At 70.4% G+C, this 111,321-nt stretch carries 120 protein-coding genes and 4 tRNA genes (2 of these 124 cut by a window edge); 101 read left to right on the forward strand and 23 right to left on the reverse strand.

Annotated elements, in window-relative coordinates:
* The 3 genes from AB0C66_RS00520 to AB0C66_RS00530 form a co-directional block, all read right to left on the reverse strand.
* Positions 1-233, reverse strand: partial view of a response regulator transcription factor gene (locus tag AB0C66_RS00520; RefSeq protein ID WP_362433258.1) — the beginning only. It extends 427 nt beyond the left edge of the window; 233 of the gene's 660 nt are visible here — the first part of the coding sequence; it begins with the start codon at positions 231-233; the stop codon falls past the left edge of the window.
* Positions 234-366: 133 nt separating this feature from the next.
* On the reverse strand, positions 367-1,710 hold the full coding sequence (locus AB0C66_RS00525) for a sensor domain-containing protein (protein WP_362431011.1): 1,344 nt from the start codon (positions 1,708-1,710) through the stop codon (positions 367-369).
* A gap of 178 nt (positions 1,711-1,888) precedes the next feature.
* The gene (locus AB0C66_RS00530; RefSeq protein WP_362431014.1) at positions 1,889-3,136 is read right to left on the reverse strand and encodes a sensor domain-containing protein; all 1,248 of its coding nucleotides are present in this window, start codon (positions 3,134-3,136) and stop codon (positions 1,889-1,891) included.
* Positions 3,137-3,405: 269 nt separating this feature from the next.
* Here AB0C66_RS00530 and AB0C66_RS00535 point away from each other — a divergent pair, with 269 nt between their 5' ends.
* The 12 genes from AB0C66_RS00535 (at position 3,406) to AB0C66_RS00590 (ending at position 14,896) form a co-directional block, all read left to right on the forward strand.
* Complete coding sequence (locus AB0C66_RS00535; RefSeq protein WP_176181380.1) at positions 3,406-3,822, forward strand: NADH-quinone oxidoreductase subunit A; 417 nt, start codon at positions 3,406-3,408, stop codon at positions 3,820-3,822.
* Positions 3,813-4,442 (forward strand): NADH-quinone oxidoreductase subunit B family protein, encoded by a 630-nt coding sequence (locus AB0C66_RS00540; protein WP_362431017.1) that lies wholly within the window; start codon positions 3,813-3,815, stop codon positions 4,440-4,442. Before AB0C66_RS00535 ends, AB0C66_RS00540 begins: the two co-directional genes overlap by 10 nt.
* Positions 4,439-5,632 (forward strand): NADH-quinone oxidoreductase subunit C, encoded by a 1,194-nt coding sequence (locus AB0C66_RS00545; RefSeq protein ID WP_362431019.1) that lies wholly within the window; start codon positions 4,439-4,441, stop codon positions 5,630-5,632. Before AB0C66_RS00540 ends, AB0C66_RS00545 begins: the two co-directional genes overlap by 4 nt.
* Positions 5,629-6,594: a complex I subunit 1 family protein gene (locus AB0C66_RS00550; RefSeq protein WP_362431021.1), complete on the forward strand. Its 966-nt coding sequence runs from the start codon at positions 5,629-5,631 to the stop codon at positions 6,592-6,594. Before AB0C66_RS00545 ends, AB0C66_RS00550 begins: the two co-directional genes overlap by 4 nt.
* Entirely contained in the window at positions 6,594-7,214 is a 621-nt protein-coding gene (locus AB0C66_RS00555; protein WP_362431024.1) for an NADH-quinone oxidoreductase subunit I, read from the forward strand. Before AB0C66_RS00550 ends, AB0C66_RS00555 begins: the two co-directional genes overlap by 1 nt.
* 77 nt (positions 7,215-7,291) lie before the next feature.
* The gene (locus tag AB0C66_RS00560; RefSeq protein WP_362433261.1) at positions 7,292-7,903 is read left to right on the forward strand and encodes an NADH-quinone oxidoreductase subunit J; all 612 of its coding nucleotides are present in this window, start codon (positions 7,292-7,294) and stop codon (positions 7,901-7,903) included.
* A complete protein-coding gene (nuoK, locus tag AB0C66_RS00565) occupies positions 7,903-8,304 on the forward strand; it encodes an NADH-quinone oxidoreductase subunit NuoK (protein WP_362431027.1) in 402 nt (133 codons plus the stop codon). Before AB0C66_RS00560 ends, nuoK begins: the two co-directional genes overlap by 1 nt.
* Positions 8,301-10,316 carry an NADH-quinone oxidoreductase subunit L gene (locus tag AB0C66_RS00570; RefSeq protein ID WP_362431030.1) on the forward strand — a complete coding sequence of 672 codons (2,016 nt, stop codon included), beginning with the start codon at positions 8,301-8,303 and terminating at the stop codon, positions 10,314-10,316. The genes nuoK and AB0C66_RS00570 overlap by 4 nt, the downstream gene beginning before the upstream one ends.
* A gap of 3 nt (positions 10,317-10,319) precedes the next feature.
* Positions 10,320-11,915 carry an NADH-quinone oxidoreductase subunit M gene (locus AB0C66_RS00575; protein WP_362431032.1) on the forward strand — a complete coding sequence of 532 codons (1,596 nt, stop codon included), beginning with the start codon at positions 10,320-10,322 and terminating at the stop codon, positions 11,913-11,915.
* A complete protein-coding gene (locus AB0C66_RS00580; protein WP_362431035.1) occupies positions 11,915-13,498 on the forward strand; it encodes an NADH-quinone oxidoreductase subunit N in 1,584 nt (527 codons plus the stop codon). Before AB0C66_RS00575 ends, AB0C66_RS00580 begins: the two co-directional genes overlap by 1 nt.
* 145 nt (positions 13,499-13,643) lie before the next feature.
* A complete protein-coding gene (gene htpX / locus AB0C66_RS00585; RefSeq protein ID WP_362431037.1) occupies positions 13,644-14,507 on the forward strand; it encodes a zinc metalloprotease HtpX in 864 nt (287 codons plus the stop codon).
* Positions 14,504-14,896 (forward strand): YccF domain-containing protein, encoded by a 393-nt coding sequence (locus tag AB0C66_RS00590; RefSeq protein ID WP_362431040.1) that lies wholly within the window; start codon positions 14,504-14,506, stop codon positions 14,894-14,896. The genes htpX and AB0C66_RS00590 overlap by 4 nt, the downstream gene beginning before the upstream one ends.
* A 160-nt stretch (positions 14,897-15,056) precedes the next feature.
* Here AB0C66_RS00590 and AB0C66_RS00595 read toward each other — a convergent pair whose 3' ends face one another.
* Positions 15,057-15,545 carry a YajQ family cyclic di-GMP-binding protein gene (locus AB0C66_RS00595; RefSeq protein WP_362431042.1) on the reverse strand — a complete coding sequence of 163 codons (489 nt, stop codon included), beginning with the start codon at positions 15,543-15,545 and terminating at the stop codon, positions 15,057-15,059.
* A gap of 189 nt (positions 15,546-15,734) precedes the next feature.
* Here AB0C66_RS00595 and AB0C66_RS00600 point away from each other — a divergent pair.
* The 6 genes from AB0C66_RS00600 (at position 15,735) to AB0C66_RS00625 (ending at position 21,580) form a co-directional block, all read left to right on the forward strand.
* Positions 15,735-15,816, forward strand: a tRNA-Tyr gene (locus tag AB0C66_RS00600).
* A gap of 309 nt (positions 15,817-16,125) precedes the next feature.
* The gene (locus AB0C66_RS00605) at positions 16,126-16,617 is read left to right on the forward strand and encodes a hypothetical protein (RefSeq protein ID WP_362431044.1); all 492 of its coding nucleotides are present in this window, start codon (positions 16,126-16,128) and stop codon (positions 16,615-16,617) included.
* 250 nt (positions 16,618-16,867) lie between these two features.
* Positions 16,868-17,089, forward strand: a complete 222-nt coding sequence (locus AB0C66_RS00610; protein WP_362431047.1) for a hypothetical protein — start codon at positions 16,868-16,870, stop codon at positions 17,087-17,089.
* A 222-nt stretch (positions 17,090-17,311) separates the two neighbouring features.
* Complete coding sequence (locus tag AB0C66_RS00615) at positions 17,312-18,994, forward strand: RICIN domain-containing protein (RefSeq protein WP_362431050.1); 1,683 nt, start codon at positions 17,312-17,314, stop codon at positions 18,992-18,994.
* 290 nt (positions 18,995-19,284) lie between these two features.
* On the forward strand, positions 19,285-19,983 hold the full coding sequence (locus AB0C66_RS00620; protein ID WP_362431052.1) for a hypothetical protein: 699 nt from the start codon (positions 19,285-19,287) through the stop codon (positions 19,981-19,983).
* Positions 19,984-20,131: 148 nt separating this feature from the next.
* On the forward strand, positions 20,132-21,580 hold the full coding sequence (locus AB0C66_RS00625) for a S41 family peptidase (protein WP_362431055.1): 1,449 nt from the start codon (positions 20,132-20,134) through the stop codon (positions 21,578-21,580).
* Between the two features lie 69 nt (positions 21,581-21,649).
* Here the strand turns inward: AB0C66_RS00625 and AB0C66_RS00630 are convergent, their stop codons facing one another.
* Positions 21,650-22,783 carry a hypothetical protein gene (locus AB0C66_RS00630; RefSeq protein ID WP_362431057.1) on the reverse strand — a complete coding sequence of 378 codons (1,134 nt, stop codon included), beginning with the start codon at positions 22,781-22,783 and terminating at the stop codon, positions 21,650-21,652.
* 126 nt (positions 22,784-22,909) lie between these two features.
* Between AB0C66_RS00630 and AB0C66_RS00635 the strand changes: the two genes are divergently transcribed.
* Entirely contained in the window at positions 22,910-23,401 is a 492-nt protein-coding gene (locus tag AB0C66_RS00635) for a MarR family transcriptional regulator (protein ID WP_362431059.1), read from the forward strand.
* Positions 23,402-23,428: 27 nt separating this feature from the next.
* Here AB0C66_RS00635 and AB0C66_RS00640 read toward each other — a convergent pair whose 3' ends face one another.
* Complete coding sequence (locus AB0C66_RS00640) at positions 23,429-24,619, reverse strand: amidohydrolase family protein (RefSeq protein ID WP_362433264.1); 1,191 nt, start codon at positions 24,617-24,619, stop codon at positions 23,429-23,431.
* A gap of 409 nt (positions 24,620-25,028) precedes the next feature.
* Between AB0C66_RS00640 and AB0C66_RS00645 the strand changes: the two genes are divergently transcribed.
* Entirely contained in the window at positions 25,029-25,796 is a 768-nt protein-coding gene (locus AB0C66_RS00645) for a DUF1206 domain-containing protein (protein ID WP_362433267.1), read from the forward strand.
* Between the two features lie 104 nt (positions 25,797-25,900).
* Entirely contained in the window at positions 25,901-26,362 is a 462-nt protein-coding gene (locus AB0C66_RS00650) for a DUF3574 domain-containing protein (RefSeq protein ID WP_362431062.1), read from the forward strand.
* A 91-nt stretch (positions 26,363-26,453) separates the two neighbouring features.
* Here the strand turns inward: AB0C66_RS00650 and AB0C66_RS00655 are convergent, their stop codons facing one another.
* Together AB0C66_RS00655 and AB0C66_RS00660 are read right to left on the reverse strand one after the other, a co-directional pair.
* On the reverse strand, positions 26,454-27,119 hold the full coding sequence (locus AB0C66_RS00655; protein ID WP_362431065.1) for an SDR family oxidoreductase: 666 nt from the start codon (positions 27,117-27,119) through the stop codon (positions 26,454-26,456).
* Between the two features lie 62 nt (positions 27,120-27,181).
* A complete protein-coding gene (locus AB0C66_RS00660; protein ID WP_362431067.1) occupies positions 27,182-28,492 on the reverse strand; it encodes a hydrolase in 1,311 nt (436 codons plus the stop codon).
* 214 nt (positions 28,493-28,706) lie between these two features.
* Between AB0C66_RS00660 and AB0C66_RS00665 the strand changes: the two genes are divergently transcribed.
* The 6 genes from AB0C66_RS00665 (at position 28,707) to AB0C66_RS00690 (ending at position 31,296) form a co-directional block, all read left to right on the forward strand.
* A tRNA-Thr gene (locus AB0C66_RS00665) sits at positions 28,707-28,779 on the forward strand.
* A gap of 56 nt (positions 28,780-28,835) precedes the next feature.
* Positions 28,836-28,908: transfer RNA gene (locus AB0C66_RS00670), tRNA-Met, on the forward strand.
* Positions 28,909-28,991: 83 nt separating this feature from the next.
* A complete protein-coding gene (rpmG, locus tag AB0C66_RS00675; protein ID WP_009715907.1) occupies positions 28,992-29,156 on the forward strand; it encodes a 50S ribosomal protein L33 in 165 nt (54 codons plus the stop codon).
* An 85-nt stretch (positions 29,157-29,241) separates the two neighbouring features.
* Positions 29,242-29,706, forward strand: a complete 465-nt coding sequence (locus AB0C66_RS00680) for a MaoC family dehydratase N-terminal domain-containing protein (RefSeq protein ID WP_362431069.1) — start codon at positions 29,242-29,244, stop codon at positions 29,704-29,706.
* Positions 29,703-30,137: a MaoC family dehydratase gene (locus AB0C66_RS00685; RefSeq protein ID WP_362431071.1), complete on the forward strand. Its 435-nt coding sequence runs from the start codon at positions 29,703-29,705 to the stop codon at positions 30,135-30,137. The genes AB0C66_RS00680 and AB0C66_RS00685 overlap by 4 nt, the downstream gene beginning before the upstream one ends.
* A gap of 103 nt (positions 30,138-30,240) precedes the next feature.
* Positions 30,241-31,296: a UDP-N-acetylmuramate dehydrogenase gene (locus tag AB0C66_RS00690; RefSeq protein WP_362431074.1), complete on the forward strand. Its 1,056-nt coding sequence runs from the start codon at positions 30,241-30,243 to the stop codon at positions 31,294-31,296.
* 21 nt (positions 31,297-31,317) lie between these two features.
* Here the strand turns inward: AB0C66_RS00690 and AB0C66_RS00695 are convergent, their stop codons facing one another.
* Both AB0C66_RS00695 and AB0C66_RS00700 read right to left on the reverse strand, forming a co-directional pair.
* Complete coding sequence (locus tag AB0C66_RS00695) at positions 31,318-32,331, reverse strand: adenosine deaminase (protein ID WP_362431077.1); 1,014 nt, start codon at positions 32,329-32,331, stop codon at positions 31,318-31,320.
* 204 nt (positions 32,332-32,535) lie between these two features.
* A complete protein-coding gene (locus AB0C66_RS00700; RefSeq protein WP_362431079.1) occupies positions 32,536-33,774 on the reverse strand; it encodes a pyridoxal phosphate-dependent aminotransferase in 1,239 nt (412 codons plus the stop codon).
* A gap of 262 nt (positions 33,775-34,036) precedes the next feature.
* Between AB0C66_RS00700 and AB0C66_RS00705 the strand changes: the two genes are divergently transcribed.
* The 16 genes from AB0C66_RS00705 (at position 34,037) to AB0C66_RS00780 (ending at position 53,796) form a co-directional block, all read left to right on the forward strand.
* Positions 34,037-34,109, forward strand: a tRNA-Trp gene (locus AB0C66_RS00705).
* 109 nt (positions 34,110-34,218) lie between these two features.
* On the forward strand, positions 34,219-34,509 hold the full coding sequence (gene secE, locus AB0C66_RS00710) for a preprotein translocase subunit SecE (RefSeq protein ID WP_362431081.1): 291 nt from the start codon (positions 34,219-34,221) through the stop codon (positions 34,507-34,509).
* A gap of 79 nt (positions 34,510-34,588) precedes the next feature.
* The gene (nusG, locus tag AB0C66_RS00715) at positions 34,589-35,434 is read left to right on the forward strand and encodes a transcription termination/antitermination protein NusG (protein ID WP_362431083.1); all 846 of its coding nucleotides are present in this window, start codon (positions 34,589-34,591) and stop codon (positions 35,432-35,434) included.
* A 176-nt stretch (positions 35,435-35,610) separates the two neighbouring features.
* Complete coding sequence (gene rplK, locus AB0C66_RS00720; RefSeq protein WP_009715899.1) at positions 35,611-36,045, forward strand: 50S ribosomal protein L11; 435 nt, start codon at positions 35,611-35,613, stop codon at positions 36,043-36,045.
* Positions 36,046-36,122: 77 nt separating this feature from the next.
* On the forward strand, positions 36,123-36,842 hold the full coding sequence (gene rplA, locus AB0C66_RS00725; protein WP_362431085.1) for a 50S ribosomal protein L1: 720 nt from the start codon (positions 36,123-36,125) through the stop codon (positions 36,840-36,842).
* Between the two features lie 152 nt (positions 36,843-36,994).
* Positions 36,995-37,855 (forward strand): hypothetical protein, encoded by an 861-nt coding sequence (locus AB0C66_RS00730; protein ID WP_362431088.1) that lies wholly within the window; start codon positions 36,995-36,997, stop codon positions 37,853-37,855.
* A gap of 288 nt (positions 37,856-38,143) precedes the next feature.
* Entirely contained in the window at positions 38,144-38,707 is a 564-nt protein-coding gene (gene rplJ / locus AB0C66_RS00735; RefSeq protein ID WP_362431090.1) for a 50S ribosomal protein L10, read from the forward strand.
* A 78-nt stretch (positions 38,708-38,785) separates the two neighbouring features.
* A complete protein-coding gene (rplL, locus tag AB0C66_RS00740; protein WP_362433270.1) occupies positions 38,786-39,178 on the forward strand; it encodes a 50S ribosomal protein L7/L12 in 393 nt (130 codons plus the stop codon).
* Between the two features lie 582 nt (positions 39,179-39,760).
* Positions 39,761-43,243, forward strand: coding sequence for a DNA-directed RNA polymerase subunit beta (rpoB, locus tag AB0C66_RS00745; RefSeq protein WP_362431093.1), 3,483 nt, complete (start codon positions 39,761-39,763; stop codon positions 43,241-43,243).
* A 99-nt stretch (positions 43,244-43,342) separates the two neighbouring features.
* Positions 43,343-47,257 (forward strand): DNA-directed RNA polymerase subunit beta', encoded by a 3,915-nt coding sequence (locus AB0C66_RS00750; RefSeq protein ID WP_362431095.1) that lies wholly within the window; start codon positions 43,343-43,345, stop codon positions 47,255-47,257.
* 332 nt (positions 47,258-47,589) lie between these two features.
* Positions 47,590-47,961, forward strand: a complete 372-nt coding sequence (gene rpsL, locus AB0C66_RS00755) for a 30S ribosomal protein S12 (protein WP_014054153.1) — start codon at positions 47,590-47,592, stop codon at positions 47,959-47,961.
* A 2-nt stretch (positions 47,962-47,963) separates the two neighbouring features.
* Positions 47,964-48,434: a 30S ribosomal protein S7 gene (gene rpsG / locus AB0C66_RS00760; protein ID WP_014178748.1), complete on the forward strand. Its 471-nt coding sequence runs from the start codon at positions 47,964-47,966 to the stop codon at positions 48,432-48,434.
* Between the two features lie 38 nt (positions 48,435-48,472).
* Positions 48,473-50,593, forward strand: a complete 2,121-nt coding sequence (gene fusA / locus AB0C66_RS00765) for an elongation factor G (RefSeq protein ID WP_362431100.1) — start codon at positions 48,473-48,475, stop codon at positions 50,591-50,593.
* Between the two features lie 227 nt (positions 50,594-50,820).
* On the forward strand, positions 50,821-52,014 hold the full coding sequence (gene tuf / locus AB0C66_RS00770; protein ID WP_014054156.1) for an elongation factor Tu: 1,194 nt from the start codon (positions 50,821-50,823) through the stop codon (positions 52,012-52,014).
* Between the two features lie 152 nt (positions 52,015-52,166).
* Positions 52,167-52,769 (forward strand): hypothetical protein, encoded by a 603-nt coding sequence (locus AB0C66_RS00775; protein ID WP_362431103.1) that lies wholly within the window; start codon positions 52,167-52,169, stop codon positions 52,767-52,769.
* Complete coding sequence (locus AB0C66_RS00780; RefSeq protein WP_362431105.1) at positions 52,762-53,796, forward strand: SRPBCC family protein; 1,035 nt, start codon at positions 52,762-52,764, stop codon at positions 53,794-53,796. Before AB0C66_RS00775 ends, AB0C66_RS00780 begins: the two co-directional genes overlap by 8 nt.
* A 61-nt stretch (positions 53,797-53,857) precedes the next feature.
* Here AB0C66_RS00780 and AB0C66_RS00785 read toward each other — a convergent pair whose 3' ends face one another.
* Positions 53,858-55,993, reverse strand: coding sequence for a PIG-L family deacetylase (locus AB0C66_RS00785; protein WP_362431108.1), 2,136 nt, complete (start codon positions 55,991-55,993; stop codon positions 53,858-53,860).
* Positions 55,994-56,230: 237 nt separating this feature from the next.
* Between AB0C66_RS00785 and AB0C66_RS00790 the strand changes: the two genes are divergently transcribed.
* The 39 genes from AB0C66_RS00790 (at position 56,231) to AB0C66_RS00980 (ending at position 81,589) form a co-directional block, all read left to right on the forward strand.
* A complete protein-coding gene (locus tag AB0C66_RS00790) occupies positions 56,231-56,650 on the forward strand; it encodes a hypothetical protein (RefSeq protein ID WP_362431110.1) in 420 nt (139 codons plus the stop codon).
* The gene (locus AB0C66_RS00795) at positions 56,647-58,938 is read left to right on the forward strand and encodes a hypothetical protein (RefSeq protein WP_362431112.1); all 2,292 of its coding nucleotides are present in this window, start codon (positions 56,647-56,649) and stop codon (positions 58,936-58,938) included. The genes AB0C66_RS00790 and AB0C66_RS00795 overlap by 4 nt, the downstream gene beginning before the upstream one ends.
* A complete protein-coding gene (locus AB0C66_RS00800) occupies positions 58,928-59,686 on the forward strand; it encodes a hypothetical protein (protein WP_362431115.1) in 759 nt (252 codons plus the stop codon). Before AB0C66_RS00795 ends, AB0C66_RS00800 begins: the two co-directional genes overlap by 11 nt.
* A gap of 420 nt (positions 59,687-60,106) precedes the next feature.
* Positions 60,107-60,415: a 30S ribosomal protein S10 gene (gene rpsJ / locus AB0C66_RS00805; RefSeq protein WP_003948644.1), complete on the forward strand. Its 309-nt coding sequence runs from the start codon at positions 60,107-60,109 to the stop codon at positions 60,413-60,415.
* A gap of 13 nt (positions 60,416-60,428) precedes the next feature.
* Positions 60,429-61,073 carry a 50S ribosomal protein L3 gene (gene rplC, locus AB0C66_RS00810; RefSeq protein ID WP_362431117.1) on the forward strand — a complete coding sequence of 215 codons (645 nt, stop codon included), beginning with the start codon at positions 60,429-60,431 and terminating at the stop codon, positions 61,071-61,073.
* An 8-nt stretch (positions 61,074-61,081) separates the two neighbouring features.
* Complete coding sequence (gene rplD / locus AB0C66_RS00815) at positions 61,082-61,735, forward strand: 50S ribosomal protein L4 (RefSeq protein ID WP_362431119.1); 654 nt, start codon at positions 61,082-61,084, stop codon at positions 61,733-61,735.
* Positions 61,735-62,061 carry a 50S ribosomal protein L23 gene (gene rplW / locus AB0C66_RS00820; protein ID WP_355940301.1) on the forward strand — a complete coding sequence of 109 codons (327 nt, stop codon included), beginning with the start codon at positions 61,735-61,737 and terminating at the stop codon, positions 62,059-62,061. Before rplD ends, rplW begins: the two co-directional genes overlap by 1 nt.
* Positions 62,062-62,108: 47 nt before the next feature.
* Positions 62,109-62,945 carry a 50S ribosomal protein L2 gene (gene rplB / locus AB0C66_RS00825; protein WP_254746269.1) on the forward strand — a complete coding sequence of 279 codons (837 nt, stop codon included), beginning with the start codon at positions 62,109-62,111 and terminating at the stop codon, positions 62,943-62,945.
* 12 nt (positions 62,946-62,957) lie between these two features.
* The gene (rpsS, locus tag AB0C66_RS00830; RefSeq protein WP_014178772.1) at positions 62,958-63,239 is read left to right on the forward strand and encodes a 30S ribosomal protein S19; all 282 of its coding nucleotides are present in this window, start codon (positions 62,958-62,960) and stop codon (positions 63,237-63,239) included.
* A 44-nt stretch (positions 63,240-63,283) separates the two neighbouring features.
* Positions 63,284-63,631, forward strand: coding sequence for a 50S ribosomal protein L22 (gene rplV / locus AB0C66_RS00835; RefSeq protein ID WP_014054168.1), 348 nt, complete (start codon positions 63,284-63,286; stop codon positions 63,629-63,631).
* Entirely contained in the window at positions 63,631-64,461 is an 831-nt protein-coding gene (rpsC, locus tag AB0C66_RS00840) for a 30S ribosomal protein S3 (RefSeq protein WP_176181324.1), read from the forward strand. Before rplV ends, rpsC begins: the two co-directional genes overlap by 1 nt.
* 5 nt (positions 64,462-64,466) lie before the next feature.
* Positions 64,467-64,886, forward strand: a complete 420-nt coding sequence (rplP, locus tag AB0C66_RS00845) for a 50S ribosomal protein L16 (protein WP_014178774.1) — start codon at positions 64,467-64,469, stop codon at positions 64,884-64,886.
* Entirely contained in the window at positions 64,886-65,110 is a 225-nt protein-coding gene (gene rpmC, locus AB0C66_RS00850; protein ID WP_065963002.1) for a 50S ribosomal protein L29, read from the forward strand. Before rplP ends, rpmC begins: the two co-directional genes overlap by 1 nt.
* Positions 65,110-65,397, forward strand: a complete 288-nt coding sequence (gene rpsQ, locus AB0C66_RS00855) for a 30S ribosomal protein S17 (RefSeq protein WP_362431124.1) — start codon at positions 65,110-65,112, stop codon at positions 65,395-65,397. The genes rpmC and rpsQ overlap by 1 nt, the downstream gene beginning before the upstream one ends.
* A gap of 131 nt (positions 65,398-65,528) precedes the next feature.
* Positions 65,529-65,897: a 50S ribosomal protein L14 gene (rplN, locus tag AB0C66_RS00860; RefSeq protein ID WP_003998823.1), complete on the forward strand. Its 369-nt coding sequence runs from the start codon at positions 65,529-65,531 to the stop codon at positions 65,895-65,897.
* Positions 65,898-65,900: 3 nt separating this feature from the next.
* Positions 65,901-66,224 carry a 50S ribosomal protein L24 gene (gene rplX / locus AB0C66_RS00865; RefSeq protein WP_014054173.1) on the forward strand — a complete coding sequence of 108 codons (324 nt, stop codon included), beginning with the start codon at positions 65,901-65,903 and terminating at the stop codon, positions 66,222-66,224.
* The gene (rplE, locus tag AB0C66_RS00870; protein ID WP_176181322.1) at positions 66,224-66,784 is read left to right on the forward strand and encodes a 50S ribosomal protein L5; all 561 of its coding nucleotides are present in this window, start codon (positions 66,224-66,226) and stop codon (positions 66,782-66,784) included. The genes rplX and rplE overlap by 1 nt, the downstream gene beginning before the upstream one ends.
* A 3-nt stretch (positions 66,785-66,787) precedes the next feature.
* The gene (locus tag AB0C66_RS00875; RefSeq protein ID WP_003948630.1) at positions 66,788-66,973 is read left to right on the forward strand and encodes a type Z 30S ribosomal protein S14; all 186 of its coding nucleotides are present in this window, start codon (positions 66,788-66,790) and stop codon (positions 66,971-66,973) included.
* A gap of 208 nt (positions 66,974-67,181) precedes the next feature.
* Entirely contained in the window at positions 67,182-67,580 is a 399-nt protein-coding gene (gene rpsH / locus AB0C66_RS00880) for a 30S ribosomal protein S8 (RefSeq protein ID WP_055556099.1), read from the forward strand.
* 22 nt (positions 67,581-67,602) lie between these two features.
* Positions 67,603-68,142 (forward strand): 50S ribosomal protein L6, encoded by a 540-nt coding sequence (rplF, locus tag AB0C66_RS00885; RefSeq protein WP_362431127.1) that lies wholly within the window; start codon positions 67,603-67,605, stop codon positions 68,140-68,142.
* Positions 68,143-68,145: 3 nt separating this feature from the next.
* Positions 68,146-68,529, forward strand: a complete 384-nt coding sequence (gene rplR, locus AB0C66_RS00890; protein WP_362431130.1) for a 50S ribosomal protein L18 — start codon at positions 68,146-68,148, stop codon at positions 68,527-68,529.
* Positions 68,530-68,572: 43 nt separating this feature from the next.
* Positions 68,573-69,178, forward strand: a complete 606-nt coding sequence (gene rpsE / locus AB0C66_RS00895; RefSeq protein WP_362431132.1) for a 30S ribosomal protein S5 — start codon at positions 68,573-68,575, stop codon at positions 69,176-69,178.
* A 2-nt stretch (positions 69,179-69,180) separates the two neighbouring features.
* Positions 69,181-69,363, forward strand: coding sequence for a 50S ribosomal protein L30 (gene rpmD / locus AB0C66_RS00900; RefSeq protein WP_009715866.1), 183 nt, complete (start codon positions 69,181-69,183; stop codon positions 69,361-69,363).
* A 1-nt stretch (position 69,364) separates the two neighbouring features.
* Positions 69,365-69,820: a 50S ribosomal protein L15 gene (gene rplO, locus AB0C66_RS00905; RefSeq protein WP_176181319.1), complete on the forward strand. Its 456-nt coding sequence runs from the start codon at positions 69,365-69,367 to the stop codon at positions 69,818-69,820.
* Positions 69,821-70,024: 204 nt separating this feature from the next.
* A complete protein-coding gene (gene secY / locus AB0C66_RS00910; protein ID WP_362431135.1) occupies positions 70,025-71,338 on the forward strand; it encodes a preprotein translocase subunit SecY in 1,314 nt (437 codons plus the stop codon).
* The gene (locus AB0C66_RS00915; protein WP_362431137.1) at positions 71,338-71,994 is read left to right on the forward strand and encodes an adenylate kinase; all 657 of its coding nucleotides are present in this window, start codon (positions 71,338-71,340) and stop codon (positions 71,992-71,994) included. Before secY ends, AB0C66_RS00915 begins: the two co-directional genes overlap by 1 nt.
* A gap of 88 nt (positions 71,995-72,082) precedes the next feature.
* Complete coding sequence (map, locus tag AB0C66_RS00920) at positions 72,083-72,919, forward strand: type I methionyl aminopeptidase (protein WP_362431139.1); 837 nt, start codon at positions 72,083-72,085, stop codon at positions 72,917-72,919.
* A gap of 176 nt (positions 72,920-73,095) precedes the next feature.
* Positions 73,096-73,317, forward strand: a complete 222-nt coding sequence (infA, locus tag AB0C66_RS00925; RefSeq protein ID WP_003956442.1) for a translation initiation factor IF-1 — start codon at positions 73,096-73,098, stop codon at positions 73,315-73,317.
* Between the two features lie 29 nt (positions 73,318-73,346).
* Complete coding sequence (gene rpmJ, locus AB0C66_RS00930) at positions 73,347-73,460, forward strand: 50S ribosomal protein L36 (protein WP_003956441.1); 114 nt, start codon at positions 73,347-73,349, stop codon at positions 73,458-73,460.
* Positions 73,461-73,644: 184 nt separating this feature from the next.
* Entirely contained in the window at positions 73,645-74,025 is a 381-nt protein-coding gene (gene rpsM, locus AB0C66_RS00935) for a 30S ribosomal protein S13 (protein ID WP_254746245.1), read from the forward strand.
* A gap of 66 nt (positions 74,026-74,091) precedes the next feature.
* Positions 74,092-74,496: a 30S ribosomal protein S11 gene (gene rpsK / locus AB0C66_RS00940; protein ID WP_009715860.1), complete on the forward strand. Its 405-nt coding sequence runs from the start codon at positions 74,092-74,094 to the stop codon at positions 74,494-74,496.
* Positions 74,497-74,650: 154 nt separating this feature from the next.
* On the forward strand, positions 74,651-75,673 hold the full coding sequence (locus AB0C66_RS00945; RefSeq protein WP_009715858.1) for a DNA-directed RNA polymerase subunit alpha: 1,023 nt from the start codon (positions 74,651-74,653) through the stop codon (positions 75,671-75,673).
* A 174-nt stretch (positions 75,674-75,847) separates the two neighbouring features.
* The gene (gene rplQ / locus AB0C66_RS00950) at positions 75,848-76,345 is read left to right on the forward strand and encodes a 50S ribosomal protein L17 (protein WP_362431146.1); all 498 of its coding nucleotides are present in this window, start codon (positions 75,848-75,850) and stop codon (positions 76,343-76,345) included.
* 123 nt (positions 76,346-76,468) lie between these two features.
* On the forward strand, positions 76,469-77,344 hold the full coding sequence (gene truA, locus AB0C66_RS00955) for a tRNA pseudouridine(38-40) synthase TruA (protein WP_362431148.1): 876 nt from the start codon (positions 76,469-76,471) through the stop codon (positions 77,342-77,344).
* A gap of 203 nt (positions 77,345-77,547) precedes the next feature.
* Positions 77,548-78,426 (forward strand): STAS domain-containing protein, encoded by an 879-nt coding sequence (locus AB0C66_RS00960; RefSeq protein ID WP_362431150.1) that lies wholly within the window; start codon positions 77,548-77,550, stop codon positions 78,424-78,426.
* Positions 78,423-78,833: an STAS domain-containing protein gene (locus AB0C66_RS00965; protein ID WP_362431152.1), complete on the forward strand. Its 411-nt coding sequence runs from the start codon at positions 78,423-78,425 to the stop codon at positions 78,831-78,833. The genes AB0C66_RS00960 and AB0C66_RS00965 overlap by 4 nt, the downstream gene beginning before the upstream one ends.
* A 19-nt stretch (positions 78,834-78,852) precedes the next feature.
* Complete coding sequence (locus AB0C66_RS00970; protein WP_362433273.1) at positions 78,853-79,290, forward strand: ATP-binding protein; 438 nt, start codon at positions 78,853-78,855, stop codon at positions 79,288-79,290.
* Positions 79,287-80,312: a SpoIIE family protein phosphatase gene (locus AB0C66_RS00975; protein ID WP_362431154.1), complete on the forward strand. Its 1,026-nt coding sequence runs from the start codon at positions 79,287-79,289 to the stop codon at positions 80,310-80,312. The genes AB0C66_RS00970 and AB0C66_RS00975 overlap by 4 nt, the downstream gene beginning before the upstream one ends.
* Entirely contained in the window at positions 80,309-81,589 is a 1,281-nt protein-coding gene (locus AB0C66_RS00980; RefSeq protein ID WP_362431156.1) for a PP2C family protein-serine/threonine phosphatase, read from the forward strand. Before AB0C66_RS00975 ends, AB0C66_RS00980 begins: the two co-directional genes overlap by 4 nt.
* Before the next feature lie 30 nt (positions 81,590-81,619).
* Here AB0C66_RS00980 and AB0C66_RS00985 read toward each other — a convergent pair whose 3' ends face one another.
* Positions 81,620-82,276: a hypothetical protein gene (locus AB0C66_RS00985; protein WP_362431159.1), complete on the reverse strand. Its 657-nt coding sequence runs from the start codon at positions 82,274-82,276 to the stop codon at positions 81,620-81,622.
* A 97-nt stretch (positions 82,277-82,373) separates the two neighbouring features.
* On the reverse strand, positions 82,374-84,482 hold the full coding sequence (locus tag AB0C66_RS00990) for a glycosyltransferase family 4 protein (RefSeq protein ID WP_362431161.1): 2,109 nt from the start codon (positions 84,480-84,482) through the stop codon (positions 82,374-82,376).
* A 291-nt stretch (positions 84,483-84,773) separates the two neighbouring features.
* Between AB0C66_RS00990 and AB0C66_RS00995 the strand changes: the two genes are divergently transcribed.
* On the forward strand, positions 84,774-85,505 hold the full coding sequence (locus AB0C66_RS00995) for a hypothetical protein (RefSeq protein WP_362431164.1): 732 nt from the start codon (positions 84,774-84,776) through the stop codon (positions 85,503-85,505).
* A gap of 66 nt (positions 85,506-85,571) precedes the next feature.
* Here AB0C66_RS00995 and AB0C66_RS01000 read toward each other — a convergent pair whose 3' ends face one another.
* Positions 85,572-86,420 (reverse strand): hypothetical protein, encoded by an 849-nt coding sequence (locus tag AB0C66_RS01000; RefSeq protein WP_362431167.1) that lies wholly within the window; start codon positions 86,418-86,420, stop codon positions 85,572-85,574.
* Between the two features lie 71 nt (positions 86,421-86,491).
* Here AB0C66_RS01000 and AB0C66_RS01005 point away from each other — a divergent pair, with 71 nt between their 5' ends.
* The 4 genes from AB0C66_RS01005 to glmM all read left to right on the forward strand — a co-directional run bounded on the left by AB0C66_RS01005 (position 86,492) and on the right by glmM (position 90,891).
* Positions 86,492-88,111 (forward strand): ATP-binding cassette domain-containing protein, encoded by a 1,620-nt coding sequence (locus AB0C66_RS01005; protein ID WP_362431169.1) that lies wholly within the window; start codon positions 86,492-86,494, stop codon positions 88,109-88,111.
* A 280-nt stretch (positions 88,112-88,391) separates the two neighbouring features.
* On the forward strand, positions 88,392-88,835 hold the full coding sequence (gene rplM / locus AB0C66_RS01010; RefSeq protein ID WP_362431172.1) for a 50S ribosomal protein L13: 444 nt from the start codon (positions 88,392-88,394) through the stop codon (positions 88,833-88,835).
* A gap of 41 nt (positions 88,836-88,876) precedes the next feature.
* Positions 88,877-89,380 carry a 30S ribosomal protein S9 gene (gene rpsI, locus AB0C66_RS01015; RefSeq protein ID WP_362431174.1) on the forward strand — a complete coding sequence of 168 codons (504 nt, stop codon included), beginning with the start codon at positions 88,877-88,879 and terminating at the stop codon, positions 89,378-89,380.
* A 152-nt stretch (positions 89,381-89,532) separates the two neighbouring features.
* Positions 89,533-90,891, forward strand: a complete 1,359-nt coding sequence (glmM, locus tag AB0C66_RS01020; RefSeq protein ID WP_362431176.1) for a phosphoglucosamine mutase — start codon at positions 89,533-89,535, stop codon at positions 90,889-90,891.
* A gap of 75 nt (positions 90,892-90,966) precedes the next feature.
* Here the strand turns inward: glmM and AB0C66_RS01025 are convergent, their stop codons facing one another.
* A complete protein-coding gene (locus tag AB0C66_RS01025) occupies positions 90,967-91,908 on the reverse strand; it encodes a DUF389 domain-containing protein (RefSeq protein ID WP_362431178.1) in 942 nt (313 codons plus the stop codon).
* An 11-nt stretch (positions 91,909-91,919) separates the two neighbouring features.
* Positions 91,920-92,927: a type I pantothenate kinase gene (coaA, locus tag AB0C66_RS01030; RefSeq protein ID WP_362431181.1), complete on the reverse strand. Its 1,008-nt coding sequence runs from the start codon at positions 92,925-92,927 to the stop codon at positions 91,920-91,922.
* Between the two features lie 167 nt (positions 92,928-93,094).
* Here coaA and glmS point away from each other — a divergent pair, with 167 nt between their 5' ends.
* Both glmS and AB0C66_RS01040 read left to right on the forward strand, forming a co-directional pair.
* Complete coding sequence (glmS, locus tag AB0C66_RS01035) at positions 93,095-94,942, forward strand: glutamine--fructose-6-phosphate transaminase (isomerizing) (protein ID WP_362431183.1); 1,848 nt, start codon at positions 93,095-93,097, stop codon at positions 94,940-94,942.
* 10 nt (positions 94,943-94,952) lie between these two features.
* Positions 94,953-95,321, forward strand: coding sequence for a holo-ACP synthase (locus AB0C66_RS01040; RefSeq protein ID WP_362431186.1), 369 nt, complete (start codon positions 94,953-94,955; stop codon positions 95,319-95,321).
* Positions 95,322-95,352: 31 nt separating this feature from the next.
* On the opposite strand, the gene bla is transcribed toward AB0C66_RS01040, so the two are convergent.
* Positions 95,353-96,279, reverse strand: coding sequence for a class A beta-lactamase (gene bla, locus AB0C66_RS01045; RefSeq protein WP_362431188.1), 927 nt, complete (start codon positions 96,277-96,279; stop codon positions 95,353-95,355).
* Positions 96,280-96,441: 162 nt separating this feature from the next.
* On the opposite strand from bla, the gene AB0C66_RS01050 reads away from it, so the two are divergent.
* Both AB0C66_RS01050 and AB0C66_RS01055 read left to right on the forward strand, forming a co-directional pair.
* Positions 96,442-97,335, forward strand: coding sequence for a LysR family transcriptional regulator (locus AB0C66_RS01050; protein WP_362431190.1), 894 nt, complete (start codon positions 96,442-96,444; stop codon positions 97,333-97,335).
* Positions 97,332-98,231, forward strand: coding sequence for a serine hydrolase (locus AB0C66_RS01055; RefSeq protein WP_362431192.1), 900 nt, complete (start codon positions 97,332-97,334; stop codon positions 98,229-98,231). The genes AB0C66_RS01050 and AB0C66_RS01055 overlap by 4 nt, the downstream gene beginning before the upstream one ends.
* Before the next feature lie 28 nt (positions 98,232-98,259).
* On the opposite strand, the gene AB0C66_RS01060 is transcribed toward AB0C66_RS01055, so the two are convergent.
* Together AB0C66_RS01060 and AB0C66_RS01065 are read right to left on the reverse strand one after the other, a co-directional pair.
* Complete coding sequence (locus AB0C66_RS01060; protein ID WP_362431195.1) at positions 98,260-99,030, reverse strand: maleylpyruvate isomerase family mycothiol-dependent enzyme; 771 nt, start codon at positions 99,028-99,030, stop codon at positions 98,260-98,262.
* Between the two features lie 127 nt (positions 99,031-99,157).
* Positions 99,158-100,603: an NAD(P)H-hydrate dehydratase gene (locus AB0C66_RS01065; protein WP_362431197.1), complete on the reverse strand. Its 1,446-nt coding sequence runs from the start codon at positions 100,601-100,603 to the stop codon at positions 99,158-99,160.
* A gap of 83 nt (positions 100,604-100,686) precedes the next feature.
* On the opposite strand from AB0C66_RS01065, the gene alr reads away from it, so the two are divergent.
* The 4 genes from alr to AB0C66_RS01085 all read left to right on the forward strand — a co-directional run bounded on the left by alr (position 100,687) and on the right by AB0C66_RS01085 (position 103,955).
* The gene (alr, locus tag AB0C66_RS01070; protein WP_362431200.1) at positions 100,687-101,841 is read left to right on the forward strand and encodes an alanine racemase; all 1,155 of its coding nucleotides are present in this window, start codon (positions 100,687-100,689) and stop codon (positions 101,839-101,841) included.
* A 2-nt stretch (positions 101,842-101,843) separates the two neighbouring features.
* Entirely contained in the window at positions 101,844-103,058 is a 1,215-nt protein-coding gene (locus AB0C66_RS01075) for an alpha/beta hydrolase (RefSeq protein ID WP_362431202.1), read from the forward strand.
* Between the two features lie 15 nt (positions 103,059-103,073).
* Positions 103,074-103,574 carry a tRNA (adenosine(37)-N6)-threonylcarbamoyltransferase complex ATPase subunit type 1 TsaE gene (gene tsaE / locus AB0C66_RS01080; protein ID WP_362431205.1) on the forward strand — a complete coding sequence of 167 codons (501 nt, stop codon included), beginning with the start codon at positions 103,074-103,076 and terminating at the stop codon, positions 103,572-103,574.
* A 183-nt stretch (positions 103,575-103,757) separates the two neighbouring features.
* Entirely contained in the window at positions 103,758-103,955 is a 198-nt protein-coding gene (locus AB0C66_RS01085; protein WP_362431207.1) for a hypothetical protein, read from the forward strand.
* 410 nt (positions 103,956-104,365) lie between these two features.
* On the opposite strand, the gene AB0C66_RS01090 is transcribed toward AB0C66_RS01085, so the two are convergent.
* Positions 104,366-104,932 (reverse strand): hypothetical protein, encoded by a 567-nt coding sequence (locus AB0C66_RS01090; protein WP_362431210.1) that lies wholly within the window; start codon positions 104,930-104,932, stop codon positions 104,366-104,368.
* Between the two features lie 223 nt (positions 104,933-105,155).
* Here AB0C66_RS01090 and tsaB point away from each other — a divergent pair, with 223 nt between their 5' ends.
* The 5 genes from tsaB to AB0C66_RS01115 all read left to right on the forward strand — a co-directional run bounded on the left by tsaB (position 105,156) and on the right by AB0C66_RS01115 (position 108,532).
* Positions 105,156-105,830: a tRNA (adenosine(37)-N6)-threonylcarbamoyltransferase complex dimerization subunit type 1 TsaB gene (gene tsaB / locus AB0C66_RS01095; protein WP_362431212.1), complete on the forward strand. Its 675-nt coding sequence runs from the start codon at positions 105,156-105,158 to the stop codon at positions 105,828-105,830.
* A 26-nt stretch (positions 105,831-105,856) separates the two neighbouring features.
* Entirely contained in the window at positions 105,857-106,387 is a 531-nt protein-coding gene (gene rimI / locus AB0C66_RS01100; protein WP_362433275.1) for a ribosomal protein S18-alanine N-acetyltransferase, read from the forward strand.
* Entirely contained in the window at positions 106,380-107,522 is a 1,143-nt protein-coding gene (gene tsaD, locus AB0C66_RS01105) for a tRNA (adenosine(37)-N6)-threonylcarbamoyltransferase complex transferase subunit TsaD (protein WP_362431214.1), read from the forward strand. The genes rimI and tsaD overlap by 8 nt, the downstream gene beginning before the upstream one ends.
* On the forward strand, positions 107,519-107,782 hold the full coding sequence (locus AB0C66_RS01110; protein WP_362431217.1) for a hypothetical protein: 264 nt from the start codon (positions 107,519-107,521) through the stop codon (positions 107,780-107,782). The genes tsaD and AB0C66_RS01110 overlap by 4 nt, the downstream gene beginning before the upstream one ends.
* Positions 107,783-107,908: 126 nt before the next feature.
* On the forward strand, positions 107,909-108,532 hold the full coding sequence (locus AB0C66_RS01115) for a hypothetical protein (protein WP_362431219.1): 624 nt from the start codon (positions 107,909-107,911) through the stop codon (positions 108,530-108,532).
* A 1-nt stretch (position 108,533) separates the two neighbouring features.
* Here AB0C66_RS01115 and AB0C66_RS01120 read toward each other — a convergent pair whose 3' ends face one another.
* From AB0C66_RS01120 to AB0C66_RS01130, 3 genes are all read right to left on the reverse strand, one after another.
* Complete coding sequence (locus tag AB0C66_RS01120; RefSeq protein ID WP_362431221.1) at positions 108,534-108,902, reverse strand: hypothetical protein; 369 nt, start codon at positions 108,900-108,902, stop codon at positions 108,534-108,536.
* Positions 108,903-109,057: 155 nt separating this feature from the next.
* The gene (locus AB0C66_RS01125; RefSeq protein WP_362431223.1) at positions 109,058-109,906 is read right to left on the reverse strand and encodes an arylamine N-acetyltransferase; all 849 of its coding nucleotides are present in this window, start codon (positions 109,904-109,906) and stop codon (positions 109,058-109,060) included.
* Positions 109,907-110,073: 167 nt separating this feature from the next.
* Positions 110,074-110,808: a helix-turn-helix domain-containing protein gene (locus AB0C66_RS01130; protein ID WP_362431225.1), complete on the reverse strand. Its 735-nt coding sequence runs from the start codon at positions 110,806-110,808 to the stop codon at positions 110,074-110,076.
* 91 nt (positions 110,809-110,899) lie between these two features.
* Here AB0C66_RS01130 and AB0C66_RS01135 point away from each other — a divergent pair, with 91 nt between their 5' ends.
* On the forward strand, positions 110,900-111,321 hold the start of the coding sequence (locus tag AB0C66_RS01135) for an MFS transporter (protein WP_362431227.1). 1,117 nt of this gene lie beyond the right edge of the window; the window shows 422 of its 1,539 coding nt (coding positions 1-422); its start codon is at positions 110,900-110,902; its stop codon lies beyond the right edge, outside the window.

Below are 111,321 nucleotides of genomic sequence, written 5' to 3' on the forward strand. Positions count from 1 at the left end.
TCGCGGCGCAGCCGGACGGCCGCCCGCACCCCCTCGTCGGTGTGGGTCGGCGGCATCCGCACATCGGCCACCACCACATCCGGCAGCGCGCCCTCGTCCGCCAGCTCGCGGATCGACTTGATCAGCGCGTCGGCGTCGCCCACCCCCGCGACCACCTCATGCCCACGGTCGGTCAGCAGCCGGGTCAGCCCCTCCCGCAGCAGCACCGAATCCTCGGCGATGACCACCCGCACTCTGTCCTCCACGATGCACGGCCCCCGTTCGTTCGGATTGTCGGGACCAGCATCCCAGGATTCGGACGCCGACGTCGCGCGGACCCGGCGGGAGAGGGGGCAGGGGCACCGGGTCCGTCGGCGGCCCGGTCCGTCAGCGCCAGGGCAGCTCGGCGGTGACCGCGGTCGGGCCGCCGGACGGGGAGTGGACGACGAGGATGCCGTCCACCGCGTCGAGCCGTTCGGCGAGACCGGCGAGCCCGGATCCGACGGAGGTGTTGGCTCCGCCCCGGCCGTCATCGGTGACCTGGAGCATCACCCGGTCCTCCGCCCGCCACACATCGACCTCGGCGGTCCGGGCGCCGCTGTGCTTGCTGATGTTCTGGAGGAGTTCGGAGACGGTGAAGTAGGCGATGCCCTCGATGGCGGGCGCGGGCCGGTAGGGAAGGTCCACCGTCACGGTGACGGGCACGGAGCAGCGGGCGGCGAGCGCGGAGAGCGCGGGGCCGAGTCCGCGGTCGGTGAGGATGGCGGGGTGGATGCCTCGGGCGAGGTCCCGTAGCTCCTGGAGAGCGAGTTTCACCTCGCCGTGGGCCTCGTCGACCATCTTGGCCGCCGCTTCCGGGTCCTCCTCGAGCTTCTCCTTCGCCAGGCCCAGATCCATGGCGAGGGCGACCAGCCGGGCCTGCGCTCCGTCGTGCAGATCGCGTTCGATACGGCGCAGATCGGCGGCGGCGGTGTCCACCACCGTGCCCCGGTCCGACTCCAGCTCCCAGACCCGGGTGGCCAGCCGGGACGGACCCAGCAGCCCCGCCACCATCAGCCGGTCGACCGAGGTCAGACCGTGGATCGTCGGCGGCATCAGCAGCAGCACCACCGCCCCGACCACACAGGTCGCGGCGATCTCCAGCGGGGAGTCCAGATAGAAGGCGTTCCCGTCGTGGTCGCCCCACAGCTGAATGCCCGGCTGGTCGCCGTAGGTGGGTTGGACCCAGTGCCACAGCGGATAGGTCACGAAGCCCCAGCCGAAGCTGAAGAGCACGGTCGCGACGACGAACGCGAAGATGGCCCACGGCAGATGGAGCAGCGCGTAGAGCACATGGCGCCAGGAGGTGCCGCTCTTGAGGACCGCCCCCACCCAGGCCAGCGGCCCGGTCCCGCGGCGGTCGTCCTTGCCGCTCCTGGGACGGACCGGTTCGGGGTCGGCCACCGCGAGACCGAGCAGCCCCCGGGCCCGCGCCCGCTCCACGAAGCCCAGCGCCCGGCAGCCCGCGAGGGCGAGCCCGAGCACCGGTATCCCCAGGAAGGTGATCAGCAGCCCGGCACCCAGCGTGACCATCGTGACCGTGTAGGCGAAGGAGATGACGGCCATCGGCAGGCTGATCAGCAGATAGAGGAGTTCGCGCCAGACGCGGCCCTCGAACGGGGCCCGCAGCGCCGCGACGAGACTGCCGTGCGGCCTGGCCCCAGGCCCGTACGGTCCGTATGCGGTGGCCATCGTGGTGTCCGTCCTCCGGGCGCCGGGTGCTCCGGCGCGGGGTCTGAAGTGGGTGCGTCGTCCGTGTGGCTCAAGGCTCCCCGAGGGCGGTGGGCCGGACCATCGGGGAGGTGGGCGTCTTCACCCGGGGGTTAGCCCCACCTCCCGCGGTTCACCCGGGCCGTACCTTCGACCGCCCTCAGCGGGCCGTCGCGACGCGGTCCCGCCAGGGCAGCTCGGCGGTGACCGTCGTCGGCCCGCCCGCCGGGGAGTCCACCCTGAACAGCCCGTCGACCGAACCCAGCCGTTCGGCCAGGCCCGCCAGTCCGCTGCCGCCGGTCGTGGTCGCCCCGCCGCGTCCGTCGTCCCGCACCTGGAACAGCAGTCTGCGGTCCGCGTGCCACATCTCCACCGCCGCCGTCCGGGCGCCGCTGTGCTTGCTGATGTTCTGGAGGAGTTCGGAGACGGTGAAGTAGGCGATGCCCTCGATGGCGGGCGCGGGCCGGTCCGGCAGGTCGACGGTCACGGTGACCGGCACCGTGCAGCGGGCGGCGAGCGCGGAGAGCGCGGGGCCGAGTCCGCGGTCGGTGAGGATGGCGGGGTGGATGCCTCGGGCGAGGTCCCGTAGCTCCTGGAGGGCGAGTTTCACCTCGCCGTGGGCCTCGTCGACCATCTTGGCCGCCGCTTCCGGGTCCTCCTCGAGCTTCTCCTTGGCCAGACCGAGGCCCATGGCGAGGGCGACCAGCCGGGCCTGCGCTCCGTCGTGCAGATCGCGTTCGATACGGCGCAGATCGGCGGCGGCGGTGTCCACCACCGTGCCCCGGTCCGACTCCAGCTCCGCGATCCGCCGCTCCAGCTCGTCCGAGGGCGCCAGCAGCGCGCGCACCATCGCCCGGTCCACGTTGGTGAGCGCGCGGGCGATCCAGGGCAGCACCGGCCAGGCGACGAACAGCGAGGTCAGCGCGATGGCGAAGGTGAGCACGCCCCACGGCAGCCGGATGAAGGCGTACAGGGCGCTCCGCCAGCCCACCGGGTCCCGCAGACTCGTCCACAGCCGGGCGAAGAAGCTCTGGTCCCGCGTATGCGGCAGTCGGCTGGGCTCGTCCATACGCAGCGCCAGCAGCGCCCTGGCCCGGGACCGCTCGAACCGGCCGAACATCCGCCCGCCGATCAGTCCGGCGGCCAGCACCGGCAGTCCCACCACCGTGACCGACAGCCCCGCGCCCACACAGACCCAGGTGACGGCGTAGGCGAAGCCGACGATGCCCAGCGGCAGATTCAGCAGCAGATGGACGATCTCCTTCCACGTCTGCGCGGGAAAGGCGAAGGCGGGCGGCGGGGGCAGGCGCTCATCGGCGCCTTCCGCGGCGGGGGCGGCAGAGCCGACAGCGCCGACGGGGCCGACCGAGCCGACGGAACCGGAAGAACCGGAGGAACGGGAGGTCATAGCAGCCAAGAGTGCCGGGCGCGGAGCCCCGGCGCCATGGGGTCCGTCGCCGGACGGGACGTAGGGCTAACCCCACCTGATGCGGGACGTATCACCACAGCCCGCGCGGCGCGGGGCGCACCCGGGCCGGGTCCGTCCCCGCCGCATGCCGGACGGGCGGATCAGCGGGGGACCGTCAGGGCCTAGACTCCCGTCCGTACGGATCGTCGAACACACGAGGTCGACGAGGAGCGGGCCAGACAAGCCAGGACAGGGAGCGAGGGGCGGACGTGCCGGAGGCGACGACCGTGCGCACCACCACCAGCGTCCAGCTCGCGGCCGACTACTTCCACGGTTACGCGGTGGTCGGTCTGCTCGGAGCGGTCGGGGTGATCTTCGTCGCGGTGGCCTTCGGGGCCGGGCGGCTGCTGCGCCCCGTGGTGCCGACGCCCGAGAAGCTGCTGACGTACGAATGCGGTGTGGACCCGGTGGGCGAGGGCTGGGCACACACCCAGGTCCGCTACTACGTCTACGCTTTCTTGTACGTGATTTTCGCGGTGGACTCGATCTTCCTGTTCCCGTGGGCGACGGTCTTCGCCGCGCCCGGCTTCGGTGCCGCCACGCTGGTGGAGATGTTCATCTTCCTCGGGTTCCTCGCCGTAGGTCTGCTGTACGCATGGAAGAAGGGCGTCCTGGAATGGACGTGACACCGACGCCGACTCCGGCGCCGACCCCGGTGGATCTCCCGGAGCCCCGCCGCCTCGGCGCGCTCGCCCGGCTGGCCCCCGAGCCGATGAAGGTGGTCCTGAACTGGGGCCGCCGCTACAGCCTGTGGGTCTTCAACTTCGGCCTGGCCTGTTGCGCCATCGAGTTCATCGCGGCGTCCATGGCCCGCCATGACTTCATCCGGCTCGGCGTGATCCCCTTCGCGCCGGGGCCGCGCCAGGCCGACCTGATGGTCGTGTCCGGCACGGTCACGGACAAGATGGCACCCGCGGTGAAGCGGCTGTACGAGCAGATGCCGGAGCCGAAGTATGTGATCTCCTTCGGGGCCTGCTCCAACTGCGGCGGCCCGTACTGGGACTCGTACTCGGTGACCAAGGGTGTCGACCAGATCCTCCCGGTCGATGTGTACGTCCCCGGCTGCCCGCCCCGGCCGGAGGCCCTGCTCCAGGGCATCCTCAAGCTCCAGGAGAAGATCGCCCGCGAATCGCTGGGCGAGCGCTACGGACCGGACGCCGCCGCGGGCCGTCCCTCCACGGCCGCCCTCCGCAGCGGTCTGGTCACGCCTCCGCAGCAGCCTCCGGCGCAGGAAGACACCCGATGACCGAGCAGCGACCCGAACCGACCGAGCCCTCACAGGAGACGGCGCCGGACGCCGTCCCGGCCCCGGCCGCCGCGCCGCCCGTGGGCTGGCTGCCGCGGTCCGCCGCCGAGCTTTTCGGCGAGGGTGCCACGGCCGAGGAGGCGTACGGTCTGCTCACCGTGGACGTCCCCGCCGACTCCTGGATCGCGGCGCTGGAGACGGTCCGCGACACCCTCGGCTGCACCTACTTCGACTGGCTGAGCGCGGTCGACGAACCGGGCACGGGATTCCGCGTCGCCGCGTACGTCGTCGCGCTCGGCGGGCCCACGGCCCCGGGCCCCGCGGTGCGCACCCTGCTGGTCCGCACCACGGTGCCGCACGACGCGCCCGCGCTGCCGACCGCCACCGGCGTCTACGCCGGTGCGGGCTGGCACGAGCGCGAGACCCACGAGATGTTCGGGATCGGCTTCACCGGCCACCCCCATCTGGCGCCGCTGCTGCTCCCCGACGGCTTCGAGGGCCATCCGCTGCGCAAGGACTTCGTCCTGGCGGCCCGGGTCGCCAAGGCGTGGCCGGGCGCGAAGGAGCCGGGGGAGTCCGACCACGGCGGCCCCAAGCGGCGGCAGATGCTGCCGCCGGGCGTTCCCGACCCCAACGAATGGGGCCCGCTCAAGGGCCAGTTGCCGCCCGCCCCGGCCCGTGGCGCCCGTACGGCGGGCGAGCGCCCGGCACGGCGCACCCGCACCGCGGGCGCCGGCTCGGCCACCCAACGCGACGCGGCGCCCCCCACCCCGACCGAGCGCCCCGCACGGCGGCCGCGCGGCGTTGGTGAGGGCTCGGCCAGCCAGCGCGCGGAGACCACCGAAAGCCCGACGCCCGCAGAGCCCGACGCGGCGGCCCCCGCTCCCGAGACGGCGGCTCCGGCGCCGGACGCGGCGGCTCCGGGTGAGCGGCCCGCGCGGCGGCCGCGCGGCGTTGGTGAGGGCTCGGCCAGCCAGCGCGCGGAGACCACCGAAGGCCCGGCGTCTGCGGAACCCTCGCAGACGCCGCCCGCACGGCGGACGCGGTCCTCCGATGCCCCCTGGCACCACGCCCGCCCGGCGCACGACGACGAATCCACGGGCGACCAGGAGGCGGCGCCGGACGCCGCGGAACCGGAAGCCGAAGAGCAACCGCCCCGCAACGACGACCAGCCAGGAGGCACCGGGTGAACGACGTCCTCGACGTCGCACTGCGACTGCTCGCCCTGCTGCTCGCCTTCCTGGTCCTGCCGCTGGTCGTCGGACAGACCGAGCACAAGGTGATGGCCCATATGCAGGGCCGCCTCGGACCGATGTACGCGGGCGGCTTCCACGGCTGGGCCCAGCTCGTCGCGGACGGCGTGAAGTTCGCGCAGAAGGAGGACGTCGTCCCGGCCGGGGCCGACCGGCGGATCTTCCAGCTCGCACCGGCCGTCGCGCTGCTCCCGTACCTCCTGGTGCTCGTCGCGATCCCGATCGGCCCCGCCGAGGGCGCCGTCGGCCAGTTCGTGGACGCCGGGATCTTCTTCGTGCTCGCCGTGATGGGCGTCGGCGTCCTGGGCTCGCTGATGGCGGGCTGGGCCTCGGCCAACAAGTTCTCGCTCCTCGGCGGGTTGCGCACGGCCGCCCAGCTGATGGCCTACGAGCTGCCGATGCTGCTCACCGCCGCGTCCGTGGCGATGGCCGCGGGCACCGTCTCGCTGCCCGGCATCCTCGACGCCTTCGCCTGGTGGTGGGTGCCGTGGCAGATCGTCGGCGGCGTGGTGTTCTTCACCGCGGGCCTGGCCGAGCTGCAACGTCCGCCGTTCGACGCCCCGGTGGCCGACTCCGAGATCATCTTCGGTGCGTACACCGAGTACACCGGGCTGCGCTTCGCGCTCTTCCTGCTCGCCGAGTACGCGGGCATCGTCATCCTCTGCGCGCTGACCACCGTGCTCTTCCTCGGCGGCTGGCACGGTCCGCTCGCCGATGACCTCGGCTGGCTGTGGACCCTGCTGAAGACCGCGGTCCTCGCCTTCGTGGTGATCTGGCTGCGGGTGACCTATCCCCGGCTGCGCGAGGACCAGCTCCAGCGGTTCGCCTGGACCTGCCTCATCCCGCTCTCCCTGGCCCAGATCGCCCTCACCGGCGTCGTCAAGGTGGTGATCTCCTGATGGGCATCCCCGGTTCCGGCCTGGCCAAGGGTCTGGCCGTCACCCTGCGCACGATGACCCGGAAGTCGCACACCGCGCAGTATCCGGACGCACAGCCCGAACTGCCGCCCCGCACCCGCGGGGTGATCGGGCTGTTCGAGGAGAACTGCACGGTCTGCATGCTCTGCGCCCGGGAGTGCCCGGACTGGTGCATCTACATCGACTCCCACAAGGAGACGGTGCCCCCGGCCGCCCCCGGCGGGCGGGAGCGCAGCCGGAACGTGCTGGACCGGTTCGCCATCGACTTCGCGCTGTGCATGTACTGCGGCATCTGCATCGAGGTGTGTCCGTTCGACGCGCTGTTCTGGTCGCCGGAGTTCGAGTACGCCGAGACCGATATCCGCGAGCTCACCCATGAGCGGGACAAGCTCCGCGACTGGATGTGGACGGTGCCCGCACCGCCCGCGCTCGACCCGGCCGCGGAGGAGCCCAAGGAGATCGCCGCCGCCCGTAAGGCCGCCGACAAGCTGGCCGCCGCGGAGGCGGCCGCGGCCGCCGAAGCCGCCGATGCCGCTGGGCCGAACGGCACCGACGACGGCACCCCCGGTGACACCTCCCGCGGGAACGGAGCCGCCTCGTGAGTTCCGCAGTCCAGCTCGCGGCAGCCACCGGCCGTGAGTTCGCCGGTCACGGTCTCGCCGCCGCGGGCCACGGCTTTCTGTCGCCCACCGGTGTCGAGATCGCGTTCCTCCTCGTCGGTCTCGCCACCTTCGGCGCGGCCCTCGTCACCGTCACCACCAAACAGCTGGTGCACGCCGCCCTCTGGCTGGTGGTCACGCTCGGCGGTCTCGCCGTGGAGTACCTGCTGCTGACGGCGGAGTTCATCGCCTGGGTGCAGGTGCTGATCTACGTCGGCTCCGTCGTGGTCCTCCTCCTCTTCGGGCTGATGCTCACCAAGGCGCCCATCGGCCGCTCACCGGACGCCGATTCGGGCAACCGCCCGGCCGCGCTCGCGGTGGCCGTCGCCGCCGCGGCCGCGCTGGTCTGGGTGGTCGTGGACGCCTTCCGGACCACCTGGATCGACCTCGACAAGGGCGTACAGGGCTCCACCGCGGTCTCCGGCGAGAGCCTCTTCCGGCACTGGGTGCTGCCGTTCGAGGCGCTGTCGGTGCTGCTGCTCGCCGCGCTCGTCGGCGCGATCGTGCTGTCCCGCAAGGACGGCGACAAGAGCGACCGGGCCACCGGCAGGAACGCCGAGCCCGACACGAACGCCCCCGGCACGAACGCCCCCGGCACCGGCGGACCCGACAACGGCAAGGAGACGCGCTGATGCACCTCGCCTACCCCGCCGTCCTCGCCGTCCTCCTCTTCTGCACCGGCCTCTACGGCGTGCTCGCCCGCCGCAACGCGATCCTGGTGCTGATGTCGGTCGAGCTGATGCTCAACGCCGTCAACCTCAACCTCGTCGCCTTCGACGTCTGGCTCCGCGACACCCTGCACGCGGGCCAGGCGCTCACCCTGTTCACCATCGCCATCGCCGCCGCCGAGATCGGCATCGGTCTCGCCATCGTCCTCCTCGTCCACCGCAACCGCGGCACCGCCGACGTCGACCGGCTCCGGGACCTCGCCGACCCCCCTCCGGCCGGCACCCCCGCCGCTGACAACAGCGTGACAGCCCCCACCGACAACGGCGCCGACGAGGCAACTCCCGTCCGGAGGCAGACCGCGTGACGACCACGACCGCCGCCGTTCTCGTCCCCCTGCTGCCCTTCCTCGGCGCCCTCGCGGGCCTCGCCGCGGGCCGCCGCGCCCCCGGCTTCGTCCGCCCGCTCGCCGTGCTGCCCACGCTGGCCGCGGCCGCGCTCGCCGTCCTCGTCGCCGTACGCCAGGGCGGGGGAGAGGGCTCCGGAACGGCGCCGCTGCACGCCTCGACCCGGCTCGCCGACACCGGCTCGGTCCCCATCGACCTCGCCCTGAACATCGACGGCTTCGCCGCCCTGGTCGCGGTCCTGGTCGGCGTCGTGGCCTGCTGCGTCCAGATCTACTCGACCGGCTATCTGCGCGACGACCCGCGCTACCCCTCCTACGCCGCGCTGGTCTCCCTCTTCACCTCCGCGATGATGCTCGTCGTCTACTCCGACGACCTCATCGTGCTGCTGGTCGGCTGGGAGATCATGGGCATCTGCTCGTACTTCCTGGTCGGCCACTACTGGGAGACCGCGGCCGCCCGGTCCGCCTCCCTGAAGGCGTTCCTGGTCACCAAGCTGGGCGATGTCCCGTTCCTGATCGGCCTCTTCGCGCTCGCGGGCGACACCGGCACCTTCAGCATCAGCGGCATCGTCCACCGGCTCACCTCCGACACCGGCGCCCCGCTGGACCATCCGACGCTGATCGCGCTGCTGCTGCTCGCCGGGGTCGCGGGCAAGTCCGCGCAGTTCCCGCTGCACACCTGGCTGCCCGACGCGATGGCCGGTCCCACCCCGGTCTCCGCGCTCATCCACGCCGCGACCATGGTCGCCGCCGGTGTCTACTTCATCGCCCGGCTGCTCCCCGTCTTCGTCTCCTCCGCCGCCGCGCTCGCCGTGCTCGCCGCCATGGCGGCCGTCACCATGGTCGGCTCGGCGCTCGCCGCGCTCGCCCAGGACGACATCAAGCGGGTGCTGGCCTACTCGACCGTCGGCCAGCTCGGCTATATGACGGGCGCGCTGGCCGTGGGCGACCGCGGCGCCGCCGTCTTCCACCTCATCGCGCACGGTGCGTTCAAGGCGCTCCTCTTCCTCGGCGCGGGCGTGATCATCCACGCCGCCGGGACCAACTCGCTCGCCGCCATGTCCCGGATGAGCGGCCTCACCAAGCGGATCCCCGACGCCTTCTGGACCGTGACGGTCGCGCTGCTCGCGCTCGCCGCGATCCCGCCCTTCGCGGGCTTCTTCTCCAAGGAGGCCGTCCTCGGTGCCGCCGAGCACGCCGCCACCGGCCACACCACCGACATCCCCGAGGGCGTCGGCTGGACCGTCCTCGTCGCCGGACTGCTCACCGCCCTGCTCACCGCCGGGTACGCCGCCCGGCTGTGGCTGATGGCCTTCCGCGGCACGGGCGAGCCCGCCCCGGACCACGGGAAGCAGCCGGTCGCCATGAACGCCGTGCTGTGGGTGCTGTTCCTGCCCACCGCCGCGCTCGGCCTGACCTACGGCGCACTGCCCGACTGGTTCGACGGCGAGAGCCTCACCCCGACCCTCACCACCTCCGTCCTGGGCACCGGGATGGCCCTCGCCGGAGCCCTGGTGATGTACGGCGCCTGGCGGCACACCTCCGCCCTCGCCGCCCGCGTCCCGCTCGGCGCGGTGGCCGCCCACCCGGACGCCGCCGACGCCGTCTCCGAGGCCGAGGCCATCGCCACCCACGAGGCCGCCTACGGATCCGTCGCGGCGGCGGCCGACCCGGCCGACCCCGGCCGCCTCCTGCTCGGCCCGCTGCACCGCCACGCCGCCACCGGCTTCCACCTCGACGCCGTCTACAGCGCGCTGTTCGTCCGCCCGGTGCGCGCCGCCGCCGGTCTGGTCCGCTTCCTCGACCGCGAGGTCATCGAGACCTACGTACGCGCCGCGGCCGGTGCGCCCGGCCTGTTCGGCGCGGCCGTCCGCCGCGCCCAGAACGGCAATGTGCAGACCTACCTCGGCGCACTGCTCGCGGGCTCCCTCGTCCTGGCCGTCGCCGCCGTCCTCGTCGCAGCGGGAGCCTGACCCGTGAACCACACCGCCCTGCAAGTCCTCCTCCTGGCCGTCGTCGCGCTGCCGCTGCTCGGCTCCGTCGCCGCCCTGCTCCCGGCCCCGCCCGGGCTGCGGGGCCGCGGCCCCGAACAGGCCGTGCTCCGGCATGGTGTGACCGTCACCGGCGTGGTGCTGGCCGCGACCGTCGCCCTGGCCGCCGGGTTCGACCACGACCGCCCGGCCCGGATGCAGGCGCAGACCGATGTCGACTGGATCCCGGCGCTGGACATCCGGTTCCACCTCGGGGTGGACGGCGTCTCGCTGCCGCTGCTGGTGCTGACCGCGCTGCTGACCTTCCTCTGCGCGCTCTACGGCTACTTCAACCAGCCCGCCGGGCCGTCCCCCAAGGGGTTCGTCTCGCTGCTGCTGCTCCTGGAGGGCGGCACCCTCGCCAGCTTCGCGGTCCTCGACCTGATGCTGTTCTTCCTGGCGTTCGAGACGGTGCTCATCCCGATGTACTTCCTCATCAACCGATGGGGAGGCGCCGAACGGGAGCGCGCCGCCTGGCGGTTCATCCTCTACACGCTGCTCGGCTCCGTCATCATGCTGCTCGGCCTGCTCCTCGTCGGGATCGAGGGCGGCACCTTCGACATGGTGGCCCTCGCCGCCGACAACGGCTCCGGGCTCGGCCACACCACCCAGCTGATCGCCGCCCTGGCCATCATCGCCGGACTGGCCGTCAAGGCCCCGATGTGGCCGCTGCACAGCTGGCTGCCCGACGCCCACACCGCCGCCCCCACCGTCGGCTCCGTCCTCCTGGCGGGCGTCCTGCTCAAGATGGGCACCTACGGGCTGGTCCGCATCGTGCTGCCGATGACCCCCGACGGTGCCCACACCTACGCGCCCTACCTCGCCGCGTTCGCCGTCGTCGGCATCCTCTACGGATCGCTCGCCTGTCTGGCGCTCGCCCGTACCGGGGCCAAGGGCGACCTCAAGCGGCTGATCGCGTACTCCTCCGTCGGCCATATGGGCTTCGTGCTGCTGGGCATCGCGACCCTCACGCCCACCGGGGTCAACGGCGCGCTGTTCGCCAACATCGCCCACGGTCTGATCACCGGGCTGCTGTTCTTCCTCGTCGGCGCGGTCAAGGACCGCACCGGCACCAGCGACCTCGACCAGCTCTCCGGCACCAGCGGCGCGGCCCTCTACGGGCGGGCGCCACGCCTGGGCGGACTGCTCGCCTTCGGCGCCGTCGCCTCCCTGGGGCTGCCCGGACTCGCCGGATTCTGGGGCGAGATGCTCGCCATGTTCGGCGCGTTCCGGCCCGCCGAGGGGCTGAGCCGCCCGGCGTATCTCACCTTCATGGCGCTCGCGGGTCTCGGCACCCTGCTGACCGCCGCCTACATGCTCATCGTCGTACGCCGCGTCTGCATGGGCGACCACCCCGCCGAGCCCGGACAGCACCCCGCCGAACCCGGCGCGGCACGGCCCGCCCTGGCCGACGTCCGGGGCCATGAGGCAGCCGCCTGGAGCCCCCTGGTGGCCCTCACCGTCCTCACCGGACTCTGGCCCGCGGCCCTCCTCGGCCTCAGCGACCCGGCCGTGCAGCAGCTCCTCGCGGGAGGCAAGTGATGACCCCGATCGCCCCGGGCCCCACCGGGCTCGCCGCGGACTCCACGGCGCTCGCCGGGAGCCTGGTCCAGTCGGTCGACTGGCTCGCCATCGCCCCGCCCACCATCGCCGCCGTGGCCGCCCTGGTCTGCCTCGTCGCCGACCTCTTCCTGCCCGAGCGCCGCAAGCCGCTGCTGGGCTGGCTGGCCGTCGGGGGCCTCGCCCTGGCCGCGCTCAGTCTGCTGCCGCTGCTGGACGGCGACCGCGCCACCTTCTGTCTGACCGCCGACGCCGACGTGTGCAGCTACACGGCGGACAGCTTCGCGCTTGTCATCCAGTTCCTGGTGCTCGGCGGAGCGCTGCTCACCGCGCTGCTGTCCATCAGCAACGTCGCGGATCTCAAACTCCCCGCGGGAGAGTTCTGGTTCCTGCTGCTGTCCTCCGCCGCCGGGGCGGCCCTGCTGCCCGCCTCCCGCGATCTGGCGACCCTCGTCATCGCCCTGGAGGTGGCCTCCCTCCCGGCCTTCGCCCTGGTCGGGCTGCGCCGCGGCGACCGCCTCTCCTCCGAGGCCGCGCTGAAGTTCTTCCTCTCCTCGGTCACCGCGACCGCCGTGATGCTGCTCGGCGTCAGCTTCGTCTACGCCGCCACCGGCAGCCTCCACCTGTCCCGGATCGCCGGGGGCCTCACCCATGTCGACCCCCGGCTCGACACGCTCGCCCAGGCGGGCGTCGTGCTCACCCTGGTCGGCTTCGCCTTCAAGACCGCGGCCGTCCCCTTCCACTTCTGGGTGCCGGACACCTATGTGGGCGCACCGGTCCCGGTGGCCGCCTACCTCTCCGTCGTCGGTAAGGCGGTCGGGTTCTCCGGTCTCATCCTGGTGACCGTCCTCGCCTTCCCGTCCTACGCCGAGGTGTGGGGCCCGGTGATCGCGGTGCTCGCCGCGCTGACCATGACCGCGGGCAACGCCGCCGCGCTGCGCCAGCGCCCCGAGCGCGCCTTCAGCGCCGTCCGGCTGCTCGCCTGGTCCTCGGTCGCCCAGGCGGGCTACCTGCTGGTGCCGATCGCCGCCGCCGGGTACGGGGACAGCGCGAAGGACGTCTCCCACGCGGTGGGTTCCACCGTCGCCTACGCCCTGATGTACGCGGCCGTGAACCTCGGCGCGTTCGCCGTGGCCGCCTTGGTGGCCCGCACCAGCCCGGGCAACCGGCTCACCGACTACCGCGGTCTGTACGCCACCCGCCCGGCCGCCGCCCTCGCCCTCGGCTTCTTCCTGCTCTGCCTGGCCGGGCTGCCACCGGGCGTCATCGGGCTCTTCGCCAAGGTGACCGTCTTCTCCGCGGCCGTGGACGCGGGGCTGGGCTGGCTGGCCGTGGTGATGGCGGTGAACGTGGTGATCGCGCTCTACTACTACCTCCAGTGGACCGCGGCGCTCTTCCGCGCCCCGGCCGGGGAGACGGCCACGGCCCCGACGGGGGAGGCGGCGCTCACCCGGACGGGGAGCCGCCCGCTCACCGCCGCCATCGGCCTCGCCGCCGTCCTGGGCGTCGTCCTGTCCGGCGCCCCCCAGCTCGTGCTCCGGTTCGCCTCGGGCTCGCTGCTGTGATCTGATCCTCACCGGTCGCGGCCGCCAGCCGTGTGCACAAGGGAACCAGAGGCCCTCACCTGGCGTTGACCAGTTCGGGAGGGTCCACTGGAAGGTGGAGACCCCCACCGAAGGTTCCCCCGCGGCACTCTTGGGAGGGCGTACCGTGCACCGCCGGCACAACGGGCTGAAGACCGCCGTACTCCTCGGGGGACTGTCCGCGCTCATCATCGTCATCGGCAGTCTCTTCGGCCGGATGGGGCTGATCATCGCGGTCTTCGTCGCCCTCGCGACCAACGCCTACGCCTACTGGAACAGTGACAAGCTGGCCCTGCGCGCCATGCGCGCACGTCCCGTGAGCGAGTTCGAGGCCCCCGAGCTCTACCGCATGGTCCGCGAGCTCTCCACCGCCGCCCGCCAGCCCATGCCCCGCCTCTACATCTCCCCGACCGAGGCGCCCAACGCCTTCGCCACCGGCCGCAACCCGAGGAACGCGGCGGTGTGCTGCACCGACGGCATCCTGCGGCTGCTCGACGAGCGCGAGCTGCGCGGTGTGATCGGCCATGAGCTGAGCCATGTCTACAACCGCGACATCCTCATCTCGTCCATCGCGGGCGCCCTCGCCAGCGTGGTGATGTTCCTGGTCAACTTCGCCTGGCTGATCCCCGTCGGCCGGTCCGACGACGACGAGGGCCCCGGCTTCCTCGGCATGCTGCTGATCATGATCCTGGGCCCGCTGGCGGCCTCCCTGATCCAGCTCGCCGTCAGCCGCTCCCGCGAGTACGAGGCGGACGCCTCCGGTGCCCAGCTCACCGGCGACCCCCTCGCACTCGCCAGCGCCCTCCGTAAGCTGGAGACCGGGACCAAGCAGCTTCCGCTGCCACCGGAGCCCCGGCTGGAGACCGCCAGCCATATGATGATCGCCAACCCCTTCGGCGCCGGTGGCGGGATGTCCAAGCTCTTCTCCACGCACCCGCCCATGCGGGAGCGCATCGCACGGCTCGAACGGATGGCAGGGAACCAGCGATGAAGACGATCATGAACCTCATCTGGCTGGTCCTCGCCGGCTTCTGGATGGCCTGCGGCTATGTGCTGGCCGGGTTGCTGCTCTGCGTCACCATCATCGGCATCCCCTTCGGTATCGCCTCCTTCCGCATAGCGGGGTTCGCCCTCTGGCCCTTCGGCCGGATGGCAGTCCCCCGCCGCGACGCGGGCGCCCCCTCCTGCGTGGGCAATGTCCTCTGGCTCGTCCTCGCGGGCTGGTGGCTCGCCCTCGGCCACATCATCACCGGCGTCCTGATGTGCCTGACGATCATCGGCATCCCCCTGGGCCTGGCCAACTTCAAGCTCATCCCGATCTCCCTGACCCCCCTGGGCCACGAGATCGTCCCCACGGACCAGCCCTTCGCGGGCCGCTGAGACGCCTGGGCGGCGCCCGACCGGGCTTGTGCCGTCGGCCCGTTCGAGCGGCCCGTCGGGCGGGGCGGGAGGCACAACGAGGACGGGTCCCCGTTGTGCCCCGTGAAGCCTCTGCGGTGATGTTCGCGCAGGTCAGACGGTTCAGACAGGTCAGACGGGGCTAGCGGTAGTTCACGAACTGGAGCGCGAAGTCGAAGTCCTTGCCCTTGAGCAGTGAGATCACCGACTGGAGATCGTCCCGGCTCTTGGACGTCACCCGCAGCTCCTCGCCCTGCACCTGCGCCTTGACGCCCTTGGGCCCCTCATCGCGGATGATCTTGGCGACCTTCTTCGCGTTCTCCTGAGTGATCCCCTCCTGCAACGAGGCGAAGATCTTGTACTCCTTGCCCGACGCCTGCGGCTCGCCCGCGTCCAGCGACTTCAGTGAGATCCCGCGCTTCACCAGCTTGGACTGGAAGACATCGAGGATCGCCTTCACCCGCTCCTCGGAGTTGGCGCGCATCTCGATCTTCTCGCCCGACCACTCGATCGAGGCACCGACGTTCTTGAAGTCGTAGCGCTGGGAGATCTCGCGGCTCGCCTGGTTGAGAGCGTTGTCGACCTCCTGCCGCTCGACCTTCGAGACGATGTCGAAACTGGAGTCGGCCATCTTGAGTTGGCTCCTCGTACGTAGATCCGTCAGTGGCACGGCCCAGCGGACCGCACCAGTCAGCCTAGCGATCTCGGCCATGATCCAGAGGCGATCAACCGGGTGGCGAACCACCCCTCCGCATCAGGTATTGTTTACGTCGTTGCCAGGGAGCAGCGACGCGCGAGCGGAGCACCTGGCCACATCCCAGGCGGTGTGCCCGAGTGGCCAATGGGAGCGGACTGTAAATCCGTCGGCTTAGCCTACCCAGGTTCGAATCCTGGCGCCGCCACACTGGGAAACGGCCCCCGAGCTGCGGAAACGCGGCCGGGGGCCGTTGTCGTTCGCGGGCGTGGACCGCGCCCGGAAGGGGCCGCCGCCGCGACGGCGTCCCTTCCGTGCTCCATCGGGGTATGAGGTGTACTCCTCGAAGGTGATTTGCCCAATAATATGCAAGAATGCGCGATTCCAGTGGGATATCGCTCCTCGCCATGGTTCGTTTCGGCGTTCTGGATGGATACGCGCAATGCAGCCTCGATCAGATGCCTTCCGCTCGGCCGCCGGTGAACCTTTGAATTCACGGCCAAGAAAGGCAGGAGCAATGAAGAAGTTCGCTTGGGCGGCCAGGGGGCTCGCGGCGGCGTCGGGAGCTCTGCTCGTCGGATCCCTCGTCGCCGTGCCCGCGGTCGCGGATGATCCGTCGGCCGCGGCCACCGCTTCCTCGGGTGGAAAGTGTTCGTCGTGGGAGCGCGATGTCAGCTCCGCTGTCGTGGACTATTCGGGCAGCGATCTGTTCGAGACGGTGTTCCGTTCGACGACGGACCGCTGGGGGCGCGCCTTCCTGAACGACAGCCGGGGTCCGGGGGTCTGGATCAACCTCAACCTCGTCCCCGGGGCTCCGACCTGTACGGAGGACACGGCCGTCTCCGTGACCGAGGAGGACCCCGGTCTCCTCTACATCACCCTGCTGGGTAGCGACGGGGTCCTCTACGAGGCCCAGTGCGAAACCTCCAGCGCGGCTCCCCTCACTCCGGCGAACATCGCGACGGCGTGCGCTCCCGGGTTCAGCGCCATCCCGGGTACGCCGGTCTGAAGTTAGCCGGATCCGGGCGGAGTTGACGGCCCCCGGGCCGCGGAAACGCGGCCCGGGGGCCGTTGTCGTGCGGGGAGCGAGTCCCCCACCCCGTGAGTGGACGCATTGCCAAGCCAGTTGTTCACTCGGCGCTCACGACTTTCCGGCCACATTGCACAAGCCTGGGTGAGGCACTCGCAGAGTGAGTCCGCGTGACGCCGTGAGGCCGCTGCCGGGGGTGCCCACCGTCGCGCAGTTGGGAGCCGTAGCCATGGATGACGAGCAGGCGGAATTGTTGGGACGTCTGTCCGACGCTCTCGGTCCGGTGCCCCGCGAAGTGATCGAGAACGCGCGGGCGGCCCTCAGGGAAAACGCGGCTCGTCGTGACGCGGAAGAGAACGCGGCCGAGGAAGAGAACGCGGAGGCGGACGAGGACGCCGAAGAGTGGTCGGACGACCTGAACGACGAGGTCCACGACCGCCGTTCGGCATGAGGCACGAAGGTCTCGGGCTGGTCGAACGCCCCGGCGCGCCTTGCTCCGGCCGGAGCGGGCGGCACGCGCCCCACTGAAGACTCCGGGCCGGGCCCGTACCCGAGAGCACCGGCGCCATCGCGTTCCGCACCTCCGTACGGCGGGCTCTGTTCGGCCAAGGAATTGAGTGAGATGAAATCGAAAAAACCCTTCGGATACTTACTGTCCGCTCTCGCGGCACTCGTGACACTGGCATTTCTGGTTCCGGGACACGCCGCCGCGGGCGGCGGGGACGAGGCGGAGGGGCCGCTGAAGCCGCTCGGTCAGGATGTGGTCTCGAACTTCCGCATGCTCATCGACCGCAATGCGGACTACGACGCCAATGGCGCCGCGATCCGAGGCGTGGAGAGTTCGGGAGCCGTCACCAAGGTGTCGCCCGCGGATGTCGCCCTGTCCCGGCAGCACACCGGGCGCCCGCTGTGTCACACCACGGGACTCAACGGATCGTTCCAGTACAACGGCTTCTGCTGGGACGAGCAGGACTCGAACAGCAACTCCTATTCCGACAAGGGCGGTTGGCGCCCGCAGGGGCTGACCGCCTCGCATGACGCCCAGCCCGGTGGCACCGTCGACGGCCGCCATCTCTATCTGGCGAGCTGGCTCTACGGCGACAACACGGCGCAGGACCAGTTCGGCCGTGTCTCCATCCTCGATTCCAACGGAAGCGAGCGGACGTACGGTCATGTGCTGCTGGTGAAGCCGACGGGTGATGAGTCGCACGCCAATTTCGAAGCGGTCACCAATGTCCACGGCGACGGCATGGTCTGGTACGGAAACAAGCTCTTCGTGGCCAACGGCGGCGAATTGCAGGTCTACGACTTCCAGCACATGTGGAAGATGAAGACCAGCTCGGAGGGGGTGGGCGTCAAGGACGGCGTCTCCTCCGCCCGCTGGCACAACTGGGCCCTGCCCATGGTGGGCCACTACACCATCGAACCCGGTAAGAACGCGCGGTACTGCCCGGCCGAGCCCAGTACGAAGCGCTCATGCCTCGGGTCGCTGAGTCTGGACCGCAGCGGTTCGGTGGACCACCTCGTATCCGGCGAGTACTACAAGGGAGAGACCGGCCCGGTCGCCCGGGTGGTGCGCTGGCCGCTGAACCCGGCAACCGCCCTTCCCCGCGCGGACAACGGCGACACCATCGGTTCGTCCACCGCGACCGCGGCCTTCCAGGCACCGGTCCGTCAGTTGCAGGGCGTCGCCACGGACGGCACGTACTACTACCTGTCCGCCCAGTGCCCCAACGGCTATATGGGCGACGCCGATCCCACCGACAAGCACTCCTACTCCTGTATCTACCGGGCGAAGCCCGGCGCCGTCCCGACGGTGCTGACCCGCTCGCCCAGCCTGACGCAGAACCTCTCGTACGCGCCCTCCTCCGGCAGGCTGTGGGGCATCAACGAAGACATCGGGAACAACGTCGTCTTCTCGCTCAAGCCCCGAGCGGCCGATCGCAGCGTCTATCTGCGCAACTCCTACAGCGCGCTGTGCGCCGCCGGTGCCAGCAAGACGGGGAACGGCGCTCCCGTCATCCAGTGGGGGTGCACCGACGCCCGCGATGAGCGCTGGATATACGAGCCCACCAAGGACTCGAACGGCAATGTCGCGTACTTCGTGCGGAACGAGTACTCAGGAAAGTGCATGGGAGTCGGGAGCAAACTCGGCAACAGCGCCAAGGTGATCCAGTACACCTGCAACGGCGCGGTCGACGAGAAGTGGTGGTACGACGAAGGCGATAAAACCCTGCGGAATGTCTACTCCGGGAAATGCCTCGCCCTCGGAGCCGCGGCCACCAAGGGCACGCAACTGATCCAGTACACCTGCAACAGCTCATCCGACGAGAGCTGGCAGCAAGTGCCCCGCTGAATACCTCAGCTGGCGGAAAGCCCCGGTCGCGCGTGCGCGGCCGGGGCTTTCTCGTACCTGCCTTCGCTGTGGCGACCCCGGGCCCACCCCGCCGTACAGGGGAAAGAGCGGGGCCGCGACGGGGCGAGCGGCCCGCCGTGCCCTCGATCCCTCCTGCCATCTGATACGAAGTATTCCACTTGTTGCACTTTGTCCCTGTAGATGGCGCATGGCGCATGACGCGACAGCCGAGGGAGACCATGGGTTGGAGACTCACACGACGGACGGCGACATCGGCGGCCCTCGCCGCAATGATCGCCATCGTCTCGGCGGGGCTGCCGCCGGTCGGCGCCGCAGCGCCCGCCGGGGCCGCGCCGTCGCTCGGGACCATGGCCGCGGAACGCGCCGGTTCGCCCACACCACCACCGCCTCGCCTGCCGCGGAACTTCCGGGGTAAGGGCAAGTGGGTCGTCCGGGACCTGGGCATCACGGTCCCGTTCAGCTGGGAGGGCCGCGACGGCGACAGCCAGATGATCGCGGGAGGGCCGCAGTACCCGATCTGGTTCACCAACCTGATCTACCGCGACACGCTCTACACGCTGACCTACAAGTGGCCCGGTGTGACGGAGCATCCGTGCTCACGGTTCCCGGGATTCAATCTGGAGCAGTTGAACGAGGGGCTCAGGGACGCGCGGTTCGTCGGCCGGGAGATCCTCCAGCGGAAGCCGTACCGCCATGTGAACCACTGGAGGGTCGGCGTCGTCCGGCCGACCCTGCCGCCGGGGGCGTTCCCGCGGTTGCCGCTCGCCCTCGGTGACATCTACGTCGACCAGCGCGACCGGGGTACGTTCTGGCAGGTGCTGCAATTCGGCATCCAGAACCTCTACGACCCCGAGTTGGACGAGTGGGCCGTGATGGACACGTTCGCGCACAAGCCCGGAAGGGTCACACTTCCCCGCGAGTGCGCGCCGCCAGCGCCGCCAGCGCCTCCGGCGCCCCCGGCGGCGTAACCCTCGAGCCCGGCCGTCCGTCCCCAACTCGCCCGAGGTGGGGTCTTCCCCCGTCCCGATGGACCGGTCAGCCGGATACCGCCCCCAGCCCTTGCCGAAGATCATGAATGGCAGGAGCTGACGGAGGAGAGAAGGGGCGACCGTGCGCATGGGGAACTCATCGGCCAGGAGGGCCAGGGAGCCGAGGAACCGGACCACGAGCAGGGGCGTCGCGGCTGCCGTCCTGCTCGCCGTGGTGGCCGGCACGGCACTCGCCGCCGGTCCCGTCGCCGCCGCACCACCCACGGCCGAAGGCGTGGACGGGATGGACGGCGTATGGCGCACCGACGGCTACGGCACCGTGCTGGCCATCCGGGACGGGCGGTTGCGGGAGTACCAGACGACAGGCGTGAGTTGTCTGCCCGGCGGCGCCGCACGACGCACCGGCCACGGAGGCGACGGCTCGGTGATCTACACCGGTGGCGACGCGACGGTGTACCGGATACGGCCGGAAGCGGACGGGACCGGCGCGAACCTGCACTTCGACGGCTCGGTCGGTGACCGCGCGCTGCGGCGGCTTCCGGCGCTGCCCGACCGGTGCGCGAAGGCCACGTCGACGGGTGCGCTGAGGACCTTCGACGTCTTCTGGCAGACCTTCGAGGAGAACTATCCCTTCTTCGCCGCCAAGGGGATCGACTGGCGGGCGGTCCGGGACCGGTACCGGCCCAAGGTGCACGACGGAATGCCGGATGCCGAGCTCTTCGCGCTGCTGCGCGAGATGGTGCGGCCGCTCTACGACGCGCATGTGAACATCGATGCGGGCGAGACCGGGGACTTCGCTCAGAGCCGCCCCGGCACCGTGGCCCCGGGCCCTGGCCTCGACGGGCGGGCCCAGCGCTTCGTCGAGCGGACGGACCTCGGCGGCAAGCGGCTGCGGAGCTTCGCGAACGGCCGGATCGGGTACGCGCGACTCCCGGACGGCATCGGTTACCTGCGGATCTCCGGCTTCGGCGGGTACGACGGGGACAGTCCCACCTATGACCGCAACAGCGCTGTTCTGGATCAGACCCTGACCCAGGTGATCAAGCCGGGACTGCGCGGACTCGTCCTCGACCTGCGGATCAACGGAGGCGGATCCGACGCGCTGGCGCTGAGGATCGCCGAACGCCTCACCGACCGCCCCTACTTCGCCTACGCCAAGCGGGCTCGTAACCACCCGGGCGACCCGAGCCGGTTCACCCGCCCGCAGCGGTGGGACGTCCAGCCCACACCGCACCGATCCCGGTACACCGGCCCGCTCGCGGTGCTCACCGGTGGTGAGACCTACAGCGCCGGTGAGACCCTCACCCAGGCCCTGATGCAGCGTCCGGCGAAGACCACCCGGATCGGCCGGAACACGCAGGGCGTCTTCTCGGACGTCATGGAGCGTGCGCTTCCGAACGGCTGGCACTTCGGTCTGCCGAACGAGGAGTACCTCACCCCGTCCGGCACCACCTTCGACGGCGAGGGAATCCCTCCCGGCATCCGCACGGGAGACTTTCTCCGGGAGATCGAAGCGGGCACCCACGACTCGGCCTTCGCCCGGGCAGTCGCGAAACTGCGGCGCCAGAGCCGTTAGCGCCGGTGCGGCGGCGCGTTCTCGGCCGGGCTCCGGGCCCTACGCCGCAGGCGGGTCCCGGGCGGACGCCTAAGGCGTGTCCGGGCGTATGCCGCCGACCCCGCCGCCCTCGTCCAGCGGTGTGATCCTCCGCAGCGCGGCCACTATGGCGGCCGGGTAGCGGGGGTCGGGGCGCAGGGCGTACTCACGCAGGCACGCCTCGGTGAACTTCACCACGTGCTCGTCGCCGTGGGCCGCGGCGTGCGCGCCCAACTCGGCCAGTGGCGGCGGGTCCGGGATCTCGGAGCGCCAGGCGGCCGTCTCCTCGTGGCGCCGGTCGACGGTGAACGCCAGCAGGAAGGCCGTCTGGACCTGCCAGAGCCGGGCCACCGTCGGGGCGTGCAGTTCCTGCGGCAGGTGCGGGAGCACCAGGCGGGCGGCGGCCGGGGCGGTGACGCCGTGGATCAGCGGGACCGGGTAGACCTCCGGGTGACCGAGGTAGACATCGGCGAACTGCGCCGTCATCTCGCTCAGAAGCCGGGGCGCCTGCTCGGGGGTGAGGCACACCAGTGCCTGGCCGTAGCCGGGGAGCCGGGGGAGGGTGTCCAGGCGGTGGCGGGCGGTGTCCGGGCCGAGGCCGCCCTCCTGCGGTGGGCGGGGGAGCGCGGCGACGGCGGTGGCGAGCGGGCGGCGGCCGTCGAGACGCGGTTCACCGGGCAGTGCGGTGTAGCGGGCCGCCCAGTACGCCAGTCCCCGTGCCAGCTCGCGCAGTTGGATGGGGGTCGGCCTGTCCCCGGCGGCGTACAGTCCGCGTACGGCGTGGGCGGTGCGGATCAGCCCGTGGGTCAGCCCGGCGAACAGACCCGGGAGCAGCCGCGGCCACCAGCGGACCAGGACCTCACGCCAGTGGGCACCGTCGAGCTCCCGGACGAACAGCCGCTCCCAGTCCCCGGCCCGCTGGAAGGTGCCGAGTGCCGGGCGCCAGGAGAACTCGTCCGCGGGGTCGATGGTGAAGCGCGAGGCCGGTGGTTCGTGGTGCTCCATGGCCCGCCGGTAGCGGCTGACCCAGCGGGCCACCTCGTCCTCCTGGCCGAGCAGGGCCAGCGCCTCGGCGCCCATCGGGCCGTGGTTGGCCAGGTCCACCCCGACCCCGCGCTCGTAACCGAGGTCGTCCATCCGTTCCAGGGCGTCATTGACGGCGTCGTGGTAGCTGATCGATGGCATGGGAATCCCCCTTGAGGTACGAGTACGGCGTCATGGCACGGGCGTCGTGGCATACGGCATACGGCATACGGCAATCCTTCGGCACTTCCAATAGTTTGGAAATCCGAAGTGTCCTAGACTCGCAGTATGCACCACGCCCGTGAGCAGCAGGAAGCGCCCCGTACGCCGACCCCCGAGGAGGTCCGTGTCGTCGGTCTTGTACCGCTGCTGGAGCCGTACTTCCGTGGCGGAGCGGTCCGTGCGCTGATGCCGGATCCGTTGCGCGAGGCCATGGAGGGCAACGGGCTGACGCCGCGTCATGGAGCCGTGCTGCCCCATCTGCTGGCCGGACGGCCGCTCACCGTCAGTGAGATCGCCCAGCGGCTCCAGGTCTCCCTGTCGACCGCCAGCGAACTGATCGGCGGGCTGAGCCGGGCGGGGATCGTCGAACGCGCGGAAGACCCCGCGAACCGTCGACGGATCCTGGTGTCCCTGGCCGAACGCCACCGGCCCGCGCTCGAAACGTTCGTCGCGCGGCGCGGTGAACCCCTGCTGCGCGCCCTGGACGGGCTGTCCGCGACCGAGCGGGAGGGGTTCCTGGCCGGGCTCACTGCCTGGGTGCGCGAAGTGCAGCGCTGACGTCCGGCCCCACGGTCGACGCGGGGCCTAGCGCACCCGCCCCCGGTCGAAGTCCAGCTCCAGCATCCGGATCGCGTTGCCCCGGAGGATCTTGTACGTCGTCTCGGCCGACAGTCCGGCCACATGCTCGGCCGCGATCCGCCGGGTGTGCGGCCAGGTCGAGTCGACGTGCGGATAGTCCGTCTCGAACGTCGCGTTGTTCTCCCCGACCGTCTCCAGCGAGGCGACCCCGTGCTTGTCGCGGAAGAAGCAGCAGTAGATCTGCCGGTAGTAGTAGGTGGACGGCGGTTCGGGGATCAGATCGCGCACCCCGCCCCAGGCCCGGTGCTCCTCCCAGACGTCGTCCGCGCGCTCCAGGGCGTACGGGATCCACCCCATCTGGCCCTCCGCGTAGGCGAGTTTGAGTCGCGGGAACTTCACCAGGACGCCGCTGAAGAGGAAGTCCATCATCGAGGCCATGGCGTTGTTGAAGCTCAGCGACGCCTGGACGGCGGGCGGCGCGTCCGGGGAGGCGGCGGGCATCTGCGAGGACGAGCCGATGTGCATGCACACCACCGTGCCGGTGGCCTCGCACTCGGCGAAGAAGGGGTCCCAGTAGCCGCTGTGGATGCTGGGCAGGCCCAGGTGGGTGGGGATCTCGCTGAAGGTCACCGCCCGCACCCCGCGCGCCGCGTTCCGGCGGATCTCCTGGACGGCCAGCTCCACGTCCCACAGCGGGATCAGGCACAGCGGGATCAGCCGTCCGCCGCTGTCACCGCACCACTCCTCGACCATCCAGTCGTTGTACGCGCGCACACAGGCCAGGCCGACCTCCTTGTCGTCCGCCTCGGCGAAGGTCTGGCCGCAGAAACGGGGGAAGGTCGGGAAGCACAGGGACGCCTCGACGTGGTTCATGTCCATATCGGCGAGCCGGGCCTTGGGGTCCCAGCAGCCACGGCGCATCTGGTCGCGGGTGATGCCCTCGAGCGTCATCTCGTCCCGGGAGAAGCCGACGGCCGCGATGATGCGCTTGTACGGGAACAGGCCGCCCTCGTACTCCCACCAGTCGGTGGGCGGACCGTCCGGATCGGTGGTGATCCGGTACTTGCCGCCGATGTACGCCAGCTCCCCGATACCGGCCGTGAGCGGCTTGGGGCCACGGTCCCGGTACTTGGCCGGAAGCCAGCTCTCGAAGAGGTGCGCGGGCTCGATCACATGGTCGTCCACGCTGATGACCATGGGCAGCCCCGCTCCATCGTCCGTCCCGCCCGCCCCGTCCGCCGATCCGCTCACCGCTGTGCCCGTCATCCCGCCAACTCCCCTTCTCGCCCGGCGGTCACACGGACCGCCGGGGCCCGAATCCGCCGCATGAATCCGACGCATGCATCTGACGGACCGTCAGATATGCGCAGGGTAGGCGGCACCGCTCCAAGCAACAAGGGACGTGCTCCCCGGCGACCGGAGACCCGCTCCGCATCCCTTGTTTTCGGCCGCGTGCGCAGGGCAAACGCAGTGCACACGCCATGCACACGCAGTGCACACGGCCAACGCCCGGGAGGCAGCGGTGAACGCATCGTCGATCGCACGCGGACTCGGCTCGGCGGCGCGCGCACGCCCGCACGACCCGGGCGAGGCGGGCAACCGCGCCATCGAGACGGCGGCCCGCTGCGGGCTGATCGCCCGCGGTGTCATCTACCTGCTGGTCGGGCTGCTGGCGGCGCGGATCGCCTTCGGCGACGGCGGCGAACAGGCCGACCGCGGCGGGGCCCTGGAGGTACTGGCCGGGCAGCCCTTCGGCTCGTTCCTGGTCTGGGCGGTCGGTGTGGGGCTCGCCGGGATGGCGCTGTGGCGACTGTCCGAGGCGGTCTTCGGCGCGGCGGGGCCGGACGGGCGCAAGGCGAAGAAGCGGCTGGCCTCGGCGGCCCGCGCGGTCTTCTACGGCGTCGTGGCCTACTCCGTGCTCTCCTTCGCGGCCGGGGAGCAGGGCAGCGGCTCCAGCGACAAGCAGTCCCAGGACGTCACGGCACGCGCCCTCGACCTGCCGTACGGCCGCTGGCTGGTCGGCGCGGCCGGGGTGGTGGTGACCGTGGCCGGTGTCTGGATCGCCGTACGCGCCGTCCGGCGCTCCTTCCGCAAGCACCTCAAGATGGCCGGGACGCCGCGGCGGGTGAAGCAGACCGTGTACGCGCTGGGTGTGTGCGGCGGCGCCGCGCGCGGGGTGGTGTTCGCGGTGGCGGGCGGCTTCGCGATCACCGCCGCCAGGCGCTACGACCCGGACAAGGCCAAGGGGCTCGACGACACCCTCCGCACCTTCGCCGACACGGCGGCGGGCCCCTGGCTGCTGGTCGCGGTCGCGGTGGGCCTGGCCCTGTTCGGCGTCTTCTCCTTCGCGATGGCCCGCTGGCGCCGCGTCTGACCCGGATCGGTCCCTGAGCGGCGGACGAGCGGCGCTCGGGGGCCGGTCGACTCCGGCCGTGGCGGTCTTCCGGTCCGCTGCGGGCCGCCGGGAGCATGCCGGGCATGACCTCGTACACCAGGATCGCCGCCGCCGGGGCGGCGGTCGCGCTCGCCGCCGCCACGCCCGTCGTCGCCCACGCCACGTATCGCACCGGCACCGGCCCGGAGACCGCCGTCTCCGCCCCGGCCAGGGGAGCGGCCTATGTCGAGACCCGGCTCTTCTTCGGGACCGGGCGGCCCGACGGCGGGCCGCCCGTCACCGAGAAGCAGTTCCTCGCCTTCGTGGACCGGACCGTCACCCCGCGCTTCCCGGCCGGGCTGACGATCCGGGACGCACGCGGCCAGTGGCGGGACCGGAGCGGGGCGATCGAGCGGGAGCGCTCGTACGAGGTGGTCCTGCTCTACCCGGTCGCCGAGGCGCGCACCCACGATCCGCGGATCGAGCACATCCGGACGGCCTACGAACGGAAGTACGCCCAGGAGTCCGTGGCCCGCGCCGACGCCCCGGCCCGCGTCGACTTCTGAAGCCCGCACGAAGCCCTTGAGACCCACGAAGCCCACGAAGCCCATGAAGGCCATGCTGTCCACAAAGCCCCCATGGCCCCGCGGCGGGCGGCTACGCCCGGTCGACGACGGCCCGCACCGCCTCCGCCACCGGCGCCGAGCCGTTGATCAGGTGCAGGGTGCGGCCCACCGTGCGCGGCTCGTCGAGGAGGGCGACCAGGACCGCGGCCACATCGTCCCGGGTGATCGGGCCGCGCTCGGTCCGCTCCGCCAACTCGACCAGGCCGGTGCCCGGGTCGTTCGTCAGCATGCCGGGCCGCAGCACCGTCCAGTCCAGGCCGCCGCGCGCCCGTACGTTCGCGTCCGCCGCGCCCTTGGCACGCAGGTACGCGGCGAAGACCGGGTCCGTGCCCTCCGGGATCTCGCCCTCCGCGCCCATCGAGGAGACGACGAGGAACCGCCGGACCCCCGCCGCCTCGGACGCGTCGGCGAAGAGCACCGCGGCCTCGTGGTCGACCGACTCCTTGCGGGCCGTACCGCTGCCGGGGCCCGCACCGGCGGCGAACACCGCCGCGTCCGCGCCCTCCAGATACTTCGCCACGTCTTCCACGGAGGCCGACTCCAGGTCGCAGACGACCGGTTCGGCACCCGCCGCCAGCAGGTCACCCGCCTGTTCGGGCCTGCGGACGATGCCCGCCACCTCGTCCCCGCGCGCGGAGAGCAGCCGCTCCATCCGCAGCGCGATCTGTCCATGTCCACCAGCGATGACAATGCGCATGATCCCGACCGTACGCCGTGCGTCCCCGGGCCGCTCGCCCGCGGCCCGCGTGCCGCGTCGCCCTACGCCTGCTCGCCGTCCTGGTTCTGCGCCCGCGTCTGCCGCGGCAGGTCCAGCGCGACCGCCGCGGCCGAGTCGCAGTACTCCCGCACCGCGCTGGTCCGGGCCACCACCCGCCCCTGATGCACCACCACCCGGCTGTACGCCAGCGAGAGCACACCCGCGAGACCCTCCCCGCGCACCGCGAGCAGTTCGGCCGGGAATCCGGCCTCCACCCGCACCTCGGGCAGGCCGAGCGCCGCACGGGCCCGTCCGCACACCGCCTCGTACGCCTCCGCCGGGCTCTGCCCCTCCCGGGACGCCAGCAGGAAGGCGGCCTCCAGGGGGTCGCCGCGGCCCACCGGATTGGCGGCGTCCCGGAGCGCGCCGCTGCCCGCGGCCACCCGCACGCCCGCCGCCCGCAACAGCCGCACCGGGGCGCAGCCGGGGGCGGCCGGACCCGCCGGGCCGGGCAGCGCCGACGCCGCCCGCGCACCCCGGTCCTCCAGCCCGCCGCAGTCGCCCTGCGGCAGACAGACGACGGTGACACCGGCCGCCGCCAGCCGGTCGGCGAGGCGCGCGGCCACCTCCCGGGGCAGCCGGGCGAGTCCCGCGCACGGGCCGATGGTCACCCCCGGCCGCAGCCCGCCGGCCATCGCCGCGAACCGGGCGAGCCGGGCCGGGTCGTCACCGTCGGTGTGCAGATCGACCGCGCAGCCATGGCGCGCGGCGAGGTCGAGCACGGCCTCCGCGTGGCCGGTGGGGTCGGGGTCGAGATCAGGACAGCCGCCGATCACCGCCGCGCCCATCTTCACCGCGTCCCGCAGCATCGCCAGCCCGTCCGCCCCGGCCGCGCCGGTCAGCACCCTCGGCACGGCCACCGCGCCGAGGTCGGTGAGTCCGCGCAGGGTCTGGCCCACCTGGAGGACGGCCTCCAGACACCGCAGACCGTGCACCCCGCCGACCCGTACATGGGTGCGCAGCGCCGTCGCCCCGTGGCCGAGGTGGAGCAGGGCGGCCTCGGTGGCGCGCCGCCGGACGTCCTCGGGCGTGTACGGGACCGGGCCCGCGGTCTCACCGGTGAGCGCGGTGTCGCAGTGGGCGTGTGGTTCGGCGGGGGCGGGCAGCAGCAGATAGCCGCCGAGGTCCAGCCGCGGGCCGGGGACGAGACTGCCCGCCGTGCCGACCGCCTCGATACGCCCGCCACTGAGCCGGACGTCCACCGTGCGGCCGTCGGCGAGCCGGGCGCCGCCGAGCACCAGCGCGCCGCCGGGCCCGGGTGCCGCGTCGTTCCTGGGGGGCTGCTGAGGCTGCTGCGGCTGGCTGTCGGGCATCGCACTCCGCGGGGCGTGTGAGGGCGCAAAGAGGGCGCGTGACGGGCGCATGAGCAGCCAAGATCACTCGGCCTGGATCCGAGCCTAGGACGCGGGGGTGGCGGCTTCGCGGAGGAGCCGAATAGTCGTACCGGTGTGGTGCCCAGGACCCCGTGACGGTGCGCCGATACGGATTTCACCTTCGGCGGCCGAGCGTGTAATGTCTTCATCGCTCGCCCCAATAGCTCAGTCGGCAGAGCGTCTCCATGGTAAGGAGAAGGTCTACGGTTCGATTCCGTATTGGGGCTCTGATGTGTCAGATCTCCCGTTCGACTCCGGTCGGGCGGGGTATCCCTCACATCGCAGCGGTGTAGCTCAGTCGGTAGAGCAAGCGGCTCATAATCGCTGTGTCACCGGTTCAAGTCCGGTCACCGCTACTGACAGTAGCCGATTGTGGGGTCGGTCCTTCGATCGGCTACTCTTTCTGCGTTCATCCATCCGTCCGTCAAGGAGCACTCACGTGGCTGCCACCGACGTCCGCCCGAAGATCACGCTGGCCTGCGTGGAGTGCAAGGAGCGGAACTACATCACCAAGAAGAACCGGCGCAACGACCCGGATCGTCTTGAGATCAAGAAGCACTGCCCGCGCTGCAACGCGCACACCGCGCACCGCGAGACGCGCTGAACAATCAGCTTTCTTGACGAGGCCGCCCCCACACGCGGGGGGTGGCCTCGTTTCGTTGGTAATCAATCGCAGGAGGTGCGAGCCGATGGCGCTCGACCAGTCCTTCGTCGGGCGGACCTATCCGCCCACCGCCCCGTATGAGGTCGGCCGGGAGAAGATCCGCGAATTCGCCGAGGCCATCGGTGACGGCAATCCGGTCTACACCGACCCCGAGGCGGCCCGGGCGCTCGGCCATCCCGATGTGATCGCCCCGCCCACCTTCGTCTTCGCGATCACCTTCAAGGCCGCGGGGCGCCAGGTGGTCGAGGACCCGGCGCTGGGGCTGGACTACAGCCGCGTCGTCCACGGCGACCAGCAGTTCGCGTACACCCGCCCGGTCCGGGCCGGTGACCGGCTGCGGGTCACCTCGACCATCGACTCGATCAAGTCGCTCGCCGGCAACGATGTGCTGTCCGTGCGCGGTGAGGTCCATGACGAGGCGGGCGAGCACGTGGTGACCTCGTTCACGACGCTGGTGGCCCGCGCGGCCGAGGCGGAGGAGGGCAGATGACGGCCAAGGTGCGTTACGACGACGTGGAGGTCGGCACCGAGGTGCCGCTGCGCGAGTTCCGCGTGGACCGCGCCCATCTGGTCCGCTACGCGGGGGCCTCCGGCGACTTCAACCCCATCCACTGGAACGAGAAGTTCGCCAAGGACGTCGGGCTGCCGGACGTCATCGCCCACGGCATGTTCACCATGGCCGAGGCGGCGCGCGTGGTGACCGACTGGACCGGCGACCCCGGAGCCCTCGTCGAGTACGGCGTGCGCTTCACCAAGCCGGTCGTGGTCCCCAACGACGACAAGGGCGCGGTCATCGAGATCGGCGCCAAGGTCGCCGCCAAGCTGGACGACGAGGCCCGTACGGTGCGCCTGGACATCACGGCGACCAGCGGCGGACAGAAGGTGCTGGGCCGGGCCCGGGCCGTGGTCCGCCTCGCCTGAGACATCGATCCGCCGAACCGATGAGCCGCTGCCGGCCCCCGGTCCTCGTACCGGGGGCGGCCGCCCGAGGGGCCCCGGTGGCCGCCCCCGTACTCTTGAGCGCGTGCAGGAACTCCACGACGCCCCCCTCGCCCCGCTGACCACCTTCCGCCTGGGCGGACCGGCGACCCGGCTGATCACGGCCACCACCGACGACGAGGTGATCGCCGCGGTCCGCGAGGCCGACGCGACCGGTACCCCGCTGCTGCTGATCGGCGGCGGCAGCAATCTGGTCATCTCCGACAAGGGCTTCGACGGCACCGCCCTGCGCATCGCCACCCGCGGCTGCACGCTCGACGGCACCAGCCTGGAGCTGGCCGCGGGTGAGAACTGGTCGGACGCGGTCGCCCGTACCGTCGAGGCAGGGCTGGCCGGCATCGAGTGTCTGGCCGGAATCCCCGGCTCCGCCGGTGCCACGCCGATCCAGAACGTCGGGGCGTACGGCCAGGAGGTCTCCGCCACCATCACCGAGGTGATCGCCTACGACCGGCGCGCCGACGAGGTGGTGACCATCCCGAACGCCGACTGCGCCTTCTCCTACCGCCACAGCCGCTTCAAGGCCGATCCCGACCGCCATGTCGTACTGCGGGTGCGCTTCGCGCTGGAGGACGCGGACGGGCTGTCCGCCCCGGTCCGCTACGCGGAGACCGCGCGGGTGCTGGGCGTCGAGGTGGGGGACCGGGTCCCCGCCGCCATCGCCCGCGAGACCGTGCTCGGCCTGCGCGCGGGCAAGGGGATGGTGCTCGACCCCGAGGACCACGACACCTGGTCCGCCGGGTCCTTCTTCACCAACCCGGTGCTGGACGAGGCCGCGTACACCGCCTTCCTGGCCCGCGTCGCCGAACGTCTCGGCCCCGACACCGCGCCCCCCGCCTTCCCGGTGGGCGACGGCCACCTCAAGACCTCGGCCGCCTGGCTGATCGACAAGGCGGGCTTCACCAAGGGCTATGGCTCCGGCCCGGCCCGTATCTCCACCAAGCACACCCTCGCCCTCACCAACCGCGGCGAAGCCACCACCGAAGACCTGCTGGCCCTCGCCCGCGAAGTGGTCACCGGCGTCGAAGCCGCGTTCGGCGTCCGCCTGGTCAACGAGCCGGTGACGGTGGGCGTCAGCCTCTGACGCCCCGCGCCCGGGGATGGGTCAGGTGGTCAGCCAGGTGTCGATGGCTGTCAGCAGGCGGGTGCGCTCCGGTTCCGGGGCGGCGGAGGCGCGGATGGACTGGCGGGCCAGTTCGGCGAGTTCGGCGTCGGTGAACCCGTGGTGCTCACGGACCAGTTCGTACTGGGCCGCCAGACGGGAGCCGAAGAGCAGGGGGTCGTCGGCGCCCAGCGCCATCGGCACACCGGCGTCGAAGAGCGTGCGCAGCGGTACGTCCTCCGGCTTCTCGTAGACCCCGAGCGCCACGTTCGACGACGGGCACACCTCGCAGGTCACCCCGCGCTCGGCCAGCCGGGTCAGCAGCCGTGGGTCCTCCGCGGCGCGCACCCCGTGGCCCACCCGCCCCGCGCCGAGATCGTCCAGGCAGTCGCGCACACTGCTCGGACCGGAGAGCTCACCGCCGTGCGGGGCGGCCAGCAGACCGCCGTCCCGGGCGATGGCGAAGGCGCGGTCGAAGTCCCGGGCGAAACCACGCCGCTCGTCGTTGGAGAGGCCGAACCCGACGACACCGCGGTCGGCGTAGCGCACCGCGAGCCGGGCCAGGGTGCGGGCCTCCAGCGGGTGCTTGGTGCGGTTGGCGGCGACCAGCACCCGGATCCCGAGCCCGGTCCGCCGGGAGGCGCTCTCGGCCGCGTCCAGGATGATCTCCAGCGCCGGGATCAGCCCGCCGAGCCGGGGGGCGTACGACGTGGGGTCGACCTGGATCTCCAGCCATCCGGCCCCGTCCCGCACATCCTCCTCGGCCGCCTCGCGCACCAGCCGCTGGATGTCCTCCGGAGTACGCAGACACGACCGCGCGATGTCGTACAGCCGCTGGAAGCGGAACCAGCCGCGCTCATCGGTCGCGCGCAGCCTCGGCGGTTCGCCGCCGCTCAGCGCCTCGGGCAGGTGGACGCCGTATTTGTCGGCGAGTTCCATCAGGGTGGAAGGGCGCATGGAGCCGGTGAAGTGCAGATGCAGATGCGCCTTGGGGAGCAGATGTACATCACGTGCCATCTGGTGATCCTGCCGCACGGCGGTGGCCATCGGTACCGCTTTCACCGAACGGGGGCTGTCCGAACAGAGGTGTCCGGGCCTGTCCGACCTGCGCCCCCTCCCGGCCGGGGGCCCGCGGGAACCCCCGCCCATGACGACGGCCCCCGCCCTCCGCCCGCGGGGGCGTCAGGACGGGGGCCGGTCGGCGACGGGCGACGGGCGCGATCAGGCCCGCGCCTCGCCCAGCAGCTTCTGCATCCGCGAGATGCCCTCGACGAGGTCCTCGTCGCCCAGGGCGTAGGACAGCCGCAGATAGCCCGGGGTGCCGAACGCCTCACCCGGCACCACGGCGACCTCGACCTCCTCCAGGATCAGCGCGGCCAGCTCCACGGTGTTCTGAGGGCGCTTGCCGCGGATCTCCCTGCCGAGCAGCCCCTTCACCGACGGGTAGGCGTAGAACGCGCCCTCCGGCTCCGGGCACTCCACACCGTCGATCTCGTTGAGCATCCGCACGATGGTGCGGCGGCGCCGGTCGAACGCCTCGCGCATCGCGGCGACCGCGTCGAGATCGGCCGAGACGGCGGCCAGGGCGGCGGCCTGAGCGACATTGCTCACATTCGAGGTGGCGTGCGACTGGAGGTTGGTCGCGGCCTTCACCACGTCCTTGGGGCCGATGACCCACCCCACCCGCCAGCCGGTCATGGCGTAGGTCTTGGCGACACCGTTGACCACGATGCACTTGTCGCGCAGCTCGGGCACCACCACCGGCAGCGAGTGGAACTCGGCGTCGCCGTAGACCAGGTGCTCGTAGATCTCGTCGGTGAGCACCCACAGCCCGTGCTCGGCGGCCCAGCGGCCGATCTCCTCGATCTGCTCACGGCTGTAGACCGCGCCGGTCGGGTTGGAGGGCGAGACGAAGAGCAGCACCTTGGTGTGCTCGGTCCGGGCGGCCTCCAGCTGCTCGACGGAGACGCGGTAGCCGGTCGTCTCGTCCGCGACGACATCCACCGGGACACCGCCGGCCAGCCGGATCGACTCCGGGTAGGTGGTCCAGTACGGCGCGGGCACGATGACCTCGTCGCCCGGGTCGAGGATCGCGGCGAACGCCTCGTAGATCGCCTGCTTGCCGCCGTTGGTCACCAGGACCTGCGCCGCCTCGACCTCGTAGCCGCTGTCGCGCAGCGTCTTCGCGGCGATCGCGGCCTTGAGCTCGGGCAGGCCGCCGGCCGGGGTGTAGCGGTGGTACTTGGGGTCGCGGCACGCGGCGGCGGCCGCCTCGACGATGTAGTCGGGCGTCGGGAAGTCCGGCTCGCCCGCGCCGAAGCCGATCACCGGGCGCCCGGCGGCCTTGAGGGCCTTCGCCTTGGCGTCCACGGCGAGGGTGGCCGACTCGGAGATGGAGCCGACGCGGGCTGACACCCGCCGGTCGGTCGGGGACTGTACTGGGGGAGTAGCAGCGGTCATACCTGCATCGTCGCAGACCCGCGCGTCGGCCGACACGGGGGTTTACGGCCCGTTCCGGGCGGGCCCCGGTGGACGGCGGCCGAGGGGCGGCGCCGGAGGCGGCACGGGGCGCGGCGCATGCCCCGGACACCCCCTGGGCGGCTTCTCGTTCGACGACCGGGCGTCAAGCACGTACACTCAGGCGTCGTTGGCCACTCAACGGCCGTTCCGCCCCGCACACTCCGTGCAGCCGGGTGGATGCGGTAGGTTGGGAGAGCCGCAAAGGGTCGTAGCTCAATTGGTAGAGCACTGGTCTCCAAAACCAGCGGTTGGGGGTTCAAGTCCCTCCGGCCCTGCTACACGCACCGCAATCAGGGTGCGTGCATGCGTACGCAAGGACAATGCACCGCTGTGCGGCCCGGCCGGACGCGGCACGGCCACGACCCGGATTCAGGTGAGGACGTAGTGACGGAAGCCCTTGGCTCCACCGCGACGCCTGAGAGCGGTCGTCCCGAGGACGAGGTGGCGACCAAGAAGGGCCGCCGCGGTGGCAAGCGCGGGAAGAAGGGGCCCCTGGGCCGCCTCGCGCTGTTCTACCGGCAGATCGTCGCTGAGCTGCGCAAGGTCGTCTGGCCCACCCGCAACCAGCTGTCGACGTACACCACTGTGGTGATCGTCTTCGTCATCATCATGATCGGCATCGTGACCGTGATTGACTATGGGTTCAACCACGCCATCAAGTACGTCTTTGGCTGATGACCCGCGGAAGGCGACCACTGTCTGGTGTCGCCTCTTCGCACGTTCCACCCCTTGAAGCCAGGAAGAAGCAGCCACCGTGTCTGACCCGAACCTGAACGACGCCGCCGAGCCCGTCGAGTCCCGTGAGGACGAGCTCGACATCGTCGAGGCGGCGGATTCCGACCAGGCTGAAGCAGCCGACACCGCGGCCGGTGAGCCAGCCGAGGAGGCAGCGCTCCACGTCGAGGACGAGGCCGAGCTCGAGGCCGCCGAGACCGTCGAGGACGAGGCCGCGGGTGCCGAGGGTGAGACCGAGGAAGAGGCGGTCGACCCGGTCGAGGCCCTGCGCGAGGAGCTGCGCACCCTCCCCGGTGAGTGGTACGTGATCCACACCTACGCGGGTTACGAGAACCGCGTGAAGACCAACCTCGAGCAGCGGGCCGTCTCGCTGAACGTGGAGGACTACATCTTCCAGGCCGAGGTGCCGCAGGAAGAGGTCGTCCAGATCAAGAACGGCGACCGCCGCACCGTCCGTCAGAACAAGCTGCCCGGCTATGTGCTGGTGCGCATGGACCTGACGAACGAGTCGTGGGGCGTCGTCCGTAACACCCCGGGCGTCACCGGCTTCGTGGGCAACGCCTACGACCCGTACCCGCTGACCCTGGACGAGATCGTCAAGATGCTCGCCCCGGAGGCCGAGGAGAAGGCCGCCAAGGCCGCCGCCGAGGAGGGCGGGCTGCCGGCCCCCAGCCGCAAGGTCGAGGTCCAGGTGCTGGACTTCGAGGTGGGCGACTCGGTCACGGTCACCGACGGCCCGTTCGCGACCCTCCAGGCGACGATCAACGAGATCAACGCCGATTCGAAGAAGGTCAAGGGCCTGGTGGAGATCTTCGGCCGGGAGACCCCGGTCGAGCTGAGCTTCGACCAGATCCAGAAGAACTGACACCGGCGCACCCCGGCGTCCACCCGCTTCCGAACAGGTCAGACGGGCCCTTGCGGCCGGTCTGACCTGCTCGGTTTTAAGGCGCACGGCTATACCCGTTATCGTTGTGCGGTATGCCTCCATCCGGATGATCCGGTTCGGAGGCGAACTACCTCTCACTAAGACCCGGAGAGAGCATGCCTCCCAAGAAGAAGAAGGTCACGGGGCTGATCAAGCTCCAGATCCAGGCCGGCGCGGCCAACCCGGCTCCGCCGGTCGGCCCCGCGCTGGGCCAGCACGGCGTCAACATCATGGAGTTCTGCAAGGCCTACAACGCCGCGACCGAGTCGCAGCGTGGCATGGTCGTGCCGGTGGAGATCACGGTCTACGAGGACCGTTCCTTCACCTTCATCACCAAGACTCCGCCGGCCGCCAAGCTGATCCTGAAGGCCGCGGGTGTCGAGAAGGGCTCCGGCGAGCCGCACAAGACCAAGGTCGCCAAGATCACCCGCGACCAGGTCCGTGACATCGCCACCACCAAGATGCCCGACCTCAACGCCAACGACCTGGACGCCGCCGAGAAGATCATCGCCGGCACCGCCCGTTCCATGGGCATCACGGTCGAGGGCTGACACACCCGTAGCACCACCGTGGCAGGGCCAAGCGCTGGTCCGCACCACGACTCCGAACGCAGACATCAGGAGCAGCAGTGAGCAAGCGCAGCAAGACCCTCCGCGCTGCGGACGCCAAGATCGACCGGGAGCGCCCCTACGCCCCGCTCGAGGCCGTCCGTCTCGCCAAGGACACCGCCAGCAAGAAGTTCGACGCGACCGTCGAGGTCGCCATGCGCCTGGGCGTCGACCCGCGCAAGGCCGACCAGATGGTCCGCGGCACCGTGAACCTGCCGCACGGCACCGGTAAGACCGCCCGGGTCCTGGTCTTCGCGACCGGTGACCGTGCCGCAGCCGCGGAGGCCGCCGGCGCCGACATCGTCGGCTCCGACGAGCTCATCGACGAGGTGTCCAAGGGACGTCTGGACTTCGACGCCGTCGTCGCCACCCCGGACCTCATGGGCAAGGTCGGCCGTCTGGGCCGGGTGCTCGGTCCGCGTGGTCTGATGCCGAACCCGAAGACCGGCACCGTCACCCCGGACGTGGCCAAGGCCGTCACGGACATCAAGGGCGGCAAGATCGAGTTCCGCGTCGACAAGCACTCCAACCTGCACTTCATCATCGGCAAGGCGTCGTTCGGTGAGACGCAGCTGGTGGAGAACTACGCCGCGGCGCTCGAGGAGATCAACCGTCTCAAGCCGTCCGCCGCGAAGGGCCGCTACATCAAGAAGGCGACCCTGACGACCACCATGGGCCCCGGCATCCCGCTGGACGCCAACCGCACCCGCAACCTGCTGGTCGAGGACGAGACCGTCTGATCCAGCGCGTTCCGTGCAACCGCCGGGCCCCCGCATCACGTCAGAGATGCGGGGGCCCGGCGGCGTTCGCTGTCGGTTCCCTGAGCTAAAGTCTCAGCCAGTCATAAGAGTTGGTTAAAGAGGGGGACCCTGTGCGCGGTACTCAGTTTGCTATGCGAGCCGTGATAGCGGCCGGGAGCGTCGTCCTGATGGTCGGGCTCACCGCGTGCGGGAGCGACAAGTCCGACGAGGGCGGCAAGAAGTCCGGTGACAAGGCCCAGGAGCACGTCGGCAGCCCGCTGGCGGCGCTGAAGAAGGCTTCACAGCAGACCGACCAGCAGCACTCGGCCAAGGTCGAGGGCACCACCACGATGGGCGAGGCCAATTCGTCCATGAAGGGTGAGATGGACTGGGCCGACGGTATGCGGGCCAACATGACCATCACGCAGAACGGGGGCGCCGCGGCCTCCTCGCCGCTGGCCGGCAAGCCGATGCCGGCCCGCTACACGCCCGACGCGATGTTCATGAACCTGGGCGACCAGTTCGCCGCGCAGGCGGGCGGCGGCAAGCACTGGGTCAAGTACGACTACGACGTGCTGGCCCAGAAGGCGGGTCCGTCCGGCGCCTTCCTGAAGGACCAGATGCAGAACACCGACCCGGCGCGCTCGGTGCAGCTGCTGATCGCCACCGGCAAGGTCAAGAGCGTCGGCACGGAGAAGGTGAAGGGGGCCGAGGCCACCCACTACACGGGCAAGGTCAAGGTCTCCGAGCTGGCCAAGATGCAGTCCAAGGACCTCAGCGAGTCCGACCTCACGGCGCTCCAGAAGCAGCTCGAGCAGTCCGGTATGGAGACCGAGACCATCGACCTGTGGATCGACGGTGACGACCTGCTGGTCAAGAAGCGCGAGCAGGCCAAGAGCAACAACGGCGCCTACGACTCCACCGTCTACTACTCGGACTACGGCACCAAGGTCACCGTCGACGAGCCGGTCTCCTCGGACACCATGAACTTCGAGGACATCAGCGGCCAGTAGGGCCGCCGCGGAGTGGATTTGCCTGGCCGAGGCCCGTTCGCGTAATCTTCTGTAGAAGCCAAAGACCGCTGGTTGTCGCTGTGCCTCCGTAAGGGGACATGGTGGCTGAAGGATCCGCTAGCTGCGGACGGCCTGCGTAGGTGACTGTGGTTGAACTCCCGAACGGGCCCGCTGGGTCCGCGAGGTCGAGTCACGCCCCGTGCGCCTGCGCCGGGGCGTTTTCGTGTTGTTCAGTCTCCTTCCTTCAGACCGAAGCGGTCCTCATCACCCGGAAGGAGGCCGAATCTCATGGCGAGTCCTGACAAGGTCGAAGCCGTCGAGGAGATGCGGGAGAAGTTCCGCAGTTCCCACGCTGCCGTCGTGACCGCGTACACCGGTCTCACCGTCGCTCAGCTCAAGGAGCTGCGCCGTTCGCTCGGTGAGAACGCCCAGTACCGTGTGGTGAAGAACACGCTGACCAAGATCGCGGCCAACGAGGTCGGGATCAACCAGCTCGACGACCTGTTCGTGGGTTCGTCGGCCGTCGCCTTCGTGACCGGTGACCCGGTCGAGGCGGCGAAGGGTCTCCGTGACTTCGCCAAGGAAAACCCCGCTCTCGTCATCAAGGGCGGTGTGCTCGACGGCAAGGCCCTGTCTGCCGACGAGATCAAGAAGCTCGCGGACCTCGAGTCCCGCGAGGTGCTGCTCGCCAAGCTGGCGGGTGCGATGAAGGCCAAGCAGTCCCAGGCTGCGGCCCTCTTCCAGGCCCCGCTGTCGAAGTTCATCCGCACCGCGGAGGCGCTCCGGCAGAAGCAGGCCGAGCAGGGCGGTGCCGACACCCCGGCTCCCGCCGAGGCCGAGGCCGCCGAGTAATCAGGCCCCGGTCGCAGCGGGCCCGTAAGCCCGCCGACATATACATCCGGCACCTGCCGACTTAGTGGAAGGACCGCCATCATGGCGAAGCTCAGCCAGGAAGAGCTCCTCGAGCAGTTCGAGTCCCTGACCCTCATCGAGCTCTCCGAGTTCGTGAAGGCGTTCGAGGAGAAGTTCGACGTCACCGCCGCCGCCCCGGCCGCCGTCGTCGCCGCCGCCCCGGGTGCCCCGGGCGCGGGCGCCGAGGCCCCGGAGGAGAAGGACGAGTTCGACGTCATCCTCACCGGCGCCGGCGACAAGAAGATCCAGGTCATCAAGGTCGTGCGTGAGCTGACCTCGCTGGGTCTGAAGGAGGCCAAGGACCTCGTCGACGGCACCCCGAAGCCGGTCCTCGAGAAGGTCAACAAGGAGGCCGCGGAGAAGGCCGCCGAGTCCCTCAAGGGCGCCGGCGCCTCCGTCGAGGTCAAGTGACCTATCGGCCCACCGCCGCGCGCCGCTGGCGCACGGCGGTGCGGCCGGGCTCCGTAAGGGCGATCACCCGTTCGGGTGGTCGCCCTTCGGCGTACCCGTGACGGCTACGTTGTCTTGTCGGTCGCGACAGGTATGGTGATCTTCGTTGCCCGTCGCCACGCCCTGTGACGATCTCGCCGGAGTGGGGGGCCTTGACGAACGGCACGCGGCGCGCAATTCTCAGGACGCGACGGCACAGCGATCCAAACTCCGAGGCATGGATCGTCGGCGAAGCGGGCAGTATCGATATGCGCTCCCGGCGGGTGGCCGCCGGCAAGGGCTGTGAAGACAACGAGGGGCGAGCCCCTCACCGGAGGGAGAGATTGGCACTGCCGGTCTCACAAACTCGGCGCTGGACATCAGTGTGCCAAGTGGCTACACTGACCCTTTGCGCTGCCTGTTAGCTGCTCCCTGCCCGTCACCAGGGGCATGCCCACCTTCGAGCACAGCCGATGAAGACGCCCTGACCAGGGATTTCATCCATGGGCTCTCGGTGGGACCGGTACGCGCGTAGTGAGTCCGAGCCCTCGGAAGGACCCCCTCTTGGCCGCCTCGCGCAACGCCTCGACTGCCAATACGAACAACGGCGCCAGCACCGCCCCGCTGCGCATCTCCTTTGCGAAGATCAAGGAGCCTCTCGAGGTTCCGAACCTCCTTGCACTGCAGACCGAGAGCTTCGATTGGCTGCTCGGCAATGCCGCCTGGAAGGCTCGCGTCGAGGCTGCGCTGGACAGCGGTCAGGACGTCCCCACCAAGTCCGGTCTGGAAGAGATCTTCGAGGAGATCTCCCCGATCGAGGACTTCTCCGGGTCGATGTCCCTGACCTTCCGTGATCACCGCTTCGAGCCGCCGAAGAACTCGATCGACGAGTGCAAGGAGCGCGACTTCACGTACGCGGCTCCGCTCTTCGTCACCGCCGAGTTCACCAATAACGAGACCGGTGAGATCAAGTCCCAGACGGTCTTCATGGGCGACTTCCCGCTCATGACCCCGAAGGGCACCTTCTGCATCAACGGCACCGAGCGCGTCGTCGTCTCGCAGCTGGTCCGTTCCCCCGGTGTCTACTTCGACTCCTCCATCGACAAGACGTCCGACAAGGACATCTTCTCGGCCAAGATCATCCCGTCCCGGGGTGCCTGGCTGGAGATGGAGATCGACAAGCGCGACATGGTCGGTGTCCGTATCGACCGCAAGCGCAAGCAGTCCGTCACCGTCCTGCTCAAGGCGCTCGGCTGGACCACCGAGCAGATCCTCGAGGAGTTCGGCGAGTACGAGTCCATGCGCGCCACCCTGGAGAAGGACCACACCCAGGGCCAGGACGACGCGCTGCTCGACATCTACCGCAAGCTGCGTCCGGGCGAGCCGCCGACCCGTGAGGCCGCGCAGACGCTGCTGGAGAACCTGTACTTCAACCCCAAGCGCTACGACCTGGCCAAGGTCGGCCGCTACAAGGTCAACAAGAAGCTCGGCGCGGACGCCCCGCTCGACGCCGGTGTGCTGACCACCGATGACGTCATCGCGACCATCAAGTACCTGGTCAAGCTGCACGCGGGCGAGATCGAGACGGCCGGGGAGAACGGCAGCACGATCGTCGTCGAGACCGACGACATCGACCACTTCGGCAACCGCCGTCTGCGTAACGTCGGCGAGCTCATCCAGAACCAGGTCCGCACCGGTCTGGCCCGGATGGAGCGCGTCGTCCGTGAGCGCATGACCACCCAGGACGTCGAGGCGATCACGCCGCAGACCCTGATCAACATCCGGCCGGTCGTCGCCTCCATCAAGGAGTTCTTCGGCACCAGCCAGCTGTCCCAGTTCATGGACCAGACCAACCCGCTGTCGGGTCTGACCCACAAGCGCCGTCTGTCGGCGCTGGGCCCCGGTGGTCTGTCCCGTGAGCGGGCCGGCTTCGAGGTCCGTGACGTGCACCCCTCGCACTACGGCCGGATGTGCCCGATCGAGACGCCGGAAGGGCCGAACATCGGTCTGATCGGCTCGCTCGCCTCCTACGGCCGGGTCAACGCCTTCGGCTTCGTCGAGACCCCGTACCGCCGGGTCACCGACGGTATCGTCACCGACGAGGTCGACTACCTGACCGCCGACGAGGAGGACCGCTTCGTCATCGCGCAGGCCAACGCCCCGCTGACGGACGACCTCCACTTCGCCGAGTCCCGGGTCCTGGTCCGCCGCCGTGGCGGCGAGGTCGACTACATCCCGGGCACCGAGGTCGACTACATGGACGTCTCGCCGCGCCAGATGGTGTCGGTCGCGACCGCCATGATCCCCTTCCTCGAGCACGACGACGCCAACCGCGCGCTCATGGGATCGAACATGATGCGCCAGGCCGTGCCGCTGATCAAGGCGGAGTCCCCGCTGGTCGGCACCGGTATGGAGTACCGCTGCGCGGTCGACGCCGGCGATGTCATCAAGGCCGACAAGGACGGTGTCGTCCAGGAGGTCTCCGCCGACTACGTCACGGTGGCCAACGACGACGGCACCTACACCACCTACCGGGTGGCCAAGTTCTCCCGCTCCAACCAGGGCACCTCCTTCAACCAGAAGGTGGTCGTGGACGAGGGCGCCCGCGTCATCGCCGGTCAGGTGCTGGCCGACGGCCCGTCCACCGAGGACGGCGAGATGGCGCTCGGCAAGAACCTGCTCGTGGCGTTCATGCCGTGGGAGGGCCACAACTACGAGGACGCGATCATCCTCAGCCAGCGTCTGGTGCAGGACGACGTCCTCTCCTCGATCCACATCGAGGAGCACGAGGTCGACGCCCGTGACACCAAGCTGGGCCCCGAGGAGATCACCCGGGACATCCCGAACGTCTCCGAGGAGGTCCTGGCCGACCTCGACGAGCGCGGCATCATCCGCATCGGCGCCGAGGTCATCGCCGGGGACATCCTGGTCGGCAAGGTCACCCCGAAGGGCGAGACCGAGCTGACCCCGGAGGAGCGCCTGCTGCGCGCGATCTTCGGTGAGAAGGCCCGTGAGGTCCGTGACACCTCGCTGAAGGTGCCGCACGGCGAGACCGGCAAGGTCATCGGCGTCCGCGTCTTCGACCGCGAAGAGGGCGACGAGCTGCCCCCGGGCGTGAACCAGCTGGTCCGCGTCTACGTGGCGCAGAAGCGCAAGATCACCGACGGTGACAAGCTGGCCGGCCGACACGGCAACAAGGGCGTCATCTCCAAGATCCTGCCGGTCGAGGACATGCCGTTCCTGGAGGACGGCACCCCGGTCGACATCATCCTCAACCCGCTGGGTGTCCCGTCCCGGATGAACCCGGGACAGGTGCTGGAGATCCACCTCGGCTGGCTGGCCTCCCAGGGCTGGAAGGTCGACGGTGACGCGGACTGGATGAAGCGGCTGAAGGTGATCGGCGCGGACGAGGTCCAGCCCGGCACCAATGTCGCCACCCCGGTCTTCGACGGCGCCCGCGAGGACGAGATCGCCGGTCTCTTCGAGTCCACGGTCCCCAACCGCGACGGTGAGCGCATGGTGCTGCCGTCCGGTAAGGCCCGGCTCTTCGACGGCCGCTCCGGCGAGCCGTTCCCGGACCCGATCTCCATCGGCTACATGTACATCCTCAAGCTGCACCACCTGGTGGACGACAAGCTGCACGCCCGCTCCACCGGTCCGTACTCGATGATCACCCAGCAGCCGCTGGGCGGTAAGGCTCAGTTCGGTGGCCAGCGCTTCGGTGAGATGGAGGTGTGGGCGCTCGAGGCGTACGGCGCCGCCTACGCCCTCCAGGAGCTGCTGACCATCAAGTCCGACGACGTCACCGGCCGAGTGAAGGTCTACGAGGCCATCGTCAAGGGCGAGAACATTCCCGAGCCCGGCATCCCCGAGTCCTTCAAGGTGCTCATCAAGGAGATGCAGTCCCTGTGCCTCAACGTGGAGGTGCTGTCCTCGGACGGCATGTCCATCGAGATGCGCGACACCGACGAGGACGTCTTCCGCGCTGCGGAGGAGCTCGGTATCGACCTGTCCCGGCGCGAGCCGAGCAGCGTCGAAGAGGTCTGACGGGTCTGGCCGGGGCGGCTGTCCCACCTCCGCCCCGGCCTCTCCCCGGACCCCCAGTCAGACCCGAAGACACGACCCTGAAAGAGGGATTGACGACAAGTGCTCGACGTCAACTTCTTCGACGAGCTGCGGATCGGCCTCGCCACTGCTGACGACATCCGTCAGTGGTCCCACGGTGAGGTCAAGAAGCCGGAAACCATCAACTACCGCACCCTGAAGCCCGAAAAGGACGGACTCTTCTGCGAGAAGATCTTCGGTCCGACCCGGGACTGGGAGTGCTACTGCGGCAAGTACAAGCGCGTCCGCTTCAAGGGCATCATCTGTGAGCGCTGCGGTGTCGAGGTCACCCGCGCCAAGGTGCGCCGTGAGCGGATGGGCCATATCGAGCTGGCCGCTCCCGTTACCCACATCTGGTACTTCAAGGGCGTGCCCAGCCGTCTGGGCTACCTGCTCGACCTCGCCCCGAAGGACCTCGAGAAGGTCATCTACTTCGCCGCCTACATGATCACGTGGGTGGACGAGGAGCGCCGCACGCGCGATCTGCCCTCGCTGGAGGCCCATGTCTCCGTCGAGCGCCAGCAGATCGAGCAGCGCCGCGACGCCGACCTCGAGGCCCGTGCCAAGAAGCTCGAGGCGGACCTCGCCGAGCTGGAGGCCGAGGGCGCCAAGGCCGATGTGCGCCGCAAGGTGCGCGAGGGCGCCGAGCGTGAGATGAAGCAGCTGCGCGACCGCGCGCAGCGCGAGATCGACCGTCTCGACGAGGTGTGGAACCGCTTCAAGAACCTCAAGGTCCAGGACCTCGAGGGCGACGAGCTGCTCTACCGCGAGCTGCGTGACCGCTTCGGCACGTACTTCATGGGCGGGATGGGCGCCGCTGCCCTCCAGAAGCGCCTGGAGTCCTTCGACCTCGACGAGGAGGCCGAGAAGCTCCGCGAGATCATCCGGACGGGTAAGGGCCAGAAGAAGACCCGTGCGCTCAAGCGCCTCAAGGTCGTCTCCGCCTTCCTCCAGACCCGCAACAGCCCCAACGGCATGGTGCTGGACTGCATCCCGGTGATCCCGCCGGACCTGCGTCCGATGGTGCAGCTGGACGGTGGCCGCTTCGCGACCTCCGACCTGAACGACCTGTACCGCCGTGTGATCAACCGGAACAACCGCCTCAAGCGTCTGCTCGACCTCGGTGCCCCCGAGATCATCGTGAACAACGAGAAGCGGATGCTCCAGGAGGCCGTCGACGCGCTGTTCGACAACGGCCGCCGCGGTCGCCCGGTCACCGGTCCCGGTAACCGTCCGCTGAAGTCCCTCAGCGACATGCTGAAGGGTAAGCAGGGCCGGTTCCGTCAGAACCTGCTCGGTAAGCGAGTCGACTACTCGGCCCGTTCGGTCATCGTCGTCGGCCCGCAGCTCAAGCTGCACCAGTGCGGTCTGCCCAAGGCCATGGCGCTGGAGCTCTTCAAGCCGTTCGTGATGAAGCGCCTGGTGGACCTGAACCACGCGCAGAACATCAAGTCGGCCAAGCGCATGGTCGAGCGCGGCCGCACGGTCGTGTACGACGTGCTCGAAGAGGTCATCGCCGAGCACCCGGTGCTGCTGAACCGTGCGCCGACCCTGCACCGCCTCGGTATCCAGGCCTTCGAGCCGCAGCTGGTCGAGGGCAAGGCCATTCAGATCCACCCGCTCGTCTGCACCGCGTTCAACGCGGACTTCGACGGTGACCAGATGGCCGTGCACCTGCCGCTGTCCGCGGAGGCGCAGGCCGAGGCCCGCATCCTGATGCTGTCCTCGAACAACATCCTCAAGCCGGCCGACGGCCGGCCGGTGACCATGCCGACCCAGGACATGGTGCTGGGTCTGTTCTTCCTCACCACCGACGAGGAGCAGCGCAAGGTCATCGGCGAGGGCCGGTCCTTCGGCTCGACCGCCGAGGCGATCATGGCGTTCGACGCCCGGGAGCTCTCGCTCCAGGCGAAGATCGACGTCCGCTTCCCGATCGGCACGGTGCCGCCCCGCGGCTGGACCCCGCCCGTCCCCGAGGAAGGGGACGACGCCATCGGCGCCGGAGTCTGGCAGCAGGGCGACAGCTTCCGGCTGCGCACCACGCTGGGCCGCGCGCTCTTCAACGAGCTGCTGCCCGAGGACTACCCGTTCGTCGACTACTCGGTGGGCAAGAAGCAGCTCTCCGAGATCGTCAACGACCTCGCCGAGCGCTACCCCAAGGTCATCGTCGCGGCGACGCTGGACAACCTGAAGGCGGCCGGTTTCCACTGGGCCACCCGTTCCGGTGTCACCGTCGCGGTGTCGGACATCGTCGTCCCCGAGGCCAAGAAGGCCATCGTCGAGGGCTACGAGGCGCAGGACGAGAAGGTCCAGAAGCAGTACGAGCGCGGTCTGATCACCAAGGACGAGCGCACCCAGGAGCTCATCGCGATCTGGACCAAGGCGACCAACGAGGTTGCCGAGGCGATGAACGCGAACTTCCCGAAGACCAACCCGATCTTCATGATGGTCGACTCGGGCGCGCGCGGAAACATGATGCAGATGCGTCAGATCGCCGGTATGCGTGGTCTGGTGTCCAACGCGAAGAACGAGACCATCCCGCGGCCCATCAAGGCGTCGTTCCGTGAGGGTCTCTCCGTGCTGGAGTACTTCATCTCCACCCACGGTGCCCGTAAGGGTCTCGCGGACACCGCGCTGCGGACCGCCGACTCGGGTTACCTGACCCGTCGTCTGGTGGACGTCTCCCAGGACGTGATCATCCGCGAGGAGGACTGCGGCACCGACCGCGGCCTCAAGCTGGGGATCGCCTCCCGGGGCGCCGACGGTGTGCTGCGCAAGGCCGAGGACGTCGAGACCAGCGTGTACGCGCGCTGCCTCGCCGAGGACATCGTCGTGGACGGGAAGGTGCTGGCCCCGGCCGGTACCGACCTGGGCGATGTGCTCATCGACGAGCTCGTCCGGCACGGCGTGGAGACGGTCAAGACCCGCTCGGTGCTCACCTGCGAGTCCGCCGTCGGCACCTGCGCCATGTGCTACGGCCGCTCGCTGGCCACCGGCAAGCTGGTGGACATCGGTGAGGCGGTCGGCATCATCGCCGCCCAGTCCATCGGTGAGCCCGGCACCCAGCTGACGATGCGTACCTTCCACACCGGTGGTGTGGCCGGTGACGACATCACCCAGGGTCTGCCGCGTGTGGTCGAGCTCTTCGAGGCCCGTACGCCCAAGGGTGTCGCCCCGATCTCGGAGTCGGCCGGCCGGGTCCGGATCGAGGAGACCGAGAAGACCAAGAAGCTCGTCGTCACCCCGGACGACGGTTCCGACGAGACCGCTTTCGGCGTCTCGAAGCGGGCCCGTCTGCTGGTGGGCGAGGGCGACCGGGTCGACGTCGGCCAGCCGCTGACCGTCGGTGCGGTCAACCCGCACGATGTGCTGCGGATCCTCGGCCAGCGCGCCGTCCAGGTGCACCTGGTGGGCGAGGTCCAGAAGGTCTACAACTCGCAGGGTGTGTCGATCCACGACAAGCACATCGAGATCATCATCCGGCAGATGCTGCGCCGGGTGACGATCATCGAGTCCGGCGACGCGGAGCTGCTGCCGGGCGAGCTCGTGGAGCGTTCGCGCTTCGAGGGTGAGAACCGTCGTGTGGTCCAGGAAGGCGGCCACCCGGCCTCCGGCCGTCCGCAGCTGATGGGTATCACCAAGGCCTCGCTGGCGACCGAGTCCTGGCTGTCGGCGGCGTCCTTCCAGGAGACGACCCGGGTGCTCACCGACGCGGCGATCAACGCCAAGTCGGACTCCCTGATCGGCCTCAAGGAGAACGTGATCATCGGTAAGCTCATCCCGGCCGGTACGGGTCTGTCCCGCTACCGCAACATCCGGGTCGAGCCGACCGAGGAGGCGAAGGCCGCGATGTACTCGGCCGTCGGTTACGACGACATCGACTACTCGCCCTTCGGCACGGGCTCCGGCCAGGCGGTTCCGCTGGAGGACTACGACTACGGTCCGTACAACCAGTAGGCCCGGCCCGACGGCTGGTAGACGCTCACAGGGCGGTCACCCCATGGCGGGGGTGGCCGCCCTGCGGCTATGCTCCGGGTTGGTGTGTCCAGCGCGTGTGCATTTGTTTTGACCGGAGCCGATGCGGTAGGTACGCTCTGACCTTGTGCCTGGGGTGTCCCTGGGCTCCTGTGCGCGCTCCTAGACCGTGCGGGGGCTCGAGGTGTCGACACCAACAATTCGCACTCTCCTGACATTCGCAGGGGTCTGCGGTGCGCGACACACCCGACCGCGTGGGTCGGAGAAATCCCAGGTTAGCTTTACCGAGACGGCACACAGAAACCGGAGAAACGGTGCCTACGATCCAGCAGCTGGTCCGCAAGGGCCGCCAGGACAAGGTCGAGAAGAACAAGACCCCCGCCCTCGCGGGGTCGCCGCAGCGCCGTGGTACATGCACCCGCGTGTTCACCACGACGCCGAAGAAGCCGAACTCGGCGCTCCGCAAGGTCGCGCGTGTCCGGCTGAGCAGTGGGATCGAGGTCACCGCCTACGTCCCGGGTGAGGGGCACAACTTGCAGGAGCACTCCATCGTGCTCGTGCGTGGCGGTCGTGTGAAGGACCTGCCGGGTGTTCGTTACAAGATCATCCGCGGCTCCCTCGACACGCAGGGCGTCAAGAACCGCAAGCAGGCTCGCAGCCGCTACGGCGCCAAGAAGGAGAAGTAAGAATGCCTCGTAAGGGTCCCGCCCCGAAGCGCCCGGTCATCATCGACCCGGTTTACAACTCTCCTCTGGTGACGTCCCTCATCAACAAGGTGCTGCTGAACGGCAAGCGCTCCACCGCCGAGCGCATCGTCTACGGCGCCATGGAGGGCCTGCGCGAGAAGTCCGGCAACGACCCGGTCATCACGCTCAAGCGAGCCCTGGAGAACGTGAAGCCGACCCTTGAGGTCCGCTCCCGTCGTGTTGGTGGCGCCACCTACCAGGTTCCGGTCGAGGTCCGCCCCGGCCGCTCCTCCACCCTCGCGCTGCGCTGGCTCGTGGGCTACTCGCGCGCTCGTCGTGAGAAGACCATGACCGAGCGGCTGATGAACGAGCTGCTGGACGCCAGCAATGGTCTGGGCGCCTCCGTGAAGCGCCGCGAGGACACCCACAAGATGGCCGAGTCCAACAAGGCCTTCGCGCACTACCGCTGGTAGTCGCTACCCCATCGAGAACCGAGAGAAGACTGAGCCATATGGCCACCACTTCACTTGACCTGGCCAAGGTCCGCAACATTGGGATCATGGCCCACATCGACGCGGGCAAGACGACCACCACCGAGCGGATCCTGTTCTACACCGGCGTGAGCTACAAGATCGGTGAAGTCCACGACGGCGCTGCCACCATGGACTGGATGGAGCAGGAGCAGGAGCGCGGCATCACCATCACGTCGGCCGCGACGACCTGTCACTGGCCGCTTGAGAACGTCGACCACACCATCAACATCATCGACACCCCGGGCCACGTCGACTTCACGGTCGAGGTGGAGCGCTCGCTGCGCGTCCTCGACGGTGCCGTCACGGTGTTCGACGGGGTCGCCGGTGTGGAGCCGCAGTCCGAGACGGTGTGGCGTCAGGCGGACCGCTACGGCGTTCCGCGTATCTGCTTCGTGAACAAGCTGGACCGTACCGGTGCCGAGTTCCACCGCTGCGTCGACATGATCACGGACCGCCTGGGCGCGGTGCCGCTGGTCATGCAGTTGCCGATCGGCACCGAGGCCGACTTCAAGGGTGTCGTCGACCTCGTCACCATGAAGGCGCTGGTCTGGTCCGCCGAGGCGACCAAGGGCGAGATGTACGACACCGTCGACATCCCGGACACCCACACCGAGGCCGCCGACGAGTGGCGCGGCAAGCTGCTCGAGGGCGTCGCCGAGAACGACGAAGAGATGATGGAGCTGTACCTGGAGGGCCAGGAGCCCACCGTGGAGCAGCTGTACGCGGCGATCCGCCGTATCACCATCGCCTCCGGCAAGGGCGGCGGCACCACCGTCACCCCGGTGTTCTGTGGCACCGCGTTCAAGAACAAGGGCGTGCAGCCCCTGCTCGACGCCGTGGTCCGGTACCTCCCGTCGCCGATCGACATCGAGGCGATCGAGGGGCACTCGGTCAAGGACCCGGACGAGGTCATCAAGCGTCGTCCGTCCGAGGAGGAGCCCCTCTCGGCACTGGCGTTCAAGATCGCGAGCGACCCGCACCTCGGCAAGCTCACCTTCATCCGCGTGTACTCCGGCCGCATGGACGCCGGCACCCAGGTGCTGAACTCCGTGAAGGGCAAGAAGGAGCGCATCGGCAAGATCTACCGGATGCACGCGAACAAGCGTGAGGAGATCGAGTCGGTGGGTGCCGGCGACATCGTCGCCGTCATGGGTCTCAAGCAGACCACCACCGGTGAGACCCTCTCCGACGCGTCGAACCCGGTGATCCTGGAGTCCATGGACTTCCCGGCCCCGGTCATCGAGGTGGCCATCGAGCCGAAGTCCAAGGGCGACCAGGAGAAGCTGGCCGTCGCGATCCAGCGGCTTGCCGAGGAGGACCCGTCCTTCCGCGTCAAGACCGACGAGGAGACCGGCCAGACGATCATCTCCGGTATGGGCGAGCTGCACCTGGACGTGCTGGTCGACCGTATGCGCCGGGAGTTCAAGGTCGAGGCCAACGTCGGTAAGCCGCAGGTGGCCTACCGCGAGACCCTGCGCAAGACGGTCGAGCGGTACGACTACACCCACAAGAAGCAGACGGGTGGCTCCGGCCAGTTCGCGAAGGTGCAGATCGCGCTCGCACCGCTCGAGGGCGATGGCTACGAGTTCGAGAACAAGGTCACCGGTGGCCGCATCCCGCGGGAGTACATCCCGTCCGTGGACGCGGGCTGCCAGGAGGCGATGGAGTTCGGCGTGCTCGCCGGCTACCCGCTGACCGGCGTCAAGGTCACCCTCCTCGACGGTGGGTACCACGAGGTCGACTCGTCCGAGATGGCCTTCAAGATCGCCGGTTCGATGGCCTTCAAGGAGGCCGCCCGCAAGGCCAGCCCGGCCCTGCTCGAGCCGATGATGAAGGTCGAGGTCACCACGCCCGAGGACTACATGGGCGATGTGATCGGCGACATCAACTCCCGCCGTGGACAGATCCAGTCCATGGAGGACCGGAGTGGCGCCAAGCTGGTCACCGGCCTGGTCCCGCTGTCGGAGATGTTCGGCTACGTGGGCGACCTGCGCAGCAAGACCTCTGGTCGCGCCAGCTACTCCATGCAGTTCGACTCCTACGCCGAGGTTCCGAAGAACGTCGCCGAGGAGATCATCGCGAAGGCCAAGGGCGAGTAAGTCGGGTTCATCCCGATTCCTCACCCTTTAGGCTGGAGCAAAAGGCATCGGGGTTCTCCGCCATAGATCGTCCGTCCCGGGCGGTCCATGGTGGGGCCCCGGCCGCCGGCCCCCCATTCGAATACGGCGAAGGGCATCCCCCTCGGGGTCCTGGCCGGTTCGGTAAGACCACCTGAACCATCCGCAAAGTGTGGATGCGTACAGAACCACTCCACAGGAGGACCCCAGTGGCGAAGGCGAAGTTCGAGCGGACTAAGCCGCACGTCAACATCGGCACCATCGGTCACATCGACCACGGTAAGACGACTCTTACCGCGGCGATCACCAAGGTGCTGCACGACGCGTACCCGGACCTGAACGAGGCCTCGGCCTTCGACCAGATCGACAAGGCTCCTGAGGAGCGCCAGCGCGGTATCACCATCTCCATCGCGCACGTCGAGTACCAGACCGAGTCGCGTCACTACGCGCACGTTGACTGCCCCGGTCACGCGGACTACATCAAGAACATGATCACCGGTGCCGCGCAGATGGACGGCGCGATCCTCGTGGTCGCCGCCACCGACGGCCCGATGCCGCAGACCAAGGAGCACGTGCTCCTGGCCCGCCAGGTCGGCGTGCCGTACATCGTTGTCGCCCTGAACAAGGCCGACATGGTGGACGACGAGGAGATCATGGAGCTCGTCGAGCTCGAGGTCCGTGAGCTGCTCTCCGAGTACGACTTCCCGGGCGACGACCTGCCGGTCGTCAAGGTCTCGGCGCTCAAGGCGCTCGAGGGCGACGCCGAGTGGGGCAAGACCGTCCTCGACCTGATGAAGGCCGTCGACGAGTCGATCCCGCAGCCCGAGCGCGACGTCGACAAGCCGTTCCTGATGCCGATCGAGGACGTCTTCACCATCACCGGTCGCGGTACGGTCGTCACCGGCCGTATCGAGCGCGGTGTGCTGAAGGTCAACGAGAACGTCGACATCGTGGGCATCAAGCAGGAGAAGACCTCCACCACGGTCACCGGCATCGAGATGTTCCGCAAGCTGCTCGATGAGGGCCAGGCCGGTGAGAACGTCGGTCTGCTGCTCCGCGGCATCAAGCGCGAGGACGTCGAGCGCGGCCAGGTCATCATCAAGCCGGGTTCGGTCACCCCGCACACCGAGTTCGAGGCTCAGGCGTACATCCTGTCCAAGGACGAGGGTGGCCGTCACACGCCGTTCTTCAACAACTACCGCCCGCAGTTCTACTTCCGTACCACGGACGTGACGGGCGTGGTGACCCTCCCCGAGGGCACCGAGATGGTCATGCCGGGCGACAACACCGAGATGTCCGTCTCGCTGATCCAGCCGGTCGCCATGGAGGAGGGCCTGAAGTTCGCCATCCGTGAGGGTGGCCGGACCGTCGGCGCCGGTCAGGTCACCAAGATCAACAAGTGATCTGACGCTCCCCGGAGCATGCGGAGCCCCATTCGCCGGAAACGGCGGGTGGGGCTCCGTCGTATGTGGGGCTCGGTCGTATGTGGGGCTTGGTCGTATGTGGGTACCCGGCACCCACATCGAAGCTGAGTTCGACCCTCGGGAGCGAACAGATGACCAAGAACGGCAAGATCGCTATAGCGGTTGCGGGAGGCTATCTCCTCGGGCGCACGAAGAAGGCGAAGCTGGCCTTCGGGCTCGGAATGCTGCTGGCCGGAAAGAAGATCTCGCTCGATCCACAGCAGTTGGGGAAGCTCCTCGCGGACTCCCCGCTGCTCAGCGGATTGAACGAGCAGGCGCGCAAGGAGCTGCTCGACGCCGCGAAGACGGCCGCGACCAAGGCCGTGAGCAACCGGGCCAACAACCTGGCCGACTCCCTCCACGACCGCACGCTGAGCCTGCGCGGCGAGAGCGAGGAAGCGTCCGACGACGACGCCGACGACGAGACGGACGCGGACGCCGAGGACGAACTCGAGGACGAGGCGGAGGACGAGGCGGAGGACGACGCCGAGGAGGAGCGGGCCCCGAAGGCACGCCGCTCGGCCCCCGCCAAGAAGGCCGCTGCCAGGAAGGCCCCCGCCAAGAAGGCGGCGGCCAAGGCCCCGGCCGGGAAGACCGCGTCCAAGGCGGCGTCGAAGGCTCCGGCCCGGACCCGGAAGACCGCCGCCTCCTCCGCCGCCAAGGCCAAGAAGACCGCGGGAGGCCGCCGTGGCTGACACGCTGGGCAAGCTGAAGGACGAGATCGCCAAGAACCCGGCCACCGACCGCCTCAAGGACGAGCTCACGAGCTATCTCCGGGCCCGGGCCACCCATGCGCTCACCGGGCTGAGCGGTGGTATGGGCTCCGGCCTCGCCAAGGGGACCCAGGCCCTGGCCGAGGGCAAGTCGCCGGGCCAGGCCGTGGTCAAGGCCGGGACCGCGCAGCTCAAGGAGACTCTCAAGGGTTCGCTCAAGGACAAGATCTCCGGGCTGTTCGGCAAGGGCCGCGGCAAGAGCGGCGGCGGCAAGTCGAAGAGCGTGACGATCGTCGAGGACATCGACGTCGGGGTGCCGGTGCGCGAGGCGTACGACCAGTGGACGCAGTTCCAGGAGTTCAGCAGCTTCGCCAAGGGCGTCGTGAGCGTCGAGCAGACCGACGAGCTGAACAGCAACTGGAAGGTGAAGGTCGCCAAGTCCACCCGCAGCTGGCGGGCGAACGTCACCGAGCAGGTGCCGGACGAGCGGATCACCTGGACCACGGAGGGCGCCAAGGGCACCGTCAAGGGCGTGGTGACCTTCCACGCGCTCGCCGACAACCTCACCAAGGTGCTGCTGGTCCTGGAGTACTTCCCGAAGGGGCTGTTCGAGAAGACCGGCAACATCTGGCGCGCCCAGGGCCGCCGGGCCCGGCTCGACCTGAAGCTCTACCGGAAGTTCATCATGATGCGCGGCGAGGCCACGGACGGCTGGCGCGGCGAGATCCAGGACGGCGAGGTGGTCATGGACCACGAGACCGCCATGGAGGAGGAAGAGCGCGCGGAGGCCGGGGGAGAGGCCGATGAGGAGCCTGAGGAGGAGCCCGTCGACGAGGCCGAGGACGACGACGAGCCCGTCGACGAGGACGAGGAGGAGCTCGAACCCGAGGAAGAGTACGAGGACGACGAGCCTGTCGACGAGGAGGAGCAGGAGCCCGTCGACGAGGAGGACGGCACGTACGAGGAGGACGAGGCGGAGGACGAGGAGCTGGAGCCCGCTCGCCGCTGATCACCCGCCCGCTCCCCGGGCCCCGCGTCGCGCGGGCCCCGGGGAGCGCCGGTGCCCGGCGCTACGCCCGCGAGGTGGGGCGCGGGCGCCAGATCCACGGGGTGGCGTCGGGCGCGATCCCGACCACGGCCACTCCCGCGCGCCCCTCCGGCAGCAGGGCCGGGGTGCCCACCGGCACCAACCGCGCGGGCGCCCGCACCGGACGGCTGCGCGGCCCCGTGCCGTACTGGATCTGGACCCTGCCGTCGAGGTCGCGGCCGAGCAGCACCGTCGTCCTGGCCCCGCGGCGGCCGCCGGGCGTGGCCACGGTGTGCGCGGCGACCGGCCCGTAGCCCTCGAAACGCGGCACGGTGGTCCCTGGCCCGCCGCCGAGGCGGTGTACCTCGGGCAGGGTGGTCGCGGGGGTGCGGTAGACCAGCGAGAGCGAGCCGTCCGCGGCCGGCGCGGCGCCCGGCTGGTCGCCCGGACGCGGCAGTCCGGTCGGCGGCAGAAGCGCCACCGGCCCGTCGGCCCGCCGCTGGCCCCAGTGGTGCACGGTGTCGCGGCCCGCGGCGAGGACGTGGACGCGTCCCTCGCCGTCCAGGACGGCGGTGAGCCCGTCCTGGACCTCCCCGCCGCCGAGCCGCTGCCAGGGACTCCAGTGGCCCTTCGCGTCCCGTACCCGGGTCGCCAGGCCCTTGTCCGCGCCGCGTACGAACAGGTGGATCCGCCCGTCCGGGGCGGCGACGGCCACCGGGCAGCCGGTGCGGCGGCCGCGCTCGGGGTCGGAGTCGGGGGTGCCGAGCCCGGTCCAGGCGCGGAACGGCCCGTCGGGACGGCTCTGCTCCAGTACCACGAGCTCCCGCTGCCCGGTCCCGCCCTGGCCGCCCAGCGACGCGAACCGCAGCGCGATGAGCAGCTGTCGGCCCGCGGCGTCGCGCACCGCGCACAGCGCCGGGGCCAGCGGACCGCCGCCGAGCCCCCGCGGCGCGCCGAACCGTCCGCTCCCGGCCGAGGTCTCGCGCCAGCACACGGCCTGGGTGGCCAGGACGCCGTAGGCGACGAGACGGCCCTCGCGGTCGGTGGTCGGGGCGGGCAGGGCGCCGGGGTAGCGGTGGTGGGTGGAGCGGATCCAGCCCTTGCGGTTCTTCAGCGGGCGCTTGCCGCCCTGGGCGTAGTCGCCGCAGCCCGCCGCGTTGCCGCAGTCCCACTCGGGTGAACCGCCGTAGGACTTGAGCGGGCGCGCCTTGTCGGCCAGTACGGCGGGCGGCAGATTGTGCGGCCAGCGCTGGTTGTAGTACCCGCGGAACGCGGTGGTGGCGAAGCGCGGCGCGTGCCGGTCGCGGCGGGTGGCGTCCGCGACCCACTGGGTGATCGCCTTCCAGGTGAACAGGGCCACCGGGGTGTGGTCGCGGTGGTCGGAGCAGCCGGCCTGGTCGTTGTCCTTGGGGTGCAGCCCGTCGTGGACCTGGAAGTCGGGGTCCGGGTCGAGGGTGTGGATCAGGGTGGGCCGGTAGCGGTGCATGATCTCGGCGAGCACGTCGATCAGCGTCTGGTGGACGTAGGAGCTGGGGTGGGCGACGGGTGAGCCGGTGGCCAGCAGGGTGCGCATGACGATGCCGGGGGTGTCCCACAGGGCCGGGATCCGGACGCCGCCCTCCGAAAGCATCGCGATGTTGAGGAAGATCAGCCGGACCCTGCGGGCGCCGTTGGTGAGGACGTTGGTCTCCGCGGTGACACCGCCGGGCAGCCGCAGCACCGAGCGCTTCCAGGCGGCGAACCGGTGCAGCCCCAGCATCCGCGCGTACGCCTGGCGCAGCCCCTGGTGGCGGGCGGCGGAGTAGTCGGACTTGTCCGGGGCCGGGACCGGCCGTCCGGCCACGTAGTTGATACCGCGCGCCTCGCCCGCGGTGACATAGACGCTGACCACGGGGACCCCGGCGGTCAGCACCTGTTCGGCGTCCGGGTTCATGAAGTACAGGTCGTCATCGGGATGGGCCATGACCTGGAGCAGCAGCGCGTCCTTGTGGCCCGATGCCGAGTGGAACGGCTCGGCGGCGCCCGGCTTGGTCGGGTGGGGCGCGGCGGACCCGGCGGACGGCGCGCCGGACCGGCCCACGCATCCCGCGGTGGTGACGGCGGTGGCGGCGGTGAGGGCCGCCAGCGCGGCCAGTGTCTGCCTGCGCGTCGCGCCGGACGGAATCCATCGACTGTTCAATTTGGTGACCCTGTCACTTTGGCAGCGCGTAATTTCCGGCTGCTCTCCCGTAGACCGTGACGGCGGAGGACGTTCCGAGGTTGACCGCTGAGCGGAAGATGTTGGTCACAGATCGGACAACGCCCGTGCCCGGGCGTTCAGTTGTCTCCCCGGCCGCCGTCATCTCGCGTTCGCCTCGCCGCATTAGTTTCTTGCCGCCCGATACGGGGGGCTCGTCATCGAGACACTGGGGGACGGATGACGTTCGAGGAGGAGTGGGCGCAGCTCAAAGCGGCCGCCCACACGCCGTCGGCGGCGACGGGGACACGGCTGGACTCGTCCGGGGGCTGCGGCGTGCCGGGGGCCAGGCCGAAGCTCCATGTGACGGCCTCGGTGCTGCGCGGGCGCGCGGGCCGGGCCGAGACGGTACGGGGTCAGTTCCTCACCGCGGACGATGAGGTCATGACCGAGACCGGCCGGGTCAGCGGCACCCTCAAGGGGTTCGCCACCGACCGTGCCCTCGACACCTTCATGGCGCGCTGGAAGGACCAGATGGCCTATGTGAAGGGGCGGTTCGGCAGTACCGCGTCCGCCTTGCGCACCGCCGCCGACGCCTTCACCCACGAGGACCGGAGGCAGGCCCAGGGCTACCGCGTGGACAGGGGGAAGCAACCGTGACCGAGTGGCTCGCCTACGCCGATGTGAAGAACGCGAACCTCACCCCGCTCCGTGAGGCCGTCACCAAATGGGGCCAGGCGCCGGGGAAGTTCCAGCAGGTCGACACCAACTTCGGCACCGATGTCACCAAGGGTCTCGCCCACTCCGACTGGGAGGGCGAGTCGGCCGACGCGGCCTGGCGCACGCTGCGCGGGGTGCGGCAGCAGATCCTGGCGGCGGCCGAGGAGGCCCGCCGGGTGCACGGCGTCATGCGGCAGGGGCTGGAGAAGTTCACCTCGGCCAAGAGCGCCCTGGACGCCATCGAGAAGGAACTCGAGGGCCATGAGCATCTGCGGCTGAACAAGCACGACGGCTCGGTCTATCTCGAGCTGCCCGACGACCAGGAGGATCACCGGGCGGCGCTGAACAAGTCCTACCAGGAGACCTTCGCCGCCTACCGCGAGCGCACCCGTAAGGCGCTGGAGCTGGCGGCGGAGGCGGACAGCGCCCTGGTCCAGGCCCTGACCGCGGATGTCAACGGCGAGCGGCGCGGCTTCAACGACCACGCCTACAACAGCCTGGACCAAGCCCGTGAGGCGGCCGCGAAGGACCTGAAGAAGGCCATCGAGCTGGCCGGGGCCGAGAACGGCCGGATGTCCTCCACGCAGCTGGCCCAGCTGGCGGTGCTGATGGCCCGGCACAGCCAGGACCCCGAGTTCGCCGAGCGGTTCGCCACCTCACTGGGCCCGGAGCGCGCCCTGAAGCTCTGGTACAACGCGACCCATCCGCACAACCCGCTGCACCCCGATACCCCTATCGACGAGAAGGCGTGGTGGAGGTCGGCCAAGAGCCTCCAGGAGAGCCTGGGCATGACCCTGGCCACCGCCTCCCACGCGGACACCCCCGCCATGGCGGCCTGGAAGGACGAGATGATCCGGCTGGGCCCGCGGCGGCTGGAGGACTCGGGCGGGCGCACCCACCCCTACGGCTTCCAGGTCATGAGCAATCTGATGCGGGTCGGGAGCTACGACGGGGACTTCCTGAACGGCTACGGCGACAAGCTGGTGGCCTGGGACAAGAAGCACAACACCCGTGACGGGTACGCCTATTGGTCGAACACCGGCGAGCCCGACACCCTCAGTCTCCTCGGCCGCCGCGGCGACGGTGGCCAGGACGCGATGACCGGCTTCCTGGAAGGGCTCGGCCACAACCCGCGGGCGTCCACCGAGTTCTTCCGGAAACCCGCCGACGGCGGGCTCAGTCCCCGTTTCGAGTACCTCGCCCAGGACCGTAACTGGATCTTCGACGGCAACACCCGGGGCGGCCCCCGCGACCTCCCCGGCCATGAGGCCCTCGGGCACGCGCTGACCGCGGCGACGACGGGCTACGCCTGGGACGCCGAGCAGGCCGCGGGCAAGGACCCGGAGATCTTCGGGTCCGGCGGCGACAAGCGGACCGCGGCGACGGCGGATGTGATGGAGCAGGTCGTCGCCGTCTACGGGGGCGAGGACGGTCCCCGGCTGCTGCACGACCAGCCGGGCATGGCGGCGAGCCTGGGGCGGATGGGCGGGGCGTATGTGGACGACATCAACTACCACATCTCCGGTGTGGGCGAGCACAGCAAGAACGGTGGCGCCTTCCCGCCGGCGTACCGGGGCCGGGCCGACTTCGGCCGCGACGGCGCTCTCGACTTCCTCAGCGTCCTCGGCCAGAACGAGACCTCGCACGGGATCATGAACCAGGCCGAACACCTCCACACCCTCGGCCAGCTCGCCGCGCACCCTCCGGCCGACGGGGCGGAGAGCTACGCGACCGGCCGCCGGGCGCTGCTCACCGAGGCCGAGGTGCGCGGAGTCCTCGACCAGTCCCGCGCCGCCCAGATCGAGGCGACCTACGCGCATGACAGCGCGGAGGCGCAGAAGGCGTTCCAGGACTCCTCGAACTGGACGAGGGTCGGCTTCAACGCCAGTACGCCCGCGGTGAGTCAGGGCATCGTCAGCATCGTGGGCAAGGCGGGCCCGTGGGGGCTGGTGGTGCCCGTCGCCGTCAGCGCGGGCCAGGAGTTCGCGAAGGTCTTCCACAACGACGCGGTCTTCGGGGGGCCGGACCTGCCCGAGCCCCCGCAGGACTCGTCCGCGTTCTACCGGCGGGGGGAGAGCCAGTTCGGTGAGGTGGCGGCGCGGTACTTCACGGGGCACGGGAACGAGCCGGACGCCGAGGGGAATCTCGCCGATGACCTCAAGGAGAAGTACCACGGAACCGGCGCGGGCGAGGCGACTCATCTGGGGCGGCCGCCCTATGCGGGCTGAGCGCCCGCTCCGCTACCGCCGGGCGGCACTGCTCGGTCCCGCCCTGGCCATGGCCCTGGCCGCCGCTTCCTGCACGGCGGGGACGGCGGGGACCGAGGAGCGGAAGGCCGGGGCCGTTCCCGCCACCGCGCTGTGCGGTTCCTCCCTCGACGCGGACGCCCGGCGGGCCGTCGCGCGGCTGAGCGGGAAGTCGGCCCTGCTGGAGCGGAGGGGCGTGCCCTGGGACCGGGCCGCCTCGCGGCTGCGTCGCCGGGCCGATGTGCCGACGACCCGTACCGAGCTCTGCCGGGTGTACCGCCCGGCGGACAGCGCGGCCGACGCCCTGTTCACCGTGGAGTTCGCCCGCCTCGACCCGCTGATGGACTGGCCGGACCGGCTGCCCGCGGACACGGACTCCTCTCGCGTGGGCGTGTACGGCGCCTCGAGCGGGCGCGGCGCGGAGATCGTCTTTCGCTGCGCCGAGGGGCTGCCCCGGAACGGTCCGCCGTTCCTGATGGCCGCCCTGTCCCTGCCGGGCTTCCACCGCACGGAGGGGGCCGGCGGCCGCTCGGAGCTGCCCGCGGCCGAACAGGGCCGGGCCGGGATGGCCGTCCTGCGGTCGGTGGCCCGCGCCCTGGCCGGGAAGCTGGGCTGTGCCGAGGAGGCCGCGATCCCGGCCCGGCCGCCGCGTCCGCGGCCATCGACCGCGTACCGTGGGCCGTCGCATCCCCTGAAGGACTGGCGCTGGTGGTGGAAACACCCGGCGTGAGAGGGGTCGTGACAGGGGTATGGGGCGCTGGGTTTGGGCGTTCCCACGCAAGGGGTATGCTCTCCGGCTCCTGATTGGCGTCCGGAGTAGCCGCTATGGCACACTAGCCAGGTTGCTCGGTTGAGTGCCGATGCTGCGCGCCTCCCGCCGGGAGGACTGGAAGCGAGTCCCGCAGTACTCGTCGTCCCTGCTCAGGGACGGAAGTACGGGAATCTTCCGGGAAGTGTCAGCGGGGCCCCAGCCAGGCGCCCGGTGGGTGACTTTCTCCCCCAGCCAACCCCTTCATCAGGGATTTCTCCTGTGGAGATCTACGAGAAGGGGCGCGACACGCCCGACCGCGTGGGTCGGGGGTGGGGTGGACGGAGCCGCGTACTCCGCCGGGTCCCAGAGCGTTACGAGAGACAGGACTACGAAGTAGCCATGGCGGGACAGAAGATCCGCATCCGGCTCAAGGCCTACGACCACGAGGTCATCGACTCCTCGGCGAAGAAGATCGTCGAGACGGTGACCCGCACTGGTGCGTCGGTCGCGGGCCCGGTGCCGCTGCCCACAGAGAAGAACGTGTACTGCGTCATCAAGTCGCCGCACAAGTACAAGGACTCGCGCGAGCACTTCGAGATGCGTACACACAAGCGCCTCATCGACATCCTCGACCCCACGCCGAAGACCGTCGACTCGCTCATGCGTCTCGACCTGCCGGCTGGCGTCGACATCGAGATCAAGCTCTGAGGTGACGCGCGAGATGGCTAAGCAGATCAAGGGCGTCCTGGGCGAGAAGCTCGGCATGACGCAGGTGTGGGACGAGAACAACCGCGTCGTCCCGGTCACCGTCGTCAAGGCCGGGCCCTGTGTCGTGACCCAGGTCCGCACCAACGACGCGGACGGCTACGACGCCGTCCAGATCGCCTTCGGCGAGATCGACCCGCGCAAGGTGAACAAGCCCCTCAAGGGCCACTTCGCCAAGGCCGACGTCACCCCGCGCCGCCACCTGGTGGAGCTGCGTACCGCTGACGCCAGCGAGTACACGCTCGGCCAGGAGGTCACCGCCGAGGTGTTCGACTCCGGTGTGAAGGTCGATGTGACCGGCACCAGCAAGGGCAAGGGCACCGCCGGTGTCATGAAGCGCCATGGCTTCAAGGGCCTCGGCGCCGGCCACGGCACCCAGCGCAAGCACCGCTCGCCGGGCTCCATCGGTGGCTGCGCCACCCCGGGCCGCGTGTTCAAGGGCCTGCGCATGGCCGGCCGCATGGGCAACGAGCGGGTCACCACCCAGAACCTGACCGTCCACGCCGTTGACGCGGAGAAGGGCCTGCTCCTGATCAAGGGAGCGGTTCCTGGTCCGAACGGCGGCCTCGTCCTGGTCCGTACCGCGGCCAAGGGGGCCTGAGGTAACCGATGAGCACCATTGACATCCTTTCGCCGGCTGGCGACAAGGCCGGGACCGTCGAGCTCCCCGCGGAGATCTTCGACACGCAGGTCAGCGTTCCGCTGATCCACCAGGTCGTCGTCGCACAGCTGGCCGCTGCCCGCCAGGGCACGCACAAGACCAAGACCCGCGGCGAGGTCCGTGGCGGTGGCAAGAAGCCTTACCGCCAGAAGGGCACCGGCCGCGCCCGTCAGGGCTCGACCCGCGCGCCGCAGTTCGCCGGTGGTGGCGTCGTGCACGGCCCCGTGCCGCGCGACTACAGCCAGCGCACCCCGAAGAAGATGAAGGCCGCCGCCCTGCGCGGTGCCCTCTCCGACCGGGCGCGCCACAGCCGCATCCACGTGGTGAGCGGTGTGGTCGACGGTGACGTCTCCACCAAGGCCGCGAAGGCCCTGCTCAGCAAGATCAGCGAGCGCAAGAACGTGCTCCTGGTCGCCGAGCGGAGCGACGAGGCCGCGTGGCTGTCCGCCCGCAACCTGCCCCAGGTGCACATCCTGGAGCCGGGCCAGCTGAACACGTACGACGTGCTCGTCTCCGACGACGTGGTCTTCACCAAGGCCGCCTTCGAGTCCTTCGTCGCTGGTCCCAAGGCCACCGAGAAGACCGAAGGGAGCGCCGCCTGATGAGTGAGGCGACCGCTGTCACCAGCAAGACCTTCACGGACCCCCGCGACGTTCTCGTCAAGCCGGTGGTCTCGGAGAAGAGCTACGCGCTGCTCGACGAGAACAAGTACACGTTCATCGTTGCGCCCGGCGCCAACAAGACCCAGATCAAGCAGGCCGTCGAGGCGGTCTTCTCGGTCAAGGTCACCGGGGTCAACACGATCAACCGGCAGGGGAAGCGCAAGCGGACCAAGACCGGCTACGGCAAGCGCAAGGACACCAAGCGCGCCATCGTGACCCTCGCCGAGGGCGACCGTATCGACATCTTCGGCGGCCCGGTCTCCTAACGGAGATCGGAGCGTCCAGAAGTCCGGAATATTCCGAGGACTGAGAAATGGGTATCCGCAAGTACAAGCCGACGACCCCGGGCCGTCGTGGCTCCAGCGTCGCCGACTTCGTCGAGATCACGCGGTCCACGCCGGAGAAGTCGCTGGTCCGCCCGCTGCACAGCAAGGGTGGTCGTAACAACGCCGGCCGCATCACGGTCCGTCACCAGGGTGGCGGTCACAAGCGTGCGTACCGCGTCATCGACTTCCGCCGTCACGACAAGGACGGCGTCCCGGCGAAGGTCGCACACATCGAGTACGACCCCAACCGCACCGCGCGCATCGCGCTGCTGCACTACGCCGACGGCGAGAAGCGCTACATCATCGCGCCGCGCGGCCTGTCGCAGGGCGACCGGATCGAGAACGGCCCCGGTGCCGACATCAAGCCCGGTAACAACCTGGCGCTGCGCAACATCCCGGTCGGTACCACGATCCACGCCATCGAGCTGCGGCCCGGCGGCGGCGCGAAGTTCGCCCGCTCCGCGGGTGCCTCCGTGCAGCTGCTGGCGAAGGAGGGCTCCATGGCCCACCTTCGTATGCCGTCCGGTGAGATCCGCCTGGTCGACGTCCGCTGCCGCGCCACTGTCGGCGAGGTCGGCAACGCCGAGCAGTCGAACATCAACTGGGGCAAGGCCGGCCGTATGCGCTGGAAGGGCGTCCGCCCGACCGTTCGTGGTGTGGTCATGAACCCCGTCGACCACCCGCACGGTGGTGGTGAGGGCAAGACCTCCGGTGGTCGCCACCCGGTCTCGCCGTGGGGTCAGAAGGAGGGCCGTACGCGCTCGCCGAAGAAGGCCAGCAACAAGTACATCGTCCGCCGCCGCAAGACGAACAAGAAGCGCTAGGAGCGGGTTTAGATGCCGCGCAGTCTCAAGAAGGGGCCCTTCGTCGACGACCACCTGATCAAGAAGGTGGATGTCCAGAACGAAGCCGGCACCAAGAACGTCATCAAGACCTGGTCCCGCCGCTCGATGATCGTCCCGGCCATGCTCGGCCACACGATCGCGGTGCACGACGGCCGCAAGCACGTCCCGGTGTTCGTCACCGAGTCGATGGTCGGCCACAAGCTCGGCGAGTTCGCGCCGACCCGCACCTTCCGCGGCCATGAGAAGGACGACCGCAAGTCGCGTCGTCGCTGATCTGCGGAGAGCGAAGACCTATGACTGACACCGAAGGGACAACCATGGAAGCCAGGGCCCAGGCGCGGTACATCCGCGTCACGCCCATGAAGGCCCGCCGCGTGGTGGACCTCATCCGTGGCATGAGCGCCACGGAGGCTCAGGCGGTCCTGCGTTTCGCCCCGCAGGCCGCGAGCGTGCCGGTCGGCAAGGTGCTTGACAGCGCCATCGCCAACGCCGCGCACAACTACGACCACACCGACGCCGACAGCCTCGTCATCTCCGAGGCCTACGTCGACGAGGGCCCGACCCTGAAGCGGTTCCGGCCGCGTGCCCAGGGCCGCGCCTACCGGATCCGCAAGCGGACCAGCCACATCACCGTGGTCGTCAGCAGCAAGGAAGGAACCCGGTAATGGGCCAGAAGGTTAACCCGCACGGGTTCCGGCTCGGCATCACCACGGACTTCAAGTCCCGCTGGTACGCCGACAAGCTGTACAAGGACTACGTCAAGGAAGACGTCGCCATCCGCCGGATGATGACGAAGGGCATGGAGCGCGCCGGTATCTCCAAGGTGGAGATCGAGCGCACCCGTGACCGCGTCCGCGTCGACATCCACACCGCCCGGCCGGGCATCGTCATCGGCCGCCGAGGCGCGGAGGCCGACCGTATCCGCGGCGAGCTGGAGAAGCTCACCGGCAAGCAGGTGCAGCTCAACATCCTCGAGGTCAAGAACCCCGAGGTGGATGCTCAGCTGGTGGCCCAGGCCGTCGCCGAGCAGCTGTCCTCCCGCGTCTCCTTCCGTCGTGCGATGCGCAAGTCGATGCAGAGCTCGATGAAGGCCGGTGCCAAGGGCATCAAGATCCAGTGTGGTGGCCGTCTCGGCGGCGCCGAGATGTCGCGCTCGGAGTTCTACCGCGAGGGCCGCGTGCCCCTGCACACGCTCCGCGCCAACGTCGACTACGGCTTCTTCGAGGCCAAGACCACCTTCGGCCGCATCGGCGTGAAGGTGTGGATCTACAAGGGTGATGTGAAGAACATCGCCGAGGTCCGCGCCGAGAACGCCGCCGCCCGCGCCGGCAACCGCCCGTCGCGTGGTGGCAGCGACCGCCCGCAGCGCCGTGGAGGCGAGCGCGGTGGCCGCGGTCGCAAGCCGCAGCAGCAGCAGAGCGCCCCCGCCGCCGAGGCCCCCAAGGCCGAGGCCGCCGCCGCTCCGGCTGCTGAGAGCACCGGAACGGAGGCCTGACCGACATGCTGATCCCTCGCAGGGTCAAGCACCGCAAGCAGCACCACCCCAAGCGGTCCGGTATGGCCAAGGGCGGCACGGAGCTGGCGTTCGGCGAGTACGGCATCCAGGCCGTCACCCCGGCGTACGTCACCAACCGGCAGATCGAGGCCGCTCGTATCGCGATGACCCGCCACATCAAGCGTGGCGGCAAGGTCTGGATCAACATCTACCCGGACCGTCCGCTGACGAAGAAGCCTGCTGAGACCCGTATGGGTTCCGGTAAGGGTTCGCCGGAGTGGTGGATCGCGAACGTCAAGCCCGGTCGGGTGATGTTCGAGCTTTCCTACCCGAACGAGAAGACTGCGCGTGAGGCGCTCACCCGCGCTGCTCACAAGCTCCCGATGAAGTGCCGGATCGTGCGGCGCGAGGCAGGTGAGTCGTGATGGCGGCCGGTACCAAGGCGTCCGAGCTGCGTGAGCTGAACAACGAGGACCTCGTTGCCAAGCTGCGTGAGGCCAAGGAAGAGCTGTTCAACCTCCGCTTCCAGGCGGCGACCGGACAGCTTGAAAACCACGGCCGGCTGAAGGCCGTCCGGAAGGACATCGCCCGGATCTACACCCTGATGCGCGAGCGCGAGCTCGGTATCGAGACGGTGGAGAGCGCCTGATGAGCGAGACGAATGTGACTGAGAAGGCAACGCAGAACCGTGGCTTCCGCAAGACCCGTGAGGGTCTGGTCGTCAGCGACAAGATGGACAAGACCGTCGTCGTCGCCGTTGAGGACCGTGTGAAGCACGCGCTGTACGGCAAGGTCATCCGCCGTACCAACAAGCTCAAGGCGCACGACGAGCAGAACGCCGCGGGTGTCGGCGACCGTGTCCTCCTGATGGAGACCCGGCCGCTGTCCGCGACCAAGCGCTGGCGCATCGTCGAGATCCTCGAGAAGGCCAAGTAGGCAATTCCCGCAAGGGAATGCCAAGTAACACAGCCTGCGGGCAATAGTCCGCAGGGCAGTTCCGCCAGGCTCGGCAGGGGCTCGATATATCGAGCCCCTGCCGGGAACCGGCAGACGATCAGGAGATAGACGTGATCCAGCAGGAGTCGCGACTGCGCGTCGCCGACAACACGGGCGCGAAGGAAATCCTTTGCATCCGTGTTCTCGGTGGCTCCGGTCGCCGCTACGCGGGCATCGGTGACGTCATCGTCGCCACCGTCAAGGACGCGATCCCCGGTGGCAACGTGAAGAAGGGTGACGTCGTCAAGGCGGTCATCGTGCGCACCGTCAAGGAGCGCCGCCGCCCGGACGGCTCGTACATCCGCTTCGACGAGAACGCGGCCGTCATCCTCAAGAACGATGGCGACCCCCGCGGCACCCGTATCTTCGGCCCCGTGGGCCGTGAGCTGCGCGAGAAGAAGTTCATGAAGATCATCTCGCTCGCGCCGGAGGTGCTGTAACCGATGAAGATCAAGAAGGGCGACCTGGTCCAGGTCATCACCGGTAAGGACAAGGGCAAGCAGGGCAAGGTCATCGCGGCCTTCCCCCGCGAGGACCGGGTCCTGGTCGAGGGTGTCAACCGGGTCAAGAAGCACACCAAGGCCGGACAGACCGCTCGTGGGTCGAAGACCGGCGGCATTGTGACGACCGAGGCCCCGATCCACGTGAGCAATGTGCAGCTCGTGGTGGAGAAGGACGGCAACAAGGTCGTCACCCGCGTCGGGTACCGCTTCGACGACGAGGGCAACAAGATCCGCGTTGCCAAGCGGACCGGTGAGGACATCTGATGACTGCCACCACCACTGCACCGCGTCTCAAGACGCGCTACCGCGAAGAGATCCAGGGCAAGCTGCGTGAGCAGTTCTCCTACGAGAACGTCATGCAGATCCCGGGTCTGACCAAGGTCGTGGTCAACATGGGTGTGGGCGACGCCGCCCGCGACTCCAAGCTGATCGAGGGCGCCATCCGCGACCTCACCACGATCACCGGCCAGAAGCCGGCCGTGACCAAGGCCCGTAAGTCCATCGCGCAGTTCAAGCTGCGTGAGGGCCAGCCGATCGGCGCCCACGTCACCCTCCGCGGTGACCGCATGTGGGAGTTCCTGGACCGCCTGGTCTCGCTCGCGCTTCCGCGCATCCGCGACTTCCGTGGTCTGTCGCCGAAGCAGTTCGACGGCCGGGGCAACTACACCTTCGGTCTCACGGAGCAGGTCATGTTCCACGAGATCGACCAGGACAAGATCGACCGCGTCCGGGGTATGGACATCACCGTGGTCACCACGGCGACCAACGACGAAGAGGGCCGGGCCCTGCTGCGTCACCTCGGCTTCCCGTTCAAGGAGGCGTGAGCCGTGGCGAAGAAGGCTCTTATTGCCAAGGCCGCCCGCAAGCCCAAGTTCGGCGTGCGGGGCTACACCCGCTGCCAGCGCTGCGGCCGTCCGCACTCCGTGTACCGCAAGTTCGGCCTGTGCCGCGTGTGCCTTCGTGAGATGGCTCACCGTGGCGAGCTGCCGGGCGTGACCAAGAGCTCCTGGTAACAGCCCTTACGGGCTGGTACCGGACTCTCGGTAAGCAATAAGGATGGCGAGCCCCGCCCTTCCACTCCCGTAGAGTGGAAGGGTTGGGCGCTCGCCGCCCTGAATCCTTACTACGCCGTAGGTCCCCGCGCCGCACCCGTGCCCACCGTGAGTGGGTGAGAGGGATGGCGCAGATAGGAAACCCCGGCGAGAGAGGCCGAAGGCCATCATGACCATGACCGATCCGATCGCAGACATGCTGACCCGTCTGCGAAACGCGAACTCGGCTTACCACGACTCCGTCGTGATGCCGCACAGCAAGATCAAGTCGCACATCGCGGAGATCCTCCAGCAGGAGGGCTACATCACCGGCTGGAAGGTCGAGGACGCCGAGGTCGGCAAGAACCTCACCCTCGAGCTGAAGTTCGGCCCGAACCGTGAGCGCTCGATCGCCGGTATCAAGCGGATTTCGAAGCCGGGCCTGCGGGTCTACGCAAAGTCCACCAACCTGCCGAAGGTGCTCGGCGGCCTGGGCGTGGCGATCATCTCCACGTCGCACGGGCTCCTCACCGACAAGCAGGCCGGCAAGAAGGGCGTGGGTGGGGAAGTCCTCGCCTACGTCTGGTAACAGGGAACGGAGGAACAGGTCAATGTCGCGCATTGGCAAGCTGCCCATCCAGGTTCCCGCTGGTGTGGACGTCACCATCGATGGCCGGACGGTCGCCGTGAAGGGCCCCAAGGGCTCTCTCTCGCACACCGTTGCCGCGCCGATCGAGGTCGCCCGGGGTGAGGACAACAACCTCGTTGTCACCCGCCCGAACGACGAGCGTCAGAACAAGGCCCTGCACGGCCTGTCCCGCACGCTGGTGGCGAACATGATCACCGGCGTGACCCAGGGCTACAGCAAGGCGCTCGAGATCAGCGGTGTCGGCTACCGAGTCCAGGCGAAGGGCTCCAACCTGGAGTTCGCGCTGGGCTACAGCCACCCGATCCTGGTTGAGGCCCCGGAAGGCATCACCTTCAAGGTGGAATCCCCGACCAAGCTGAGCGTCGAGGGCATCGACAAGCAGAAGGTCGGCGAGGTCGCCGCGAACATCCGCAAGCTGCGCAAGCCCGACCCGTACAAGGCCAAGGGCGTCAAGTACGCGGGCGAGGTCATCCGCCGCAAGGTCGGAAAGGCTGGTAAGTAAGCCATGACATACGGTGTGAAGATCGCTAAGGGCAACGCCCGCAAGGCCGCTGCCGTCAAGCGCCGTCACATCCGCGTGCGGAAGCGGATTTCCGGTACGCCGGTCCGTCCCCGCCTGGTCGTGACGCGCTCCAACCGTCACATCGTGGCTCAGGTCATCGACGACATCGCGGGCCACACCCTGGCCTCGGCGTCGACCCTGGACACCACCATCCGTGGCGGCGAGGGCGACAAGAGCTCCCAGGCGAAGCAGGTCGGCGCGCTGGTGGCCGAGCGTGCGAAGGCCGCGGGTGTCGAGGCCGTCGTGTTCGACCGCGGTGGCAACCAGTACGCCGGGCGGATCGCCGCTCTGGCGGACGCGGCCCGCGAGGCCGGGCTGAAGTTCTGAGCCCCGGTTCCAACGCGAAACGGAAACGAGAGAGGTAAATCCAATGGCTGGACCCCAGCGCCGCGGTGGCGGCGCCGGTGGCGGCGAGCGGCGGGACCGGAAGGACCGGCGGGACGGCGGCGCAGCTGCCGAGAAGACCGCTTACGTCGAGCGCGTTGTCGCGATCAACCGCGTCGCCAAGGTTGTGAAGGGTGGTCGTCGCTTCAGCTTCACCGCGCTGGTCGTGGTGGGCGACGGTGACGGCACCGTGGGTGTCGGTTACGGCAAGGCCAAGGAGGTGCCGGCCGCCATCGCCAAGGGTGTGGAGGAGGCCAAGAAGCACTTCTTCAAGGTCCCCCGGATCCAGGGCACCATCCCGCACCCGATTCAGGGCGAGAAGGCCGCGGGTGTCGTGCTGCTCAAGCCGGCGTCGCCCGGTACCGGTGTGATCGCCGGTGGCCCGGTGCGTGCCGTGCTGGAGTGCGCGGGCATCCACGACGTGCTCAGCAAGTCGCTCGGCTCGTCGAACCCGATCAACATCGTGCATGCCACGGTGGCCGCTCTCCAGGGCCTTCAGCGCCCCGAAGAGATCGCCGCCCGTCGTGGTCTGCCGCTCGAGGACGTCGCCCCCGCCGCTCTGCTGCGGGCGCGTGCCGGGGTGGGTGTGTGAGCATGGCCCGCCTCAAGATCACGCAGACGAAGTCGTACATCGGCAGCAAGCAGAACCACCGCGACACTCTGCGTTCGCTCGGGCTGAAGAAGCTCGGCGACGTGGTTGTCAAGGAGGACCGCCCCGAGTTCCGCGGCATGGCGACCACCGTGCGGCACCTCGTGACGGTCGAGGAGGTCGACTGACATGGCGGAGAACAACCCGCTGAAGGTCCACAACCTCCGGCCCGCCCCGGGCGCCAAGACCGCCAAGACCCGTGTCGGTCGTGGTGAGGCGTCCAAGGGTAAGACCGCTGGTCGTGGCACCAAGGGCACCAAGGCCCGCTACCAGGTTCCGGAGCGCTTCGAGGGCGGGCAGATGCCCCTCCACATGCGTCTCCCGAAGCTCAAGGGCTTCAAGAACCCCTTCCGCACCGAGTACCAGGTCGTGAACCTGGACAAGCTGGCCGCGCTCTACCCGCAGGGTGGCGAGGTCACGGTGGCCGATCTGGTCGCCAAGGGTGCGGTTCGCAAGAACCAGCTCGTCAAGGTGCTGGGCACCGGTGAGCTCTCGGTGGCGCTCCAGGTGACGGTCGACGCCGTCTCCGGTTCCGCCAAGGAGAAGATCACCGCTGCCGGTGGCACTGTCACCGAGCTCGTCTGAGCACGGTGCACAACTGGCCGGGGATGCCCCAGTTCTGGGGCATCCCCGGTTGGTCGTTCCAAGGGGAGCCAGGTCGCCGGTAAGGTGGCGTGCGTTGTTACCGTCCGCGCGGTACGTCTTCGTGCGGGTCCTGGCTGATAAGTATTCGTCGATCCTCAAGACCGTCACCTCTCGCGCATGCACGCGGGGGGCGCAGGAGGCACCGTGCTCACCGCGTTCGCCCGAGCGTTCAAGACGCCCGACCTGCGCAAGAAGCTGCTGTTCACGCTGGGCATCATCGTGCTCTTCCGGCTCGGACAACATGTCCCGCTGCCGGGCATCGAATATAAGAACGTCCAGACGTGCATGGATCTGGCAAAGGGCCAGCAGGGCCTCTTCGGCCTGGTCAACATGCTCAGCGGCGGCGCGCTCCTTCAGATCACCATCTTCGCACTGGGGATCATGCCGTACATCACGGCGAGCATCATCCTCCAGCTGCTGACCGTGGTGATCCCGCGCCTCGAAGCCCTCAAGAAGGAGGGCCAGGCCGGTCAGGCGAAGATCACGCAGTACACCCGGTATCTGACCGTGGCCCTCGCGGTTCTCCAGGGCACCGGGCTGGTGGCCACCGCCCGCAGCGGCCAGCTCTTCCAGAGCTGCCCGGTCGGCAATCAGATCGTCCGTGACGACACGATCTTCACCACCGCGGTGATGGTCATCACGATGACCGCCGGTACCGCGCTGATCATGTGGCTCGGAGAGCTGATCACCGACCGCGGCATCGGCAACGGCATGTCGATCCTGATGTTCATCTCGATCGCCGCCGCCTTCCCCGGTTCCATGTGGAGCATCCGGCAGCAGGGCAAGATCCTCGGCGGCTGGCTGGAGTTCAGCCTCGTCATCGCCTGTGGTCTGGCCATGGTCGGCCTCGTGGTCTTCGTCGAGCAGGCACAGCGCCGGATCCCGGTGCAGTACGCCAAGCGCATGATCGGCCGTCGCTCGTACGGCGGTACGTCCACCTACATCCCGGTGAAGGTCAACCAGGCGGGTGTGGTCCCCGTGATCTTCGCCTCATCGCTGCTCTACATTCCGGCGCTGATCGTCCAGTTCAGTCAGTCCAAAGCGGGCTGGGCGAACTGGATCTCGCAGAACTTCGTCAAGGGCGACCACCCCATTTACATCGCCACGTACTTCCTGCTGATCGTCTTCTTCGCCTTCTTCTACGTCGCCATCAGCTTCAACCCCGAAGAAGTTGCCGACAACATGAAGAAGTATGGTGGGTTCATCCCGGGTATTCGGGCTGGTCGTCCCACTGCGGAGTATCTGAGCTACGTGCTGAATCGCATCACGTGGCCCGGCGCGCTCTATCTGGGGTTGATCGCCCTCGTGCCCACGGTGGCACTGGTGACGCTCAACGCCAATCAGAACTTCCCGTTCGGCGGCACGAGCATCCTGATCATCGTGGGTGTCGGCCTGGAGACCGTGAAGCAGATCGAGAGCCAGCTTCAGCAGCGACACTACGAAGGGTTCCTCCGCTGATGCGAATCGTCCTCGTCGGGCCTCCTGGAGCCGGCAAGGGTACGCAGGCCGCGTACCTCGCCGAGAATCTGTCGATCCCGCACATCTCCACGGGCGACCTGTTCCGCGCCAACATCAGCCAGGGCACACCGCTCGGCAAGCAGGCGCAGGAGTACATGCGGGCCGGTCAGCTGGTCCCGGACGAGGTCACCATCGGCATGGCCGAGGACCGGATGAACCAGTCGGACGCCGCCGGGGGCTTCCTGCTCGACGGCTTCCCCCGGAACCTGGTCCAGGCCGAGGCCCTGGACCGCTACCTCGGCGAGCACGACCTCTCGCTGGACGCGGTGCTGGACCTCGAGGTCCCCGAGGCCGAGGTGGTCAAGCGCATCGCCGGCCGCCGGACCTGCCGTAACGACAGCGCGCACACCTTCCACGTGGAGTACAAGCAGCCGCGGACCGAGGGCGTGTGCGACGAGTGCGGCGGTGAGCTGTACCAGCGCGAGGACGACAGCGAGGAGACGGTCCGCAAGCGGTTGGAGGTCTACCACCGCGAGACGGAGCCGATCATCGACTACTACAAGTCCAAGGGCCTGGTCGTGACGATCTCGGCGCTCGGCAAGGTGAACGAGGTCACCCAGCGGGCCATGGACGCCCTGGCCGCCAAGGCGGCCTGAGCAAGCGGTGCCGGTCACGGCCGCGACGCCCGCCAGGGCGTCGCGGCCGTACTGTTGCAGAGACAGCGGAAACGCGGAAGGCAGGACGATGGTGGAGATCAAGACCCCCGAGCAGATCGCGAAGATGCGCGAGGCGGGGCTGGTCGTCGCCGCCATCCACGAGGCGACGCGGGGGGCCGCCGTCCCGGGTGCCTCCACCAAGGACCTCGACGACGTCGCCCGCAAGGTGATCGCCGACCACGGTGCCAAGTCGAACTTCCTGGGCTACGGCGGCTTCCCGGCCACCATCTGCACCTCGGTGAACGAGGTCGTGGTGCATGGCATCCCGGACCGGGAGACCGTGCTCAAGGACGGCGACATCATCTCCATCGACGCGGGCGCGATCATCGACGGCTGGCACGGCGACGCCGCCTTCACCGTCTTCGTCGGCGAGGGCCACGACCCGGAGTTGCACGAGCTGAGCCGGGTCACCGAGGAGTCGATGTGGGCCGGGATCGCCGCGGTCCGCAAGGGCAACCGGCTGGTCGACATCTCCAAGGCGATCGAGGGCTACATCCGCCGCCAGCCGCGTCCCGCCTCCGGCAAGTACGGGATCATCGAGGACTACGGCGGCCATGGCATCGGCAGCCAGATGCATATGGACCCGCATCTGCTGAACTATGTCTCCCGTAAGCGCGGCAAGGGGCCGAAGCTGGTGCCCGGCTTCTGCATCGCGATCGAGCCCATGGTGAGCCTGGGCACCGCGAAGACCCATGTCCTGGCCGACGACTGGACCGTCAAGACCGACGACGGGACCTGGTCCAGCCACTGGGAGCACTCGGTCGCGCTGACCGAGGAGGGGCCGCTGGTGCTGACCGCCGTGGACGGCGGCAAGGCCAAGCTGGCCGAGCTGGGCATCGAGACCGCCCCCGACCCGCTGGCGTGAAGTGCGCTCCGCGCGCCCTACCCGTGGGCGTGAATCGTGGCATAAAGATCTCAGGTTCCGGGCATGCTGCCCTGATTCGTGTTTCGGGATGCGCTGACGTAGACTGACACGTCGGCTCACGCATGCCCTCCCGCATGTCGCGAGCCGATCAAGGTAGCCGATCCCGAAAGCAGGACATGGCCAAGAAGCAAGGCGCCATCGAAATCGAGGGCACCGTGATCGAGTCTCTGCCGAACGCGATGTTCAAGGTGGAGCTCCAGAACGGTCACAAGGTCCTCGCGCACATCAGCGGCAAGATGCGGATGCACTACATCCGCATCCTGCCCGATGACCGGGTCGTGGTGGAGCTGTCTCCTTACGACCTGACGCGCGGACGGATCGTCTACCGCTACAAGTAGATCTCACGACCCGGAGAACCTCACATCCCATGAAGGTCAAGCCGAGCGTCAAGAAGATCTGCGACAAGTGCAAGGTGATCCGCCGCCACGGCCGGGTCATGGTCATCTGCGACAACCTGCGCCACAAGCAGCGCCAGGGCTGACGCACGCCGGCCGCAGACCTGCACCTCTCGCAGCAATCTTCGCGCGACGTAACGATACGTACATACGCAGTCACCCGTTCCCGTTCCCTCGGGGACGACACCCCCGGTCGGAGGCCGGGGACCCGGCTCCAGAGCCGGGAGCGGTGCTGCGGAAGACCTCCGACAAACATCTGGAGCCAGATTCATGGCACGCCTCGCAGGCGTTGATCTCCCGCGCGAAAAGCGCGTCGAGGTCGCCCTCACCTACGTCTTCGGCATCGGTCGCACCCTTGCCCAGCAGACGCTCGCCAACACCGGTGTGAACCCGGACACCCGCGTTCGCGACCTGGCCGAAGAGGACCTGGTCAAGCTCCGCGAGTACGTGGACAACAACTTCAAGACCGAGGGTGACCTCCGTCGCGAGATCCAGGCCGACATCCGCCGCAAGGTCGAGATCGGCTGCTACCAGGGTCTGCGTCACCGCCGTGGCCTGCCCGTCCACGGCCAGCGCACCAGCACCAACGCCCGCACCCGCAAGGGCCCGCGTCGCGCGATCGCCGGTAAGAAGAAGCCGGGCAAGAAGTAGTCCTCACCGGACGCTGCCAAGCGGTCCGAGCTGTAGGACCGACCACCTCCACGGGAGAATTCAGGAATGCCTCCGAAGAGCAGGACGGCCGGCGCCAAGAAGGTGCGCCGCAAGGAAAAGAAGAACGTCGCCCACGGGCACGCTCACATCAAGAGCACGTTCAACAACACCATCGTCTCGATCACCGACCCGACCGGGAACGTGATCTCTTGGGCCTCGGCCGGCCACGTCGGCTTCAAGGGCTCGCGCAAGTCCACTCCGTTCGCCGCGCAGATGGCCGCCGAGTCGGCCGCCCGTCGCGCCCAGGAGCACGGCATGCGCAAGGTCGATGTGTTCGTCAAGGGTCCCGGCTCCGGCCGTGAGACCGCGATCCGCTCGCTCCAGGCCACCGGCCTGGAGGTGGGCTCGATCCAGGACGTCACCCCGACCCCGCACAACGGCTGCCGTCCGCCGAAGCGCCGGCGCGTCTGACCGTCGCGGCGGGCAGCAACAGCTGATCGTCGAGCACTACGCCAGGTAGTAGCTGCGGCGAGACGGGCGGTACGGGGCCGATCGGCACGTACCGCCCGTACCATTGAAGGGTTCGGCGTCAAATAGCGGGCGCCGGAGACTGGAGGCAAAACCCATGCTGATCGCTCAGCGTCCCTCGTTGACCGAAGAGGTCGTCGACGAGTTCCGCTCCCGGTTCGTGATCGAGCCGCTGGAGCCGGGCTTCGGCTACACCCTCGGAAACTCCCTGCGTCGTACGCTCCTCTCCTCGATCCCCGGTGCCGCGGTCACCAGCATCCGGATCGACGGGGTCCTGCACGAGTTCACCACCGTGCCGGGCGTCAAGGAGGACGTCACCGACCTCATCCTCAACATCAAGCAGCTCGTCGTCTCCTCGGAGCACGACGAGCCGGTCGTGATGTACCTGCGCAAGCAGGGCCCCGGCCTGGTCACCGCCGCGGACATCGCCCCGCCGGCCGGTGTCGAGGTGCACAACCCGGACCTGGTCCTGGCCACGCTCAACGGCAAGGGCAAGCTGGAGATGGAGCTGACCGTCGAGCGCGGTCGCGGCTATGTCTCCGCCGTCCAGAACAAGCAGGTCGGCCAGGAGATCGGCCGGATCCCGGTCGACTCGATCTACTCGCCGGTGCTCAAGGTCACGTACAAGGTCGAGGCGACCCGTGTCGAGCAGCGCACCGACTTCGACAAGCTGATCGTCGACGTCGAGACCAAGCAGGCCATGCGCCCGCGCGACGCCATGGCGTCGGCCGGTAAGACCCTGGTCGAGCTGTTCGGCCTGGCCCGCGAGCTCAATGTGGACGCCGAGGGCATCGACATGGGCCCGTCCCCGACGGACGCCGCCCTGGCCGCCGATCTGGCGCTGCCGATCGAGGAGCTCGAGCTCACCGTCCGCTCGTACAACTGCCTCAAGCGTGAGGGCATCCACTCGGTGGGCGAGCTGGTGGCCCGCTCCGAGGCGGACCTGCTGGACATCCGCAACTTCGGCGCCAAGTCGATCGACGAGGTCAAGGCGAAGCTGGCCGGGATGGGCCTGGCGCTCAAGGACAGCCCGCCCGGATTCGACCCGACCGCCGCCGCCGACGCCTTCGGCGCCGACGACGACGCGGACGCCGGTTTCGTCGAGACCGAGCAGTACTGATCGCTGCCCCGACGCTGGGGCTGAGGCGCTGTCCTCAATCGCCGGACGGGCTCGATTTCGCTGAGCTTGATCGAGTCCGTGCGGCGGGCGACAAAGATTTCCGGCGGGCGGCCGCTCGCCGGTAACTGACACCGGTACCTCATACGGCCGGTGCAGACATCGAGGAGAAACACCATGCCGAAGCCCACCAAGGGCGCCCGTCTGGGCGGCAGCGCCGCGCACGAGCGGCTCATGCTGGCGAACCTCGCCACCGCGCTGTTCGAGCACGGCCGGATCACCACCACCGAGGCCAAGGCCCGCCGCCTGCGCCCGGTCGCGGAGAAGCTGGTCACCAAGGCGAAGAAGGGCGACCTTCACAACCGCCGTCTGGTGCTCCAGACCATCCGTGACAAGAGCGTCGTGCACACCCTCTTCACCGAGATCGGGCCGCGCTACGACAACCGGCCGGGTGGCTACACCCGTATCACCAAGATCGGTAACCGTCGTGGCGACAACGCCCCGATGGCGGTCATCGAGCTGGTCGAGGCGCTGACCGTGCAGCAGGAGGCCGTCGGCGAGGCCGAGGCCGCCACCAAGCGTTCCGCCAAGGACGTCGCCGGTGACCAGGCCGTCGCGGACCTGAAGAAGGACGAGGCCACCGAGGCTCCGGCCGAGGAGTCGAAGGACGCCTGAGCCCACTCCCCGCGCGAGCGGGGGTGAGCCGGACGCCTGAGCCGTCTGACGGCCGCACGGAGGGCCCGCCCCAAGCACAGGGGCGGGCCCTTCCGTATGTCCCGTGTATCGAGAGGAACTGTGGTGAGTGACGAGGCGGCGCCCGGCTTCGTACGGGTCCGGCTGGACCTGAGCTACGACGGCGCGGACTTCTCGGGCTGGGCGAAACAGCGCGAGCGGCGCACCGTACAGGGCGAGCTGGAGTCCGCCCTGCGCACGGTCACCCGTGCGTCCGAGAGCTATGAGCTGACCGTCGCGGGCCGTACCGACGCGGGGGTGCACGCCCGTGGCCAGGTCGCCCATGTCGATCTGCCGGAGCCGCTGTGGGCCGAGCACCGGGACAAGCTGCTGCGCCGTCTCGCCGGACGGCTGCCGCATGACGTCCGCGTCCGGCGGGTCGGCGAGGCGCCCGCCGGTTTCAACGCCCGCTTCTCCGCGATCTGGCGCCGCTACGCCTACCGCGTCTCCGACCACCCCGGCGGTGTGGATCCGCTGCTGCGCGGCCATGTGCTGTGGCACGACTGGCCGCTGGACGTGGACGCGATGAACGCCGCGTCCGAGCGGCTGCTGGGCGAACACGACTTCGCGGCCTACTGCAAGCGCCGCGAGGGGGCCACCACCATCCGCACCCTTCAGCGGCTGAGCTGGGAGCGCGGCCCGGACGGCATCATCACCGCCACCGTGCGCGCGGACGCCTTCTGCCACAACATGGTCCGCTCGCTGGTCGGTGCGCTGCTCTTCGTCGGGGACGGGCACCGCCGGGCGGACTGGCCCGGTGCGGTGCTGGCCGCCGGTGTGCGCGACTCCGCCGTCCATGTCGTCCGCCCCCACGGGCTGACCCTGGAAGAGGTCGGCTACCCTGCCGACGACCAACTCGCCGCCCGTAACCGCGCGTCCCGCAACAAGCGCACGCTGCCGGGTGCGGCCTCCGCGGAGGATCTGGCCGCGGGGTGCTGCTGAGGTCCGTTCCACACCGGGCAGGTGTGAGGTGTGCGGACGGGGGTACTCGGCGCCGCGCATGGTGTCGGAAGTCGACTGAACACAGAGGAAGGCGGAGGTATGGGTATGGCGGGAGGGACGGGAACCGTCTTCCGGGGCATCTGGAAGATCGATAGCATTTGCCGTCCGGCAACGGAGCGCAGGCTGCCGCGGAAGGGGCGCGCGTGAGTACCAGTGAGGCCGCCGCACGGGAACGCCTGACCAGGGCGGTGCGGGAGCGGGACGCGGAAATCGCGGACCGCTGGGTGGAGTTGCAGCTGGAGCAGGCGCTGCTGGGCACGGACATCAGCGAGGCCGAACTCCGCGAAGAGGCCGACGCGTTGATCGACGCGCTCCTCCCCGGGCTGGAGAGCGGAACGCCGGTGGACCGCGTGGTCACCTCCAACCCGGGACTCCAGGAAGCGGTGGTGCGGCTGTCGATGCGCCGGGCGCGCGGCGGGGCCACCCCGACGGCGACCTCGCTCGCGGTGCTCGCGCTCAAGGAGGCGCTGCTCAAGGCGGTGCAGCGGGACACCCGGGACGCGGAGGAGCTGTTCGCGTCGGCGGTGTTCATCAACCGGCTGCTGGATGTGGCCGGAGCGCTGTCCTTCGAGACCTATGTCGAGGGCCGCGAGGAGATCATCCGGCGGCAGAGCCAGCAGTTGATGGAGCTGTCGACGCCGGTGGTGCGGCTGTGGCGGCAGGTGCTGGCGGTGCCGTTGATCGGCACGCTGGACACCGCCCGGACGCAGGTGGTGATGGAGAACCTGCTCCAGGCCATACAGGATCACGAGGCGCTGGTCGCGATCGTGGACATCACCGGTGTGCCCACGGTGGACACCGCGGTCGCCCAGCATCTGATGCAGACGGTCAACGCGGTACGGCTGATGGGCGCGGACTGTGTGATCAGCGGGGTCCGCCCGTCGATCGCGCAGACCATCGCCCAGCTCGGCATCGATCTGTCCGCCATCCTCACCCGGGCGACGCTGGCCGACGCGCTGGCGGCCGCGATCAAGCTGATCGACGGCCCGGGTCCGGACGGGGAAGAGGGCGAGCGCCGGTGACCGGTCCCCGCCCGGCGGGCGTGCCGATTCTGCGGCTGGGTGATGTGCTGGTCACCGGGTTGCTCAATGAGCTGGACGACTCGGCCGCCATCGCCTTCACCGAGGAGCTGACCGAGCGCATCTCGGCGGAGGGCGCCCGCGGGGTGCTCATCGACATCTCACGGCTGGAGATCATCGACTCCTTCGTGGCACGCACCCTGATGGAGCTGACCACCGTGGCCAGGCTGCTGGGAGCGCGGGTCATCGTGGCGGGGATGCGGCCACCGGTGGCGATCACCCTGGTCGAGCTGGGCATCGAGCTCGTCGGTGTGGAGACCGCGCTCAACCCGGAGCAGGGACTGGCCGCGCTGGGGTGGCGTCAGGCCGGAGAGTCCGTGGAAGGGTCCCGGCGTGGCGCCGCCCGGTGAGTCCGCCCTGGCGTCGTGGGTGACGGCGGTGCCCACGGTCGCGGAGGAGGGGGCGCCCGCGCCGACCACCCATGTGGTGCGGACCGAGGAGGACCTGCTGACGGTCCGGCACGCGGTACGCGCGGCCACCGTGGAGGTCGGCTTCGGTCTTGTGGACCAGACCCGGGTGGTCACCGCGGCGAGCGAGCTGGCCCGTAACGCGTATGTCCACGGCGGCGGTGGCACCGTCACCCTCGAGTATCCGCGGCGTCCGGGCGCCCGGGGACTGCGGCTGGTGGTCCAGGACGACGGACCGGGTATCGCGGATCTGGACGCGGCGCTGACCGACGGCTTCACCACGGGCTCGGGTCTGGGTCACGGACTGGGCGGCGCCCGGCGGCTGATGGACGACTTCACGGTGCGGACCGGCCCCGGCGAGGGCACCGTGGTGACCGTCACCCGCTGGACGGCCCGGTGATCCGCACCAGCACCTCGCCCACCGCCGCCGTACGGATCGACCACCACAGCGCGGTGCACCTGGCCGCGGCGACCGCGCGCGATGTGGCGCGGGAGCGCGGGCTGCCGGGTGCGCTGCCCGACCAGGCGGCGGTGATCGCGTCGGAGCTGGCGAGCAACCTCGACAAGCACGCCAGCGACGGCACGCTCTACATCCAGCCGACCCCGTTCGGCGCCGGGGTGGAGATACTGGCCGCCGACCGCGGCCCGGGGATGCCGGAGCTGGAGCGCTGTCTGTCCGACGGCTACACCACGGCGGGAACGCTGGGGGTGGGGCTGGGCGCGGTGAGCAGGCTGGCCACGCACTTCCTCATCCGCACCGGGACCGGTGGTGGCGGGGGGACCTGGGCCTGCGCCCGGCTCACCCCGCCCGGCGAGCGCGAGACCGGGTTCCAGGACGTGGGCTCGGTGTGTCTGGCGGTGGACGGCGAGGAGGAGTGCGGTGACGCCCGCGCCGCCGTCCAGACCGGGGAGACCCGCACCGCGGTCGTCGTGGACGGGCTGGGCCACGGCCCGCAGGCGGCCGAGGCGTCCCAGGCGGCGCTGCGGTCGTTCCTCGCCGACCCCGGACGGCCGCTGCCCGAGCTGCTCACCGCCATGAACCGCGCGCTGCGCCGTACCCGCGGCGCGGCCGTCGGGCTGCTGCGGCTGCGCCCGGAGGGCGCCGACTACTGCGGGATCGGCAACGTCCGCGCGCTGACCCTCTCCCATGAGGGGGTGCGCAACCGGCTGACCGGACAGCCCGGGGTGGTCGGCTGGAGCATGCCGACGCCGCGGGCCCACGGCTTCGCGGTGCCACCGGGCGCCACGGTGGTGCTGTACAGCGACGGCATCGACTGCGGCTGGGCACGCGAGCCGTCGCCCTCCCTGCTCCGCCTTCCGCCGCCCCTGCTGTCCGCGGCGCTCGCCCATGGCCATCGCCGGCTGCGCGATGACGCGACCGTCCTCGCGACCCGGTCCCCACAGACACCGAGGCTTCCATGACGACCCGGACCGCCGGATGCGCCACCAAGGCGGAGCTGAGCCGGGCCATACGGCGGCTGGCCCGGGAGCACGGCCTGGACCCCGTGCTGCGGGGGCGGCTGGTGCTGTCGGCCACCGAGGTCGCGGCGGAGGCCGTACGGACGGCCGAGGGCACCAGCGTGACCTGGTCGTTCGAACCGGACCGGAACGCGCGCGGCAGCGGGCTCGGCCTGCTCACGGTCACCCTGCGCACCACCCGCCCCCCGGCCCCGCGCTCGGTGACCGAGCTGCCGCTGCCCGCCGACGCGGTGCACGGCCTGGACGTGGTGTGGCGGGTTCCGGCCCGCGCGGCGGCACCCGCACCCAAGGGCGGCCCTTCCGGCGCCGGCCCCGCGGGCGGCTCCGCCAACGGCAGCGGTCCGGCCGACGACGCCGCGCTCGCCGACGAGGAACTGCGGGCGGTGATGGCCCGCGCCGACGGACTCACCGCCGAGCACCGCAGGCTGAAGGACGAACTGGAGGAGACCAACAGCGGGGTTCTCGCGCTCTACGTCCAGCTCGACGAGCGCGACGAGCAGTTGCGCACCGCCCACGGCCAGACCCTGCGCGAGCTCGAGGACGCGCTGCGCCCCTCCCCGCTGGAGGTCGAGGGGCTCGAACTCGCCGTCCACTACGCGCCCGCGGGCACCGACGCCCCCACCGGCGGGGACCTCTACGACTGGTTCGTCCTGCCCGACGGCACCGTCCACATCACCATCGTGGACGCCCTCGGCCACGGGGTGACCAGTACGCGCAGCGCGCTCAATGTCACCCACGCGGTGCGCACCCTGGCCCTGGAGGGCCACCACCTCCAGTCGATCGTGGCGCGGACCGATGAGATCCTGCTGCCCTTCGACCGGAGTGTGATGGCCACCGTGCTGCTGGCCCGGGTGAATCCGGCCACCGGTGAGCTACGGGTGGCCAACGGCAGCCATCCCCCCGCGCTGCTGCTGCGGGAGGACGGAACGGCCCGTTATCTGGAGGCCCGTGGGCGCGGAATCGGTTTTCCGCTGCCCGGCAGCGACCGGTTGCTCAGCGAGCGGCTGGCCCCGGGCGACCTCCTGCTGCTCTACACCGACGGGCTCACCGAGAGCCGGAGGGACCCGATCGAGGGCGAGAAGCGGCTGATCGAGGCGGCGCGAAGCCATCGGGACCGTCCGACGGCGGATATCCCCGGCGCGATCGCCGGGGATATGCACACCGTGATCCTCCATCCGGACGACACCCTCGCCCTGGCCGTCCGGCTCACCGGCGGCTGATCACCCGATCAGCCGCCGGCGGCCGGGTGATCACCGGGCCGGGCCCAGCCGCTGCCCCGGGATCCGGCCGGTGCGCTGACCGCCCCGGCTCTGCCGCGGCAGCACCGGCCGCCGCGACGGGTACCGGCGGCGCGGACCCTTGTCATGGGGCTGGGAGCGGACCAGCTCCTCGAACAGGGCGCGGGCGGAGACCAGGGCCTCCCGCATCCGCTCCGTCTCGACCTGTCCGCCGCCACGCGTCCGCGCGGCCATCAGATGCAGCTGACGGTAGCCGTCGACAACATGGGCGTGGCGGACGGACATCGCGTCCACCTGCTCCTCGTGGGACTCCGAGCCGTAACCGCGCTCGACGGCCAACTCACCGAGCAGCCGGTCGGCTTCCCGCAGCGCGTGGGCGGGGGCGTCGACGAACTGCTCCTGAAGACCCGCCCACCGTGCCGCGTACTGCTCACGGGCCTCCGGTGACAGGCGCTGTATCGGCAGATTGCCGTAGTGCCGGACCCGCTCGCTCAGCTCCCACTGGGCAGCTTTCTCATCGCCGTTGTGCCGGGAGACGGCCCGGGCGTATTCGGGGCCGAACCGGTTCATCAGACCGCTGCGGCCGCTCTGGCGGACCGCGGGGGCGAACGCCAGCGCCGCCATGGCTCCCAGGGCCGCCACCAGGATGACGAGCGTAACTGTTGACATCGTTATGCCTTCCGCAGAGGTTTCCTCGCTCGAGGCTGATATCACCGAGTGTTACCGGGGTGGGCCGGGCCAAACAAACTCCGTTCGGTTGGCTGCCTCAATTCACCGTGGCGGGGCATGCGATGGCCAGGTCACCGGCCCGGGTGAGATAGGGGCGCACCCCGTGTGCCGCCGGGTACAGGTCGGTCCGGTCGCGGTCGAGCACATCACCGGTGATCCGGCCGAGGGAGATCGGCACGGTGGAGTCGGGGGACTTACGCAGCGTCAGCCCCCACTCCGCGGATCCGGTGCCGTCGTCGCGGGCGGCGTGGACGTGTGCGTAGGGGAGGGTGAAGCGGAACCGTCCGCGGTCCAGGACGGTGACGTCCGCGTACAGGGCGCGGCAGCCGCCGCGGGGGGTGGCGACGGCCCGCGGGGCGGCGCCGGGGCCGAAGAGCACACCGTGCAGCGTGCCTTCGACGGTGAGTCCGTCCGGCCCGGCCTGGATCTCCCGTGCTTCGGCGTGGCACGGGCGGCGCCAGGCGCGCAGCGCGAGATGGCCGTCGACGGTCGGATAGGGGATCCACCAGCAGAACGGCGAGCCGGGCAGCGGCTCCAGGCCGAGCAGCCCGCGCCCTTCCGCGTAGGCGCACCGGACGCGGCGGCGGGCACCGTCGGAGGGGCGTACGACATGGAGGTCCCAGCGGCCCTCGGCGAGGTCCAGGGCGCCGCGGTCGAGGGTCGCCGTCCACGGCTCGGCGGGCGCGGCCGGGGGGAGAAGGGGCACCCGGACCGGTTCGCCGCCGCCGCCGTCGTCGGTGGCGCGGCGGGTGAGGGTGAGCGCGAGACCGCTGCCGTGGACGCCGTCGGGCTCGACGCGTAACACCAGCCGTCCGTCGGGGGTGACCCGGCAGCCCGCGACGGGGCGCAGCGGTTTGCGGATCAGCGCTCTGACCGCGCCCTTGAGGGAGGCCAGCGGGGTACCGGCCGGGCGTCCCGCGCCCGCGGCGCCCGGTAGGAAGGCGCCGGTGGTATACCGGGTGGCGGCGGTCGCGGGGGCCGGTGTGCCGCGTGCGGCGCGGAGTTCGGCGAAGAGTTCCTCGTATGCGGCGGCCACCCGTTCCGGCGCGTACCGCCGGGCGGACTCACGGGCCGCGCCGGCCATGGCGCGGCGCAGCGCGTCGTCCTCGATCAGGGTGAGCAGCCCCTTGGCGATGCCGTCGGCGTCACCGGGCGGGACCAGCAGCCCGTCCCGGCCGTCGGTGATGATCTCGCCGGGGCCGTGCGGGCAGTCGGTGGCGACGACGGGCACTCCGCAGTGCATGGCCTCCACGATCGTCATGCCGAAGGACTCCTCGCGGGAGGTGACGGCGGCGATCGCGCCCTTGGCCCATTCGGTCTCGATGGGGGAGTGGGCGCCCATCAGGGTGATCCGCCCGGTCAGGCCGAGGCCGTCGATCCGGCGGCGCAGCGCGGGCTGTTGGGGGCCGCGGCCGTAGATCCGCAGCCGCCAGTCGGGGTGTTCGGCGGCGACCGTGGCCCAGGCGTCGACCAGCAGGTCATAGCGTTTGACCGGGATCAGCCGCCCGGCGGCGACGACCAGTTTGGCCCGGCCGTCGGAGGGTTCGACACCGGTGGCGGGTACGGCGTTGGGCAGGGCGGTCAGCCGGGTGGCGATCCCGGGCAGCCGGGCGCGGTGGGTGGCGGCGTCGGCCTCGGAGACGGCGGTGTGCGCGTCGAGCCGGGCGATCGCGGTGTCGCAGGCGGCGCGGATCTCGGCCCGGTGGGTGCCGTAGAGCCGGTGCTCCTGGCCGATCCGCAGATAGCGCCCTTCCCGCCCCAGGGCGGCGAGGCAGATGACGAGGCCGGGGCGGGTGGCGATGACCACGTCCGCGTCGGTGCCGTGGAGATGGGCGGCGAGGCGCTCGTCGGTGAGCGCGTTGAAGTTGACCGTGCCGTTCGCCTCGGCGGCGGGGACATGGGCGCTGGGCCGAGTGAGCAGCGGATGGCCGAGATCGGTCGATCCGCCGTCGGGCGCCGGGCGTTGGTCGATCAGGGGTCTGAGCCGGACGGCCGGGTGGAGGGGGAGGCTCGGGGTGTCGACGGTGCGGATGACGGAGACGATCTCCACGCTGTGCCGGGCGGCGAGCGCCCCGGCCACGTTGAAGGTCGACCGGATGGTGCCGCCGATCCCATAGGCGTTGTGCAGCAGAAAAGAAATCTTCATGGTGATGTCCGCGCGGCCCGGTGCGGCTGCCGCGGCGTGCCCCCTTTCCGGATGAGCCCGGTGGTCGGTCGGTAAGACCGGTGGTGGCCGGAGAAGTTGCTCCTGCCAGGCGTGAAGGGGCATACACCACAATGCGGACGCACCATACAACTGTCGGACGGTCCCGGAGGTCCGCGCAGGAACGGGCGATACCGGATCGTGAGGGAATTCCCTTGGTCTGCGCGCCCGTCCGTTGTTGGATGACCCGAAGTAAGTGGGCGGGGGCGTCAATCAAGGATGGACAAAATCGTGATGAAGTCTGGTACGCGTGTTGTTGTCGCGGCCGCGGCGATGGTCGCGGCACTCGGTCTGGTGACGGGGTGCGGCGACGACGACAGTGGCGACGGGGGCGCCAAGGGGGGCGGCGTCAAGGAAGGCCAGTCCGCGGCGGGTAAGCCGCTGTCCGCGGCGCAGCTGGAGAAGGCCGCCGTGACCAAGGCCGACATCAAGGGCTTCCAGATCCAGAAGCTGTCGGAGAAGGAGTTCTCCGACGGCGGCGCGGCCAAGGCGGAGAAGTCCGCCTGCCAGCCGATCGCCTCGCTGATGGGCGCCTCCTTCGACCCCGCCCCGAAGGCCTCCGTCTACCGGACCTACGCCCAGTCCCAGGGCGACAAGCTGGGCGGCTCCGGCATGATCCGGCTCTCCGCCTACGGCGGCGACGACGCGCGGACCACGGTCAAGGATCTGCGCGCCGCCGTCTCGGCCTGCCAGGGCGGATTCGCGGCCAAGGACGGCTCCGGGAAGAAGTCCGACGTCGCCAAGGTGACCCCGGAGACCGACCCGAAGGTGGGCGACGAGTCGCTGTCCTTCAGCCTGGTCGACGCGAGCCGGGAGAAGGCCGTGGTGAAGTTCGCCGTGGCGCGCACCGGTTCCCAGCTGAGCGTGTTCTTCGGGGTGAACCTGACGGACCCCAGCAAGTCCGATGTTCCCGTGGAGCTGTTGAAGGCACAGGTCACCAAGATCGGGAAGGCGAACGCCTCCTGAGCCGGGCCCGCTGACCCGTCCCTCCCGCGCCGCGCCCTCCGGTCCGGTCCGGGGCGGCGCGGGCGTTCAGCCGGTGGCCGAGGCCGCCGCCGACGCCTGTGCGTTGCCCCGGGCCAGGATGCGGCGGAACGCGTAGTCGGCGAGATCGCGCCCGGCCCCCAGCGCCTTGGTGTCCGCATTGGTCACCGACTTGCCCGAGGTGTAGCCGGATATCGTGAAGTAGGCATAGCGGCCGATGGCGTTGGTGGACCTGCGGCACACCGGTCCGTGGCAGTGGTTCACACCGCCCCCGGACAGCGCCGCGACCCCTCCCTCGGCCTGCTTCTTCGCCTTCTCCGCCGCGTCCTTGGTGTCGAAGACGGCGATGCCGACGGTGACCGCGACCCCGTCCCGGGAGTAGCTCGCGCGGAAGAGCTTGCGGCAGCCGTTGCCGGTGAGCGCCGGGCCGAGCCCGCTCTGGGCCACCGAGGCGCAGGCGGAGGTGGCCGAGGTGGCCGCCCTCGTATAGCCGCGCCCCTGGGTGACGGCCTTCTTGTCCGGGAACAGGGTCCCCGCGCTGAGCGGCGCCTTGTCCCGCTTCGCACTGGAGATGATGTCCAGCGGCTTCGGCGGTGCCGGCGGCGCCACATCGGAGAAGCTGGGTTCCGGTGTCGGTGACTCGCTGGGCAGATCCTGCGGTGTGGGCAGCCGGCTCGCCGAGCTGCCGGAGCCCGAACCCTTGTCGTCGCCGCTGGTCACCGCGATCGCCACGATCGCCGCCACGGCGCCCGTGGCCAGCACTCCACCACCGGCCAGCAGCCATTTGCGGCGTCTGCCGCGCGCGGCGGTGTTGTCCGCCAGCGCGTTCCAGTCCGGCGTCGGCGGCTGAGGCGCCCCACCCCTGGGCCCGTACGGTCCCCCTTGCCCAAAGCTCATGGCGCGCATCTTAATCCGCGCAGCTCATAAACCGGTTGGCCGGTCGAGGGCCCCGAGGTCACAATCCGGGCATGGGACATCTGGAAGCGGCACACCTGGAGTACTACCTGCCCGACGGACGGGTGCTGCTCGGCGATGTCTCCTTCCGGGTCGGCGAGGGCGCCGCGGTCGCGCTCGTCGGGGCCAACGGCGCGGGCAAGACCACCCTGCTGCGGCTGATCGCCGGAGAGCTCCAGCCGCACGGCGGGGCGGTGACCGCCAGCGGTGGCCTCGGGGTGATGCCGCAGTTCGTGGGGTCCGTACGGGACGAGCGGACCGTGCGCGACCTGCTGGTGTCCGTCGCCCGGCCGCGGATCCGCCAGGCCGCGAAGGCCGTGGACGACGCCGAGTACGCGATCATGACGCGGGACGACGAGCCCGCCCAGATGGCATACGCCCAGGCGCTCAGCGACTGGGCGGAGGCCGGTGGCTATGAGACCGAGACGGTGTGGGACATGTGCACCGCGGCCGCCCTCGGCGTCCCCTACGAACGCGCCCAGTGGCGTGAGGTGCGCACCCTCTCCGGCGGGGAGCAGAAGCGGCTGGTCCTGGAGTCGCTGCTGCGCGGCACCGACGAGGTGCTGCTGCTGGACGAGCCGGACAACTATCTGGACGTCCCGGGCAAGCGCTGGCTGGAGGAGCGGCTGCGGGAGACCAAGAAGACCGTGTTGTTCGTCTCCCACGACCGGGAGCTGCTGGTCCGCGCCGCCGAGAAGATCATCAGCGTCGAGCCCAGCCCGGCGGGCAGTGACGTCTGGGTGCACGGTGGCGGCTTCGGCAGCTACCACCAGGCCCGCAAGGAGCGCTTCGCCCGCTTCGAGGAGCTGCGCCGCCGCTGGGACGAGGAGCACGCCAAGCTGCGCCGCCTGATGCTCACCTTGAAGCAGAAGGCCGCGTACAACTCGGACATGGCCGGGCGCTACCAGGCCGCCAAGACCCGGCTGCGGAAGTTCGAGGAGGCGGGCCCGCCGCAGGAGCCGCCGCGTGAGCAGGACATCCGGATGCGGCTCAAGGGCGGCCGCACCGGAGTGCGCGCGGTCACCTGCCGGGGGCTGGAGCTCACCGGGCTGATGCACCCCTTCGACCTGGAGGTCTTCTACGGCGAGCGGGTCGCGGTGCTGGGCAGCAACGGCTCCGGGAAGTCGCACTTCCTGCGGCTGCTGGCGGGCGAGGACGTGGCGCACACCGGTGCGTGGAAGCTGGGCGCCCGGGTGGTCCCCGGCCACTTCGCGCAGACCCACGCCCACCCGGAGCTGGTCGGGCGCACCCTGGTGGACATCCTGTGGACCGAGCACGCCCGGGACCGGGGCGCCGCCATGAGCGCGCTGCGCCGCTACGAGCTGGAGCGCCAGGGCGACCAGCCCTTCGACAAGCTCTCCGGCGGACAGCAGGCCCGCTTCCAGATCCTGCTGCTGGAGCTGGCCGGGACCACCGCCCTGCTGCTGGACGAGCCGACGGACAATCTGGACCTGGAGAGCGCCGAGGCGCTCCAGGAGGGACTGGAGCGCTATGACGGCACGGTGCTGTCCGTCACCCACGACCGCTGGTTCGCCCGCTCCTTCGACCGCTTCCTGGTCTTCGGCGCGGACGGGCGGGTCCGCGAGGTCCCGGAGCCGGTCTGGGACGAGGCGCGGGTGGCGCGTAAACGCTGAGTGGCCGGGGTGTGCCCGCGCGGTACGGGGGGTGTTTTGACCCGTCCGGGTGCGGGCCGGTATTCTGCCAGTTCGTTATGCGTATTGGCTTGCTCGTTCTCACGTGAGAGGCCGTTACGCCGGTCCACCGGGCCGATGACCAGCGGCAAGCACCCGGTATGCGTCACCGAGGTGCGGCCAAGGCTGTCGTGATCGTCCGGGTGGCCTTGTCCGGACCCGTCCCCTCGGTCCTCGCGGATCCGGGGAGACCCCACTCACTGAAGAAGCGAAGGCTACGACCGTGCGTACGTACAGCCCCAAGCCCGGCGACGTTCAGCGTCAGTGGCACGTCATCGACGCCGCCGACGTCGTCCTGGGCCGCCTGGCAACCCAGGCTGCCACCCTCCTGCGGGGCAAGCACAAGCCCGTATACGCGCCGCATGTCGACACTGGTGACTTCGTCATCATCATCAACGCCGACAAGGTGCACCTCTCCGGCAACAAGCGGACCCAGAAGCTGGCGTACCGCCACTCCGGATACCCGGGTGGTCTGCGTTCCGTCCGCTACGACGAGCTGCTGTCGAAGAACCCGGAGAAGGCCGTCGAGAAGGCCATCAAGGGCATGCTCCCCAAGAACACCCTGGGCCGTCAGATGCTCTCGAAGCTGAAGGTGTACTCGGGTGACCAGCACCCGCACACCGCTCAGCAGCCGGTCCCGTTCGACATCACCCAGGTCGCGCAGTAGTCCCGGCCACCCCCTAAGACGAAAAGAATCTGAGGAGCATCGTGGCCGAGACCACCGCCGAGACCCCCGTCGAGGTCGAGGAGTACACCACCGAGAGCGTCGAGACGGTCGAGTCGGAGTACACCTCCGAGTCGCTCGCCTCCCGTTTCGGTGACCCGCAGCCGGCCGCCGGCACCGGGCGCCGCAAGAACGCCGTCGCGCGCGTCCGCATCGTGCCGGGCAGCGGGCAGTGGAAGATCAACGGTCGTACTCTTGAGGAGTACTTCCCCAACAAGGTGCACCAGCAGGAAGTCAACGAGCCCTTCAAGGTGCTCGAGCTGGACGACCGCTACGACGTTGTCGCCCGTATCTCGGGTGGCGGCGTCTCCGGTCAGGCCGGTGCGCTGCGCCTGGGCATCGCCCGCGCGCTGAACGAGGCGGACGTGGACAACAACCGCGGCCCGCTGAAGAAGGCCGGCTTCCTGACCCGTGACGACCGCGCCACCGAGCGCAAGAAGGCCGGTCTGAAGAAGGCCCGCAAGGCGCCGCAGTACAGCAAGCGCTAATCCGCCCGAGCCCATCGGCCCAGCGGAATCGCTGTTCATTCGAACGCCCCGGCGGCACCACCCGTGCCCCGGGGCGTTCGGCTATCGCCAGCAGGGGGCGTATACCTACAAGCAAGCTCCTGCCCCCCAGCTCGTAATCTCGGAGGACACCAGTGGGACGACTCTTCGGTACGGATGGTGTACGCGGTGTCGCGAACGCCGGCCTGACGGCTGAGATGGCGCTCGGCCTGTCGGTCGCGGCGGCGCACGTGCTCGCCGAAGCGGGAACCTTCGAGGGCCATCGGCCGGTGGCCGTGGTCGGGCGGGATCCGCGCGCGTCCGGGGAGTTCCTGGAGGCCGCCATGGTGGCGGGGCTGGCCAGTGCCGGGGTGGACGTCCTGCGGGTGGGCGTGCTGCCGACGCCCGCCGTCGCGCATCTCACCGGTGCGCTCGACGCGGACCTCGGGGTGATGCTCTCCGCCAGCCACAACCCGATGCCCGACAACGGCATCAAGTTCTTCGCCCGCGGCGGTCGCAAACTGGCCGACGAGCTGGAGGACCGGATCGAGGCCACCTACCGCGCCCATGCCTCCGGTGAGCCGTGGGACCGGCCGACCGGCGCCGGAGTGGGCCGGGTCCGGGACTACGAGGAGGGCTTCGACAACTACGTCGCCCACCTCGTCAGCGTGCTGCCCAACCGGCTCGACGGGCTCAAGGTCGTCATCGACGGCGCCCACGGTGCCGCCTCCCGGGTCTCCCCGGAGGCGTTCGCCCAGGCCGGGGCCGAGGTCGTCACCATCGGCGCCGAACCGGACGGGCTCAACATCAACGACGGCCACGGCTCCACCCACCTGGCCGAGCTCCAGGCCGCCGTGGTCGAGCACCACGCCGACCTCGGCGTGGCCCACGACGGCGACGCCGACCGCTGCCTGGCCGTGGACGCCACGGGCCGTGAGATCGACGGCGATCAGATCCTCGCCGTCCTCGCCCTCGCCATGCGCGAGGCGGGAACCCTGCGCCACGACACGGTGGTCGGCACCGTGATGTCCAACCTCGGCTTCAAGCTGGCCATGCGGAGGGAGGGGCTCCAGCTCGTCCAGACGGCGGTCGGCGACCGCTATGTGCTGGAGGAGATGAAGCGCCATGACTACGCGCTGGGCGGCGAGCAGTCCGGCCATGTGATCGTCCTGGACCACGCCACGACCGGTGACGGCACCCTCACCGGGCTGCTGCTGGCCGCCCGCGTCGCCGCCACCGGCCGCACCCTGGCCGATCTCGCGGGCGTCATGGAGCGGTTGCCGCAGGTACTGATCAACGTTCCGGACGTGGACAAGTCCCGCGTCGCCTCCAGCGGCGACCTGGCCGCCGCGGTCGCCGAGGCCGAGCGCGAGCTCGGTGAGACCGGCCGGGTCCTGCTGCGCCCCTCCGGCACCGAGCCGCTGGTCCGCGTGATGGTCGAGGCCGCCGATATCGACCAGGCCCGCTCCGTGGCCGGCCGCCTCGCCGACGCCGTGAAGTCGGCCCTGGGCTAGTCCGTACGCCGCACACCCCGGAGGGGCCGCCGGTACGGCGACCCCTCCGCGCGTTCCGCTCCCGGCGCCTCTCGGCTACCCCCGGCGCGGGGTCCGCCGGTGCTGTCTGCCCCAGAGCGCCTTCTGCGCCAGCAGCGTCAGCGTGCCCGCCGCCACGATCCCCGCCAGGTTCACCAACAGCTGTTCGCTCGACCCCGTCATCTGGTCGATGTCGCCGTACCCCAGCGCCACCGCCGCGTTGGCCGCCGCCGGGACCGTGGTCACCGAGATCGCCACCCCCACCAGCGCCCCCGACTTCGCCGACGTCAGCGAGAGCGTTCCGGCGATCCCCGCGAGCACGGCCACCACGAGCGAGAACAGGTCCGGGTTCCAGATGAAGTCGGTGTTCGGGCGGTCCCCCTCCAGCATCTCCCGGTCGAACAGCCCGACCGCGTCCATCACCATGCTGAACGCCGTGGTCAGCGCCATCGCCGCCGCGAACCCCACCAGCAGCGCGACCGCCGAACGGGCGGCCAGCCGGGGGGCCCGCTGGACCAGCGCCGTGCACAGCCCGGCCAGCGGGCCGAACTCCGGGCCGACCGCCATCGCGCCCACGATCAGGATCGCGTTGTCCAGCACCACGCCGCAGGCCGCGATCATCGTCGCCAGGACGAGGAAGGCGAGATAGGTGATGGAGAGCGTGGACTCCTCGTGGGTGGCCTCCGCGAGCTGTTCCCACACCACCGCGTCCGCGCCCTCGCCCGGCGCCTCGTCCTCGGCGGCGTCGGCGCGTCTGGACAGCGACAGATCGATGTTCTCGGCGGTGATCGCCCCGTCCTCGTCGAGCCCCAGACCGCGCAGTTCGTCGATCAGCGGGTCGGCCGACTCCCGCGCCACGTCGCACATCACGAGGTCCCCCGCGGGCTCGCGCGCGGCGCCGGGCAGCACCACCAGATGGGTGGTGCCGACGGTGTCCTCCACGGTGCGCACCACCGCGTCGGTGCGGTCGGCCGGGACGATCAGCCGCAGATGCAGCACGGGCGGGCTCCTCAGAGTTTGCGCAGGGAAAGCCGCTGCACCTTGTGGTCGGGCCCCTTGCGGAGCACGAGCGTGGCACGCCCGCGGGTGGGCTGCACGTTCTGCTGGAGGTTGGGCTTATTGATGGTCCGCCAGATCATCCGGCCGTAGTCCAGCGCCTCCTCCTCGGAGACCTGGGTGTACTTGCGGAAGTACGAGGACGGGTCCTGGAAGGCGGTCTCGCGCAGCTTCCGGAAGCGGCCGAGGTACCAGCTCTCGATATCCGAGGTCCGCGCGTCCACGTAGACGCTGAAGTCGAAGAAGTCGGCGAGCCCGACCCGGGTCCGCCCGTCCGTCCCCGGCAGGGCCGGTTGCAGCACATTGAGCCCCTCGACGATCAGGATGTCGGGGCGGTGCACGGTCAGCCGCTCGTCCGGGACGATGTCGTAGATCAGATGCGAGTAGACCGGCGCGGTGACCTCCGCCCGGCCCGCCTTCACATCGGCGACGAAGCGGGTCAGCGCCCTGCGGTCGTAGGACTCGGGGAACCCCTTGCGGGACATCAGCCCGCGCCGGTGCAGCTCGGCGTTGGGATAGAGGAAACCGTCGGTGGTGATCAGCTCCACCCGCGGATGCTCCGGCCAGCGGGCCAGCAGCGCCTGGAGCAGCCGGGCGGTGGTGGACTTGCCGACCGCGACACTGCCCGCCACCCCGATGACGAAGGGGGTGCCGGGCTGGGTGCCACTGCCCTTCTTGGTGTCGCCGAGGAAGGTGTTGAGCGCGCCGCGCAGCCGTCCGGTGGCCGCGACATAGAGGTTGAGCAGCCGGGACAGCGGCAGATAGACATCCCGCACCTCATCGAGGTCGATGACGTCGCCCAGCCCCCGAAGCCGCTCGACCTCCTCGGCGGTCAGCGGCAGCGGTGTCTTGTCCCGCAGCGCGCTCCACTCCGAGCGTGAGAGATCCACGTACGGGCTGGCCTCGCCCCGCCGCTGCGGCGCGCGCACGGTGCGCGCATCGCGCGCGGTTGACGTGATCACACCTTCATTGTCGGGGCTGGGCCCGGAACTGTGGGGCGGGAGGAGGCGTGGGGTCGGTCACCCCGGGCAGTCCCGGGCGCCTCTGTCAGGGCTTCTCCGCCGCGTGGCCGGTGGCTGATGCGCGGGCCGTCGTCCGTCCCCGTAGGGGTGGGTCGTACGCTGCCTTCATGTGCGGAATCGTTGGTTATGTGGGAGGGCAGTCCGCCCTCGATGTCGTCCTGGCCGGTCTCAAGCGGCTCGAGTACCGCGGCTATGACTCGGCCGGGGTGGCCGTGCTCGCCGACGGGGGGCTTGCCTCCGCCAAGAAGGCGGGCAAGCTCGCCAATCTGGAGAAGGAGCTGGCCGACCGGCCGCTGCCCAGCGGCAGCACCGGGATCGGCCACACCCGGTGGGCGACCCACGGCGGTCCGACCGACGCCAACGCCCATCCGCACCTGGACAACGCGGGCCGGGTCTCCGTGGTCCACAACGGCATCATCGAGAACTTCGCGGTGCTGCGCGCCGAGTTGGCCGAGCGCGGTCATGAGCTCACCTCGGAGACCGATACCGAGGTCGTGGCGCATCTGCTCGCCGAGTCCTTCTCCTCCTGCGGTGACCTGGCCGAGGCGATGCGCCAGGTGTGCCGTCAGCTGGAGGGCGCCTTCACCCTGGTCGCGGTGCACGCGGACGCGCCCGATGTGGTGGTCGGGGCGCGGCGGAACTCGCCGCTGGTGGTCGGGGTCGGCGAGGACGAGGCGTTCCTCGCCTCCGATGTGGCCGCGTTCATCGCGCACACCCGCGAGGCCATCGAGCTGGGCCAGGACCAGGTGGTCGAGGCCCGCCGGGACGGGGTGACGGTCACCGACTTCCACGGGCAGCCCGCCGAGGTCCGCCCGTACCACGTGGACTGGGACGCCTCCGCCGCCGAGAAGGGCGGCTACGACTACTTCATGCTCAAGGAGATCGCCGAGCAGCCGAAGGCCGTCGCGGACACCCTGCTCGGCCGGATCGATCTGTCCGGCAGCCTCTGCCTGGACGAGGTGCGGATCCCCGCGTCCGTGCTGCGCGAGGTGAGCAAGGTCGTGATCGTCGCGTGCGGGACCGCTTACCACGCCGGGATGATCGCGAAGTACGCCATCGAGCACTGGACGCGGATCCCCTGTGAGACGGAGCTGGCGAGCGAGTTCCGCTACCGGGACCCGATCCTGGACCAGCGCACCCTGGTCATCGCCATCTCGCAGTCCGGCGAGACCATGGACACCCTGATGGCGCTGCGGCACGCCCGCGAACAGGGCGCCAAGGTGCTGGCGATCTGCAACACCAACGGTTCGACCATCCCGCGCGAGTCCGACGCGGTGCTCTACACCCACGCCGGGCCCGAGGTCGCGGTCGCCTCGACCAAGGCGTTCCTCACCCAGCTGGTGGCCTGCTACCTGGTGGCGCTCTATCTGGGCCAGGTGCGCGGCACCAAATGGGGCGACGAGATCCTCTCGGTGATCCGTGAGCTCTCGGAGATCGCCACCCAGGTGGAAGAGGTCCTGGAGACGATGGAGCCGGTGCGCGAGCTGGCCCGCACCCTCGCGAACAAGAACACGGTGCTCTTCCTCGGGCGTCATGTGGGCTTCCCGGTGGCGCTGGAGGGTGCGCTCAAGCTCAAGGAGCTGGCGTATATGCACGCCGAGGGGTTCGCCGCCGGTGAGCTGAAGCACGGTCCGATCGCGCTGATCGAGCAGGACGTGCCGGTGGTGGTCGTGGTGCCGTCGCCGCGAGGGCGGTCGCTGCTCCACGACAAGATCGTCTCCAATATCCAGGAGATCCGGGCGCGCGGTGCCCGCACGATCGTGATCGCCGAGCGCGGTGACGAGGCGGTGGCGCCCTACGCCGACCATCTGATCGAGATCCCCCGGACCCCGACCCTGCTCCAGCCGCTGGTGGCCACCGTGCCGCTCCAGGTCTTCGCCTGTGAACTGGCGACCGCCCGCGGCAACGAGGTCGACCAGCCGCGCAACCTGGCCAAGTCGGTGACCGTCGAGTGATCGTGATCCCGTGATCATCGGTGTCGGTATCGACGTGGCCGAGATCGACCGTTTCGCCGATGCCCTGCGGCGTACGCCGGGGCTGGCGGAGCGGCTGTTCGTGGCGGACGAGCTGACGCTGCCGAGCGGCGAGCGGCGCGGGATCGCGTCGCTCGCCGCCCGGTTCGCCGCCAAGGAGGCGCTGGCCAAGTCGCTGGGCGCGCCGGGCGGACTGCGCTGGACGGACGCCGAGGTGGTGACCGAGGACTCCGGCCGGCCGCGGCTCACCGTCCGTGGCACGGTCGCGGCGCGCGCCGCGGAGCTGGGCGTACGCGGCTGGCATATCTCGCTGAGCCATGACGCGGGGGTCGCCTCCGCGGTGGTGATCGCCGAGGGCTGACCTCCCGGCCCTGCCGGACGGGGCCGGACCGCTATCCGAGGGTGTCGGCCACCACCCCGGCCGCCCGCGCCAGCAGCTTGTCGTCGGGCTCGGCGTCCTTCGCGGTGCGGTTGGACATGATCGCCACGACGATCGGGGCCGCGCCCGGCCGCCACACCACCGCGATGTCGTTGCGGGAGCCGTAGGTGCTGCCGGTGCCGGTCTTGTCGCCGACCGTCCATGTCTTCGGCACGCCCGCCCGGATGGTCGTCGCGCCCGTGGTGTTCTTCCGCAGCCAGGTGGTGAGCCGGGCGCGCTCGGGCTTGCCGAGTACATCGCCGAGGACGAAGGCGCGCAGGTCCTTGGCGAACGCCCGCGGGGTGGTGGTGTCCCGGGTGTTCTTCGGGTCCCAGTCGTTCAGCTCCGGTTCGCGCCGCTCCATCCGGGTGGTGTGGTCGCCCATCTTCTCCAGTGCGGCGTCGAGGGCCTTGGGGCCGCCGAGTTCGGCGAGGATCAGATTGGCCGCGGTGTTGTCGCTGTAGCGGACGGCGGCGTCGCACAACTCGCCCAGGGTCATCCCGGTGCCGAGGTGCTTCTCGGTGATCGGGGAGTAGGCGGCCAGATCGTCCTTGGTGTACCTGATCTTCTTGTCCATCCCCTTGAGCGAGCGTTCGCGCAGGACGGTTCCGGCGGCCATGGCCTTGAAGGTGGAGGCGAAGGGGAAGCGCGCGCCGTCGTGGTAGGCCACCTCGCGCCCGGTCCCGGTGTCGATGGCGTAGACCCCGAGCCGTGCGTCGAACTTCTTCTCCAGCTTCTTGAACTCATCGGTGGACGCGCGGGCGGAGGCGGGCTCCGCCGCCTTCGAGGACGCCTTCGAGGTGGACTTCGGGGAGTCGTCCTGGCCGCAGGCCGCCAGCGGGACGAGGACGAGGGTGGCGAGCGCGCCGCGAAGGGCGCGCCGGAAGCGGGTCTGGCGCATGGTCCGGGACCTCCTGACCGGCCCCGTCGTACGGGGCACACGGTGGGTGGAACGACGGGGATGGCGTCCTGATCACCCTTGTCGGCCGCGGTCATACGGTCCAATACGCTTTTGCGGGTTTCCATGAGGAAATGACATGACGGCGGGCCTAGAGTGGCGGCTGTGGATCTGGTGGGAGCGTGCCGTGCCTTCGTGAGCGTGAGCGAGCGCGGCAGTTTCACCGTCGGGGCGGCCGCCGCCCGGATGTCCCAGCCGGTGGCCAGCCGCCGCATCGCCGCACTGGAAGCCCACTTCGGTGAGCGGCTGTTCGAGCGCACCTCACGGCGGGCGGTCCTCACCCCGTTCGGCCGGGATCTGCTCCCGGCGGCCCGGCAGCTCGTGCTGGCGGCCGATGTGCTGCACCACGAGGCGGAGGCCGCCAAGCGCAAACCGTGGCGGCTGGCGATGCCCGGTATCTGCTCCACCGTCGACCTCGCCCGGCTGGTGGCCGACGCGCGGGGGCACGGGGTCACCCTCGACCTCCGGTTCGCGCCACCGCGCCTTCGCGAGGAGCTGGTCCGCTCCCAGCAGGTACGGGCCGCCCTGCTGCCGGTGCCGCCGGACGAGGCGCTGTGGTCGGTGCCGCTCGGACTGGCCGGGGCCGGGGACCCCGGCGTCAGGCGTGTCTACCTGGAGACCCTGCGGGTGGGCCGGGGCGCCCCCGAACCGCCCCGCCGGATCCGGATCCAGCCGGAGGACGACGTTCCGCACATCCGCGATCCGCTGACCCGGCTACGGGACGCCGTCGGGCTGCGGCCCGCCCAGCTCGTGGTCGCCGATGACCTCACCACCGCGGCGGCGGATGTCCTGTGCTCGGCCGACCTGCTGCTCTGCTCACCCGTACAGGCCCGGGAACTCGCCCTGCACTGGCGGCCCATCGGCGAACTCGCGCTCACCCGGGGCTACGCCGTCACCGCCGCCGCGGCCGGTAACCCCCAGCACATCCAGGACCGTCTGGGCGACGCGCTGGCGCGCTGCCTGGGCGCCGCACCGTCCACCGAGGGAGTCGTGACATGACCGAGGCGCTGCTGCGCGAGATGCGCGACCAGCTGCGCGACGGCGGTCTGCGCGGCTATCTGCTGGTCCGGGATCTGCGCACCGGTGAGGAGCTGGGCATCGAACCCGATGCCCAACTGCCGTCCGCCTCCCTGGTGAAGGTCCCGCTCGCGCTGGCCACGGCCGAGCGCGTCCGGCGCGGAGAACTCGACGGGGCGACCCCGCTGGAGGTGCGGCCCGGCCGGATCACCACCCCCGGCCCGACCGGGCTGAGCCGGTTCCGCCACCCCGCCCGGATCGCCCTCGACGACCTGGTCTATCTGAGCACCTGCGTCAGCGACGGAACCGCCGCCGACGCGCTGTTCGCGCTCACCCCGCCCGACCACGTCGGACGGATCCTCCAGGAGCTCGGGCTGCACGGCATCACCGTCCGGCACACCATGCGGGAGCTGTCCGACACCCCGGAGGAACGCTTCGACAGCACACAGGCCCATCTCGCCCACGCCCTCGCCATCGACGCGGGCACCTCCGGCCGCGGCCACCGGGTGCCGCAGCTCGACACCACCCGCGCCAACACCGGCAGCGCCCGCGCCTGGGCCGATCTGCTGCAAGCCCTGTGGACACCGTCGGCGATCCACCCGGAGGTGGCCGAGCGGGTCCGCGGTCTGATGGCCCACAACCTGATGCGGCACCGCCTCGCCCCGGACTTCGGCTCGGACGCCACCACGTGGTCCTCCAAAACCGGCACCCTCCTCAACCTCCGCCATGAGATCGGTGTGGTGGAGCACGCGGACGGCCAGAGCTTCGCCATCGCCGTACTGACCGAGTCGGTGGTGCCGGCCAGCCGCCAGCCCGGCGCCGAGGCCCTGATGTCCCACGTCGCCCGCACTCTGCGGGACCACCTCCGGCAGCTCTGACCGCCGTCCCGGGGCCGTCCCTCCTCTGTCACTCCAGCCAGAAGCCGGTCCGCGTCAGCCACTGCTCCAGCAGGGCGGTGTCGCCGAGGACTTCGGTGCGCGGCGCGGGCCGCCGGTAGACCAGCAGCAGGAGTTCGGTCAGCGGACCGTGTACGGTCACCGCCGCCGCCTCCTCCGTACGGCGCCAGACCGGGGCGGTCCCGGTGAGGTCGACCAGCCGGTGCGCCCCGGTGTCCGTGGCATGGAACTGGAGGGTCCGGCCGGGGCCGAGCAGCGGCGGCTCGGATTCGTACGCTTCCGGCAACGTGCCGAAGTCCATCCACTCGTCGAGCGCGTCGTCCGCCAACTCCTCGTCGAGGGTGTACTCCGCGCCCACGGTCAGGGCGGCGTCCGCTCGGTGCAGGGCGGTCTCATGGGCCATCCGGCGGGCCCAGAACATCGAGGTGCCGCCGGGTCCCGGCGTCCACACCGGCAGGTCGGGCCCGGCCGCGCGCAGGGTGTCCGCCAACCGGGCGGCCCCGTCGGCGAGACGGGCGTCCAGCGCCTCCCCGTTCTTCTCGTCGGCGAGCCGCGGGACGTCGTTGACCAGCTCGTCGGAGACCGGTTCCGTCGACCGGCTGCGGACGGCTTCCTCGGCCCAGCGGTGCGCACCGTTCACATGGCGCAGCAGCTGGCCGAGGGTCCACTCCGGGCAGCTGGGCACCGGGGCGTTCAGATCGGCGTCCCGGGCGCACTGCCTCAAGTGCTCGGTCTGCGCGACGATTTCGGCGGCGTAGCGGTCCAGGCTCAGGGCGGTCATACGGCCTACGCTACGGACCGCCGCGCGGACTGCCACCGGTTTTGTCCGGTCGGCCACCGGCCACCCCGTCGGAGCGCCGCCTCCAACCCGGCCGCCCCGGTGATCCGGGTCATGGCGCCGCGTACCGTCACGCCATGACGTCCCGCCACGCCTCCGGCAGCGCCGTCGCCACGTCGTCCGCCGCGATCGGCGCACCGTGCGGGCCCGACGCGCGGCGGGCCGCCAGACCGTGGAGGTAGGCACCGGCGGAGGCCGCGTCGGCGGCGGTGAGGCCCGCCGCGAGCAGTGAGCCCGTCAGCCCGGACAGCACGTCCCCGCTGCCCGCCGTGGCGAGCCAGCCGGTGCCGGTGGGGTTGACCCGTACCGGACCCGCCTCGTCCGTCACCAGGGTGGTGGACCCCTTCAGGAGCACCGTGGCGCCGTAGCGCCCGGCCAGCTCCCGCACCGCAGCCAGCCGCCCCGACTCCACCTCCTCGCGGGAGACGCCGAGCAGGGCCGCGGCCTCGCCCGCGTGCGGGGTCAGCACCGTGGGCGCCGCGCGCTCGCGCAGATCGCCGGGCGGCAGGAGGCGCAGCCCGTCGGCGTCGACCAGGACGGGGACATCCGAGGCGAGCACGTCCTCCAGCGAGTGCCGGGCGGCCGCGCCGTCGCCCAGGCCGGGGCCGACCGCCCACGCCTGGACCCGGCCCGCCTTCGCCGGGGGACCGGCGTGCACCAGCGTCTCGGGGAAGCGGGCGATGACCGCGTCGGCCGCCGGGCCCACATAGCGCACCGCTCCCGCGCCGCCCCGCAGCGCGCCCGCGACGGCCAGCACCGCGGCGCCCGGATAGCGGGCGGAGCCCGCCACCACCCCGACCACCCCGCGCCGGTACTTGTCGCTCTCCGCCGAGGGCCGGGGCAGCAGCGCCGCCACATCCTCGTGCTGGAGCGCCTCCGCGTCCGGCACCGGCGGCAGATACGGCTCCAGGCCGATGCCGATCAGCCGCAGCGCCCCCGCGTGGCCACGGGCCGGGTCGATCAGCAGCCCCGGTTTGTACGTGCCGAAGGTGACCGTGGCGTCGGCGCGCACGGCCGCGCCCCTCACCTCGCCGGTGTCGGCGTCCACCCCGCTCGGCAGATCCACCGCGACGACCGTGCCGCGCACCGCCCGCGTCAGCCGTTCGGCCTCGGCCCGCAGCCCGCCCTTGCCGCCGATGCCCACGACGCCGTCCAGCACCAGTCCGGCGCGGGCCACGGCCGGTTCGGCCCGTTCGTCATCGGCGGGTACCGCCCGTCCGCCCGCCGCCAGCAGCGCGCGCAGTCCGCCCGGATGGGCCCGGTCCGGGGCCAGCAGCACCGCCGTGACCCCGGCGCCGCGCCGGGCCAGCAGGGCGCCCGCGTACAGCGCGTCACCCCCGTTGTCCCCGCTTCCGGCCAGTACGGCCACCCGGGCCCCGGACACCCGGCGCAGTAGATCGGCGCAGGCCGCGGCCAGTCCGGCGGCCGCGCGCCGCATGAGCGCGCCGTCCGGCAGCCGCGCCATAAGCTCCCGTTCCGCGGCCCGTACGGTCTCGACGCTGTAGGCAGTCCTCATGGTCACAGTCTCCCCAACGGAGGGTGCTCCGTGCGGGGAAGCACACACTCCGGGTGGCGTACGGGCCTGAGAGACTGACGGGGATGGACGAGACACCGATGCGTGCCCGCGCCGTGGTCGATCTGGCCGCCCTGCGGGACAACGTTCGGGCGCTGCGTGCCGCGGCGCCCACCGCCGAGCTGATGACCGTCGTGAAGGCGGACGGCTACGGCCACGGCGCGCTGCCCTGCGCGCGCGCCGCCCGCGAGGCCGGTGCGAGCTGGCTGGGCACCGCCACGCCGGAGGAGGCGCTCGCGCTGCGCGCGGCGGGGGACACCGGCCGGCTGATGTGCTGGCTGTGGACGCCCGGCGGGCCCTGGCGGGAGGCGATCGAGGCGGACATCGACGTCTCGGCCAGCGGGCTGTGGGCACTGCGGGAGGCCGTCGCCGCGGCCCGCGCCAGCGGCCGGACAGCCAGGATCCAGCTCAAGGCCGACACCGGGCTCGGCCGCAGCGGCTGTCAGCCCGCCGACTGGCCCGCGCTGGTCGCCGAGGCCCGCGCCGCCGAGGCGGCGGGCAGCGTACGGGTGACCGGTGTCTGGTCCCACTTCGCCTGCGCCGACGAGCCGGGCCACCCCTCCATCGAGGCCCAGCTGACCGTCTTCCGCGAGGTGCTCGCGCACGCCGAGCGGGCCGGACTGCGGCCGGAGGTACGCCATCTGGCCAACTCCCCGGCGACGCTGACCCTCCCGGAGTCCCACTTCGACCTCGTCCGGACCGGCATCGCCACCTACGGCATCTCGCCGAGCCCCGAGGTCGGCGTGCCCGCCGACTTCGGACTGCGGCCGGTGATGACGCTGTCCGCCTCGCTCGCCTCGGTGAAACGGGTGCCGGGCGGACACGGCGTCTCCTACGGCCACCGCTACGTCACCCCGGGAGCCACCACCCTCGCCCTGGTGCCGGTCGGCTACGCGGACGGCATCCCGCGCCATGCCTCGGGGACGGGCCCGGTGCTGGTCGCCGGGAAGTGGCGGACGGTCGCGGGCACCGTGGCCATGGACCAGTTCGTGGTGGACCTCGGCGGCGACACCGCGGTCGAGGGCGAGGAGGCGGTGCTCTTCGGTCCCGGCGACCGGGGCGAGCCCACGGCCGAGGACTGGGCACGTGCCGTGGGCACCATCGCCTACGAGATCGTCACCCGTGTGGGTTCCCGGGTGCCACGCGTTTATGTAGGTCATTCGGGGGGCACAGGGATCTGACCATGGGCGACGACAGCACGGCAGAGATGGCGACACGGGTCGCGGCGGGGGCCACGGCCGTGAGCTGGAGGCGGGGAGCCGGGTTCGCGGGCGCCGCGATCGGCGTCCTCGCGGCCGGGGCCGCGGCGGGTGTCGCACTGGAGCGCCTCACGGTCGGCCGCGGCGTACGGCGCAAGGCCCGGCTCGCACTGGACGCCGAGGGCCCGTACGGCACGCTGCGCGGCACCCCCGGCAGAGCGCTGGCCGACGACGGCACCGAGCTGTACTACGAGATCGAAGAGGTCCGGGAGAGCGGCGCGCCCGCGTCGTCCCGGCGCAAGCGGCGGTTCAGCCGCAAGTCCGCGGCCGCCCCCGTCACCATGATCTTCAGCCATGGATACTGCCTGGCCCAGGACTCCTGGCACTTCCAGCGCTCCGCGCTGCGCGAGGTGGTCCGCACCGTCTACTGGGACCAGCGCTGCCACGGCCGCTCGGCGCGCGGCTGCGCCCAGGCCGACGGTGACGCGCTCACCATCGACCAGCTCGGCCGCGATCTGAAGGCGGTCATCGACGCCGCGGCGCCGGACGGGCCACTGGTGCTGGTCGGCCACTCCATGGGCGGCATGACGATGATGGCGCTGGCCGCGCAGTTCCCGGAGCTGATCCGGGACCGGGTGGTCGGGGTGGCGTTCCTCGGCACCTCGGCGGGGCGGCTCGGCGAGGTCAGCTTCGGCCTGCCGGTCGTCGGGGTGAACGCGGTGCGCAGGGTGCTCCCCGGCCTGCTGAAGGCGCTGGGCTGGCAGGTGGAACTGGTCGAGCGGGGCCGCCGGGCCACCGCCGATCTCTTCGCCGGGCTGATCAAGCGCTATTCGTTCGGCTCGAAGGATGTGGACCCCGGGGTCGCGCGGTTCGCGGAGCGGCTGATCGAGGCCACTCCGATCGATGTGGTCGCGGAGTTCTATCCGGCCTTCCTCGCCCACGACAAGGCCGAGGCGCTGCCGCATTTCGACGGGGTGCCGGTGCTGGTGCTGGCGGGCGACAAGGACCTGATCACGCCCATGGAGCACAGCGAGGCCATCGCGGAGCTGCTGCCCGGCGCCGAGCTGGTGATCGTCGAGGAGGCGGGCCACCTGGTGATCCTCGAGCACCCCGAGGTGGTCAACGGACATCTGACCGAACTGCTGGCCAGAGTGGTCGAGGGGGTCGACGGACGAGCCCGGCGAGGGGTGTCCGGCTGAGTACCATCGGCCGGTATGGACGTAGCGACACGCATCACCGTCACCTCCCCCGAGCAGATGCGGGACCTGGGCCGCAGACTCGCCAAGCTGCTGCGCCCCGGCGATCTGGTGCTGCTCACCGGTGAGCTGGGCGCGGGCAAGACCACGCTGACCCGGGGCCTGGGGGAGGGCCTGGGCGTACGCGGCGCGGTCACCTCGCCGACGTTCGTGATCGCCCGTGTCCACCCGTCCCTCGGCTCCGGCCCGCCCCTGGTCCATGTGGACGCCTATCGCCTGGGCGGCGGTCTGGACGAGATGGAGGACCTCGACCTCGACGTGTCGCTGCCGGAGTCGGTGATCGCGGTCGAATGGGGCGAGGGCAAGGTCGAGGAGCTCTCCGAGGACCGGCTGCATGTGGTGATCGAGCGCGCGGTGGGCGACGGCGCGGCCGGTGACCCGGACGACACCCGCGGCGTGGTGGTCACCGGGGTCGGCCCGCGGTGGGCCGACGAGGACCTGGCGTCGCTGGCCGGATGACACGGCCCCGCGGAGGGGGATGACGGGCGGCTGACGGGGTACGTTCCGACAAGCCGTCGGCATGATGTTGCGCTGTGGGCATCGGCCGTGGTCACATGGGAGGGGGAGCGTGGTTAGGCGTGCCTAACCACCTTCGGATTTTCCCTGTTCGTCCGAGTGCCCCAGGACCCTCAGGAGGCATCCATGTCGGCCCAGGAATCCGTTGCCGGGACAGCCCGGCGCGACGATGGCCGTTCGCCGTCGATGAGGGACCTGCTGGCGGCCTGCGCGGCGGCCAGCGCGGTGTCCACACCCCCGGCCGACGAGGCCGGATCCGCCGCCGCCGAGCGGCAGGCGCCCGAGCGGGACGAGCCGGTGCGCGAGCGGCGCGACGCCGCGTAGGGTGCCACCGGCGGCAGGCCGGACCGCCCTGCTTGATCACCGCCGGCGCGATACCCGACCCGCTTGCGCGGCGACCAGCGCGGTGTACACGCCTGCGGCGGACGAGGCCGGGGTCCGGCGCGGCCGAGCGGCGGGCGTGGGGCGGCGCGCTGCCGCGTAGGGGTGCCAGAGGTTGCCCGCCGGAGCGTCGCGTTTGAGTGCCCCCGGCGCGGTGCGGAGCCGCTGGGCGGCGGCGAGCACAGGGTCCACGCCCCGGCGGACGAGACCGGGGCGGCGCGACGTCGCGTAGGAGCGTCGGCGGTCACCGGCCGGACCGCGCCGCTTGATCACCGCCGGCGCGGCCGGGCGGCGGGCGCGGGGTCCACGCGACGCCGCGTAGGGGTGCCACCCAGCAGGGGGGCCGGAGCGCGCTACTTGATGACCACTACCGCCGTGCCGACCTGGGCGAACTTCCACATGGCCGAGCCGTCCGCCCGCGCCTCCCGCACCGCGCCCGTCCGCTTGCGCGCGTCCGGGTCCGGCATCGTGCCGTCCATGGCCGCACTGAAACCGAACACCACGCCCCCTTCCGAGTGGAAGACGACGACGTGCTCGACCTGCACCCCGTCCGAGCCCACCCCGCCCTGGTTCCGCGAGGTGACCTTGTACGTGCCCGGGGCCGGGCTGGCCGAGCTGGGGCCGACCGGGTAGGTGCGGGTGGCCCGGCCGTCCGCGCCGACCAGCCAGACCCGCCGGTCGCCGAGCGCGTAGACGATCCGGGTGCCCGTCCCCGAGCCCTTCGGCAGGGCCGTGGACTTCTTCTTGGCCTTCTTCGCCTGGTCCTTCGACTCGCTGGAGTGTGAACCGGGCCGGGCCTGGGTGGGATGGTCGGGCGCGGTCGCCGCGGCCTGGTAACCGAAGTAGGCGACGGCGCCGAGCGCTGCGGCGGTGAGAACGGCGACGGCGGGCCCGGTGCGGCTCCTCGGCACGGCGGACATCCTCTCCTGCGGTCAGTACGCGCTCACGGCCCGTACACACTTACGGCGACGGTAGCACCGGGGCCCGGCACGGGTGCGCGCTCACCGCGCCCCACCGTCGCCCTGTTGCCCCCTTGGTACGGAGTACTGGTACGTAGGACGCGCCGACGGCCGTTCCGGGTGCTCCGGTGGACGCCGCCGTACTCCGAAGAACGATCTTCCGGGGGCGCCGTAGGCTGTCCTCGTGCTGTTGCTCGCGCTTGATACCGCCACCCCCGCCGTCACGGTCGCCCTGCACGACGGCTCCGAAGTCCTCGCCGAGTCCGCCGACATCGACGCCCGGCGCCACGGCGAGCTGCTGCTCCCCGCCGTCCACCGGACCCTGCGGGTCGCGGGCACCGAGCTGGCCGCGGTGACGGAGATCGTCGTCGGGGTCGGCCCCGGCCCCTACACCGGGCTGCGGGTCGGGCTGGTGACGGCCGCGACCTTCGGCGCCGCGCTCGGCATCCCCGTGCACGGACTGTGCACGCTGGACGGGATCGCGTACGCCGCCGGTCGGGCCGGTCTCACCGGATCCTTCGTGGTGGCCACCGACGCGCGCCGCAAGGAGGTCTACTGGGCCCGCTACGACGATCCGCGGACCCGGGTGACCGAGCCCGCCGTGGACCTCCCCGCCGATCTCACCGAGGCCCCGCGGGTCGCCGGGGTGCCCGCCGTCGGCGCGGGTGCCCTCCTCTACCCGGCCGCCTTCGCCGAGGTGCCGGCCGGGATGCCCGAGCACCAGTCGGCCGGCGCGCTGGCCTCGCTCGCCGCCGAGAAACTGGCGCGCGGCGAGGAGCTGCTGCCGCCCCGGCCGCTGTATCTGCGCCGCCCCGACGCCAAGGTGCCCGCGAACTACAAGGTGGTCACCCCCAAGTGACCGGCCCGACCGTGACGTTGCGCGAGATGCGCTGGTGGGACATCGACCCGGTGCTGGCCCTCGAGGAGGACCTGTTCCCCGACGACGCGTGGTCGCGCGGGATGTTCTGGTCCGAACTGGCCCACGCCCGGGGCCGGGACGTCACCCGCCACTACGTGGTCGCGGAGACGGCGGAGCCCGGGGCGGCGCCGGGCGGGATAGCCGGCTACGCCGGGCTCGCGGTCTTCGACCACACCGGCGACGTCCAGACCATCGCCACCGCGCGTGACCACTGGGGCACCGGGCTCGGCGCCCGGCTGCTCACCGATCTCCTCGGCGCCGCCACCGCCTTCGAATGCCGTGAGGTGCTCCTGGAGGTGCGGGTCGACAACACCCGCGCACAGCGCCTGTACGAGCGCTTCGGCTTCGAGCCCATCGGTGTCCGCAAGGGCTACTACCAGCCGGGCCCTGTGGACGCCCTCGTCATGCGGCTGTCCGATCCGGCCGCCCCCACGACCCCCTCCGCGGCCGCGGCCGTGCCGCCCTCCTCAGTACAAGGAACGAAGACCCATGGCTGACGAACCGCTCGTCCTCGGCATCGAGACCTCCTGCGACGAGACCGGCGTCGGGATCGTCCGCGGCCACACCCTGCTCGCCGACGCGGTCGCCTCCAGTGTGGACGAGCACGCCCGGTTCGGCGGAGTGGTCCCCGAGGTCGCCAGCCGCGCCCATCTGGAGGCGATGGTCCCCACCATCCAGCGCGCCCTGAAGGACGCCGGGGTCGCCGCCTCCGACCTCGACGGCATCGCCGTCACCGCCGGTCCCGGACTCGCGGGCGCCCTGCTCGTGGGTGTCTCCGCGGCCAAGGCGTACGCCTACGCCCTCGGCAAGCCGCTCTACGGCGTCAACCACCTCGCCTCGCATATCTGCGTCGACCAGCTGGAGCACGGTCCGCTGCCCGAGCCGACCATGGCCCTCCTGGTCAGCGGCGGCCACTCCTCGCTGCTGCTCGCCCCCGACATCACCTCCGACGTCCGCCCGCTCGGCTCGACCATCGACGACGCGGCGGGCGAGGCGTTCGACAAGATCGCCCGGGTGCTGAACCTCGGCTTCCCCGGCGGCCCGGTCATCGACCGCATCGCGCGCGACGGCGACCCCGAGGCCATCGCCTTCCCCCGCGGCCTCACCGGCCCGCGCGACGCCGCCTACGACTTCTCCTTCTCCGGCCTCAAGACCGCCGTGGCCCGCTGGATCGAGGCCAAGCGGGCGGCGGGCGAGGAGGTCCCGGTCGCCGATGTCTCGGCCTCCTTCCAGGAGGCGGTCGCCGACGTCCTGACCCGCAAGGCGGTCCGCGCCTGCAAGGACGAGGGCGTCGAGCATCTGATGATCGGCGGCGGTGTCGCCGCCAACTCCCGGCTGCGCGCCCTGGCCGAGCGCCGCTGCGAGGACGCGGGCATCACCCTGCGCGTCCCGCGCCCCAAGCTGTGCACGGACAACGGCGCGATGGTCGCGGCCCTGGGCGCGGAGATGGTCACCCGCGGCCGCTCGGCTTCCGCCTGGGACCTGTCCGCCGACTCCTCGCTCCCGGTGACGGACCCCCATGTCCCGGACCCCGAGGGGCACTCCCACTCCCATACGCACGCGCACGCGCACTCCCACGCGCACGACCACGACCATGTGCACGAGCTGAGCCGGAAGAACCTCTACGCATGACCGTCGCCCTGATGTGGGAGGCCCGGGCCGCCGAGGGCCGTGGAGCCGATCTGCTCGCCTGGGCCGCCCGACAGCCCCTCGACCCGCCCCCACTCCGCCGCGAGACCTTCCGCTCCCCCGAGGACCGGGTCCTCGTCATCACCTGGTGGTCCGCCGACTACGACACCCCCGGCCTGCCCGAACTCCCCGAACCCCCCGAGGACATGACCCGCCGAGCGGTCCACCGCTGGCGCTTCGAAAAGGTGGCGGACGGGAGCTGACACCCCGGGCACCAGGGGTGCGCGACTCGTTCCCGACGCCATGGACGCCTGACTGGAAGACTTGGCCGCCCGTGACGTTGTGCCATGTCCCTACGGGCCGTGTGCCCCGCCAGGCGAAAGGACGCCATGCTTCCCTCCACCGCCCTTCCGCCGTCCCCGCCCGCGCCGGAGGAGGGGGCGTGGGCCGACCGGGCGGGGTTGCTGGAGGAACGGGCGCGGGCGATGGGGGCGTTGGCGCGCTGGTATCTGGCGCCGCACCGGGCGCTGCTGCTGTGGCTGGCGACGATGGTCTTCGCGCTGGGATGGGTGCTGGCGGTGTCCGGTTTCCAGTTCCTGGTGACGGGCCAGCTCGTCGAACACCTCCTGGGCGTGATGTTCCTGGGCCTGGCGCTGGGCGCGACGATTCCGTCGAGCCTGGGCGTGGCCGCCGGTATCCGGCGCGATGTCTCCGTGGGCGGGCGGCTCCGCGACTGGGCCCGGCTGGCACACGACCCCCGGACCCTTCCGCTCTGGCGCGTCCCGGGCAGCGCGCTGCTGTGGCTGCTGCCCTCGGTCCTGCTGTCCAGCCTCGGGCTGGCGCTGGGGGCGTCCACGGTCTTCTCCGAGCTGAGCCCGGAGAGCTTCGGGACGCTGCTGGGCATCTCCGTGGTCTTCGCGGCCGCCGGTGGACTGGGGCTGGCCAAGGCGATCGCCTACTACCGCCTCGTCAGCCGCGAACTCACCCCCGGGCCGGGGCCGGAGGGCCGTTAGCTCAGTCGCCGTCGGCCCTCACCGCGTCCTGCCCGTCCGCCCCGTCCTCCCCGTCCCGCGCCGAGGACCGCTGGAGGGAGATGAAGCGGTGGCGCAGGTCCAGGTAGTCCTGGCTCAGACTGTCGCCGTGGCGCTTGGTGGCGTCCTCGACACGGGTCATCATCTGCCTGATCCGGGCGCCGTCCATATAGGCGTCGCGCTGGAGCTTCTTGTAGGCCGTGGCGGCGGGGCCCTTCCGGTCGGCGTCGAGCGAGGGGACCAGGTGCTCGAGGCGCTCGATCTTCCGCTCGAGGTAACTGATCATCTCCTCGAGGTCCTTGATGAGATCGGACAGTTCCTGATCCGACACGGACAGTTTGTCTTGGCTCATGTGCCCGTCCCTGCCACCCTCCGATCGGCCTCCTGGGGGCTTGATCGTGCCATGCGACCGGACGGCACGGTGCGGCACCCGGGGAATCGACGGAATCCGTCGTGTGCGGTGCCGTGCGGTGCGGTCCGGCGGAGGGTGGCGCGGGCGCGGGCGGCTCAGCCGGGCAGCACCGTGTCCGACGGCAGGTCGATGCCGAAGTCGGCGGCGAGGACGCGCAGGACCTCGTCGTTGCCGCTCAGCCGGCGCTGCTTACGGGTGCCGTCCGGGTGGGTCTCGGTGAGGGTGCGGGCGATGAGCTCGAGATGGAGATCGAGGCTGTTGCGCTGGGCGCGGAGGGTGTGCTGGAAGGGCGAGCGCGGGTTGGTGGCCGTATGCCAGTTGATGACCCCGTAGTCCGCCGCGTCGAAGGGCTCGCGGTTGAACGCGTACTGGTCCTCCCAGACACCGTCGTGGAGCGCCTGGAAGACCCACAGGTCCTCAAGGCCGCCGGGGTGGGGCTCACGGATATAGCGGTGGCGGCGGGTGCCGTCGCGCAGCTCGGTGTCGGTGATGAACGGGACGGCCTCCAGCAGGCCCCCGATGGCACCGAAGCCCACATCGGCTATCCAGCGCTGCGCTTCACCGGGGATCTCGACCAGCAGGACCATATGGGTGCGCGGACGGACGACGCCCGGGGCGGCGCCCGCGCGGACACGGGCGGCGAGGCCGGTGACACCGAAGCCGAGGGCGCCGAGGGCGGCGGAGAGCAGGGTGTTCTGTTCGTAGCAGTAGCCGCCGCGCCGACTGCGGACCAGCTTGGCCTCCAGGTCGGGGAGGGCGAGGGAGGGCGCCGAGCCGAGGAGGGGCTGGAGGTTCTCGAAGGGGATGGAGCTCACATGCGCCAGATGCACCGCGCGCAGGGTCTCCGCGGTGGGGGCCGGGGGACGGGCCCCGGTCCAGCCGATCCGGGTCAGATAGGTCTCGAGGTCCAGCTGGGGCGTGGCCTCAGTCGGTGCGTCGGTCATATGCCCGACGGTAACGCCGTATGGGGCCGTGGTCCTCCTGCTCAAGGGCTGACTCGGATCCTCCCTTCGGCCGAGGACTCGTGACGATCGGTCGGTCATGGGCAAGGGGGCTTCGGGGCGATCGGGCGGTTCTCGATGTCGGTCCCGGCGCGGGGGTTTCGCGGTGATCAGTCGCTCCCGGTCCGGCCGAGCAGCCCGTCCACCACCGCCCGCAGCTCCTCCGCCACGTCGTACGCCCCGGTGATGCCGTCCCAGCGGTCCGCCAGCGCGGCCAGCCGGGGCAGTTCGGAGGGGTCCGCGTCGGTCAGCAGCGCGGGGAACGCCGCCCGGCGGCCCGGGTCCTCCGCACGGCGGGCGAGGGCCGCCCGGAAGACGAGCGTGCCGAGGACGTAGTGCCAGATCGAGCGGTACGTGTGCACGGCCCGGCGCTCGCTCTGCCCGCAGGCCATGGCCGAGTCGATGATCTCCTCGACCATCCACAGGGCATCCCGGTCGGTGAGTTCACCGAGGCTCAGCACCTCGACCACCCACGGCAGCTCCTGGAGGGTGCGGTGCATATGCAGGGCCGCCGCGTACACCCGCTCGCGCGGGTCCCCGGGCAGTTCGGGGCGGGGCCGGGTCCGCGCCATCCCGGACAGGACCAGCTGGAGCAGCTCGTCCTTGTCGCGGACGTGGCGGTAGAGGGCCATCGGTGTGGAGCCGACCTCCTTGGCCAGGCGCCGCATGCTCAAGGCGCCCGTGCCCTCCTCCTCGAGGATGCGGCGCGCGGTGGCGACGATCGTCTCCAGCTCCAGCCGGCGGGGGCGCCCACCGGCCCGCCGGACCGGCCGGTCCTTCGCCGAGGCCGCCCCCGTCGCTTCCGCGTCGCTGGCTCCGGTCCCGCTCTCCATCTCGTTCGTCACCGGCCCATTGTCCATGCGCGGGGTTGGCGTACGCGTTAAGTATACGCGTATACTAACTTCCCTGGCCCGGGGGATCCGATGGAGGAGGACCATGAAAGACCAACGGGAAAGGGCGGGTTGGCTGCTGGCCGTCGCGCTCACCGTGCAGTTCGTCGTCGCGCTGGACATGTCCGTGGTGAATGTCGCGCTGCCCGACATCCGTGACGACCTCGGCTTCGACCCCGGCGGTCTGCTCTGGGTCGTCAACGCCTACGCCCTCGCCTTCGGCGGGCTGCTGATGCTGGGTGGTCGGCTCGCGGACATCGTGGGCCGTCGCACCACCCTGATGGCCGGGCTGGCGGTCTTCGGCGCCGCCAGCCTCGGCGGCGGGCTGGTGGGGTCGCCGGGCTGGCTGATCGCCGCGCGGGCGGCGCAGGGGGTGGGTGCGGCGGCGCTCGCGCCGGTGGCGTTCACGCTGATCGCCGTCACCTTCCCGGCCGGGCCCGCGCGGGCCCGGGCGCTGGGGCTGTGGGG

This window comes from Streptomyces sp. NPDC048636, assembly GCF_040650655.1.
Lineage (GTDB): Bacteria > Actinomycetota > Actinomycetes > Streptomycetales > Streptomycetaceae > Streptomyces.

Coding starts and splice junctions, on each gene's coding strand:
- AB0C66_RS01000 (WP_362431167.1), bottom strand. CDS start 86,420: ATGAGCTTTGGGCAAGGGGGACCGTACGGGCCCAGGGGTGGGGCGCCT.
- tsaD (WP_362431214.1), top strand. CDS start 106,380: ATGGCTGACGAACCGCTCGTCCTCGGCATCGAGACCTCCTGCGACGAG.
- rplV (WP_014054168.1), top strand. CDS start 63,284: ATGGAAGCCAGGGCCCAGGCGCGGTACATCCGCGTCACGCCCATGAAG.
- AB0C66_RS00680 (WP_362431069.1), top strand. CDS start 29,242: ATGGCGCTCGACCAGTCCTTCGTCGGGCGGACCTATCCGCCCACCGCC.
- rimI (WP_362433275.1), top strand. CDS start 105,857: ATGCGCTGGTGGGACATCGACCCGGTGCTGGCCCTCGAGGAGGACCTG.
- AB0C66_RS00625 (WP_362431055.1), top strand. CDS start 20,132: ATGGGGAACTCATCGGCCAGGAGGGCCAGGGAGCCGAGGAACCGGACC.
- fusA (WP_362431100.1), top strand. CDS start 48,473: ATGGCCACCACTTCACTTGACCTGGCCAAGGTCCGCAACATTGGGATC.
- AB0C66_RS00540 (WP_362431017.1), top strand. CDS start 3,813: ATGGACGTGACACCGACGCCGACTCCGGCGCCGACCCCGGTGGATCTC.
- rplQ (WP_362431146.1), top strand. CDS start 75,848: ATGCCGAAGCCCACCAAGGGCGCCCGTCTGGGCGGCAGCGCCGCGCAC.
- AB0C66_RS00915 (WP_362431137.1), top strand. CDS start 71,338: ATGCGAATCGTCCTCGTCGGGCCTCCTGGAGCCGGCAAGGGTACGCAG.
- rpmC (WP_065963002.1), top strand. CDS start 64,886: ATGGCGGCCGGTACCAAGGCGTCCGAGCTGCGTGAGCTGAACAACGAG.
- AB0C66_RS00635 (WP_362431059.1), top strand. CDS start 22,910: ATGCACCACGCCCGTGAGCAGCAGGAAGCGCCCCGTACGCCGACCCCC.
- AB0C66_RS00800 (WP_362431115.1), top strand. CDS start 58,928: ATGCGGGCTGAGCGCCCGCTCCGCTACCGCCGGGCGGCACTGCTCGGT.
- map (WP_362431139.1), top strand. CDS start 72,083: ATGGTGGAGATCAAGACCCCCGAGCAGATCGCGAAGATGCGCGAGGCG.
- AB0C66_RS00580 (WP_362431035.1), top strand. CDS start 11,915: ATGACCCCGATCGCCCCGGGCCCCACCGGGCTCGCCGCGGACTCCACG.
- AB0C66_RS00525 (WP_362431011.1), bottom strand. CDS start 1,710: ATGGCCACCGCATACGGACCGTACGGGCCTGGGGCCAGGCCGCACGGC.
- rpsE (WP_362431132.1), top strand. CDS start 68,573: ATGGCTGGACCCCAGCGCCGCGGTGGCGGCGCCGGTGGCGGCGAGCGG.
- AB0C66_RS00775 (WP_362431103.1), top strand. CDS start 52,167: ATGACCAAGAACGGCAAGATCGCTATAGCGGTTGCGGGAGGCTATCTC.
- AB0C66_RS00555 (WP_362431024.1), top strand. CDS start 6,594: ATGGGCATCCCCGGTTCCGGCCTGGCCAAGGGTCTGGCCGTCACCCTG.
- rpsG (WP_014178748.1), top strand. CDS start 47,964: ATGCCTCGTAAGGGTCCCGCCCCGAAGCGCCCGGTCATCATCGACCCG.
- rpsH (WP_055556099.1), top strand. CDS start 67,182: ATGACCATGACCGATCCGATCGCAGACATGCTGACCCGTCTGCGAAAC.
- AB0C66_RS01125 (WP_362431223.1), bottom strand. CDS start 109,906: ATGACCGACGCACCGACTGAGGCCACGCCCCAGCTGGACCTCGAGACC.
- AB0C66_RS00650 (WP_362431062.1), top strand. CDS start 25,901: ATGACCTCGTACACCAGGATCGCCGCCGCCGGGGCGGCGGTCGCGCTC.
- rplP (WP_014178774.1), top strand. CDS start 64,467: ATGCTGATCCCTCGCAGGGTCAAGCACCGCAAGCAGCACCACCCCAAG.
- rpsK (WP_009715860.1), top strand. CDS start 74,092: ATGCCTCCGAAGAGCAGGACGGCCGGCGCCAAGAAGGTGCGCCGCAAG.
- AB0C66_RS00660 (WP_362431067.1), bottom strand. CDS start 28,492: ATGCCCGACAGCCAGCCGCAGCAGCCTCAGCAGCCCCCCAGGAACGAC.
- tsaE (WP_362431205.1), top strand. CDS start 103,074: ATGGACGTAGCGACACGCATCACCGTCACCTCCCCCGAGCAGATGCGG.
- AB0C66_RS01090 (WP_362431210.1), bottom strand. CDS start 104,932: ATGTCCGCCGTGCCGAGGAGCCGCACCGGGCCCGCCGTCGCCGTTCTC.
- AB0C66_RS00685 (WP_362431071.1), top strand. CDS start 29,703: ATGACGGCCAAGGTGCGTTACGACGACGTGGAGGTCGGCACCGAGGTG.
- rplO (WP_176181319.1), top strand. CDS start 69,365: ATGGCGGAGAACAACCCGCTGAAGGTCCACAACCTCCGGCCCGCCCCG.
- AB0C66_RS00630 (WP_362431057.1), bottom strand. CDS start 22,783: ATGCCATCGATCAGCTACCACGACGCCGTCAATGACGCCCTGGAACGG.
- rplC (WP_362431117.1), top strand. CDS start 60,429: ATGGCTAAGCAGATCAAGGGCGTCCTGGGCGAGAAGCTCGGCATGACG.
- rplE (WP_176181322.1), top strand. CDS start 66,224: ATGACTGCCACCACCACTGCACCGCGTCTCAAGACGCGCTACCGCGAA.
- rpmJ (WP_003956441.1), top strand. CDS start 73,347: ATGAAGGTCAAGCCGAGCGTCAAGAAGATCTGCGACAAGTGCAAGGTG.
- AB0C66_RS00655 (WP_362431065.1), bottom strand. CDS start 27,119: ATGCGCATTGTCATCGCTGGTGGACATGGACAGATCGCGCTGCGGATG.
- rplX (WP_014054173.1), top strand. CDS start 65,901: ATGAAGATCAAGAAGGGCGACCTGGTCCAGGTCATCACCGGTAAGGAC.
- AB0C66_RS00545 (WP_362431019.1), top strand. CDS start 4,439: ATGACCGAGCAGCGACCCGAACCGACCGAGCCCTCACAGGAGACGGCG.
- nuoK (WP_362431027.1), top strand. CDS start 7,903: ATGCACCTCGCCTACCCCGCCGTCCTCGCCGTCCTCCTCTTCTGCACC.
- bla (WP_362431188.1), bottom strand. CDS start 96,279: ATGCGCCAGACCCGCTTCCGGCGCGCCCTTCGCGGCGCGCTCGCCACC.
- AB0C66_RS01065 (WP_362431197.1), bottom strand. CDS start 100,603: ATGAGGACTGCCTACAGCGTCGAGACCGTACGGGCCGCGGAACGGGAG.
- AB0C66_RS00530 (WP_362431014.1), bottom strand. CDS start 3,136: ATGACCTCCCGTTCCTCCGGTTCTTCCGGTTCCGTCGGCTCGGTCGGC.
- AB0C66_RS00610 (WP_362431047.1), top strand. CDS start 16,868: ATGGATGACGAGCAGGCGGAATTGTTGGGACGTCTGTCCGACGCTCTC.
- AB0C66_RS00980 (WP_362431156.1), top strand. CDS start 80,309: ATGACGACCCGGACCGCCGGATGCGCCACCAAGGCGGAGCTGAGCCGG.
- AB0C66_RS00985 (WP_362431159.1), bottom strand. CDS start 82,276: ATGTCAACAGTTACGCTCGTCATCCTGGTGGCGGCCCTGGGAGCCATG.
- rplR (WP_362431130.1), top strand. CDS start 68,146: ATGACATACGGTGTGAAGATCGCTAAGGGCAACGCCCGCAAGGCCGCT.
- rpsQ (WP_362431124.1), top strand. CDS start 65,110: ATGAGCGAGACGAATGTGACTGAGAAGGCAACGCAGAACCGTGGCTTC.
- AB0C66_RS01075 (WP_362431202.1), top strand. CDS start 101,844: ATGGGCGACGACAGCACGGCAGAGATGGCGACACGGGTCGCGGCGGGG.
- AB0C66_RS00695 (WP_362431077.1), bottom strand. CDS start 32,331: ATGGCACGTGATGTACATCTGCTCCCCAAGGCGCATCTGCATCTGCAC.
- rpsJ (WP_003948644.1), top strand. CDS start 60,107: ATGGCGGGACAGAAGATCCGCATCCGGCTCAAGGCCTACGACCACGAG.
- AB0C66_RS00700 (WP_362431079.1), bottom strand. CDS start 33,774: ATGACCGCTGCTACTCCCCCAGTACAGTCCCCGACCGACCGGCGGGTG.
- rplK (WP_009715899.1), top strand. CDS start 35,611: ATGCCTCCCAAGAAGAAGAAGGTCACGGGGCTGATCAAGCTCCAGATC.
- AB0C66_RS00945 (WP_009715858.1), top strand. CDS start 74,651: ATGCTGATCGCTCAGCGTCCCTCGTTGACCGAAGAGGTCGTCGACGAG.
- AB0C66_RS01055 (WP_362431192.1), top strand. CDS start 97,332: ATGACCGAGGCGCTGCTGCGCGAGATGCGCGACCAGCTGCGCGACGGC.
- AB0C66_RS01085 (WP_362431207.1), top strand. CDS start 103,758: ATGTCGGCCCAGGAATCCGTTGCCGGGACAGCCCGGCGCGACGATGGC.
- rplF (WP_362431127.1), top strand. CDS start 67,603: ATGTCGCGCATTGGCAAGCTGCCCATCCAGGTTCCCGCTGGTGTGGAC.
- rplJ (WP_362431090.1), top strand. CDS start 38,144: ATGGCGAGTCCTGACAAGGTCGAAGCCGTCGAGGAGATGCGGGAGAAG.
- AB0C66_RS00990 (WP_362431161.1), bottom strand. CDS start 84,482: ATGAAGATTTCTTTTCTGCTGCACAACGCCTATGGGATCGGCGGCACC.
- AB0C66_RS00790 (WP_362431110.1), top strand. CDS start 56,231: ATGACGTTCGAGGAGGAGTGGGCGCAGCTCAAAGCGGCCGCCCACACG.
- AB0C66_RS00995 (WP_362431164.1), top strand. CDS start 84,774: ATGAAGTCTGGTACGCGTGTTGTTGTCGCGGCCGCGGCGATGGTCGCG.
- rpsS (WP_014178772.1), top strand. CDS start 62,958: ATGCCGCGCAGTCTCAAGAAGGGGCCCTTCGTCGACGACCACCTGATC.
- rplW (WP_355940301.1), top strand. CDS start 61,735: ATGAGTGAGGCGACCGCTGTCACCAGCAAGACCTTCACGGACCCCCGC.
- AB0C66_RS01115 (WP_362431219.1), top strand. CDS start 107,909: ATGCTTCCCTCCACCGCCCTTCCGCCGTCCCCGCCCGCGCCGGAGGAG.
- AB0C66_RS00595 (WP_362431042.1), bottom strand. CDS start 15,545: ATGGCCGACTCCAGTTTCGACATCGTCTCGAAGGTCGAGCGGCAGGAG.
- AB0C66_RS01110 (WP_362431217.1), top strand. CDS start 107,519: ATGACCGTCGCCCTGATGTGGGAGGCCCGGGCCGCCGAGGGCCGTGGA.
- rplB (WP_254746269.1), top strand. CDS start 62,109: ATGGGTATCCGCAAGTACAAGCCGACGACCCCGGGCCGTCGTGGCTCC.
- infA (WP_003956442.1), top strand. CDS start 73,096: ATGGCCAAGAAGCAAGGCGCCATCGAAATCGAGGGCACCGTGATCGAG.
- rpmD (WP_009715866.1), top strand. CDS start 69,181: ATGGCCCGCCTCAAGATCACGCAGACGAAGTCGTACATCGGCAGCAAG.
- AB0C66_RS00605 (WP_362431044.1), top strand. CDS start 16,126: ATGAAGAAGTTCGCTTGGGCGGCCAGGGGGCTCGCGGCGGCGTCGGGA.
- AB0C66_RS00590 (WP_362431040.1), top strand. CDS start 14,504: ATGAAGACGATCATGAACCTCATCTGGCTGGTCCTCGCCGGCTTCTGG.
- rplD (WP_362431119.1), top strand. CDS start 61,082: ATGAGCACCATTGACATCCTTTCGCCGGCTGGCGACAAGGCCGGGACC.
- AB0C66_RS00730 (WP_362431088.1), top strand. CDS start 36,995: ATGCGAGCCGTGATAGCGGCCGGGAGCGTCGTCCTGATGGTCGGGCTC.
- alr (WP_362431200.1), top strand. CDS start 100,687: ATGGACGAGACACCGATGCGTGCCCGCGCCGTGGTCGATCTGGCCGCC.
- rpsC (WP_176181324.1), top strand. CDS start 63,631: ATGGGCCAGAAGGTTAACCCGCACGGGTTCCGGCTCGGCATCACCACG.
- AB0C66_RS00620 (WP_362431052.1), top strand. CDS start 19,285: ATGATCGCCATCGTCTCGGCGGGGCTGCCGCCGGTCGGCGCCGCAGCG.
- AB0C66_RS01120 (WP_362431221.1), bottom strand. CDS start 108,902: ATGAGCCAAGACAAACTGTCCGTGTCGGATCAGGAACTGTCCGATCTC.
- AB0C66_RS00640 (WP_362433264.1), bottom strand. CDS start 24,619: ATGGTCATCAGCGTGGACGACCATGTGATCGAGCCCGCGCACCTCTTC.
- AB0C66_RS01005 (WP_362431169.1), top strand. CDS start 86,492: ATGGGACATCTGGAAGCGGCACACCTGGAGTACTACCTGCCCGACGGA.
- glmS (WP_362431183.1), top strand. CDS start 93,095: ATGTGCGGAATCGTTGGTTATGTGGGAGGGCAGTCCGCCCTCGATGTC.
- rpsM (WP_254746245.1), top strand. CDS start 73,645: ATGGCACGCCTCGCAGGCGTTGATCTCCCGCGCGAAAAGCGCGTCGAG.
- AB0C66_RS01060 (WP_362431195.1), bottom strand. CDS start 99,030: ATGACCGCCCTGAGCCTGGACCGCTACGCCGCCGAAATCGTCGCGCAG.